This is a genomic window from Exiguobacterium sp. EA-TM-5 (assembly GCF_053878415.1).
Genome location: NZ_CM132670.1, coordinates 790,026 through 905,368 on the forward strand (window position 1 = coordinate 790,026; position 115,343 = coordinate 905,368).

At 46.7% G+C, this 115,343-nt stretch carries 107 protein-coding genes and 3 riboswitches (2 of these 110 cut by a window edge); of the genes, 78 read left to right on the forward strand and 29 right to left on the reverse strand.

The window, feature by feature from the left end:
- Positions 1-208: the end of a CTP synthase gene (locus tag ACV3PA_RS04245; protein WP_023469561.1), read on the forward strand. The gene continues 1,388 nt to the left of window position 1, outside the view; only the last 208 of its 1,596 coding nucleotides appear in the window; the start codon falls outside the window, past its left edge; the stop codon is at positions 206-208.
- A gap of 100 nt (positions 209-308) precedes the next feature.
- Here ACV3PA_RS04245 and ACV3PA_RS04250 read toward each other — a convergent pair whose 3' ends face one another.
- A complete protein-coding gene (locus ACV3PA_RS04250) occupies positions 309-818 on the reverse strand; it encodes a DUF2529 family protein (protein ID WP_053454440.1) in 510 nt (169 codons plus the stop codon).
- 94 nt (positions 819-912) lie between these two features.
- Between ACV3PA_RS04250 and ACV3PA_RS04255 the strand changes: the two genes are divergently transcribed.
- The 5 genes from ACV3PA_RS04255 (at position 913) to glpX (ending at position 5,350) form a co-directional block, all read left to right on the forward strand.
- Positions 913-1,287 carry a response regulator gene (locus tag ACV3PA_RS04255; protein WP_456125689.1) on the forward strand — a complete coding sequence of 125 codons (375 nt, stop codon included), beginning with the start codon at positions 913-915 and terminating at the stop codon, positions 1,285-1,287.
- A 132-nt stretch (positions 1,288-1,419) separates the two neighbouring features.
- A complete protein-coding gene (gene fba / locus ACV3PA_RS04260) occupies positions 1,420-2,274 on the forward strand; it encodes a class II fructose-1,6-bisphosphate aldolase (protein WP_053454438.1) in 855 nt (284 codons plus the stop codon).
- 154 nt (positions 2,275-2,428) lie between these two features.
- Complete coding sequence (gene fsa / locus ACV3PA_RS04265; protein WP_023469552.1) at positions 2,429-3,076, forward strand: fructose-6-phosphate aldolase; 648 nt, start codon at positions 2,429-2,431, stop codon at positions 3,074-3,076.
- A 28-nt stretch (positions 3,077-3,104) separates the two neighbouring features.
- Positions 3,105-4,352 (forward strand): UDP-N-acetylglucosamine 1-carboxyvinyltransferase, encoded by a 1,248-nt coding sequence (murA, locus tag ACV3PA_RS04270; protein ID WP_053454437.1) that lies wholly within the window; start codon positions 3,105-3,107, stop codon positions 4,350-4,352.
- A gap of 32 nt (positions 4,353-4,384) precedes the next feature.
- Positions 4,385-5,350 (forward strand): class II fructose-bisphosphatase, encoded by a 966-nt coding sequence (gene glpX, locus ACV3PA_RS04275; protein ID WP_053454436.1) that lies wholly within the window; start codon positions 4,385-4,387, stop codon positions 5,348-5,350.
- Between the two features lie 55 nt (positions 5,351-5,405).
- Here the strand turns inward: glpX and ACV3PA_RS04280 are convergent, their stop codons facing one another.
- Complete coding sequence (locus ACV3PA_RS04280) at positions 5,406-6,176, reverse strand: SDR family NAD(P)-dependent oxidoreductase (protein ID WP_456125690.1); 771 nt, start codon at positions 6,174-6,176, stop codon at positions 5,406-5,408.
- A 73-nt stretch (positions 6,177-6,249) separates the two neighbouring features.
- Complete coding sequence (locus tag ACV3PA_RS04285) at positions 6,250-6,927, reverse strand: C40 family peptidase (protein WP_053454434.1); 678 nt, start codon at positions 6,925-6,927, stop codon at positions 6,250-6,252.
- A gap of 354 nt (positions 6,928-7,281) precedes the next feature.
- On the opposite strand from ACV3PA_RS04285, the gene rho reads away from it, so the two are divergent.
- On the forward strand, positions 7,282-8,655 hold the full coding sequence (rho, locus tag ACV3PA_RS04290; protein WP_456125691.1) for a transcription termination factor Rho: 1,374 nt from the start codon (positions 7,282-7,284) through the stop codon (positions 8,653-8,655).
- Positions 8,656-8,746: 91 nt separating this feature from the next.
- A complete protein-coding gene (locus ACV3PA_RS04295; RefSeq protein ID WP_023469546.1) occupies positions 8,747-8,992 on the forward strand; it encodes a type B 50S ribosomal protein L31 in 246 nt (81 codons plus the stop codon).
- Positions 8,993-9,028: 36 nt separating this feature from the next.
- Here the strand turns inward: ACV3PA_RS04295 and ACV3PA_RS04300 are convergent, their stop codons facing one another.
- Positions 9,029-9,679 (reverse strand): DedA family protein, encoded by a 651-nt coding sequence (locus ACV3PA_RS04300; protein WP_053454432.1) that lies wholly within the window; start codon positions 9,677-9,679, stop codon positions 9,029-9,031.
- 183 nt (positions 9,680-9,862) lie between these two features.
- On the opposite strand from ACV3PA_RS04300, the gene ACV3PA_RS04305 reads away from it, so the two are divergent.
- Entirely contained in the window at positions 9,863-10,477 is a 615-nt protein-coding gene (locus tag ACV3PA_RS04305; protein WP_041255579.1) for a thymidine kinase, read from the forward strand.
- 80 nt (positions 10,478-10,557) lie between these two features.
- Here the strand turns inward: ACV3PA_RS04305 and ACV3PA_RS04310 are convergent, their stop codons facing one another.
- Entirely contained in the window at positions 10,558-11,316 is a 759-nt protein-coding gene (locus ACV3PA_RS04310; RefSeq protein ID WP_053454431.1) for an alpha/beta hydrolase, read from the reverse strand.
- A gap of 67 nt (positions 11,317-11,383) precedes the next feature.
- Positions 11,384-11,485: riboswitch (SAM riboswitch) on the reverse strand.
- A gap of 249 nt (positions 11,486-11,734) precedes the next feature.
- Positions 11,735-11,838: riboswitch (SAM riboswitch) on the forward strand.
- Positions 11,839-11,925: 87 nt separating this feature from the next.
- Between ACV3PA_RS04310 and ACV3PA_RS04315 the strand changes: the two genes are divergently transcribed.
- The 9 genes from ACV3PA_RS04315 (at position 11,926) to ACV3PA_RS04355 (ending at position 20,479) form a co-directional block, all read left to right on the forward strand.
- Positions 11,926-12,954, forward strand: coding sequence for a methionine ABC transporter ATP-binding protein (locus ACV3PA_RS04315; RefSeq protein WP_456125692.1), 1,029 nt, complete (start codon positions 11,926-11,928; stop codon positions 12,952-12,954).
- Positions 12,944-13,594: a methionine ABC transporter permease gene (locus tag ACV3PA_RS04320; RefSeq protein WP_053454429.1), complete on the forward strand. Its 651-nt coding sequence runs from the start codon at positions 12,944-12,946 to the stop codon at positions 13,592-13,594. Before ACV3PA_RS04315 ends, ACV3PA_RS04320 begins: the two co-directional genes overlap by 11 nt.
- Before the next feature lie 20 nt (positions 13,595-13,614).
- Positions 13,615-14,433, forward strand: coding sequence for a MetQ/NlpA family ABC transporter substrate-binding protein (locus tag ACV3PA_RS04325; protein ID WP_053454428.1), 819 nt, complete (start codon positions 13,615-13,617; stop codon positions 14,431-14,433).
- A gap of 22 nt (positions 14,434-14,455) precedes the next feature.
- Entirely contained in the window at positions 14,456-15,661 is a 1,206-nt protein-coding gene (locus ACV3PA_RS04330) for a M20 family metallopeptidase (protein WP_053454427.1), read from the forward strand.
- 183 nt (positions 15,662-15,844) lie between these two features.
- A riboswitch (FMN riboswitch) is annotated at positions 15,845-15,989 on the forward strand.
- A gap of 158 nt (positions 15,990-16,147) precedes the next feature.
- The gene (gene ribD / locus ACV3PA_RS04335) at positions 16,148-17,188 is read left to right on the forward strand and encodes a bifunctional diaminohydroxyphosphoribosylaminopyrimidine deaminase/5-amino-6-(5-phosphoribosylamino)uracil reductase RibD (protein ID WP_456125693.1); all 1,041 of its coding nucleotides are present in this window, start codon (positions 16,148-16,150) and stop codon (positions 17,186-17,188) included.
- Positions 17,173-17,799, forward strand: coding sequence for a riboflavin synthase (gene ribE / locus ACV3PA_RS04340; protein ID WP_456125694.1), 627 nt, complete (start codon positions 17,173-17,175; stop codon positions 17,797-17,799). The genes ribD and ribE overlap by 16 nt, the downstream gene beginning before the upstream one ends.
- Positions 17,799-18,989: a GTP cyclohydrolase II gene (gene ribA, locus ACV3PA_RS04345; protein WP_456125695.1), complete on the forward strand. Its 1,191-nt coding sequence runs from the start codon at positions 17,799-17,801 to the stop codon at positions 18,987-18,989. Before ribE ends, ribA begins: the two co-directional genes overlap by 1 nt.
- Positions 18,986-19,444 carry a 6,7-dimethyl-8-ribityllumazine synthase gene (gene ribH, locus ACV3PA_RS04350; RefSeq protein WP_035395821.1) on the forward strand — a complete coding sequence of 153 codons (459 nt, stop codon included), beginning with the start codon at positions 18,986-18,988 and terminating at the stop codon, positions 19,442-19,444. The genes ribA and ribH overlap by 4 nt, the downstream gene beginning before the upstream one ends.
- A 213-nt stretch (positions 19,445-19,657) precedes the next feature.
- Positions 19,658-20,479, forward strand: coding sequence for a DUF6612 family protein (locus ACV3PA_RS04355; protein WP_456125696.1), 822 nt, complete (start codon positions 19,658-19,660; stop codon positions 20,477-20,479).
- A 44-nt stretch (positions 20,480-20,523) separates the two neighbouring features.
- On the opposite strand, the gene ACV3PA_RS04360 is transcribed toward ACV3PA_RS04355, so the two are convergent.
- Positions 20,524-22,227, reverse strand: a complete 1,704-nt coding sequence (locus ACV3PA_RS04360; RefSeq protein ID WP_456125697.1) for a methyl-accepting chemotaxis protein — start codon at positions 22,225-22,227, stop codon at positions 20,524-20,526.
- A gap of 189 nt (positions 22,228-22,416) precedes the next feature.
- Here ACV3PA_RS04360 and ACV3PA_RS04365 point away from each other — a divergent pair, with 189 nt between their 5' ends.
- A complete protein-coding gene (locus tag ACV3PA_RS04365) occupies positions 22,417-23,775 on the forward strand; it encodes an alanine/glycine:cation symporter family protein (RefSeq protein WP_053454420.1) in 1,359 nt (452 codons plus the stop codon).
- A 180-nt stretch (positions 23,776-23,955) separates the two neighbouring features.
- Here ACV3PA_RS04365 and treC read toward each other — a convergent pair whose 3' ends face one another.
- The 8 genes from treC to ACV3PA_RS04405 form a co-directional block, all read right to left on the reverse strand.
- Complete coding sequence (gene treC, locus ACV3PA_RS04370) at positions 23,956-25,596, reverse strand: alpha,alpha-phosphotrehalase (protein WP_456125698.1); 1,641 nt, start codon at positions 25,594-25,596, stop codon at positions 23,956-23,958.
- 21 nt (positions 25,597-25,617) lie between these two features.
- On the reverse strand, positions 25,618-27,057 hold the full coding sequence (treP, locus tag ACV3PA_RS04375; RefSeq protein WP_174316669.1) for a PTS system trehalose-specific EIIBC component: 1,440 nt from the start codon (positions 27,055-27,057) through the stop codon (positions 25,618-25,620).
- 183 nt (positions 27,058-27,240) lie between these two features.
- On the reverse strand, positions 27,241-27,948 hold the full coding sequence (gene treR / locus ACV3PA_RS04380) for a trehalose operon repressor (protein ID WP_456125699.1): 708 nt from the start codon (positions 27,946-27,948) through the stop codon (positions 27,241-27,243).
- 129 nt (positions 27,949-28,077) lie between these two features.
- Positions 28,078-28,725 carry a DUF4352 domain-containing protein gene (locus ACV3PA_RS04385; protein ID WP_456125700.1) on the reverse strand — a complete coding sequence of 216 codons (648 nt, stop codon included), beginning with the start codon at positions 28,723-28,725 and terminating at the stop codon, positions 28,078-28,080.
- An 11-nt stretch (positions 28,726-28,736) separates the two neighbouring features.
- A complete protein-coding gene (locus ACV3PA_RS04390) occupies positions 28,737-30,095 on the reverse strand; it encodes an alkaline phosphatase (RefSeq protein ID WP_053454416.1) in 1,359 nt (452 codons plus the stop codon).
- A gap of 169 nt (positions 30,096-30,264) precedes the next feature.
- Positions 30,265-31,233, reverse strand: coding sequence for a hypothetical protein (locus ACV3PA_RS04395; protein WP_053454415.1), 969 nt, complete (start codon positions 31,231-31,233; stop codon positions 30,265-30,267).
- On the reverse strand, positions 31,226-32,092 hold the full coding sequence (locus ACV3PA_RS04400) for an ATP-binding cassette domain-containing protein (RefSeq protein ID WP_053454414.1): 867 nt from the start codon (positions 32,090-32,092) through the stop codon (positions 31,226-31,228). Before ACV3PA_RS04400 ends, ACV3PA_RS04395 begins: the two co-directional genes overlap by 8 nt.
- Entirely contained in the window at positions 32,086-32,454 is a 369-nt protein-coding gene (locus ACV3PA_RS04405) for a GntR family transcriptional regulator (protein ID WP_023469524.1), read from the reverse strand. Before ACV3PA_RS04405 ends, ACV3PA_RS04400 begins: the two co-directional genes overlap by 7 nt.
- Before the next feature lie 156 nt (positions 32,455-32,610).
- On the opposite strand from ACV3PA_RS04405, the gene prfA reads away from it, so the two are divergent.
- The 28 genes from prfA to ACV3PA_RS04545 all read left to right on the forward strand — a co-directional run bounded on the left by prfA (position 32,611) and on the right by ACV3PA_RS04545 (position 57,859).
- A complete protein-coding gene (gene prfA / locus ACV3PA_RS04410; protein ID WP_053454413.1) occupies positions 32,611-33,669 on the forward strand; it encodes a peptide chain release factor 1 in 1,059 nt (352 codons plus the stop codon).
- Entirely contained in the window at positions 33,669-34,517 is an 849-nt protein-coding gene (gene prmC / locus ACV3PA_RS04415; RefSeq protein ID WP_456125701.1) for a peptide chain release factor N(5)-glutamine methyltransferase, read from the forward strand. Before prfA ends, prmC begins: the two co-directional genes overlap by 1 nt.
- On the forward strand, positions 34,514-35,512 hold the full coding sequence (locus ACV3PA_RS04420; protein WP_053454411.1) for an L-threonylcarbamoyladenylate synthase: 999 nt from the start codon (positions 34,514-34,516) through the stop codon (positions 35,510-35,512). Before prmC ends, ACV3PA_RS04420 begins: the two co-directional genes overlap by 4 nt.
- 17 nt (positions 35,513-35,529) lie before the next feature.
- A complete protein-coding gene (locus ACV3PA_RS04425; RefSeq protein WP_023469513.1) occupies positions 35,530-36,045 on the forward strand; it encodes a low molecular weight protein arginine phosphatase in 516 nt (171 codons plus the stop codon).
- Between the two features lie 5 nt (positions 36,046-36,050).
- Complete coding sequence (gene rpiB, locus ACV3PA_RS04430) at positions 36,051-36,491, forward strand: ribose 5-phosphate isomerase B (RefSeq protein WP_050676957.1); 441 nt, start codon at positions 36,051-36,053, stop codon at positions 36,489-36,491.
- Positions 36,491-37,030: a TIGR01440 family protein gene (locus ACV3PA_RS04435; RefSeq protein WP_050676956.1), complete on the forward strand. Its 540-nt coding sequence runs from the start codon at positions 36,491-36,493 to the stop codon at positions 37,028-37,030. Before rpiB ends, ACV3PA_RS04435 begins: the two co-directional genes overlap by 1 nt.
- A 111-nt stretch (positions 37,031-37,141) precedes the next feature.
- The gene (glyA, locus tag ACV3PA_RS04440) at positions 37,142-38,401 is read left to right on the forward strand and encodes a serine hydroxymethyltransferase (protein WP_050676955.1); all 1,260 of its coding nucleotides are present in this window, start codon (positions 37,142-37,144) and stop codon (positions 38,399-38,401) included.
- Between the two features lie 79 nt (positions 38,402-38,480).
- Positions 38,481-39,149: a response regulator transcription factor gene (locus ACV3PA_RS04445; protein WP_053454410.1), complete on the forward strand. Its 669-nt coding sequence runs from the start codon at positions 38,481-38,483 to the stop codon at positions 39,147-39,149.
- The gene (locus ACV3PA_RS04450; RefSeq protein WP_456125702.1) at positions 39,146-40,501 is read left to right on the forward strand and encodes a sensor histidine kinase; all 1,356 of its coding nucleotides are present in this window, start codon (positions 39,146-39,148) and stop codon (positions 40,499-40,501) included. The genes ACV3PA_RS04445 and ACV3PA_RS04450 overlap by 4 nt, the downstream gene beginning before the upstream one ends.
- A gap of 74 nt (positions 40,502-40,575) precedes the next feature.
- Positions 40,576-41,604 carry an ABC transporter permease gene (locus ACV3PA_RS04455; RefSeq protein ID WP_053454408.1) on the forward strand — a complete coding sequence of 343 codons (1,029 nt, stop codon included), beginning with the start codon at positions 40,576-40,578 and terminating at the stop codon, positions 41,602-41,604.
- Positions 41,601-42,242 (forward strand): ABC transporter ATP-binding protein, encoded by a 642-nt coding sequence (locus ACV3PA_RS04460; RefSeq protein ID WP_456125703.1) that lies wholly within the window; start codon positions 41,601-41,603, stop codon positions 42,240-42,242. The genes ACV3PA_RS04455 and ACV3PA_RS04460 overlap by 4 nt, the downstream gene beginning before the upstream one ends.
- 130 nt (positions 42,243-42,372) lie before the next feature.
- On the forward strand, positions 42,373-43,350 hold the full coding sequence (locus tag ACV3PA_RS04465) for a hypothetical protein (protein ID WP_456125704.1): 978 nt from the start codon (positions 42,373-42,375) through the stop codon (positions 43,348-43,350).
- A 72-nt stretch (positions 43,351-43,422) separates the two neighbouring features.
- A complete protein-coding gene (gene upp / locus ACV3PA_RS04470) occupies positions 43,423-44,052 on the forward strand; it encodes a uracil phosphoribosyltransferase (RefSeq protein ID WP_023469504.1) in 630 nt (209 codons plus the stop codon).
- 125 nt (positions 44,053-44,177) lie between these two features.
- Complete coding sequence (gene wecB / locus ACV3PA_RS04475) at positions 44,178-45,311, forward strand: non-hydrolyzing UDP-N-acetylglucosamine 2-epimerase (RefSeq protein ID WP_456125705.1); 1,134 nt, start codon at positions 44,178-44,180, stop codon at positions 45,309-45,311.
- A 726-nt stretch (positions 45,312-46,037) separates the two neighbouring features.
- Positions 46,038-46,256 (forward strand): AtpZ/AtpI family protein, encoded by a 219-nt coding sequence (locus tag ACV3PA_RS04480; RefSeq protein ID WP_023469502.1) that lies wholly within the window; start codon positions 46,038-46,040, stop codon positions 46,254-46,256.
- Positions 46,253-46,639 (forward strand): ATP synthase subunit I, encoded by a 387-nt coding sequence (locus ACV3PA_RS04485; RefSeq protein ID WP_053454404.1) that lies wholly within the window; start codon positions 46,253-46,255, stop codon positions 46,637-46,639. Before ACV3PA_RS04480 ends, ACV3PA_RS04485 begins: the two co-directional genes overlap by 4 nt.
- Positions 46,640-46,647: 8 nt before the next feature.
- Positions 46,648-47,391: a F0F1 ATP synthase subunit A gene (gene atpB / locus ACV3PA_RS04490; RefSeq protein ID WP_456125706.1), complete on the forward strand. Its 744-nt coding sequence runs from the start codon at positions 46,648-46,650 to the stop codon at positions 47,389-47,391.
- 75 nt (positions 47,392-47,466) lie between these two features.
- Positions 47,467-47,679, forward strand: coding sequence for a F0F1 ATP synthase subunit C (gene atpE, locus ACV3PA_RS04495; RefSeq protein WP_023469499.1), 213 nt, complete (start codon positions 47,467-47,469; stop codon positions 47,677-47,679).
- 127 nt (positions 47,680-47,806) lie between these two features.
- Positions 47,807-48,340, forward strand: coding sequence for a F0F1 ATP synthase subunit B (atpF, locus tag ACV3PA_RS04500; protein WP_053454402.1), 534 nt, complete (start codon positions 47,807-47,809; stop codon positions 48,338-48,340).
- Positions 48,340-48,873 (forward strand): F0F1 ATP synthase subunit delta, encoded by a 534-nt coding sequence (locus tag ACV3PA_RS04505; protein ID WP_456125707.1) that lies wholly within the window; start codon positions 48,340-48,342, stop codon positions 48,871-48,873. The genes atpF and ACV3PA_RS04505 overlap by 1 nt, the downstream gene beginning before the upstream one ends.
- Positions 48,874-48,892: 19 nt before the next feature.
- Positions 48,893-50,401 (forward strand): F0F1 ATP synthase subunit alpha, encoded by a 1,509-nt coding sequence (atpA, locus tag ACV3PA_RS04510; RefSeq protein WP_035395863.1) that lies wholly within the window; start codon positions 48,893-48,895, stop codon positions 50,399-50,401.
- A gap of 42 nt (positions 50,402-50,443) precedes the next feature.
- The gene (gene atpG, locus ACV3PA_RS04515; RefSeq protein ID WP_047394533.1) at positions 50,444-51,295 is read left to right on the forward strand and encodes an ATP synthase F1 subunit gamma; all 852 of its coding nucleotides are present in this window, start codon (positions 50,444-50,446) and stop codon (positions 51,293-51,295) included.
- Between the two features lie 36 nt (positions 51,296-51,331).
- On the forward strand, positions 51,332-52,750 hold the full coding sequence (gene atpD, locus ACV3PA_RS04520) for a F0F1 ATP synthase subunit beta (RefSeq protein ID WP_053454401.1): 1,419 nt from the start codon (positions 51,332-51,334) through the stop codon (positions 52,748-52,750).
- Positions 52,751-52,776: 26 nt separating this feature from the next.
- Positions 52,777-53,190 carry a F0F1 ATP synthase subunit epsilon gene (locus tag ACV3PA_RS04525; protein ID WP_053454400.1) on the forward strand — a complete coding sequence of 138 codons (414 nt, stop codon included), beginning with the start codon at positions 52,777-52,779 and terminating at the stop codon, positions 53,188-53,190.
- A 352-nt stretch (positions 53,191-53,542) separates the two neighbouring features.
- A complete protein-coding gene (locus ACV3PA_RS04530) occupies positions 53,543-53,743 on the forward strand; it encodes a DUF1146 family protein (protein ID WP_217448997.1) in 201 nt (66 codons plus the stop codon).
- A 221-nt stretch (positions 53,744-53,964) separates the two neighbouring features.
- Entirely contained in the window at positions 53,965-55,269 is a 1,305-nt protein-coding gene (murA, locus tag ACV3PA_RS04535) for a UDP-N-acetylglucosamine 1-carboxyvinyltransferase (protein ID WP_456125708.1), read from the forward strand.
- Positions 55,270-55,487: 218 nt separating this feature from the next.
- Positions 55,488-56,468 (forward strand): rod shape-determining protein MreB, encoded by a 981-nt coding sequence (gene mreB, locus ACV3PA_RS04540; RefSeq protein ID WP_456125709.1) that lies wholly within the window; start codon positions 55,488-55,490, stop codon positions 56,466-56,468.
- A gap of 194 nt (positions 56,469-56,662) precedes the next feature.
- Positions 56,663-57,859 carry a multidrug efflux MFS transporter gene (locus ACV3PA_RS04545; RefSeq protein WP_053454397.1) on the forward strand — a complete coding sequence of 399 codons (1,197 nt, stop codon included), beginning with the start codon at positions 56,663-56,665 and terminating at the stop codon, positions 57,857-57,859.
- A 46-nt stretch (positions 57,860-57,905) separates the two neighbouring features.
- On the opposite strand, the gene ACV3PA_RS04550 is transcribed toward ACV3PA_RS04545, so the two are convergent.
- The gene (locus ACV3PA_RS04550; protein ID WP_456125710.1) at positions 57,906-60,758 is read right to left on the reverse strand and encodes a sensor domain-containing protein; all 2,853 of its coding nucleotides are present in this window, start codon (positions 60,756-60,758) and stop codon (positions 57,906-57,908) included.
- Between the two features lie 243 nt (positions 60,759-61,001).
- On the opposite strand from ACV3PA_RS04550, the gene ACV3PA_RS04555 reads away from it, so the two are divergent.
- Positions 61,002-61,796, forward strand: a complete 795-nt coding sequence (locus ACV3PA_RS04555) for a flagellar hook-basal body protein (RefSeq protein ID WP_456125711.1) — start codon at positions 61,002-61,004, stop codon at positions 61,794-61,796.
- 15 nt (positions 61,797-61,811) lie between these two features.
- Positions 61,812-62,594 (forward strand): flagellar hook-basal body protein, encoded by a 783-nt coding sequence (locus ACV3PA_RS04560; protein ID WP_053454394.1) that lies wholly within the window; start codon positions 61,812-61,814, stop codon positions 62,592-62,594.
- A 48-nt stretch (positions 62,595-62,642) separates the two neighbouring features.
- On the opposite strand, the gene ACV3PA_RS04565 is transcribed toward ACV3PA_RS04560, so the two are convergent.
- Entirely contained in the window at positions 62,643-63,488 is an 846-nt protein-coding gene (locus ACV3PA_RS04565; protein WP_456125712.1) for an NAD(P)-dependent oxidoreductase, read from the reverse strand.
- 100 nt (positions 63,489-63,588) lie between these two features.
- The gene (locus tag ACV3PA_RS04570; RefSeq protein WP_456125713.1) at positions 63,589-66,129 is read right to left on the reverse strand and encodes a HAMP domain-containing sensor histidine kinase; all 2,541 of its coding nucleotides are present in this window, start codon (positions 66,127-66,129) and stop codon (positions 63,589-63,591) included.
- 249 nt (positions 66,130-66,378) lie between these two features.
- Between ACV3PA_RS04570 and ACV3PA_RS04575 the strand changes: the two genes are divergently transcribed.
- Positions 66,379-67,536, forward strand: coding sequence for an AI-2E family transporter (locus ACV3PA_RS04575; protein WP_053454391.1), 1,158 nt, complete (start codon positions 66,379-66,381; stop codon positions 67,534-67,536).
- 67 nt (positions 67,537-67,603) lie between these two features.
- On the forward strand, positions 67,604-67,927 hold the full coding sequence (locus ACV3PA_RS04580) for a winged helix-turn-helix transcriptional regulator (RefSeq protein ID WP_029342725.1): 324 nt from the start codon (positions 67,604-67,606) through the stop codon (positions 67,925-67,927).
- A 50-nt stretch (positions 67,928-67,977) separates the two neighbouring features.
- Here the strand turns inward: ACV3PA_RS04580 and ACV3PA_RS04585 are convergent, their stop codons facing one another.
- Complete coding sequence (locus ACV3PA_RS04585) at positions 67,978-68,925, reverse strand: class F sortase (RefSeq protein ID WP_053454390.1); 948 nt, start codon at positions 68,923-68,925, stop codon at positions 67,978-67,980.
- 87 nt (positions 68,926-69,012) lie between these two features.
- Entirely contained in the window at positions 69,013-70,380 is a 1,368-nt protein-coding gene (locus ACV3PA_RS04590; RefSeq protein WP_053454389.1) for a hypothetical protein, read from the reverse strand.
- Positions 70,381-70,766: 386 nt separating this feature from the next.
- On the opposite strand from ACV3PA_RS04590, the gene ACV3PA_RS04595 reads away from it, so the two are divergent.
- The 3 genes from ACV3PA_RS04595 to ACV3PA_RS04605 are packed head-to-tail and all read left to right on the forward strand — an operon-like array spanning position 70,767 to position 71,933.
- The gene (locus ACV3PA_RS04595) at positions 70,767-71,054 is read left to right on the forward strand and encodes a DNA-directed RNA polymerase subunit beta (protein ID WP_053454388.1); all 288 of its coding nucleotides are present in this window, start codon (positions 70,767-70,769) and stop codon (positions 71,052-71,054) included.
- Positions 71,055-71,080: 26 nt separating this feature from the next.
- Entirely contained in the window at positions 71,081-71,503 is a 423-nt protein-coding gene (gene fabZ, locus ACV3PA_RS04600; protein ID WP_023469477.1) for a 3-hydroxyacyl-ACP dehydratase FabZ, read from the forward strand.
- Between the two features lie 7 nt (positions 71,504-71,510).
- Positions 71,511-71,933: a hypothetical protein gene (locus ACV3PA_RS04605; protein ID WP_053454386.1), complete on the forward strand. Its 423-nt coding sequence runs from the start codon at positions 71,511-71,513 to the stop codon at positions 71,931-71,933.
- Positions 71,934-71,978: 45 nt separating this feature from the next.
- On the opposite strand, the gene ACV3PA_RS04610 is transcribed toward ACV3PA_RS04605, so the two are convergent.
- A complete protein-coding gene (locus tag ACV3PA_RS04610; protein WP_456125714.1) occupies positions 71,979-73,496 on the reverse strand; it encodes a S8 family peptidase in 1,518 nt (505 codons plus the stop codon).
- A 140-nt stretch (positions 73,497-73,636) separates the two neighbouring features.
- Here ACV3PA_RS04610 and ACV3PA_RS04615 point away from each other — a divergent pair, with 140 nt between their 5' ends.
- Positions 73,637-75,070 carry an SdrD B-like domain-containing protein gene (locus tag ACV3PA_RS04615; RefSeq protein ID WP_456125715.1) on the forward strand — a complete coding sequence of 478 codons (1,434 nt, stop codon included), beginning with the start codon at positions 73,637-73,639 and terminating at the stop codon, positions 75,068-75,070.
- Between the two features lie 110 nt (positions 75,071-75,180).
- The gene (locus tag ACV3PA_RS04620) at positions 75,181-75,630 is read left to right on the forward strand and encodes a helix-turn-helix domain-containing protein (protein ID WP_394679823.1); all 450 of its coding nucleotides are present in this window, start codon (positions 75,181-75,183) and stop codon (positions 75,628-75,630) included.
- Positions 75,631-75,692: 62 nt separating this feature from the next.
- Here ACV3PA_RS04620 and ACV3PA_RS04625 read toward each other — a convergent pair whose 3' ends face one another.
- Entirely contained in the window at positions 75,693-75,941 is a 249-nt protein-coding gene (locus ACV3PA_RS04625; RefSeq protein ID WP_041255214.1) for a hypothetical protein, read from the reverse strand.
- A gap of 110 nt (positions 75,942-76,051) precedes the next feature.
- Here ACV3PA_RS04625 and ACV3PA_RS04630 point away from each other — a divergent pair, with 110 nt between their 5' ends.
- From ACV3PA_RS04630 to ACV3PA_RS04665, 8 genes are all read left to right on the forward strand, one after another.
- Complete coding sequence (locus ACV3PA_RS04630; protein WP_456125716.1) at positions 76,052-77,287, forward strand: UDP-glucose dehydrogenase family protein; 1,236 nt, start codon at positions 76,052-76,054, stop codon at positions 77,285-77,287.
- A gap of 73 nt (positions 77,288-77,360) precedes the next feature.
- Positions 77,361-77,768, forward strand: a complete 408-nt coding sequence (locus tag ACV3PA_RS04635) for a hypothetical protein (RefSeq protein WP_255997326.1) — start codon at positions 77,361-77,363, stop codon at positions 77,766-77,768.
- Between the two features lie 232 nt (positions 77,769-78,000).
- Positions 78,001-79,341 (forward strand): Ig-like domain-containing protein, encoded by a 1,341-nt coding sequence (locus ACV3PA_RS04640; protein WP_456125717.1) that lies wholly within the window; start codon positions 78,001-78,003, stop codon positions 79,339-79,341.
- Between the two features lie 833 nt (positions 79,342-80,174).
- The gene (locus tag ACV3PA_RS04645) at positions 80,175-82,895 is read left to right on the forward strand and encodes an Ig-like domain-containing protein (RefSeq protein WP_456125718.1); all 2,721 of its coding nucleotides are present in this window, start codon (positions 80,175-80,177) and stop codon (positions 82,893-82,895) included.
- Between the two features lie 181 nt (positions 82,896-83,076).
- A complete protein-coding gene (locus ACV3PA_RS04650; protein ID WP_456125719.1) occupies positions 83,077-83,379 on the forward strand; it encodes a hypothetical protein in 303 nt (100 codons plus the stop codon).
- Positions 83,380-83,468: 89 nt separating this feature from the next.
- Entirely contained in the window at positions 83,469-83,729 is a 261-nt protein-coding gene (locus tag ACV3PA_RS04655) for a hypothetical protein (protein WP_214859227.1), read from the forward strand.
- A 347-nt stretch (positions 83,730-84,076) separates the two neighbouring features.
- Entirely contained in the window at positions 84,077-84,952 is an 876-nt protein-coding gene (locus ACV3PA_RS04660) for a tyrosine-type recombinase/integrase (protein ID WP_456125720.1), read from the forward strand.
- A 52-nt stretch (positions 84,953-85,004) separates the two neighbouring features.
- Positions 85,005-85,481 (forward strand): hypothetical protein, encoded by a 477-nt coding sequence (locus ACV3PA_RS04665; protein WP_456125721.1) that lies wholly within the window; start codon positions 85,005-85,007, stop codon positions 85,479-85,481.
- 295 nt (positions 85,482-85,776) lie between these two features.
- On the opposite strand, the gene ACV3PA_RS04670 is transcribed toward ACV3PA_RS04665, so the two are convergent.
- Complete coding sequence (locus ACV3PA_RS04670) at positions 85,777-86,853, reverse strand: YheC/YheD family protein (RefSeq protein ID WP_456125722.1); 1,077 nt, start codon at positions 86,851-86,853, stop codon at positions 85,777-85,779.
- 284 nt (positions 86,854-87,137) lie between these two features.
- Here ACV3PA_RS04670 and ACV3PA_RS04675 point away from each other — a divergent pair, with 284 nt between their 5' ends.
- From ACV3PA_RS04675 to ACV3PA_RS04700, 6 genes are all read left to right on the forward strand, one after another.
- Positions 87,138-88,898 (forward strand): hypothetical protein, encoded by a 1,761-nt coding sequence (locus ACV3PA_RS04675; RefSeq protein WP_456125723.1) that lies wholly within the window; start codon positions 87,138-87,140, stop codon positions 88,896-88,898.
- Positions 88,899-89,365: 467 nt separating this feature from the next.
- Entirely contained in the window at positions 89,366-91,096 is a 1,731-nt protein-coding gene (locus tag ACV3PA_RS04680; protein WP_456125724.1) for a hypothetical protein, read from the forward strand.
- Between the two features lie 174 nt (positions 91,097-91,270).
- Positions 91,271-91,531: a hypothetical protein gene (locus ACV3PA_RS04685; RefSeq protein ID WP_456125725.1), complete on the forward strand. Its 261-nt coding sequence runs from the start codon at positions 91,271-91,273 to the stop codon at positions 91,529-91,531.
- Positions 91,532-92,438: 907 nt separating this feature from the next.
- Positions 92,439-92,969: a PIN domain-containing protein gene (locus ACV3PA_RS04690; RefSeq protein ID WP_456125726.1), complete on the forward strand. Its 531-nt coding sequence runs from the start codon at positions 92,439-92,441 to the stop codon at positions 92,967-92,969.
- 394 nt (positions 92,970-93,363) lie between these two features.
- Positions 93,364-96,465, forward strand: coding sequence for an Ig-like domain-containing protein (locus ACV3PA_RS04695; RefSeq protein ID WP_456125727.1), 3,102 nt, complete (start codon positions 93,364-93,366; stop codon positions 96,463-96,465).
- 35 nt (positions 96,466-96,500) lie between these two features.
- Positions 96,501-97,355 carry a DUF4352 domain-containing protein gene (locus tag ACV3PA_RS04700; protein WP_456125728.1) on the forward strand — a complete coding sequence of 285 codons (855 nt, stop codon included), beginning with the start codon at positions 96,501-96,503 and terminating at the stop codon, positions 97,353-97,355.
- Between the two features lie 154 nt (positions 97,356-97,509).
- Here ACV3PA_RS04700 and ACV3PA_RS04705 read toward each other — a convergent pair whose 3' ends face one another.
- Together ACV3PA_RS04705 and ACV3PA_RS04710 are read right to left on the reverse strand one after the other, a co-directional pair.
- On the reverse strand, positions 97,510-97,695 hold the full coding sequence (locus tag ACV3PA_RS04705; protein ID WP_023469459.1) for a hypothetical protein: 186 nt from the start codon (positions 97,693-97,695) through the stop codon (positions 97,510-97,512).
- A 101-nt stretch (positions 97,696-97,796) separates the two neighbouring features.
- The gene (locus ACV3PA_RS04710; RefSeq protein ID WP_023469458.1) at positions 97,797-98,306 is read right to left on the reverse strand and encodes a hypothetical protein; all 510 of its coding nucleotides are present in this window, start codon (positions 98,304-98,306) and stop codon (positions 97,797-97,799) included.
- A gap of 490 nt (positions 98,307-98,796) precedes the next feature.
- Here ACV3PA_RS04710 and ACV3PA_RS04715 point away from each other — a divergent pair, with 490 nt between their 5' ends.
- The gene (locus ACV3PA_RS04715) at positions 98,797-99,015 is read left to right on the forward strand and encodes a prealbumin-like fold domain-containing protein (protein ID WP_456125950.1); all 219 of its coding nucleotides are present in this window, start codon (positions 98,797-98,799) and stop codon (positions 99,013-99,015) included.
- Positions 99,011-99,214 (forward strand): LPXTG cell wall anchor domain-containing protein, encoded by a 204-nt coding sequence (locus tag ACV3PA_RS04720; protein WP_456125951.1) that lies wholly within the window; start codon positions 99,011-99,013, stop codon positions 99,212-99,214. The genes ACV3PA_RS04715 and ACV3PA_RS04720 overlap by 5 nt, the downstream gene beginning before the upstream one ends.
- 398 nt (positions 99,215-99,612) lie before the next feature.
- On the opposite strand, the gene ACV3PA_RS04725 is transcribed toward ACV3PA_RS04720, so the two are convergent.
- From ACV3PA_RS04725 to ACV3PA_RS04735, 3 genes are all read right to left on the reverse strand, one after another.
- Positions 99,613-100,533, reverse strand: coding sequence for a hypothetical protein (locus ACV3PA_RS04725; protein ID WP_456125729.1), 921 nt, complete (start codon positions 100,531-100,533; stop codon positions 99,613-99,615).
- Between the two features lie 156 nt (positions 100,534-100,689).
- The gene (locus tag ACV3PA_RS04730) at positions 100,690-104,625 is read right to left on the reverse strand and encodes an immunoglobulin-like domain-containing protein (protein ID WP_456125730.1); all 3,936 of its coding nucleotides are present in this window, start codon (positions 104,623-104,625) and stop codon (positions 100,690-100,692) included.
- Between the two features lie 164 nt (positions 104,626-104,789).
- Positions 104,790-107,438, reverse strand: a complete 2,649-nt coding sequence (locus ACV3PA_RS04735) for an immunoglobulin-like domain-containing protein (protein WP_456125731.1) — start codon at positions 107,436-107,438, stop codon at positions 104,790-104,792.
- 505 nt (positions 107,439-107,943) lie between these two features.
- Between ACV3PA_RS04735 and ACV3PA_RS04740 the strand changes: the two genes are divergently transcribed.
- Both ACV3PA_RS04740 and ACV3PA_RS04745 read left to right on the forward strand, forming a co-directional pair.
- Positions 107,944-108,627, forward strand: a complete 684-nt coding sequence (locus ACV3PA_RS04740) for a hypothetical protein (RefSeq protein ID WP_058712974.1) — start codon at positions 107,944-107,946, stop codon at positions 108,625-108,627.
- A 107-nt stretch (positions 108,628-108,734) separates the two neighbouring features.
- Positions 108,735-109,553, forward strand: coding sequence for a tyrosine-type recombinase/integrase (locus ACV3PA_RS04745; protein ID WP_456125732.1), 819 nt, complete (start codon positions 108,735-108,737; stop codon positions 109,551-109,553).
- On the opposite strand, the gene ACV3PA_RS04750 is transcribed toward ACV3PA_RS04745, so the two are convergent.
- Both ACV3PA_RS04750 and ACV3PA_RS04755 read right to left on the reverse strand, forming a co-directional pair.
- Positions 109,534-110,367 (reverse strand): tyrosine-type recombinase/integrase, encoded by an 834-nt coding sequence (locus ACV3PA_RS04750; RefSeq protein WP_456125733.1) that lies wholly within the window; start codon positions 110,365-110,367, stop codon positions 109,534-109,536. The genes ACV3PA_RS04745 and ACV3PA_RS04750 overlap by 20 nt on opposite strands.
- Positions 110,364-110,798: a sigma factor gene (locus ACV3PA_RS04755; RefSeq protein ID WP_023469451.1), complete on the reverse strand. Its 435-nt coding sequence runs from the start codon at positions 110,796-110,798 to the stop codon at positions 110,364-110,366. Before ACV3PA_RS04755 ends, ACV3PA_RS04750 begins: the two co-directional genes overlap by 4 nt.
- A 326-nt stretch (positions 110,799-111,124) precedes the next feature.
- Here ACV3PA_RS04755 and ACV3PA_RS04760 point away from each other — a divergent pair, with 326 nt between their 5' ends.
- From ACV3PA_RS04760 to ACV3PA_RS04775, 4 genes are all read left to right on the forward strand, one after another.
- Positions 111,125-112,840 (forward strand): hypothetical protein, encoded by a 1,716-nt coding sequence (locus ACV3PA_RS04760; protein ID WP_456125734.1) that lies wholly within the window; start codon positions 111,125-111,127, stop codon positions 112,838-112,840.
- Between the two features lie 75 nt (positions 112,841-112,915).
- Positions 112,916-113,476 carry a hypothetical protein gene (locus ACV3PA_RS04765; protein WP_456125735.1) on the forward strand — a complete coding sequence of 187 codons (561 nt, stop codon included), beginning with the start codon at positions 112,916-112,918 and terminating at the stop codon, positions 113,474-113,476.
- Between the two features lie 253 nt (positions 113,477-113,729).
- On the forward strand, positions 113,730-114,242 hold the full coding sequence (locus ACV3PA_RS04770; protein ID WP_456125736.1) for a hypothetical protein: 513 nt from the start codon (positions 113,730-113,732) through the stop codon (positions 114,240-114,242).
- A 235-nt stretch (positions 114,243-114,477) separates the two neighbouring features.
- Positions 114,478-115,343: the 5' portion of a TcaA 3rd/4th domain-containing protein gene (locus ACV3PA_RS04775; RefSeq protein ID WP_456125737.1), read on the forward strand. Its footprint extends 520 nt past the window's final position; the window shows 866 of its 1,386 coding nt (coding positions 1-866); the start codon lies at positions 114,478-114,480; its stop codon lies beyond the right edge, outside the window.

Below are 115,343 nucleotides of genomic sequence, written 5' to 3' on the forward strand. Positions count from 1 at the left end.
TGAGTTCGGTAACGAATTCCGTGAGCAGTTCGAAGCAAACGGTATGGTCTTCTCAGGTACGAGCCCAGACGGTCGTCTCGTTGAAATCATCGAGATTCCAGAACACAAATGGTTCGTCGCATGTCAGTTCCACCCAGAATTGATCTCGCGTCCAGAACGTCCACAAGCACTCTTCCATGACTTCATCCAAGCATCACTTGGTGAATGAAGAGAAAGATAATCAAAAACGCGGTGACCTTCAACATCATGAAGGTCACCGCGTTTTTTTATTCGTTATCTTAGGAACTACATACTATAGAAGAAAAACGTCAATCCCACTCTTCCGTCATCTCTTGTAGTTGCGTCAAGATATGTGTTAACAAGAATGCACATAGCGCAAGACTCGGGAGTCCGTGACGTGAACCATCTTCTGCCGGAAGCAATCCTTTATTGAACTTCAGCGCAAGTGGAGCAATCGAGCGTTCGAGTGTTTCCGTCACGTCACTCAGTGTAATGATGGCGTAAGGCGTATGCCATGCGTCATAACGCGCAAGGGAAGCGAGCAAATCTGAGCGTTCCGTATTTGGTGTGAAGATTAAGACGCGATCGACAGCATGCAGTGTCTTTCGGTCCTTGATCTTCGTGACACGTTTCATCTGGTCTGGACCTTCTGAGAGCATCGGGTAGAGTCCTTCGCACTCACCGTAGGCATCGACGTAGACCGTCCCTTCCCCGACGAGCGCCTGCGCGAGCAGACGGACGACATCGAACAGTTCTTCTTCCTGTTTCGCAAGCGTTTGCAATTTTCCGTTGAATTGTGTAGCTAAGATTTTCATCATTTTTCTTCATCCTTTCTGTGATTCTCTCAAGGACAGTATAAAGCAAGTTTTGCTTTAGTGTAGAATGGAAATAACTAGAGGGGGAGTGGCAGAGATGAAAGGCAAATTGTTGATCGTCGAGGATGAGCCGGGAATCCGGAATTTGCTTGCACAATTATTCCGGGCAGAAGGATACGAAACGGACGTCGCCGTCGATGGAGAAGAAGCGATCGTCTACTTACAAGAAGCGGTATATGATTTACTATTGATGGATGTCAACATGCCGGGGCGAACCGGCATCGAAGTATTGCGTCATCAGGACCGGATCGGACGACGCGTCCGGACGATTTTAATGACGGCACTCGGTGAAAAAGAAGCGATGGAAGAAGCGAAACGATTAGGGGTCGTTGCCTTCTTCGGGAAGCCATTTGACATCTTCGAATTAAAAAAAGAAGTGACTGTGCAAATTTCTCACGATGTAAGCGGTTAATCTTTCACGTCGCCGTCACAAACCAAAAAACCGAGCGAAATGCTGTACGTTCCGATGAATCAGTATGTTATAATCAGTCTGAAATTGCACGAGTTCGTGTAAGCAGCGATCAAAACAGAGGAGGATGTCATTATGCCATTAGTATCTATGACAGACATGTTAAACAAAGCTCTCGAAGGTAAGTATGCAGTAGGTCAATTCAACATCAACAACCTCGAGTGGACACAAGCGATTCTCGGTGCGGCTCAAGAAGAGCAGTCACCAGTTATCCTTGGAGTATCTGAAGGTGCAGCACGCCACATGGGCGGATTCTACACTGTCGTGAAAATGGTTGAAGGTCTCGTACACGACATGAAAGTAACAGTTCCTGTTGCAATCCACCTCGACCACGGTTCGAGCGTTGAAAAATGTAAAGAAGCGATCGACGCTGGATTTACATCTGTCATGATCGATGATTCGCACAGCCCGATCGACACAAACATCGAAACAACTAAAGCAGTCGTTGAATACGCACACTCTAAAGGCGTTTCAGTTGAAGCGGAAGTTGGTACAGTTGGTGGACAAGAAGACGACGTCATCGGTGATGTCATGTACGCGAAACTTGACGAGTGTGTACGCATCGTCAAAGAAACTGGAATCGACACGCTTGCTCCTGCACTCGGTTCTGTTCACGGACCATACAAAGGTGAACCAAACCTCGGATTCAAAGAGATGGAAGAAATCCGTGACGCTACAAACCTCCCACTCGTTCTTCACGGTGGAACTGGAATTCCGACACACGATATCGAAAAAGCGATCTCACTCGGGACTTCAAAAATCAACGTTAACACAGAGAACCAAATCTCATTCGCGAAAGTCGTTCGTGAAGTGTTAGCTGAGAAACCAGAAGCATATGACCCACGCGTATTCATCGCACCAGGTCGTGAAGCAATCAAACAAACTGTCATCGGTAAGATGCGTGAGTTCGGTTCAAGCAACAAAGCTTAATCGACTTCTCTTTAAAGTGCGGTAGACCTCGGTCTACCGTGCTTTTTTCATATCGTATCAGTGTAGCTTCAATGGAAAACAGTAGGACTTCTCGTGAAAAAAACCTATAATAGAGTCGTAAGCGATTTCAAGGGATGAAAGGGGAACGAGAAAGATGAGATTTTTCATTGATACAGCAAACGTAGAGGATATCAAGAAAGCACATAAAATGGGGATTTTAGACGGTGTCACGACGAATCCGTCACTCGTCGCTAAGGAAGGCGTCGATTTCCACACACGACTTCGTGAAATCTGTGAAATCGTTGGGGACGTCTCTGTCAGCGCCGAAGTCATCGCGCTTGATGCAGAAGGAATGATCCGCGAAGGGAAGGAACTTGCTCAGATCGCACCGAACATTACGGTTAAGGTCCCGATGACTCCAGCCGGACTCGAAGCGGTCGCAGCACTTTCGAAAGAAAAGATCACGACGAACGTCACGTTGATCTTCAACCCGAACCAAGCATTACTTGCAGCACGTGCCGGTGCAACATACGTATCACCATTCCTCGGTCGCCTAGACGACATCGGGCAAGATGGAATGGGACTCGTTGAGACGATCGCCCAAATTTTCGTCGTTCATGATATTCCGACACAAATCATCGCCGCATCAGTTCGGAACCCGGTACACGTGACGAACGCTGCTCTTGCAGGCGCGGACATCGCGACGATTCCATTCTCGGTTATCGAATCACTCACACACCACCCACTCACGACGCAAGGCATTGAAAAATTCCTCGCAGACTGGGAAAAAACGCAGCAATAATCGTAGCGAAGAGAAAGGTTGATGGAACGTGGACATTTTGCATATCGTAGGGCAACAACGCCTAGAAGGAACCGTATCAATCAGTGGTTCGAAGCAAAGCGCCATTCCGTGTCTTGCTGCAGCCCTCCTGACGGATCAGACGGTCGTTCTTGAAGGCGTGCCGGAGATTGGCGACGTCGCGACGATGATCGAGATTTTGGAGACGCTCGGCGCTGTCGTGACACGTCAAGGCGATATGGTGACGATTGATCCAAGTCGGGTCGAATCGATGCCGTTGACAGGTGCGGAAACGCGCAAGTTACGCGGATCGATCTACCTCATGAGCGTTCTGGCAGCTAGATTTAAACAAGGAGTCGTCGGTCTGCCTGGAGGTTATGCCATCGGACCACGACCGATCGATTTACACATTAAAGCACTCGAACGTCTCGGTGTTTCCGTACGCAATGAGCAAGGCGTCCATTACATGCGTGTCGAACGTCTCGTTGGAAATCGGATTTATCTTGATCTTCCGTCTTTTGGAGCAACGATTAGTGCCTTACTCGTCGCCGTCTTTGCCGAAGGAACGACAGTCATTGAAAATGCCGCCTATGACCCGGAAGTCATCGACGTCAGTACGATGCTGACGAACATGGGGGCAAACGTCAAAGGAGCAGGGACAGATGAGATTCGCATCAAAGGGGTTGCACAACTAAGTGGTTGCCGGCATACTTTGATTCCCGACCGGATGGAAGCAGGAACGTTCTTGACGATGGGAGCAGCACTTGGACGTGTCACCGTCGATAACGTCATTCCCCTTCATCTCGAGAGTGTCATCCAAAAGCTCGAACGATACGGTGCTGTGATTGAAGCAACAGATGATTCCGTCACGGCGACGTTGCACGAAACGAAGCCTGTCGATATTCGTGTCTTCCACTATGGTGGTTTCCCGAGCGATCTCCAACCTGTCATCTCGGCAGCGTTGTTGCAAGCGAAGGGAGCAAGTATCGTCGTTGACAAGTTATATCCGCAACGTTTCCGGCATGTGCAAGAGTTACGACGCTTGAATGCTCGAATTACGCATGAAGATGCCTCGATTATCATTCGTGGCGGTGAATCCTTACTTGGTACTGAGATTGAGGCGCCAGACCCACGCGGTGGTGCAGCACTTGTCTTGGCGGGACTTCTCGCTTCAGGGGAGACGACGTTGCACCATGCAGAAATGCTTGACCAGAGTTACGAACGATTTGATCAGAAGTTGAAGGAACTTGGCGCCCTCGTATGGCGTGAAACGATTTGACCGATTTGTAACAAGGGAGAGGGGACATACACATGGAGAGAAGTCTATCAATGGAACTGGTACGCGTCACGGAGGCAGCGGCACTTGCCTCTGCACGCTGGATGGGAAAAGGATTGAAGAATGAAGCGGATGATGCGGCAACAAGCGCAATGCGTGACGTCTTCGATACGATTCCGATGAAAGGAACCGTCGTCATCGGGGAAGGCGAGATGGATGAAGCACCGATGCTTTACATTGGAGAAAAGCTAGGAAATGGGTATGGACCACGACTTGATGTCGCTGTTGATCCGCTTGAAGGAACGAACATCGTCGCGAAGGGAACATGGGGCGCTCTTGCTGTCCTCGCTGTCGCGGATGCGGGCGATTTGCTTCACGCACCGGACATGTACATGGATAAGATCGCGGTGGGTCCAGAAGCAGCAGGACACATCAGTTTAGACGCAACAATTGAAGAAAACATCGCAGCAGTCGCGAAGGCGAAGAACAAGGAAATCGAAGACGTCGTCGTCTCGATCCTTGATCGTGAACGTCATGAAGAAATCATTCAACGGATTCGGGCGACAGGGGCGCGGATTCGCTTGATCGGTGACGGTGATGTTGCGGGTGCAATCAACACAGCCTTCCCGCATACGGGGATCGATATCCTCCTCGGTTCGGGTGGCGCACCAGAAGGTGTTCTTGCTGCCGTTGCCTTGAAATGTCTCGGTGGTGAGCTCCAAGGACGCTTGTTACCAGCAGACGAGGCAGAAGTCGAGCGTTGTAAGAAGATGGGCATCGAAGATCCATCGAAGATTCTCATGATGGACGATCTCGTCGCAGGAGACGATTGTATCTTTGCTGCAACAGGCGTTACAGACAGCGAGTTGATGAAAGGTGTCCAGTTCACCGCACAAGGCGGTCAGACACACTCTGTCGTCATGCGTGCGAAGTCCGGAACGGTACGTTTCGTCGAAGGCATTCACTCGTTCAAGAAAAAACCGAAGCTCGTCATTAAGTAAAACGAAAGCGGAGCCGCAGACGTATCGTCTATTGCTCCGCTTTTTTGTATGTTTTTTATCGAGGACGCTGGACTTCTCCTGCTTGTTTCGTGACGTATCGACGGGGAAGAAAACGTGTTGAAAAGATATACCAGGCATTTCCGAAACCAGGAACGATGAACGTTTTTCCCTTCATGTAGCCTTGATAGGCAATCCGCGCGACTGTTGGGGCGTCCATGATGCCTGGTCGCAAGAAAAGACGTGACTGTTCGAGTTTTGCTGCCGATTCGAAACCGGTGTGTGTCGCACCTGGGCAGACGACGCTGACTTGAATGCCGTCTGGCGCGAGCTCTTCCGTTAATCCTTCCGAGAAGTGAAGCACGTAGGCTTTTGTTGCATAGTAGACACTCATCCATGGACCACCTTCAAACGCAGCCGTTGACGCGAGATGGATGATGCGTCCTTGGATGCCATACTCTTTCATGCGAGAGGCATAGACCTTCGTCACGTGTGTCAACGCTTCGATGTTCAAGGTAATCATCCGTGATTCGTCTTCGAACGAAGTTTCAAGGAAGGAGCCGAAGACGCCGATTCCAGCGTTGTTGATGACACAATCAACCGGAATCTGTTCTGTTGCACGAAACAGTGCGAGACGATGTGTTAGCTTCGTTAAGTCGTAAGGGAAGACCGTTGCCGTTCCGCCGAGTCGTTCGACATGGAACTTCGTTTCAAATAGAGACGTCGCATCGCGTCCGACAAGCAGGACGTGATCACCTTGCTGAGCGTGAAGATAAGCGAATTCGCGACCAAGACCTCTTGAAGCACCTGTGATTAAGACATGCATCATGTTTCCTCCTCGTGTAATCGATTAGATGAAAAAAAGCGATCGAGCCAATGCTCAACCGCTTTGAGATGATGAATTAAAGGTAAGATCCTGCGCCGACAAGGCGTGAACCCCAGTACCCTGATTTGAAGCTTGAGTATTTAACGCCACCTGTTTCTGAGTTAACCATGCTTGACTTGTTTGTTGCGATCCCGACGTGTTGAATGCCGCTACCGTGTGAGAAGAAGACAAGATCTCCTGGTTGTACTTTAGAAACACTGACTTTCTTAGAAGAAGAATATTGTGAAGACGACGTACGTGGTAATGTTTTACCTGCTGCTTTTTTGTAAACATAGCTTGTGAAACCAGAGCAGTCGAATCCACGAGTTGTCGTTCCACCCCATACATATGGAGTTCCTTTGTGCTTCGCTGCTTCGCTTAAGATTTTCGTCCGTTTAGAAGATGTGCTTGTTGTTTTTTTAGCGCTTGAAGATGATTTATATGTCTTTGTGTATTGTGAGAAGACATAGCGTGTTTTACCACCGTATGAGATTTTAGTCCAGCTACCTGACTTGCCTTTATATGTAAAGACTTGACCAGCGTTGACTTTTCCAACGATGCTTGCTTTCGTAGAAGGTGCTGTTCGAACACGAAGACCGTTGTCCGTGATCTTGACCTTTGTGACTGTCGCTGCTTCAACTTTACCTGTACCCACTGATGTAAAACCTGAAACCACTAAGGCTGCTGTCGCGATCGATGCTAGAAAACGTTTCATGTTAAGAATTCCTCCGTTTAATGTAGTGTGTTGCGTCCGTAAGTTATATGATGAAATCATTAAGTGTGTGATTAAGCAGTAAACCTTACAACTGTGTAAGAATTTTGTCTGCAGGAATATCTTAGCATGTGCGCACTTGAAAACGTTTTTTCAGTTAGAAGACAAAATAGATGTTTTTGTAACATAACTGAAATAATATCTTCGAATATTACAAAGTAAGAAACGCAGAGGATTGTTGACGACGAATCAAAAAAAATATGATACCTTTAGTTCACGAAAGAAATTAGATACCTCCTAATGTATGTATGGAAGTATACTGAATGCAGTTGAATTTATAAAGAATAGGTGAAGAACATGCCAACAACTGATAAAAAAGATAAACCAGAACGTTCCTATACACTGGCTCAATTAAGCCAACTGACACTAAAAGAACTGTATGAAATCGCAAAGACGAAAAATGTCCCACAATATCGGGAAGCTCGTAAACGTGAGTTGATGTTCAAGATTCTCAAAGCACAGGCTGAATCGACTGGTCTTTATTTCCTCGAAGGGGTACTCGAAGTCATCCCTGGCAATCCACAAATGCAAAACGATGGTGGCTTCGGCTTCCTTCGTCCTATCAATTATTCCCAATCCTCTGAAGATATCTATATCGCAGCTTCTCAAATCCGACGCTTTAATCTACGTAATGGTGATGTCGTTACAGGTAAAGTCCGTCCACCGAAGGAAAACGAACGTTTCCAAGGACTACTTAGCGTGGAAGCCGTTAACGGTGAAGCACCGGATACAGCGCGTAATCGTTTATTCTTCCCGGCACTGACACCAATCTATCCGGATCGTTTGATGCGTCTTGAGACCGAACCGCGTCATCTATCTGTTCGTGTCATGGATATGATCGCACCGGTCGGATTTGGTCAACGTGGTTTAATTGTCGCACCACCAAAAGCAGGGAAAACATCATTACTCAAAGAAATCGCGAACTCGATTCAAGAGAATCATCCTGATGTCGAACTGATCATTCTCTTGATTGATGAGCGACCTGAGGAAGTGACAGATATCGAGCGTTCGGTTCCGGGAGCGGATGTTGTCAGCTCGACGTTTGACGAAACACCAGACAACCACGTTCGGATTTCAGAACTCGTGCTTGAGCGGGCAATGCGACTCGTCGAACATAAGAAAGATGTCGTCATCTTGATGGATTCAATCACGCGTCTGACACGTGCCTATAACTTAACGGTGCCGCAAAGCGGACGAACGCTCTCAGGCGGGATTGACCCAGCTGCATTCCATAAACCAAAACGGTTCTTTGGTGCGGCGCGAAACATCGAGCATGGTGGTAGTTTGACGATTCTTGCAACAGCACTTGTCGAGACAGGATCCCGTATGGATGATGTCATCTATGAGGAATTCAAAGGGACGGGGAACATGGAACTTCATCTCGATCGTAAGTTGTCGGAACGCAGAATCTTCCCAGCGATCGATATCCGGAAATCGGGTACACGTAAGGAAGAACTGTTGCTTCCAAAAGAGCAGCTTGATGCGCTCTGGACGATTCGCCGGACGATGAACGAGTCGAACGAGTTTGTCGATACGTTCCTACGAAAGATTCGTGATACGAAAAATAATGAAGAATTTTTCGTCGAACTTGAGAAAGAACAGAAGAAAGCGGTCCGACGCGCACCAGCAAAACCGCGTACCGTCAAGAAGGAAACACCGACGGAAAAATAACTATTGCGACGCATAAAAAAATCGTTTAGTATAGGAAGGTAACTTACTCTGGCTCAGCAAATGAACCAGGGCGGAAGGAGAGAAATCAACCATGAAACAAGGAATTCACCCTAACTACAACAAAGTAGTATTTATGGATTCAACGACTGAGTACAAATTCTTAAGCGGTTCTACTCGTTCTTCGAACGAAACAATCACTTGGGAAGATGGTAACGAGTACCCACTCATCCGTGTGGATGTGTCTTCAGACTCGCACCCATTCTACACAGGTCGTCAAAAGTTCAACGCGGCAGATGGTCGTGTCGATCGCTTCAACAAAAAATACGGCCGCAAGTAATGACTTGTCGGTTCTTAAAAAAACAGCCTGCCTCCATTACGGAAGCAGGCTGTTTTTGTATAGACTGAATTGTGAACGGTAAGCGAGATACGTCTTCAAGACGAACGAGAAGGCGATTCCACCAGCAATCCCGATTAGATACGGCATGACTTCAGGATGTGCCAAGATATAATCCACGACTTTATGGAACGAGAGATGACGACCGACGAAATAGCCGGCGCCCAAGAACACGCTGATCCAGATTAAAGCACCTGTATACGCGTAACTCGCAAACACGCGAAACGGCATTTTCGAGACACCTGCAAAAAAGGCAGAAAGCTGACGGAGACCAGGTATGTAGTAACCGATGATCAAAACGGATTTTCCGTAACGTCGAAATCCAGCTTCAGCGGAAAGGATATGTTTTTCTGAGATACGCATTTTCGGTCCGACGCGGTGCAGTAGTGGCATACCGAGTTTTAAACCGAGTAAATAACTAATCGTCATACCGATACAACTTCCTGCGTAAGCGGCAAGAATCGTACCGAACAGCGGTAGATTACCTTGATGCATCCAAAATCCGGACAAAACGAGTAGGGTCTCATCGGGAACCGGTAATCCCACGATACCACCTGCGAGAAGAACGGAGAGACCAAGGGCACCATATTGGTGCAGGATGTCATGTAAGAGATGATGAATCGGGGACACCTTCTTTCGTGAGAATCTTCTTCTTCAGTGTACAGGAAATAGGGGACCGTTGGAATGAAAGGACAAAAATTCTAGGGAAAGAAAAAATGAATTTTGATTTCCGGAAGTCAACCCTTTTTCTCAATACCGTTTCGAGCTATACTCGTTAAAGTGACTATTTTTAGAGGACGGTGTCGGACGATGATGCATGTAATAAATCAGTACGGCTGGATCGAAGTAATTTGTGGCAGTATGTTTTCCGGGAAATCGGAAGAGTTGATTCGTCGTGTCAGACGGGCGCAGTACGGCAAACTGCCTGTTCAAGTATTCAAGCCGGCGATCGACGACCGATACCACGAAGAACATGTCGTCTCTCACGTTGGTAATTCCGTCGTAGCGATTCCGATGGCGACGAGTCGTGATCTCTACGCAGCAGTAGCAGAAGAGACACAGATCGTCGGTATCGATGAAGTTCAATTCTTTGATGATGAAATCGTACAAGTCATCGAAGCACTCGCACAAGACGGAAAACGCGTCATTTGTGCAGGGCTTGATCAAGACTTCCGGGCAGAGCCATTCGGCAAGATGCCTGAATTACTGGCACGTGCAGAATTCGTGACGAAGCTACAAGCAATCTGTCTCTCCTGTGGGGATCCGGCTTCTCGGACACAACGTTTGATTGACGGAAAACCAGCGAACTATGATGACCCGATCATCCTAGTCGGTGCTTCAGAGTCGTATGAGCCACGGTGTCGCCATTGCCATGAGGTACCTGGAAAGCCGAAGCCACTTCAATCTGTGCAACACCAAGAAAATTAAAAAAAGACGGACCGTTTGCGGTCGTCCTTTGATTTAGCAGCTGTTCAATTCCATCCGGAAACGAATAGCTGCTTTTTAATTTATCCTGTTTCTTGCGAAAACTGACACGATTGTTCGATAAAGCGAATCGTCTCACGGACGATTACATCTTGGTCATGATCGAGTGTCGCGACGTGGTATGAATTGAGTAGACAGTAGCTTCGTTTATCATTCGTTCCGATATGACGGTGCAAGTAATCTGAACTCGACGGTGGAACGACGTGATCGGTTGCGGAATAAAGAATCAACGTCGGAAGGAGAATCGATCCCAAGCGTCCTTTCGTCTCATCCATCAAGCGGACGAGTTCGAACGCGCAACGACTTGGAACGAGATCGTAGATGATTTCAAAGGCGGACCGCTTGATATCCGGTGCCCCTTCCGGTAAGTACTGAGGACCGTCATCAAACGAGAGTGCTTCATACGACGGAACGGAAAGTGCGGCGTTGATCGTAATGATGCCGGCAAACGGAATCCCGTCAGCAGCGAGCGATAACGCGAGCGTCGCCCCCATCGATTGACCGATGACGAAAACTTGGTCGCATGTTTCTTGTAAACGTGAATAACCGTCTTGCAGGCTTTGTTTCCAACATCGTGCAGTCGATTGTTCGAACTCGCGGACGTTCGTTCCGTGTCCTCGCAAACGTGGCGCATAGACGGTAAAACCTTCAGCAGCAAATGCTTCACCGACGTCGCGGACACTTTGAGGAGTTGCGTTAAAACCATGACAGAGCAGGATTCCGATCGATCCACCTTGAAGATAAAATGCTTCAGCACCAGTCAATACAGGATAGTTCATCATTACTATTTTTCCTCCATTCATGAAAAAAACTCGTCGACGTCACTGCTTGGACGCCCACGAGTTTTTCACCGTATCATCCAAAGCCGCGCTTTGCTGGTCGGAGCACCTTACAGATTGCAGGTTGCCGTGAAGTCATAGAGCCAGGTCTCTCGTTCACTCTTGATAAATATCATATTGGAATTGTCGGATTAATCATTGAAACGATGGTAGCACGTTCGAAAATGACTTGTCAAATCGTTCTTGACGAATCATGATTCGTTCTTTAAGCTAATCCATAACTTGTCAATCAATCGATATGCGCCAAATGGATTATTTTTGAAAAGTTGGTTGACTTTTAAAGGTTCGACCCGTAATGTAAAAATTAGTTTTACGACATAAGCAACAACGCAACAACACACATACGAATTTCATACCGCAATACTTATCCAGAGAGGTGGAGGGACTGGCCCTGCGAAACCTCGGCAACAGACTCATTATGAGCACTGTGCCAATTCCATCAGACAAATGTCTGAGAGATGAGTGGAGTGGATTCTGCCACTGTGCGGATCCAGGTCTCTTCTTGTTTCTCAAGAAGGGACCTTTTTTTGTTGAATGAAGGGGGAAAATGGAATGATTGCATTTCATCAAGTCAAAAAAACGTACGTCACGAAGGATCAGACGATCGCAGCGCTCGACGGTGTCGACCTGACGATCGAGAAAGGCGAAATCTTCGGTGTCATCGGCTTTAGCGGTGCCGGGAAAAGTTCATTGCTCCGCTGCGTCAACCTGTTAGAACGACCGACGTCAGGAACCGTGACGGTCGATGGGGAAGATTTAACACAACTATCACCGAAGAAACTACGCCAAGCAAAACAGCGGATTGGGATGATCTTTCAACACTTCAATCTATTGAATGCGAACACGGTCTTTACGAATGTCGCGAAGCCACTCGTTCTCGCAGGCATCAAAAAAGATGAGATTCGCCGCCGGGTGACGGAGTTACTCGAATTCGTCGATCTGGCGGATAAGGCAGATCATTACCCGGATCAATTATCCGGTGGACAAAAGCAACGTGTCGGTATCGCTCGTGCACTAGCGACGCAACCATCCGTCCTTTTATGTGACGAAGCGACGTCAGCGCTCGATCCTCAGACGACACATCATATTCTGCAATTATTGAAACGAATCAATGCCGAATACGGGATCACGATTCTTTTGATCACCCATGAGATGGGCGTCATTCGGGAGATTTGCGACCGCGTCGCCGTCATCGAAGCCGGGAAGCTGATCGAGTCAGGAACAGTCTTTGATGTCTTTTCAAACCCGCAGACTGAGACAGCGAAAAACTTCGTCCGGTCCGTCATGCATGACGAGATTCCAGCATCGATTCGCCAGTTGATCGAATCACGGAATGCGAATCCAATCTATAAGATTCATTTCCTCGGTCATCACACAGGGCAGCCGCTCTTGTCACAAGTTGCGAAACGTTTTGATGTTGATGTCAACATTTTGCACGGTAGCATCACGGAGTTGCAGGAGACGCCGTTCGGCACTTTGCTCGTTGAATTAATTGGTGAAGCGACTGAAGTGAAACGAGCCTTACAGTACATTGATCAAGCACAAGTGACGGTCGAGGAGGTGCTAGCTGATGCTAGTTAATTACAGTGATATCTGGACAGCATTTTTGCAAACGATGACGATGGTATCCGTCTCACTCTTATTCTCGACCTTAATCGGCTTACCGCTTGGCATCTTGCTCGTCGTCACACGAAAAGGCGCATTACTTGAGAACGTCCCGCTATTCACGTTCTTCAATAGCATCGTCAATATCTTCCGCTCGATTCCGTTCATCATCTTACTCGTCGCGATCATCCCATTGACACGGTTGATCGTTCAGACGTCGATCGGAACCGAAGCCGCCATCGTCCCACTCGTCTTTTACGCCGCACCGTACATGGCACGGCTGATCGAAAGTTCCTTGCTTGAAGTCGATAAAGGTGTCCTTGAGGCAGCAGAAGCAATGGGCGCAACGCCATTCCAAACGATTTTCCGCTTCCTTTTACCGGAAGCACTCGGTTCACTCGTTCTTAACTTAACGATCGCGACGGTTGGGTTGATCGGGGCGTCAGCGATGGCAGGCGCGATCGGTGGCGGTGGACTGGGCGATTTAGCAATCACGTATGGTTATCAACGATTCGACACGAAAGTCATGATCATCACGGTCGGGATTCTCGTCATCTTAGTTCAAGGCTTACAGACGACAGGTAACATCGTCGCACGAAAAATTAGAAGACATTAATCAAAGGGAGCGATTCAGCCATGAAAAAAGCAGTAGCGATTGGAGCAACACTAACGACGATTTTATTTGCCGGGTGCTCAGCATCGGGAGAAGACGAAAAGACGATCAAACTCGGGGTCAGCGGTTCGGATACTCAAGTTTGGGACTACGTCGCGAAAAAAGCAGAGAAGGAGGGCATCAAAATCGAGCTCGTCAAGTTCTCTGATTATGTCCAGCCAAACATGGCACTGGCTGAGGGCGAGATCGACGCCAATGCTTTCCAGACGATTTCTTACTTCAACGCATTCAAGAAGGAACATAAGTTGAAGCTGTCACCGATCGCAACGACTGTCATTGCACCGATGGGCATTTACTCAGATAAATACAAGGACGTCAAAGACATTCCAGTCGGTGGCAAAATCGCTGTTCCGAACGAAGCAACAAACATGGGACGCGCCCTCTTATTACTGCAAGAAGCAGGTCTAATCAAGTTGCCGGACGACTTTGACGGCAATGGTTCAGTCGATAAGATCGTCGAAAATCCGAAGAAACTGAAAATCGTCCCAATCGTTGCGGGGCAAACACCGCGCGTCTTACCGGACGTCGCTGCGTCGATCATTAATAACGGTATTGCTGTTGACGCAGGACTCAATCCGATCAAGGACTCGATTGTCCATGAGAACGAAACAGCCAAACCATACATCAATATCATTGCAACACGGACGGAAGACAAGAACAAAAAAGAACTGAAAAAGATCGCGTCGCTTTACCAACAAAAAGATGTCGCGGCTTTCATTAAAAAAGAGTATAAAGGCAGCTCAATCCCGACGTTCGTTCCACTAAGTGACATCGGCGAATAAATTCAAAAGGAGAGTGGACAGTATGACGACACCAGTACGCACGACATGGGTAGAGACGATTGAACAGGACATCGAACAAAAACGGGAATCCTATCTTGAGACGAGTCACCGGATTCATGCGACACCGGAAATCGGTAACGAAGAATTCTTTGCTTCGCGACTACATGCAGAACGCCTGACGGCTGAAGGCTTTACGGTAGAACTTGGCGTCGCTGGGCACGAGACAGCGTTCTTTGCGAAAAAGTCGAGTGACCGACCAGGTGCGACGATTGCTTTTCTAGCCGAATATGATGCGTTGCCAGGCATCGGTCATGCATGTGGGCACAACATCATCGGAACGACGAGTGTCGCAGCAGCGATTGCGCTCAGTAAAGTACTCGATGAAGTCGGTGGGGGTGTCGTCGTCCTCGGGACTCCGGCTGAAGAAGGGGGACCAAACGGCAGTGCGAAAGGCAGTTTCGTCAAACATCAGTTGCTTGAAGGGATCGATGCAGCCTTGATGGTTCATCCGTCGGGACAAACGCGGATCACCGGTTCTTCCCTTGCGGTCGATCCACTCGATTTTGCTTTTACCGGTCGTCCGGCGCACGCAGCGGCGTCACCGGAAGAAGGGATCAACGCACTCGATGCGGTCATCCAGCTTTTTAATGGGATCAATGCTCTGCGGCAACAATTGCCGGACGATGTCCGGATCCACGGGATCATCACCCATGGCGGCGATGCACCGAATATCATTCCAGAATATGCAAAAGCACGTTTCTTCATCCGGGCGACGACACGGGAACGACTCAATGCCGTCACGGAGAAAGTCAAAGCGGTCGCACAAGGTGCGGCACTTGCGACTGGGGCGACGCTTGACGTCATCGCGTTCCAAAATGAAGTCGACAACCTCGTCTTCAACCGGACGTTTGATCGTCTCTTCCAAGAAGAAGCAGAAGCGCTTGGCCAAGTCGTGCACCTCGACGAACGACCAGGTCTCGGATCGACGGACGCTGGCAACATCAGTCAAGTCATCCCAACGATCCATCCGTACATCAAGATTGGACCAGACGATCTCGTTGCCCATACGGAAGCGTTCAAAGAAGCGGCTCGTTCAGAAGCAGGGGATGAGGCATTGATTGCAGGAGCGAAAATCCTTGCTCGAACAGCACTTCGTGTCCTTGCCGATGAACGGACGCGCGGGGCGATTGCCCAAGAATTCCATGACCGGAAGAACGGCTATTTGTAAGTAAAAAATAACGACTGGACGTACTGATATCAAGTGCTCCAGTCGTTTTTGGGATGTAGTCGATCAGGAATTGGCGATGGGTGACAGAAGTGGAACGAAATCAAAAAAGTGACAAGACAGAAGCATTTCCGCTTTGTTTTCTTGAAAAAGATATGCTAGGCTAAAATTGTATAACTCAATAATCCAGTTCTTCGGGGTAGGGTGAAAATCCCAACCGGCGGTGATGCGATCGATTGATCGATGAGCCCGCGACCTGTGATGTACGCATCATGGCTGACTTGGTGAGATTCCAAGGCCGACGGTAAAGTCCGGATGGGAGAAGAACGAAACGACGCGATTCAAGCTGTTTTCTGAAAAAATGTTTTCAGGAGATGGTCTCTTTCTGCATGCAAAAAAGCAGAAAGCGAACCGTGTATTTCGTGAACCCTTCTATACAGACGCCCCTTTTCAAGGGGCGTCTTTTTTCATTTGAAAGGAGTGAACGCGATGTCACAGATGATGAGTTATGCCATGCAATTAGCACAGATGTTAAACGGACAAACAAGTCCGAATCCAAGTGTCGGCTGTGTCATCGTCAAACAAGGGCGTATTCTCGGTTTTGGTGCACACCGATTTGCCGGTGGTCCGCATGCGGAAGTCGAAGCCCTACGGATGGCGGGAGAAGCTGCTCGTGGCGCTGATCTTTATGTGACGCTCGAGCCATGTAATCACCATGGCAAGACGCCGCCATGTACGGAAGCGATTCTGCAAGCAGGAATCAAACGTGTCTTCGTCGCTACGGAAGACAAACATGCGATCGTCGCTGGTTCAGGAATTAAGCGGCTCCAGGATGCTGGTGTCGAAGTTGAGGTCGGATTATTACGACGCGAAGCGGAAGCACTGTACGACACGTTCTGGAAAACGATCGAACGAAAACGTCCGACCGTGACCGTCAAAATCGCTCAGACGATGAACGGGATCGCTGCGACGGGTGAACAGCGCTGGATCACATCAGAACAGGCGCGGGCACATGGTCGCGCCATGCGTGGTCGCCATGATGCGATTCTCGTTGGAAGTGAGACAGTGCTCGTCGATGATCCGGCACTGACATTACGTACCGAAATGGGAATCGAACCGATTCGAGTGATCGTCGACCGTCGTGGTCGGGTTCCGGAGACGGCACAAGTCTTCCAGGATGGTAAAAATCCAACCTATTGGCTAACGAGTGTACCGCGCATTAGTCACGATCAAGTGACCGTTCTAGTCGGTGAGTATGAGACGCCGGAAGCGATTTTAAAGCGGTTATACGAACAAGATATCCGGAGCATTTTGATTGAAGGTGGACCAACGATCCAAGCAGCGTTCTTTGAAGCAGATCTTGTCGACCGAATCGAAGTTTACCAGGCACCATCGATTTTTGAAGGGGAGGCGTGGACCGGTCAACACGATATCGAAGATCGTTTTCAAATCGATCAGATCGAAACGGTTGGACCGGATCTTCATCTGACGTATATCCGAAAGGAGGAGACGCCATGTTCACCGGATTGATTGAAGAAGTCGGGACGTTAAAACGAAAGATTCCGCGACCGAACGGTTTAGCGCTTGAAATTGAAGCACACCGGGTGCTCGAAGGAACGAAGATTGGTGATAGCATCGCCGTCGACGGCATCTGTTTGACCGTCACGTCCATGAGTCCGACTGGCTTCACGGCAGATGCCGTCCATGACACGATTCGTTCGACGGCACTTGGCACATATCGTGTCGGGAGCCCGATACAACTTGAACGAGCAATGCCAGCAGACGGTCGTTTTGGTGGACATTTCGTCAGTGGACACATCGACGGGACGGCGCGACTGATCAGTCGACGACCGGACGGGGAAGCGATGGTCTATACGTTTGATGTCGGGTCGTGGCAAAAGTATTGTATTCCGAAAGGATCGATTGCGATCAACGGCACGAGCCTGACCTTACAACGTGTCACGCCGGAAACGATCTCGATTTCACTGATTCCGCACTCCCGTCAAGTAACGACGTTCGATCGATTGGCAAGCGGCGCAGTCGTCAATATCGAGTGTGACATGATGGCGAAACATCTTTATCATTTCACGCAACACGAGAAGCAGACGGACTGGGAAGCATTCTTAGGAGGCGACATGTAATGAATGGATTCGACTTGATTGAAGAAGCGATAGAAGATTTAAAAAAAGGACGACCGATCATCGTCTGTGATGACGAGGACCGTGAGAATGAAGGGGATCTCGTCATGCTCGCAGAACATGCGACACCAGAAAACATCAACTTTATGATCACATACGGAAAAGGGCTCGTCTGTGTACCGGTCAGTCCGCGGATTGCCCAGCGACTGGAACTCGCACCGATGACGGCGAACAACACCGATCCGCACGGTACGGCATTCACGCTCAGTATCGATCATGAAGAAGCAAAGACCGGCATCAGTGCCGAGGAACGTTCGCTGACGATTCAACGGATGTTAACGGATGGACCGGAGCGTTTCAAACGACCAGGACACATCTTTCCGTTGATTGCAAAAGAGGGTGGCGTCCGAGAACGTCGCGGACATACAGAAGCAGGCATTGATCTTGCCCGTCTCGCGGGTAGTGACGAAATCGCCGTCATTTGTGAAATCATCAAGGAAGACGGCACGATGGCGCGCGTTGACGATTTACTTCTTTATAAGGAAGAACATGATTTAAAACTAATCACGATCGAGGCACTCGTCGCTTATCTTGAGCGCCCGTTGACACGGGAAGCGGAAGTGTTACTTCCGACGACGTTCGGAGCGTTTCGGATGATCGGCTATACGACACAAGACAAGAAGGAACATGTCGCCGTCTTGTCGGGTGAAGCGCACGACGGAATGCTCGTCCGTCTGCACTCAGAATGCCTGACAGGGGATGTCTTCGGTTCGAAGCGTTGCGATTGTGGTCCACAACTCGATGCGGCACTCGAGCGGATCGAGCGAGAAGGCGGAGCTGTCTTGTATCTACGTCAGGAAGGCCGCGGCATCGGTCTGATGGCGAAGTTAAAAGCCTACGAGTTGCAGGAACAAGGACTCGATACGGTCGAAGCGAACCATGCGCTTGGTTATCCGACGGACATGCGTGACTATACGGTCGCAGCGAACATGTTACGTGATCTTGGCGTGACGAAGATCCGTTTAATGACAAATAATCCGGATAAACAACGGGTGCTCGAACAAGAAGGCATCGAAATCATCGAACGCGTCCCACATCAAGTACCGATCGAGCCGGAAAATCAGCGTTATCTGAAAACAAAACAAACAAAACTCGGGCACTTGCTCGACATCCAAGGAGGACACACATCATGATTTACGAAGGTTTCTTAACAGGAGAAGGACTACGCGTCGCGATCGTCGCTGCACGTTTTAATGAATTGATTACATCAAAACTCGTCGGAGGAGCAAACGACGCGTTCCGTCGTCACGGTGTTGCAGCAGATGCTGTCGATACAGCATGGGTTCCTGGAGCATTCGAAATTCCACTCGTTGCAGAAAAGTTAGCGAAAAGCGGTAAATATGATGCTGTCATCACGCTTGGTGCCGTCATCCGTGGGGCGACGTCGCATTATGACTATGTCTGTAATGAAGTCGCAAAAGGTGTCGCGAGTGCGTCACGCGACACCGGCGTTCCCATCATCTTCGGTGTTCTGACAACGGATTCGATCGAGCAAGCGGTTGAACGTGCCGGTACGAAAGCTGGGAATAAAGGTTACGAAGCAGCAGTTTCAGCAATCGAGATGGCAAATCTTTTACGGACGATCTAATGGAACAGAGACAGGGTGACGGTATATTCCGTCATCCTGTTTTTTTTGCGGAAAACGTGCGGATAATGAATCAAATTTCAAAAAAAGGATAGTAGATTTGAAATTTGAGGATTCGTTTTCAAGGAGAACGGTAATGGTGTAATAAAGAAACTTTGAAACATTTTCCAATGTTTTTCGTAAATCAGGGTAACGCGCATGAAGGAGGAAATGAATATGAAGAAAACAAGGTGGGTAGCAGCCGGGATCGTTGCAGCATCAATTGGACTTGCCGGATGTCAAGATGGACAAACAGATACAAGGAGTGGCAGTGGATCTGGTTCGACGAAGTCGGGGGAACTCTCGAATACGGAATTACTGAATAAAGCGACAGCCGCTCAAAAAGATATTAAATCGTTCCACATGGAAGGGACAGTCAACTCAAAAGCAGGTGAGATGACAATGGATCAAAAGGTATCAGCTGATATCATTCAGAAGCCGCTTACGATGCATCAGACGATGACGATGAAAAATCCACAGGACGGTAAAGACATGTCGATTGAGAGCTATATCGTCGACGATAAGATGTATTTATCGCAAAACGGACAATGGCTCGTTCAAGATGTCTCGGAACTAGGCGATATGGTCGAAGCAATGGAGTCATCGGCATCGACGGATCAAAATCTCAAGCTGTTGAAAAAGTACAAAGACAACTGGACAGCGAAAAAAGAGGGTGACGTCTATCAAATCGACGTCAAACTAAAGGGTGACGACCTCAAAGCCTTTATGAAGGATTCGCTAGAGCAAACAGGACAAATGGCGCAAATGAAAGACGCCATGGACAGCATTGATTATAAGAAAATGAACTATACGATGACGTATGATGCGAAAACATTCTATCCGAAATCACTCGATATGGATATGGTCTTCGCAGTTGAAAAAGATACGGACTTCACGATGAAAAATCAATCAACATTCTCGAAATTCAATGAAATCAACGAAATCAAACTCCCTGCAGAGACAAAAGATGCGCAACCACTCACAGGTGCTGCACAATAAATAATAAGCCCCTCGCTTCCAACCAGAAGCGGGGGGCTTATTATTTAGACTTGGAATTGACGTAATACCTCTTTTAGTGATTCTGCTTGCTGTTGACTGACGGAAGTTTGTTGATGGACATCCCGGAACGCTTGGACGGAATGATTGATCTGTTCCGACATCGATTGTGTCCCTTGTGCCCCATCATTGACGGTGACCGCAACGTCATGAATGACACCGAGCATGTTTGCTGTCAGTTCTTGAAGTTGACCGGCTTGAGCAGCAAAATGTTCTGCTGCATCACCGAATAATTGCGCATCATCACGGTATTGAATCGAGGCATCTTCAAACAAATCATAGTCTTTGACGACCTTCGTATCGATGAAAGAGAGCATCTCACCGGATGCGGCATTCAAGTGTTCGACGGAATCGATGACCGATAACGAGACATCTTGGATTTGTTCAACAGTGTCCCGACTACTCTCGGCGAGTTTCCGGATTTCATCCGCGACGACAGCAAAGCCTCGACCGACTTCGCCGGCTCGTGCTGCTTCAATCGAAGCGTTAAGGGATAATAGATTCGTTTGCGCCGCGATTGAGAGGATCGCGTCAGACAAAACGGAAATTTCCTTGACGGCTTTTGCTCGTGTCATCGCATCCTCAAGTCGCGTTTTCGTTTCAGAGAGAATTTGAGTAGCGGTCTGTTTCGCTTCCGTGGCGACGACTTGAAGCGATTCAGCGCGACCACCAACTTCTTGGGCGCGTTTTCCATTCGCTTCTGCGCCAGAGACGATCTCATGAATCGTTGCTTCCATATCGACAGCGGACGAGTTCATCTCTTCGGCAGAAGCAGCTGTCTCCTGCATACCAGCCGATAAGTTTTCAATCGTATGTGAAGTCGATGCCATATCCTGATCGAGTTCACTGATTCGACCAGAGACATGTCGCGAGGTCGACACGACGTGGGTTGCCGTATCATCGACTTGGACAATGATTGTCCGTAAATGAGCGATGAATTGATTCATCGACTGGGCGATTTGACCAATCTCGTCATTACGCACGACGTCGAGTTGGGCAGTCAAGTCGCCACCCTGCGTTGCGAGTTCATGTGTTTTTGCCTGCAATTGACGAAGGGGACCAAAAATCGAACGTAAAATCAAGACAGTAAAAATGACACCGAGCAATCCAACGATACCAATGATCGTAAATAGCATTAGATGGGCAGTATTAGCAGCTTGCGTAATCGTGTCACCATTTGTGCTAGCCTGTTGATTGTTGAATTTCACGATTTTCGTCAATTGATCGGAAACAGCGAAGTAGGAATCACGACTGGCTCCTTCATAATACGTCACAGCTTCTTTTTGGGTTTCTGGTGTACTGAGGGCAAGAAGACGATCGGTCGTCTCTTTAAATGTTTGCCATTTCTTCGCAAGATCATCAAATAATTGACGATCAGATTTCAAATAGATCGTTTTTTCGTATTTCGCCAGATTCGCGTCAACGGTCGCTAAACCGTCTTTGACACGTTTATCATAGCCTGCTTTGATTTCTGGATCATTTTCTTGAATATGCAACAACTCGACACGCCGTAAATCGGATAACGCTGTATTCGTTTCGTGCGACAAGTTCAGACCAGGAATCCAGGAAGAAGTAATCGTTTGACTCTCTTGATCGACACGACTTAATGAGAATCCACCGTACAATCCGACCCCGATTAAGCTAAGCAAAAGGATGGAGGACAATAAGATAAGCTTCGTTTTAATCTTCATGTGATTCGCTCCTTTGTTTTGCGAGATGAACTATTCATTTTCTTGATTATATCGTCACAAGTAAAAAATTTACTTATTATTGAAAAAAATAAGTATCAAAATAGTTTTATGAAAAAATAGTTTGACAATTATCAGTAAATTCTGAAAAAATGGTAAAGAACTATAGATTACATAGAGGGGGTAACACGAATGGGAAATTCATTTAGTGACTGGATTGGTAAGGTGTCCGATTTTGTTTGGGGACCACCGTTACTCATCCTGTTGGTCGGTACGGGGATTTACTTGACGATTCGCTTAGGATTCATTCAAATTACCAAACTGCCGTATGCGCTGAAGCTTGCGTTTTCGAAACATCAGGATGACAAGTCAGAAGGTGATATCAGTCACTTTCAAGCATTAATGACAGCACTCGCTGCGACCGTCGGTACAGGGAATATCGTCGGTGTCGCAACCGCTGTTGTCCTTGGCGGACCAGGCGCGATCGTCTGGATGTGGTTGTCCGGTTTATTTGGAATGGCGACGAAATATGCGGAAGCGATTCTTGCCGTCAAATATCGCGTCGTTGATGAAAAAGGACAGATGGCAGGGGGACCGATGTATTATCTTGAACGTGGACTGAAGCAAAAATGGCTCGGTGTCTTATTTGCCGCATTCGCTTCGATCGCCGCATTCGGGATCGGGAACGGTGTCCAGACGAATTCGGTCGCACTCGCAATGAAATCGACGTTTGATGTACCACTTTACGTGACGGGGATTGCGTTGATGGTACTGACGGGAGTCGTTATTCTCGGTGGGGTCAAATCGATCGGGAAAGTTGTTAGTTTGTTCGTTCCGTTCATGATTTTCTTCTATGTCGGAAGTGGTCTACTGATTCTCGTCATGAACTATGACTTGATTCCAGGTGCGATCTCAACGATTTTCAGCAGTACGTTCTCAAACGAAGCCATCACAGGTGGGGCAATCGGGGCGGCGATTCGTTATGGTGTCGCGCGTGGTGTCTTCTCGAACGAAGCAGGACTCGGTTCCGCTCCGATTGCGGCAGCAGCCGCAAAAACGGACTTTCCGGGACGTCAAGCACTCGTCTCGATGACGCAAGTGTTCCTTGATACATTGGTTGTCTGTTCAATCACGGGTCTGACACTCGTCATGGGTGGACAGTTGGACACGAAACTAGAAGGCGTTGAGTTGACGACAGCAAGCTTTGAAGTCTTCCTCGGTCCTGCTGGAAAGTACATCGTCACGATCGGGCTCGTTATGTTTGCTTATTCGACTGTCCTCGGGTGGTCATACTATGGTGAAAAGTCGATTTATTATCTATTTGGTCAAAAATCGATCTTACCGTATCGTATCTTATTCGTTTTAGTCGCTGGAGCAGGTGCGATGACGACGAACTTGAACATGGTCTGGGCGATTTCCGATGTCTTTAATGGTTTGATGGCGATTCCGAACTTAATCGGCTTGATTGGATTGTCTGGCGTCGTCATTGCTGAGACACGACTGTTCCGCGAACAGTTGAAACGAGAAGAAGCGAATCGGAAAGTTTCGTAGTATCGTATGGATAGAAGAAGCACAACTATGCAGGAAGTGTTTCAACTAAATTAAAAGAAAGAGGCACGCTTCCGTGGAGATAGACTCGGAAGCGTGCCTCTTTTGTTTAGTGTAAAGCGAGGATGAGACATTCATTGTAAAAACTAGCGGTGAGACCATTGATTCTTCAGCTTTACCGAATCATTTCTTGCGATAGAGCATGAGTGACTCGTATGGACGTAACATGAGTCTTTGTTCGTCCGTCTGCATCTGCTTATAATTATGAAGCAACACCGTATAATCCGATCCATCACGAGGTAACGTGAACGTCGTCTCCGTCCCGTAGAAGTTCGAGACGACGAATAATTCTTCCTCGTCCGTTGCGCGTTCGTACGCCCAGAGTGACGAATCGTCTGGTGTCAACAGCCGGTACGTACCGTCCGTGAGCACGTCATACTGTTTTCGGAGCTGAATCAACCGTTTGTAATGGTGGTAGACCGAGTCCGGATCCGCTACAGCCGTCTCAACGTTGATTTGATCATGCGTCGGCGAGACCGGAATCCACGGTTCACTCGTACTGAAACCACCGTTACGTGTATCCGACCACGGCATTGGCGTCCGCGCATTATCACGCGATTTTTGACGAATCGCGGCAAGAATCTCTTCTTCCGCGACACCCTTGTCCCGAGCTTCTTGATAGGCATTTAACGTCTCGACATCGCGGTAGTCAGACAGATCCGTGAAGTCCGGATTTGGCATCCCGATCTCTTCTCCCTGATAGATATAAGGTGTACCTTGTAAGCCGTGAAGTGTCGTCGCGAGCATCTTCGCACTCTCGACGCGATACGTGACGTCGTCACCGAACCGGCTGACGACGCGTGGTTGGTCATGGTTACACCAAAAGATCGCGTTCCAGGCTTGTCCGTTCATACCCGATTGCCAATCCGAGAAAATCTGTTTCAGTTGCTTGAAATCAAACGGTGCTGCCGCCCATTTTTCGCCGTTCGGATAATCGACCTTCAAATGATGGAAGTTGAACGTCATCTTCAGTTCCTGATTCTCAAGCGATGAATAACGAAGGCAGTGCTCAAGCGACGTCGACGACATCTCACCGACGGTCAGGAGGTCGTGCCCAGCAAAGACTTGTTCGTTCATCTCTTGCAGGTAGTCATGAACGTTCGGTCCGTCCGTATAATACGCACGTCCGTCTCCACTAGGGTCGTTCGGAAGACCTGGTGTCTTTGAAATCAAATTGATGACATCGAGTCGGAAGCCGCTGACGCCTTTATCGCGCCAAAAGCGCATCATGTTATAAATGTCTTCCCGAAGACGTGGATTTTCCCAGTTCAGATCCGCTTGCGTTTTGTCGAACAGGTGCAAGTAATACTTGCCAGCTGTCTCGTCGAATGACCAAGCAGGACCACCGAATTTTGAGACCCAGTCGTTCGGCGTATCGCGCCAAATGAAGTAGTCATGGTAAGGACTATCCGGATGACGTCCTTCTTCGAACCAGACATGCGACGTCGAACAGTGATTGACGACGATGTCCATCATGACGGACAAATGACGTTGCTTTGCTTCAGCGAGTAACATCTCAAAATCATCCATCGTTCCATAAGACGGATCAATCGCGTAGTAGTCACTGACATCATAGCCATTATCGTTTTGCGGTGAGGCATAGACCGGCGTCAACCAGAGGTAATCGACACCAAGATCCGCCAAATAATCGAGTTTAGCAGTGACGCCGCGTAACGTACCGGTCGCTTTGCCTTCCGGACTGTAGAAACTCTTTGGATAGATTTGATAAACGGCGGATTTGCGCCAATCGGTTGTCGTGATCATCAGATACACACCTTTCTAGAATTACGCCGCTTTATTTAGGGCGGCTTTTTTTGCGCGTTTCGTTGAGACATAGTGGAACAAGAACGTACAGGCGACAGGAACGATGATCGCGATCACCATACCGACGATGAACGATAAAATCGAGCCTGGTACGATCGAGATGAAAGCGGGTAGCCCACCGACACCAATCGCAGGAGCGAGAACACCGCTGACAGCGATGAAGGCAGACGCGATGGCTGAGCCGACGAGTGCCGCGTAAAACGGATACTTGAACCGGAGATTGACCCCGAACATGGCGGGTTCCGTGATTCCGAAGTAGGCGGATAGGGCAGATGTCGATGCCATGTTCTTATCATTGACGTTTTTCGCAAGGAAAAGCATCGCGAGTGTTGCTGAACCTTGGGCGATGTTCGAAATCGCGATCATCGGCCAGATGAACGTCGTTCCGCTTTGTCCGATTAATTGTAAGTCGACGGCGATGAACATGTGGTGCATGCCGGTGATAACGAGTGGCGCATAAAGTGCACCAAAGAGCAAGGCACCAAGTAACGGAACGGCTTCGAACGTATTGACGACTCCGATCGTAATCCAGTCACCGACTTGACGCGTGACCGGTCCGATGACGGCAAGAGCGAGGAATCCTGTCAACGTAATCGTCGTAATCGGTACAACGAGTAATTGAATCGCATTCGGTACCCGTTTTTTAAGCCACCGTTCAATCGTACTGAGAACATAAGCAGCTGCGAGAACCGGAAGGATTTGTCCTTGATAGCCGACTTTTTCAATTTCAAAGAGACCGAGGATATTGAACGTCGGGATTTCACCTTTTAGGGCACTTTGTCCGTAGTTCCAAGCGTTTAAGAGGTCTGGGTGTACGAGCATTAAACCCATGACAATCCCGAGAATCTCACTTCCACCGAAGCGTTTCGTTGCTGACCAGCCGACGAGTGCTGGGAGGAAGACGAAAGCAGTATTTGCCATCATATTAATGAGGTCCCATAATCCTTGCAGATTCGGGTACCGATCAATCATCGTCTTACCACCAAATTCGATGCCGAACAGATTATTGATCCCCATCAAGAGACCAGCGACGATGATAGCAGGAATGATTGGCATAAAGACATCAGAAAAGACTTTGATCAATTTTTGGAATGGATTCATTTTTGCGGCACCAGACGATTTGACATCTGCGATCGTCGTCGCCTGTAAGCCGGTCAATTGAATGAATTCGGCATAGACTCGGTCGACATCTCCAGCTCCAATGACGATTTGATAAACACCAGCGTTTAAGAACGCCCCTTTGACGAGTGGGACTTCAAGTAAGGCTTCTTGATCAACGAGCTCTTGGTTCTTAAGCGTTAAACGAAGACGGGTGACACAGTGAGCTGCCTGTTCGACGTTCTCCTTGCCCCCGATGTTCTCAATGATTTGCTCTGCAATCTGACGATAGTTTGGTTTCATCTCGATGCTCCTTTTTGGAAGTGACATACTCGACCACTTTTGAAATGAAAACGTTTTCTTATCTGCGCATGTTTATCTTAACTTATCTATATAAGTTGGTCAAGAACTTATATAGATAAGTTGAATGGAATGAAAAAAGAGAGAACCCGTCATGTACGGATTCCCTCATCTAGCAGCGGATATTCAACGACGAGCAATATCAGTGAATTGAAACTTATCGAGACGATGGCGTGATTCAGTCCGTTCGAAATGCTGTCCTTCATAGAAATACGTATCGTTCGTGACGACGATGACATGTGTCATATCGTGAAGATCGAGTCGTTCTTGGTCTTCAGTTGTAGCCGGGCGAGCCTCGATTTTTCGTTTCGCGTAGCTGATCTGGCGTCCGAGTGTCTCCTCGATGTAGTGATAGATCGAGCCAGCAGCAATAGCTTTCGTTAATCCAGGAACGAGATCAGTCACGAAATGATTGATATCACGAATGACGCGTTCACCGTCAATTTGACGAATCCGCTCGACGCGTGTCACGTCTGTTCCTTGTGCCACATGTAATAACGCAGCGAGCTCAGCAGAGGCGGAGAGGACCTCACACGAGATGACATCCGTCTCGACGGTATGACGCCCCATCCGGCGATGGGCTTCCGAAAAGCTGACGATGCCATTGAACTGGAACTCAATCGCTTCTTGCGACAAAACGAAGACACCTTTCCCTTGGTGTTTGCGGACGAAGCCTTTCTCTTGCAGGGCATCAATCGCTTTTCGGACCGTCCCGCGACTTGCTTCGAACTCCTGCATCAGCTCTGTTTCTGACGGCAACTTTGTCTCAGCAGGAAGTGTCCCTTCCTGAATACGCTGCGCGAGCTCATGGTAGATGGTTAAATACTTCGGCATATCATCCGTCCTTTGCATTCAAATAGTGCTTTTAGTGTAGCATGGAACGATTGCAGGCATCAAAACAGCTCCACCTGTCGTCCGGGCATAATCCGGAAAACAGATGGAGCGTAGAAGTAGGAATGAGTGTCAACGAAGGGATGTCGAAAACGCTGTTCCTTTTTGGATGACATCTTGTTTTTCGTCGAGAACGTCACTTGTCAAAAGCTCAATCGAATCAACCGGTCGTTCCAAAATGAAGCCGAAGTTACCGCTTCGTGATTCGGACGGAGCATACGTCTTTGCGAGCGACTCTAAATAGACGTCGTCTTCAAGTGTCTTTTCGGTCGTAGTATCGAGTTTAAAGTGGGCGACCGGATTGAACGTGACCGGTTTATCACTTGTATTCTTGATTGTGACACGTGTCTTGATCAAATCGAAGGATTCATCGTGCGTGAAACCATGGAAGAAATCAATCATGCCGTAGCTTGGACGAGCATGAAAAACTTTGACTTCTTCGATCGTCATCTCAATCGGACCAATCTTTTGCGTTTTATTCACCCGTTTGAATTGTTTAAGCGTCAAATCGCCCTTATCATCCGTAACGGTCTGGTCGATTTTCGTTAGTTCACGATCGTCCGGGATTTGTGGGTTCGGGACATAGGCGCTTGTTTTTTCAAGCGATACCGGCTGCTCCTGTTTCGCAGACGATGGTTCTTTCGGTGTGTCTTGTGATGCGGAAGTGCCACAACCTGCGAGCACCGTCCCGAGCATTAAAGTAGCAAGTATCTGTTTCATGAACATTCCCCTTATTTTTTCGATTTCAAGAGATCGAAGATGATTTTCGCGTGATCGGTGTTATCGACTTGTCCTGCGAAACGTTCCTTAGCAGGACCGAACGCATAGACGGGTACGTCTTCACCTGTATGTCCACCTGTCGTCCAGCCAGTGTGCGAACGTTCGTTGAAGATTTCTTCGATCGCATTATCGATCTCGAGTAATTTTTTCGATTCAGCAGCGCGAGAGACGCTATCGATTTCTTTATCCGTTAAGGCGAGTTTGTCTTGATCGATATACGTCGTCAACGTCTTACGGACATCCGCACCATCGACGATTTTTTGCGCCATGAAGTCTGGTGTTTTCTTTGCCGCTTTGATTGGTTCGGCGAACCAGTTATAGATGCCGTCCGCGCCGATCGAGTATCCACCAGTTGAGTGGTCAGCCGTTGCGACGACGAGCGTATGCTTATCCTTCTTCGCAAAGGCGATTGCGGCTTTGAATGCGCGCTCGAAGTCTTCCATTTCACTCATGGCACCGACGATATCGTTGTCATGACCAGCCCAGTCGACTTGACTTCCTTCAACCATTAGGAAGAATCCTTTTTTATTCGTGTCGAGTCGCTTGATCGCAGAGTTCGTCATTTGAGCCAGCGATGGAACCGAGTTTTCGCGGTCGATCCGTTTTGGTAACCCGCCATCTGCGAACAGACCAAGGACTTGTTTATTTTTATCGGCTTTCAATTGATCAAGATCCGTGACGTAACTGTACCCGTCTTTCTTGAATGCTTTCGTCAAGTCGACATCCGGACGGACGAAGTTCGACTTTCCGCCGCCAAGCATGACATCGATTTTATGTTTCCCGTTGACGCGTTCCTTGAAGTAATCGTCTGCGATGGCGTTCATGTTTTTCCGGTTTTCATCATGGGCACCAAACGAAGCAGGTGTCGCATGTGTGATTTCAGACGTTGCGACGAGTCCTGTTGATTTACCACGTTCTTTTGCTGCTTCGAGGACGGTCTTAACTTCCGATTTATCATTATCAACCGCAATCGCTGCATTGTACGTCTTTACACCAGAAGACATCGCCGTCGCTGCAGAAGCGGAATCGGTGACGTTTTCCTTTGAATCTTCCGGATAAGTCATCTGTTGACCGACCAGATATTGATCAAACGCTGTTTTTTCAGCAACTGGTGTCGATGGATCGTTCTTTAAGTAACGATGAGCGGATGTATATGAGACACCCATTCCGTCGCCGATCAAGAAGATGACGTTACGGATTTCCGGTGATTTCACAGGTTTTGTCTTTGCTTCTGCTTCTGGCATCGAGAACATCGTGCTGAGGGAAAGAGTCGATAAGGCAAAAATCGGAATGATACGTTTTAATTTCATACAGGTTCCTCCTCGAAAGGTGATGGGGTTTGATAATCGATACGACCTACAAACTCCACATTACGGGTGAAATATGAAAACCATGTTTATCGTGTGTAAAGCTTTGTGAAGAAACGATGACAAAAAATGCCTCTTCTGAAAAGTCGTTTCAGAAGAGGCATATGTCTTATTAGCGATTCCACCCGATCATTCGACGGTAGGAACTGAATGTTGGCCAGGCAAGAATCACGATGGCGAGCCAGTAAAGCAATTGATTCTCGGATGCGATCAGACCAATGATACCTGCGAGCAAGATCGTCGTGTAAATGGAGAACGTGATGATGAGTGCCGGATGAAGCTTTGGGAAAATCGTGAAACGACCGAGCCGTTCGTTTGCTCCGCGAACATACAACCGGCTTCCGAAAAAGAGTAAAACGATCGTTAAAGCAAAATTGAATAAGACAGGATAAAGGGTATTCTCATACTGGAATAGTAAGGCGAACGGTGCTGTAATCGTCATCAGAAAATCGAGCGGTTTCGATAAATCGGTCTCTTTGGTTCCGAAACCGAGCAAGGCAACGGCATAGACGCTGAAATACGTAAAATAGTTCAAGAATAAGAAAAACGTTCCGAGTAATAGTTGTCCGATGATATCACCTGCGATTGTTCCTGCGAATAAGAAAATCGTTAGAATCGTCACATCAAATAGAAGGAACAGACCAAAATCTTGGAAGAGTGACGACCATGTGACGTAATCAAACGGATTGATATCGCCGAATGCTTGTAGCAATAACCAACTGATGAAGAAGCCGATGAGTGGGAAAACAATCAATGTCACGACACCAATCGCCCATTTGATCCAAAAGAGCCAGACCTTTGGGAATGGCAACGCATGTAAGATCACACTCCGACCACTTCCGCGCTCCGACCCGAGCATCAGGATGGCGAAGACGGCAATCAGAATTGCTGCGAATCCAGCAAAAAATGGACTGACGAGTACAGTGTTGAGTAAATCAGGTTGCTGAGACGGGTCGTATTTCTCGAACTCATTAATGACGGTATAACTACCAAATCCATAACTGAAGATCGCGAGCAAAATGAAACAAGCGAGTGGCCAAATGCCTTGCTTGATATGATAGCGGATCAATTGCTTAACCATGTCGTTTTCCTCCAAATGTCCCTAAGAAGTAATCTTCCATCTGTACCGGTAGTGCATCTTTTAATAAAGGATCCGTCGTTTCAAGATAACGTGCGCCTTCATCCGATAAGACGAGTAATGTCACGACGCGACCCGTTTGGGATAAGACATGGAGATCGGCGTGCGTAAGTTCTGGAACATCTTCATAGACGACTTGCCATTTTTGCATACTGGCTTTAGCATCGTCGAGTGCCTTTGGTTCGCGGACGATATGTTTTTCGATCGTCATGACGCGATCAGCGAGTGAATCGAGCTCTTCGAGTTGATGTGAGGCGATCAAGACGGCAGTTTGGCGCTCCGCAAGTAACGAGACAAGCTGCTTTAAGTAATCCCGTTTGTTGATCCGGTCAAGTCCGTCCGTCGGTTCATCGAGCAATAAGACGGGTGCATTCGTCGCGAACGCCAGTTGGAGAAGGAACAATTGTGCTTGTCCCTTCGATAAAGATGTGACGCGACGTCCACGATCAAGGTTTGAGGAACGACAGTAGTTTTCAATATACGTCTTTTCGAAGTTCGGATAGAACGCATTGTAGAAGTTGATTAATTCGCCGAGCGTCATCTGACGATAGACGGAGACCGAGTCCGGAACGAGAAAGAGATGCTCTCGCGTCTTTGGGACATGGTGGATTGACTCGCCACTCCATTCGACCTTTCCACGTGTCGGCTCAAGAGCACCGACGAGTGTTTTGAGTAATGTCGTTTTTCCAGCACCGTTACGACCAATCAAAGCAGTAATTGTTCCTGCTGGAAGGGTGAAGGATGCATTTTCATAAATCATGGTACGGTCAATTTGTTTCGTTAAATGAGAAACGGTCAACATGAGGAATCCTCCCTTATGTGTAAGATGAGTTGGTATAGTTCTTCGTTTGAAATAGAGAGTTCGTCGGCGACGGAACAAAGACGGATGAGTGGATCTTGAATAGCGGCTTGTTTGACTTCACTGAGGGGGATGTCTGAGATGAACGAGCCTTTGCCGCGCATCGTGACGATGAAGTTGCGGCTCTCGAGTTCCTGATAGGCACGGGAGACGGTGTTTGGATTGACAAGGAGTGTACCGGCAAGTTCACGGACGGATGGCATCTGTTCGCCAGAGCGGAGTAGACCACGGGCAATCGAGCGGATGATTTGCGTGACCAACTGTTCATAGATCGGTAACGGACTTTTCGGATCGACGGTGAACATTTCTTCACCTCCTTAAGTGTACTAATTCAATTAATACACCAATTATAGGAAGTGGATACCAATCTGTCAATGCTTCTTTTCGAGAAGACGATGACACCCTCTATCATAATATTTGCTATACTGACGACAGAAGAATCGCCAGGAAGGATGACCGAGATGTTGGATCGATTGAGTGCCTTAGAGGACCGTTATGAAAAACTGAATGATATGTTGGCTGATCCAGCCATCATTAATGATACGAATCAATTGCGTGAGGTTTCAAAAGAGCAGTCGCAACTTGCTCCGACAGTCGAAACGTACCGCATCTATCGCGAGAAGATGGAAGCTTATCAAGAAGCACGTCAAATGTTGACGGATCCGGAGATGCGCGACCTTGCAAAGGAAGAAGTCGCGATGCTTGAGCCGGAGATTAAAGAACTCGAAGCCAAGCTGAAAGCGTTACTTTTACCGAAGGATCCGAATGATGATAAGAACGTCATCGTTGAGATTCGTGGTGCAGCAGGTGGAGACGAAGCAGCCTTGTTTGCCGGGGATCTTTTCAAGATGTATTCGAAGTTCGCGGAAAAACAGAGCTGGAAGATCGAAATCATCGACGCGAGCTATACGGAGCTCGGTGGCTATAAAGAAATTATCTTCATCGTTAAAGGAACCGGTGCTTACTCGAAGCTGAAGTACGAGAACGGCGCACATCGCGTGCAACGTGTCCCGTCGACCGAATCCGGTGGACGGATCCATACGTCAACGGCGACCGTCGCCGTCTTACCGGAAGCAGAAGACGTTGAAGTCGAAATCCACGATAAGGATGTCCGCGTCGACACGTTCACATCGAGTGGACCGGGGGGACAGTCTGTCAATACGACGCAATCCGCTGTCCGTGTCACGCACGTGCCGACCGGAATCGTCGCGAGTTGTCAGGATGAGAAGTCGCAGATCAAGAACAAGGAAAAAGCGATGAAGGTCTTACGGGCGCGTGTCTACGATAAAATTCAACGTGAACAACAAGCCGAATACGATGAAAAACGGAAATCGGCTGTTGGAACAGGTGACCGCTCGGAGCGGATTCGGACGTACAATTTCGCCCAAAACCGGGTGACCGATCACCGGATCGGTTTGACGATCCAAAAGCTCGACCGGATCCTGCAAGGAGAGATGGATGAAGTCATCGATACGCTCGTCATGGAGTATCAGGCGCGGGCATCGGAGGCGGCAAACTGATGCGGATTGCAAAACGTTTAAATGATGCAAAAACGATGATGGAACAAGCAGGACGCGAGGGTTCGAGTGCCGAATGGTTACTCATGCACGTCTTAGAAGTCGACCGGACGGGACTCCTTGTCCGTCTATCGGATGAATTGACGCCGAAACAGGATTTACGATTCAGTGAATACTTGCTCGCTCATGTCCACGGGGTTCCCGTCCAACACCTCATCGGGTATCAACCCTTTTATGGACGAGACTTCAGTGTCACACCGGATGTCTTGATTCCACGACCGGAAACGGAAGAATTGATCGTCTTCGTCACGGAGCGTCTGAAAGATGAGACGTTCACGACAGGACAGATCGTCGATATCGGAACGGGCAGTGGCGCGATCGGAATCACGCTTGCGCTTGAACTCGAACAACCGGTCACGACCGTCGATATCTCACCAGCTGCAATCGCGGTCGCAAAGCGAAATCAAGCAACGCTTGGTGGAGACTTGACATTCCTTGAAGGAGACTTGCTAGCACCACTTGCGGACGATTCCGTGCGGGTACTCGTCTCGAATCCTCCTTATATCGAGGAAGAAGAATTACTCAGTGAGGTCGTATTCGACCATGAACCACATCTCGCCCTGTTCGGCGGAAAAGACGGTCTTGTCTTTTACCGACGTCTCGTCGAAGAGAGTGGACGGGTCCTACGCCATGATTTTCGACTGATTGCGTTTGAAATTGGACACAATCAAGGACCAGAAGTGCAAATGATGTTAAAAGAACGTTATCCAAATGCGGAAACGGGTATTTTAAAAGATATAAACGGTAAAGACCGTATCGTGTATGCGGAACGAAAGGATTGTACAGCGTGAAGACGGAAATGATTGACTTACAGACAATGGATGAAGCAGTGAGGTTATTGCAGGAAGGAGAGGTCGTAGCGATGCCGACCGAGACCGTCTATGGTCTCGCAGGGGACGCCACGAACGAAGCGGCTGTTCGGCGAATCTTCGCCGCGAAGGGTCGACCTTCTGACAATCCGTTGATTGTCCATGTCGCATCCGTAGAACAGGCACATCAGTTCGTCACGCACATTCCAGATGTCGCGGCACGTTTGATGGAGGCGTTTTGGCCAGGAGCCTTGACGATCATCCTTGAATCGAACGGCACCGCATCCACACTCGTCACAGCAGGACTAGATACGATCGGATTACGGATGCCAGACCATCCGCTCGCGCTTCAGTTAATTGAAGCGACAGGGTTGGGTCTCGCAGCACCGAGTGCCAACCGTTCCGGAAAACCTTCACCGACGTCATCTGCGCATGTCGCACATGACCTCTCGGGACGCATCGCTGCGATCGTCGATGGAGGGGAAACGGGCATCGGGGTCGAATCGACTGTCATCGATTGTACGATGATGCCGCCGGCGATTTTACGACCGGGTGGCGTGACACGCGAACAAATCGAGACAATCATCGGTCCTGTCACACTCGATCCTGCCTTATCGATGAAAGATGTTACACCGAAGGCACCCGGGATGAAATATACCCACTATGCGCCGGAAGCCACACTGTCCGTCGTTGAAGGGGATCTCTCATTCTTACAGCAACTCATCGATGATGCACGACAAACCGGACACAAGACGGGCGTTCTTTTGTTTGATGGGGAGGACGTCGACGCAGATGTTCGCTGCTCCCTTGGTAATTCGATGGAGACGGCGGCACAACGTCTTTACGATTGTTTACGGCGATTTGATCAGACGACGGTGGATCAGATTTTTGTACGAGACCTATCAGAAGAAGGGGTGGGGCTTGCGGTCCGCAACCGCCTCCATAAAGCAGCAGGTGGTCGGGTCATTCGCCCTTGAAGAAGGAGGATACGGAGATGAGCACACGTCGCGTTTTATTCATCTGTACAGGAAATACATGCCGTAGCCCGATGGCGATGGCGTTACTACGCTCGAAAGTCGCTGATCAGGAATTTGACGTCCGTTCAGCAGGACTACGTTCGATGCAAGGGTTCGATGCGTCCGAAAACGCATTACAAGTGTTACGCGAACGCGGAATCGAACTCGAGCACTATACGCAAGTCTTTGATGATGTACTCGGACGCTGGTCCGACATCATCTTGACGATGACGCGTCAGCACAAGCAAGAAGTCGGTGAACGGTATCCGGAACTGAAAGAACGGACGTTTACCTTATACGAATACGTGACAGGGCTTGAACGAGATATCAACGACCCGTACGGCGGATCGATGAACGTCTATCGTCAAGTACGCAATGAACTCGAACCCCTCGTCAACCGTCTTGTGTTAAAATTGACGCAGAACGGAAACGGAAGAAAAGCTCCGGATACACGGAAACTTCCGAAAAAACAACCTAAACAAACGGGGGAATAGTAAAGATGAAAGTAGCAATCGGCGCGGATCATGGCGGTTTTAAGTTAAAGGCAGAAATCAACGATCTCTTACAAGAGCTCGGCATCGAATATACGGACTTCGGTACGTATTCGTCCGACTCAATTGATTATCCGGATGTAGCGATTCCCGTCGCTGAGGCAGTCGCGAACGGAGAGTTTGATCGCGGCATCTTGATTTGTGGCACAGGTATCGGGATCGGTATCGCAGCGAACAAGGTCAAGGGTATTCGAGCAGCACTCGTCCATGATACGTTCAGTGCGAAAGCGACGCGTCAACACAACAACTCGAACATCTTAACGATGGGCGAACGCGTCATCGGTCCAGGACTGGCACGCGAGATCGCACAGCTTTGGCTTGAGACAGAATTCGAAGGCGGTCGCCATGAGAACCGCGTTTGCAAAATCTCAGATTATGAGGTGAAGTAATGGACGTAACACGCATCCAGCACGATTTAGAAGAAGCACTGAACGCTCTGGATGAACGATTTTCCTTAAAAGGAAAATTGCTCGTGATTGGCTGTTCGACGAGTGAGGTCATCGGTAAACAGATCGGCAAAGCCGGTTCACCAGAAGTCGCAGACGCGTTATTTGACGTCTTCGATGCCTTCCGTCGGTCGCATCAAGTCGATCTCGCTTTCCAAGGTTGTGAGCACATCAACCGGGCGTTGACATTAGAACGGCAAACGGCAGAGCGACTCGGACTCGATCCAGTAACCGTCGTTCCCGTACCAGAAGCCGGTGGATCGATGGCGAGTGCTGCCTATCAGCGGTTCTCGGCACCGGTCGTCGTCGAAACGATTCAGGCAGATGCCGGGATTGATATTGGTGACACGTTCATCGGGATGCACTTGAAGGCTGTTGCGATTCCGGTGCGTTTGCCGCACAAGGAAATTGGTGAGGCACACGTGACGGCAGCCGTGACACGACCGAAATTAATCGGTGGCGCACGTGCTAAATACGAATGATTGATGCAAGGGGTTGCGCACCCCTTGCTTTTTTGATGTTGTTTTAGGGGATGCCGGGAACGAAACATTCGTGTTAAGATAGGTCTATCGAAATGAAATGGGGGAATTCAGATGGAACAAACACCGCTTACGTATCTGAAACAACAAGATGAGGCACTCTTTTCGGCAATGCGCCAGGAACTAGGTCGTCAACGCGATAACATCGAATTGATCGCATCCGAGAACTTCGTCTCGCAAGCTGTCATGGAAGCACAAGGCAGCGTCTTGACGAACAAGTACGCAGAAGGTTATCCAGGTCGCCGTTATTATGGTGGCTGTGAGTACGTCGATCTCGCTGAGAATCTCGCACGTGACCGCGCGAAGGAAATCTTCGGTGCAGAACACGCAAACGTGCAACCACACTCTGGTGCACAAGCGAACATGGCGGTTTACTTCACGATTCTTGAACAAGGCGATACGGTCCTCGGGATGAATCTGTCACACGGTGGCCATCTGACACACGGTAGTCCCGTCAATTTCTCCGGTGTCCAGTATAACTTCGTGGAATACGGTGTCGATCAAGAGACAGAGATGATTGATTACGATGTCGTCGCGAAATTAGCAGAAGAGCATAAACCAAAATTAATCGTCGCGGGCGCATCGGCGTATCCGCGCGTCATCGACTTCAAACGTTTCCGTGAAATCGCGGACAGTGTCGGTGCTTACTTGATGGTCGACATGGCGCATATCGCGGGACTCGTCGCAGCTGGTCTGCATCCGAACCCAGTCGAGCATGCACACTTCGTCACGACGACGACGCATAAGACGTTGCGTGGTCCACGTGGTGGAATGATCCTCTGTAAAGAAGAGCATGCGAAAGCGATCGATAAAGCCATCTTCCCAGGGATCCAAGGTGGTCCACTCATGCACGTCATCGCTGCAAAAGCTGTTGCATTCGGTGAAGCACTTGCACCAGAGTTCAAGGACTACATCGGTCAAGTCGTCACGAACGCAAAAGTTCTCGGTGAAGAATTGACGAAGCGTGGTCTCCGAATCGTCTCAGGCGGAACGGACAATCACTTGCTCCTCGTCGACTTGCAACCACTCGGTATCACAGGAAAACTTGCAGAGCACGCGCTTGATGAAGCAGGTATCACAGTCAACAAGAACACGATTCCGTTCGACCCAGCGAGCCCGTTCGTTACGAGCGGTATCCGGATCGGAACGGCAGCGATGACATCACGCGGCTTTAAAGAAGCAGAGATGAAAGAAATCGCAGAGTTGATTGAACTCGTCTTGAATCACCCAGAAGAAGCAGACGTTCTCGCACAAGCACGTGAGCGTGTCGTTGCCTTGACAGGTCGTTTCCCACTCTACCCAGAGCGCGGATGATTGTCATCCCCTTCGTCCTTTTCGTTATGAGAAGGGGGAAGGGGATTTTTTATTTGTCTTAAAAGAAAGGAGGAGCACGATGCATATTCTAGTCGTAGAAGATGACCCGCATATTCAAGCACTCGTCGTATCGACGTTACAAGCTGACGGTCATTCCGTGCAAGCGACAGCAGACGGAAACGAGGCGCTCACTTGGATTGATACGATGACGTTTGAAGCAGCAGTGCTCGACGTCTTGATTCCGGGTCAGACCGGTCTTGTTCTATGTAAGCAGTTGCGGCAAAACGGGGATATCCCGATCCTGATGCTGACGGCACTCGGTGAACTGACAGATAAGCGGGACGGTTTTGCAGCAGGTGCCGATGATTACATCACGAAACCGTTTGATCCGGAAGAACTGCTGTTTCGGCTCCACGCTGTTGCTAGGCGCTATCAAAAAGCGGCACAACCCGTCTTACATCTCGGGGACGTCACGATCGATAAACGTAGCCAACTCGTCACGATCCAGTCAACCGAGTGGACGTTACCACGGCGTGAGTTCGAATTATTACATCAGTTGGCCAGTTTTCCAGGACGTGTCTTCAGCCGAGAGGAATTGATCGAACACGTTTGGGGTCTTGATTTCATGGGGGACGACCGAACGATTGATGTCCATATCAAACGACTCCGTGGACGTTTGAAAGAAACGAAGCAAGTGAAGATCGAAACGGTCCGCGGACTCGGGTACCGGTTGGAGGTCGACGCATGAGATCCCTCTATACGAAGATTGTTGGACTCGTCTGCGTCGTCTTACTCGTGTCGGCACTACTCGCACTTTTAATCAGTAACATTGCCTACTATTCATTCTGGCAGGACAGCTATAGCCAAAAAGTCGAGGAAGCGGTCGAGACAGCAATCGATTATTACGAGACGCACGGGGATGGAAAAACGGAATCGTTTTATCAGATGTTGCAAGCGACCGGCTTTCAACTGTATGTGCGAACCGACGACGGAATCGAGCGGTATGGAAATACGTTTCGTGATGAAGCTCTTTCGAATCAAGTCGTCAAGCAAGTGAAGGAGGGACAACCGTACTACGGCATGCGTGAGTACCCGTTTCATCTTTTCTTACTCGGTTTGTTTGATAACGAAGTCATCAATACGTACGGGACGTCAGTCAAGACGGCGCAAGGAACGGATGCGATTTTCGTTCGCCCGGACTTGAGTCGACAAATCCGCGAACTGCATCTGTTCGTCGGTCTGTTTCTCGCACTGCTTGTCGTCATTAGCTTCCTCTTGCTCGTCTTCTCCATTCGTTATCTCGTTCGTCCAATCCGTCGACTGACAAAAGCGACGGAACAGATGGCGGACGGGGACTACGGAATTCGCGTCGGAACGAAAGCGAGCGATGAGATCGGTGAACTGTCTCGCCGGTTTGATGAGATGGCAACAGCAGTCGATGCGTCCGATACAGAACGACGCCGGTTCGTTGCGAACGTCTCACATGAATTTCAGTCACCACTGACGACAATCTCAGGGTACGCAGGGCAACTCCATGTGACCGGAGAAGACGTCACGAAACGGACGATCATTCAACAAGAAGCGGAGCGGATGTCAGAGTTGACGCGTCAATTGTTGATCTTAGCGAAGCTCGATGAAGGACGACGCTTCAAACGACAAGCCCTTCATCTACGAACGAGTCTTGAAACGACACTAACAACACTTGCTTTTCAACTTGATGAGCAAGGGATTGCGGTCGCGCTTGATGTACCAGCAACATTACAGATTCAAGCAGACGCTGGTGCGCTTGAACATATCTTCCAGAACGTCATTCGAAATGCCATCTCGGTTTCAGTCGAAGGAGCGACGATTCACATTCAAGCGCGAGAACAAGCAAATCAGGTCATTGTCCGAATCCAGGACGAAGGACCGGGCATGACCGAACAACAGATCGCACACGCCTTCGAACGTTTTTATCAAGGGGATGCTGCCCGGTCGTCACGCGGTACGGGACTTGGTCTCGCCATCGTCAAAGAGACGATGTGTCAACTCGGTGGGGATGCAAGCTTGTCGACTGACACATCCGGTCTGACCGTAACGTTAACTTTTTTACGCGCGTGACATCTGCGTTCATGTTCCGTTCATATTGCGGTTGTATCATCTATCCTGTAGCGAACATACAGGAGGGATACGCAATGAAATTAGGATGGAAAGAACTCGTCCGGATGAAAGGACGATTCAGTTGGATGACAATCGTGACGATGTTGATCGTCTTATTGATTTTAATGATTACCGGTCTTGCGGACGGACTTGCCTATGATAATGGTGCTGCTGTCCGTAATCTGCCGGTCGAACAGTTTGCGCTGAGCAAAGACGCAGAAGGACAATTGACACGCTCCTTTTTAAAAGCTGACGAGACACCAAAGGGAGCGGAAGCACTCGGTGTCCAGAACATGGTGCTTGAGAAGAAGAACGGAACGAAGGACGATGTCACGGTCTTTGCGTTACCGCAAGCGACACGATATGGTCCGAAACAACTTCAAGCGCTGCAAAAAGGTGAGGTGCTCGTCGATGCCGCATACGCGGAACAACGGGGAACACGTGTCGGCGATACGATCACAGATTTTCGGACGAAAGAGACGTTTCGGATTGCTGGAACGGTAACAGACGGTCGTTATAGTCATGCCCCTGTTCTTTGGATGACGGATGAATCCTGGCAAGCATGGCAGTCAAAGATGGGCGCGTCGTATGTCTCGGCGTACATCGGACAATCACTGCAGACCGATCAAGCCGTCTTTTCAAAACAAGAGATTGTTCAGAACGTACCCGGCTATGCAGCAGAGCAAAATTCTTTTCAGATGATGCGCATCGCACTCGTTGTCATCGGGGCATTGATTCTGACAGCATTCTTTTATATCTTGACGATGCAGAAGATGAAACAGCTCGGTGTCCTAAAAGCAATCGGTATCCGGACCCGGACGATGGGAGCGAGTCTGCTCGTTCAAGTCATCATCCTGACGAGCCTTGCCTTTGGAGTCAGTGTCGCCATCACCTATGTGACGAGTCGTTTCCTACCGACGGATCTTCCCTTCCGTTTTGAATGGTCAACGAGTCTGATGTACGGCGGCATTCTACTCGTCACGGCGATCCTCGGTGCACTCGTTCCGTTACGGATGGTCAAGAAACTCGAGGCGGCAGATGCGATGGGAGGAATGAACGGATGATTCAGTTAGAACAGATCAAACAGAGTTATGGCGAGATGACCGTTTTGCATGATATCAACTTACAGGCAGAAGCAGGGGAACTGATTGCCCTCGTCGGACCAAGTGGGAGCGGGAAAAGTACGTTGCTGCAATTACTTGGCTTATTGCAAACGCCGACGCACGGTGCTGTCTATTTTGATGGCACTTGCGTCAGTGAAGCGTCGGACGCAGAACGTCGGCGTTTACGACTCGAGGAAGTCGGATTCATCTTTCAAGAATCCCACCTCGTTCCATTTTTGACAGCTCGTGAGCAACTTGAACTGGTCGCGAAAGAAGCAGGACGAACAGTCGATGCGGTCGCAGCGCTCGCCATGTTCGGACTTGAACATCGAAAAGATCATTTACCGCATGCCTTATCGGGTGGTGAACGCCAGCGAATCGCGATTGCCCGAGCCTTCGTCAACGATCCGCAACTCATCCTAGCGGACGAACCGACCGCAAGTCTCGATTATACGAATGGGCGCCGGGTGATGGAGTTATTGCAGCAACAAGCACACAATGGGAACAAAACGATCATCGTCATCACCCATGATGAACGGATGCTTGATGTTTGTGATCGCATCTGGCGCATCGAGGATGGAAAAATCTTTTCAAAATAAAAAATTAGAGGAATCGCTTTCGGGTAAAGGGAAAGCGATTTTTTTCTTTTTGATCTTAATAAGAGAGGGCGATGTCATTCCAAAAATTTGCTATACTTTTTAAAAAAGGAAATGAAGGAGTTTACGCGTTATGAATATTACGAAGTTGACCCAAGCCGAGCTCGCGTCGACGACAGGAAGCCAAATGGTGAAATGGTTGGAGAAGAAGAGTACAACGAAATCAGAATACAAACGACTATATGAAGATTTCAAAACCATCATCATCATGCAACAAGCGGGTTTTTACGAACAAGCAGATGCACGGCTTCTACAATGGAAACATCTACCGATGCCGGTTGAATATTATACATATCGTCTTGCGATTGCTTCTAAGGCAGGGGGACGCCGTCTTGCAAAGAAACGGTTCAAAGCGTTGCCAGAAGCGATTCAAAAACATGCCAAATTAAAACCGTGGCGGCAAGCGGTGAATCAAAATCAATGGTGGATGGCGGCAACAGGAGTGGCGGCAGCCGGTCTCTTATTCGTAGGGATTCAAGCATGGTCTACCGCTTCAGAGAATGCTGCACCAAAAGAAGACACTGACCAAAAAGTTGCGCAACAGTTAGCAGCTTTACAAACAGAAGTCGAGCAGTTGAAAAAAGAAAATGAAAAATTGAATACGGATCAGAAGCAAAAGACAGAAGTGAAGCAAAAAGAAGCGACACCAGTTAAAGAGAAGAAAACAACGAAAACGAGTAATCTGAAGCCAGAAGTCGCATTGAAGGAAGCAGTTGCGGCCGTACAAGCAAAGGATTATAAAGAAGCCGATGACCTGTTGAGTGAAGATGTCTTAAAAAATAAAGAGACGGCAGGTATGGCAAGATTCTATAAATTGATCGCAGCTGGAAAATTGAAAAAGACGACACAAGCAGACTATATCGCTTACCGGGAAGACTTCCCGAAATCGGGTTATATGAGTGACGTGTTATGGATGCAAGCAGTCTATGAACAAAAATATAAAAAAGGCGACTACCGAGCAACCCTTCAAGAACTCGCAGAACAACCCGAGAATGAATGGTCTTATGCAGCGAAGGCAATTCTTTCTGGCAAGAGCACGCTTGGGGACTGACGAAAAAACAGTTCCCAAGCAGTACGCTTTTAGAGTACAATGCGAAAAGAGAATGGAGAGGAGATGCAAACAATGAGTAAAGTACATGTATTTGATCACCCATTGATTCAGCACAAGATGACGATCATGCGTAAGGTCGAAACAGGAACGAAACAATTCCGGGAACTTGTCGACGAGGTGGCTTCATTGATGGCATATGAAATCACACGTGACCTTCCACTCACAGATGTCGCGATCGAGACACCGGTCACGAAGACGACGCAAAAGATGATCGAAGGCAAGAAACTCGGGATCGTCCCGATTCTCCGCGCTGGTCTCGGTATGGTTGATGGTATGCTTCGCATGATGCCAAACGTCAAAGTCGGTCACATCGGTTTGTACCGTGATCCGGAGACACTCGAGCCAACGGAATACTACCTCAAGCTTCCAACAGACGTCGCAGAACGTGATTTCGTCGTCGTTGACCCAATGCTTGCGACAGGTGGTTCGGCGGCAGACGCCATCTCCTCGTTAAAAAAACAAGGGGCAAAGAGCATCAAGCTCGCATGTCTCTGTGCAGCACCTGAAGGCGTTAAACGCGTTCAAGAAGAACACCCGGACGTCGACATCTATCTCGCGGCACTTGACGAGAAGTTGAACGACCACGGATACATCGTCCCAGGACTCGGTGATGCAGGAGACCGTCTCTTCGGAACGAAGTAAAAACAGTAAGATATATAAAAAAGACCGCAGACGATGATCTGCGGTCTTTTCGTTGCTATTTCGTAAACTGCGCAAGACTGCTGAAATATGCTTTAATGAAAAAAGGAAAAAAGGAGGAAGTCACCATGCCGATTACAGTCATGCCGATTTTCGGGACACGACCGGAAGCCATCAAGATGGCACCGCTCGTCAACGCCCTGAAGCAACACCCTGCATTCGATGTTCATGTTACGATTACTGCCCAGCACCGCGAGATGCTTGATCAAGTGCTTGAACTGTTTGAGATCGAACCAGACCACGACTTGAATATCATGAAACAACGTCAGACACTCGTCGATATCACGACGCGTGGTCTCGAAGGACTCGATGCCATCATGAAAGCGGTCAAGCCGGATCTTGTCCTCGTCCATGGCGACACGACGACGACGTTCGTCGGAAGCCTTGCTGCCTATTACAACCAAATCGCGGTCGGTCACGTCGAGGCGGGGCTACGCACCTATAATAAATACTCTCCGTTCCCGGAAGAGGTCAATCGTCAGTTAACGTCGACGCTTGCCGACTTGCACTTTGCTCCAACCGCACAAGCGGCAGCGAACCTTGCGTCTGAGAATCGACATGCTGGCGTCTACATCACAGGAAACACGGCAATCGATGCGTTGCAGACGACTGTTCAAACCGATTACGTGCATCCGATGCTTGAGACGGTCGGGAACCGAAAATTAATCTTGATGACGGCACATCGTCGTGAGAACCAAGGCGAGAAGATGCATCAGATGTTCCGCGCGATTCGTCGCCTCGTCGACGCGTTCCCGGATACCCATGTCGTCTATCCGGTCCACCTTAATCCAGTCGTTCAGGAAGCAGCGAAGACCGTCTTTGAAGGGCATGACCGGATTTCGTTGATTGCTCCACTCGATGTGTTTGATTTCCATAATTTCGCGAGCCGTGCTCACTTAATCTTGACGGATTCCGGTGGGGTACAAGAAGAAGCACCGTCACTCGGTGTTCCGGTTCTTGTCTTGCGAGATACGACGGAGCGTCCAGAAGGAATTACTGCTGGCACGTTGAAACTTGCCGGAACGGAAGAAGAGACGATCTATCAAATGGCAACAGAACTCTTGACGAATGAGACACTCTATAAAGAGATGTCACATGCTTCAAATCCATATGGTGATGGTCATGCATCAGAACGAATCGTTCAAGCAATCTTGCATCATTTCGGTCAAGGGGAAGCTCCTGCGCCGTTACTCACGCAATAAGCTACTATTATCATTCGAATCGCTGATATTCATATGCTCGCCTCAGGATCACTTGTCTCTGACAGCACGAAGACTCGTGTTTTTCCTGAGGTGTCGCGTGAAGAAAGCGATTCTTTTTCATGTCGTGGAATCCATCGTATCGGAACGATTGATTTAGAGGGATAATATCTTTAAACCTTACCAATTCCACTAAAATCAACCCATTTGTTTAGAAAATGTAAAACCAGATGACCTTGAAACTGGAAGATAAACAATGACGAATTAAGCTGTGACGCACCTCACGATTGAAAAACTGGAAATCGTTGAAATCTATTGTTACAAAAAGATGTCAGAGCTGTTTTTGCGTCCCGATTCGGAAGCGTTTACAATTGTGAACGAAAAATGTTTTTTCACAAAATCGACACAAATCAATTTTAGAGGTCTTGTTTCGGTTGAGGTAGCACGATATAACGTTACTATTCAACGGTTTTGTTCACCATATGAACAATCTCTATAACCGTTGATAGTACTACATATTTTCTTCACATCTTCGTGAAATGACTTGCACGGATGACATCTGTGAAAACCTTATCATTCGTTGATATGTATAGGTTTTTCGGCTCTGTTTTTATTGTGAATTCATTTGACTATGAAAGCTGCTTCATTGTATTCTTGACTAGTATGAAAATCCGCAAATTGTGGGAAAGAAAAAGAACTCGCAATTGGGAAAAAAGGGGGTCGTCTCTAGTGCGCCAAAGTGGGCTCGCGAAGAGTATGGTCATGGCCTCGCAAATTTCGACGGCACTGGCTGCACCGATCGTCATTGGCTTTTTGGTTGGGAACTATGGGGAACAACAACAATGGTGGGAAAAAATGGGTGCGACATTCGCCGTGTTCATCGGGATTTTCATCGGCATTCTTTGCATGATCGCCATGATCAGGCACTTGTTAGGGGAGAAGACATGAACATCATCCTTCAAGATGCGTTGTATCGTGCGTACTTACGATGGTTTGGACTCTTTTACGGAATCCTGGCTGTCCTGCTGCTCATCGGACGCCCGAGTGATCCAGTCATCTATGGACTAGCACTTGGTGGAACTGGCAGCTTTCTGATTTTGACGCTTCAACGATTAAGCGTCGATCGTATGTATCGTGTAATTGAGACGGGGCGTAAGCCAATGTCTCGAGGGACCGTTTCACGCATGGCGGTCGCGGTACTCTGTGTGATGATCGGTTTGAAATATCAAACTGAATTGTCATTAACTGCGGTGGTAATAGGCCTTCTCGCCGGCCACGTCATACAATTTTGTGAGTTCTTGACTCACGAACTCAAGCGGGAAAAGAGGTGAATAGTCAAATGAACCACGAAATGCCACTTTACGAAATCCCACTCTGGGGTGACTTCGTTCTGTACGGTAGCTGGACGAACTTGATCACAGTATTGATTGCTGCTGCTCTCGTCTTCTTGATTGCCGTGGCCGGTACGCGACGTCTTGTGATGAAGCCAACCGGTGCTCAAAACGTGATGGAGATGTTCCTCGAATTCGTTCGCGGTATCATCAGCAGCACGATGGACTGGAAAACAGGGGGTCGCTTCCTTACGTTCGGAATGACATTATTCCTGTTCATCCTTGTGTCCAACATCATGGGTCTCCCATTCAACGTCGTGACGGGACACTACATTTGGTTCAACTCACCAACTGCAGATCCTTACGTGACACTAGCACTTTCATCTCTCGTAGTGGTCATGAGCCATTACTACGGTGTGAAGATGCGCGGCTTCGGCGCTTATGCGAAAACATTCATGACGCCGATGTTTATCATTACCATCATCGAGGAGTTCGCAAACACGTTGACGCTCGGTCTTCGTCTTTACGGAAACATCTTCGCTGGTGAAATCATGATCGGAATCATTCTTTCGATCGGTATCGTCTCTGGTACGAACGATTTCCAATTCCTCGGACCAATCGGCGCGATCATCTCGGGTATCCCGATGTTGATCTGGCAAGGATTCTCACTCTTCATCGGTGGTATCCAAGCGTACATCTTCCTTATCCTGACGATGGTTTACATCGGACATAAGGCAGCGCACGACCATTAATTCGAAGGTAAAGCATCCGCTTTTCCGATAACAGCACGACAAATCAATAAACATACTCTAGGGAGGCAATTTATCATGAATCTTATTGCAACAGCGATCATCATCGGACTCGGCGCACTCGGCGCAGGTATCGGTAACGGTCTTATCGTAAACGGTACAGTATTAGGTCAAGCACGTCAGCCAGAACTCAAAAACGAACTTCGTCAAACAATGTTCATCGGTATCGGTCTTGTTGAGGCACTTCCAATCATCGGTGTAGCGGTCGGTTTCCTTCTTCTCAACTCTTAATCCACGATTAACGAGAACGGACTACATAGGGCGCTATTCGTTCAACGTTTGAGTGAACCGTCACGGGAGCTTAGGCTCCCTTATGTAGATATTGAAGTTGAACCAACCACGAGGGGAGTGTAATCGAATGAATCTAACGTATCTTGCGGCAGAGGCTGGTGGCGAAAGCAACCATCTCTTATTAGCCAACATGATCGTCACGATCGTCGTTTTCCTCTTGCTCCTCATCCTCTTGAAGAAATTCGCATGGGGCCCGCTCGTCAACATGATGAAAGCGCGGGAAGAGCATGTGGCTAGCGAGATCAACTCGGCTGAAAAGAGCCGTAAAGACGCTGAAGTCTACGTAGAACAACAACGCGAAGAATTAAACAAGGCGCGTACGGAAGCACGCGACCTTTTAGAAGCATCACGCCGTCAGGCAGAAGCAGAGCAAGCACGTGCGATGGAGCAGGCACGTCTTGAATCCGAAATGAGTAAGGAAGAAGCTCGCCGTGCAATCGAACGTGAACGCGCTGAAGCACAAGCTGCTTTGAAGAACGATGTCGCTCTTCAAGCAATCGCTGCAGCACGCCACGTCATGAAAACACAGCTTGCGACGGACGAAGTTGCTCAAAAAGCACTCGTCGATCAATTCCTTGCTGATACTAAGGGCACGAACTAATGCGTGATCACGTAGCGGGACGCTACGCAAAAGCGCTCTTCGATCTTGTGCTTGAGCACCATGTGCTCGAGCAAGCAGAAGCTGATGTGCGGACGCTCGGCGAAGTGCTCCACGCAACACTAGAGCTCGCTTCGGTTTTAGATAACCCATCGATTTCTGCTGAAGAGCTCAAGCAAGTTCTTCAAACAAGCTTCACTGGTTTCAACTCGATCGTCTTAAACACACTGCTCGTCATGGTCGAAAATGACCGGGCAGCAGAAATCGTTACATTACCGGAACACTTCATTGCATTGTTGAATGAACACCGCAATGTCGCGACGGCAATCGTCACGAGTGCATACAAATTGTCGGACGAGGAACTCACGAAAGTGAAAGAGACGTTTGGCCAAAAATCAGGTAAAACGCTTGAAGTCGAGAACGTCGTCGACACGCGTGTCATCGGAGGACTTCGCGTCCAAATCGGTTACACGACATATGACGGTACGATCGAAACTAAACTAACGCGCCTTGAGCGTGAGCTGTTAAAAGCGTAAGAAAATAGGGGTGAAACGCATGAGCATTAGAGCTGAAGAAATCAGCGCCCTGCTTAAAGCGCGTATCGCGCAGTACGGTTCTACGATGGAAGTGAACGAGACAGGTACGGTCATCCAAATCGGTGATGGTATCGCTCGTGCACACGGACTCGACAACGTCATGTCGGGAGAGCTCGTAGAATTCGCTAACGGCACAATGGGCTTGGCGCAAAACTTAGAAGAAGGCAACGTCGGTATCATCATCCTCGGTGACTACCTTGAAATCAAAGAAGGCGACTCTGTTCGCCGTACGGGCCGCATCATGGAAGTACCAACGGGAGACGCACTCCTCGGACGTGTCGTTAACCCACTCGGTATGCCAATCGATGGTCTTGGTCCAATCGAAACAGAACACTACAACCCGATCGAGCGTAAGGCGTCTGGCGTCATGGCGCGTAAATCGGTACACGAACCACTTCAGACAGGAATCAAGGCAATCGATGCCCTCGTTCCAATCGGTCGTGGACAGCGTGAGTTGATCATCGGTGACCGTCAGACGGGTAAAACGTCGATCGCAATCGATACGATCATCAACCAAAAAGAAGAAAACATGATCTGTATCTACGTCGCAATCGGACAAAAAGAATCAACAGTCCGTGGCGTCGTCGAGACGCTCCGTAAAAACGGTGCACTCGATTACACGATCGTCGTTTCGGCAGCGGCTTCACAGCCAGCGCCACTTCTTTACCTCGCACCATTCGCAGGTGTCGCGATGGGTGAACACTTCATGGATCAAGGCAAACACGTTCTTGTCATCTATGATGATCTTTCAAAACAAGCAGCTGCTTATCGTGAGCTTTCACTTCTCTTGAAACGCCCACCAGGCCGCGAAGCTTACCCAGGGGATGTCTTCTACCTCCACTCACGCCTTCTTGAGCGTGCAGCGAAGTTGAATGACGAGCTTGGCGCAGGTAGTTTGACTGCCCTTCCGTTCATCGAAACACAAGCGTCGGATATCTCAGCTTATATCCCGACAAACGTTATCTCGATCACGGATGGTCAAATCTTCCTTCAATCGGATCTCTTCTTCTCAGGTGTCCGTCCCGCGATCAACCCGGGTCTCTCGGTATCGCGTGTAGGTGGTTCGGCTCAAGTAAAAGCGATGAAGAAGGTAGCGGGTACGCTCCGTCTTGACCTCGCATCTTACCGTGAGCTTGAAGCATTCGCACAGTTCGGATCTGACCTTGATAAAGCGACTCAGTCGAAGCTTAACCGTGGTGAGCGGACAGTTGAAGTCTTAAAACAAGACTTGAACCAACCACTTACTGTTGATAAGCAAGTCATCATCATCTATGCCTTGACTCGTGGTCACCTTGATGATGTTGCTGTAACGGATATTCGTCGTTTTGAAAAGGAACTCAACCTCTGGCTCGATCAAAACCGCAAACAACTTTGCGATGAGATCCGTAAGACAGGTAACCTTCCAGCAGACGAAGAGCTCGTAGCAGCAATCTCAGAATTTAAGAAAACGTTCCAAGCGACGGTTTAATCCGGCGGAACGCTCTTGAAACTAACAAGGTGGTGAATCGAAATGGCATCGTTGCGCGAGATACAAACGCGGATCAACTCGACGAAAAGTACGAAACAGATCACGAAAGCGATGAACATGGTTTCGGCGTCGAAACTGAACCGCGCTCAAGCACATAGCGCGAAGTTCCAACCTTATATGCTGAAAATGCAAGAGGTACTTGGAACCATTGCGAATGGCACGACAGGTGCGAGCCATCCGATGCTCGAGAAACGTCCCGTCAAAAAGACAGGATATATCGTCATCACATCGGATCGCGGCTTAGCTGGTGCATATAACGCCAACGTGCTGCGTGAAGTCTACCGGGAAATCAAAGAAAAGCATACTGCGGACAGTTACGTTCTCTTCGTGGTCGGTAAAGTCGGTGTCCAGTTCTTCCGTTCACGCGGAATTACGGTCACGGATGCGATCACAGGCTTGAACGATTCTCCTTCGTATGTCGACGTCGCTGAAATCGTGAAGCGCACAGTGAGTGCGTTCACGCTCGGCGAAATCGACGAGCTCAAGCTGTGCTACAACCACTTCTTATCTGTCATCAGCCAAGAAGTGAAAGTCGAAACCCTTCTCCCACTCGGAGAAATCGAAGCTTCGTCTTCGACGACTTATGAGTACGAGCCAAGTGAGGAACAAATCCTTGCTGAACTCCTCCCGCGTTATGCGGAGAGCTTGATCTTCGGTGCGCTTCTTGACGCGAAAGTAGCAGAACATGCGTCACGTATGACAGCAATGCAAAGTGCGACAGATAACGCAGATGATTTGATCGGTCGATTGACTCTCGTCTACAACCGAGCTCGACAAGCTGCAATCACGCAAGAAATCACAGAGATCGTCAGTGGGGCTGCTGCGCAGCAGTAATCCCGACTGACGTAACGATAGGTAGGAGGAAACACGATGAACGAACTCGGTTTAAAAGGCCGCGTCGTCGCGGTCATGGGACCTGTCATCGACGTTAAGTTCGAAGGACACTTACCGAACATCTACAACGCGCTTCGTATTCAATATACGCCGCAAACTGTAGAAGAAGTGGCTATCGACTTGACGCTTGAGGTCGCCCTGCACCTTGGTGACGACGTCGTCCGTACCATTGCGATGGACTCAACGGATGGAGTACGCCGTGGAATTGAAGTAATCGATACGAATGCTCCAATCTCGGTACCCGTCGGAGAAGCGACACTTGGTCGCGTCTTCAACGTACTCGGTAACCCAATTGATGAAAAAGAAATCGCTGCTGACGTGGAACGTCTTCCGATCCACAAAAAAGCACCGACTTTCGATAACCTTTCAACGAAAGTTGAAATTCTTGAGACTGGAATTAAAGTCGTCGACTTGCTCGCTCCTTACATCAAGGGTGGTAAGATCGGTCTCTTCGGTGGTGCCGGTGTAGGTAAGACCGTCCTCATTCAGGAATTGATCAACAACATCGCTCAAGAGCACAGCGGTATCTCGGTATTCGCAGGTGTTGGTGAGCGTACGCGTGAAGGAAATGACTTGTTCCACGAGATGACGGATTCAGGCGTTATCAAACAAACAGCGATGGTCTTCGGTCAGATGAACGAACCACCAGGTGCACGTCTTCGTGTTGCCTTGACTGGTTTGACAATGGCAGAATACTTCCGTGATGAGCAAGGACAAGACGTTCTTCTCTTCGTTGATAACATCTTCCGTTATACACAAGCAGGTTCTGAAGTATCAGCCCTTCTTGGTCGTATGCCATCTGCTGTTGGTTACCAGCCAACACTCGCAACAGAGATGGGTATGCTTCAAGAGCGGATCACATCAACAAACAAAGGTTCGGTTACATCGATCCAAGCGGTTTATGTACCAGCCGATGACTATACTGACCCGGCTCCTGCGACGACGTTTGCTCACTTAGATGCAACGACGAACCTTGAGCGCCGTCTCTCTGAGATGGGGATCTATCCTGCCGTGGATCCACTTGCTTCGACATCACGTGCCCTTTCACCGGAAATCGTCGGCGAAGAGCATTACGGTATCGCTCGTCAAGTTCAGGAAACACTTCAGCGTTATAAAGAACTTCAAGATATCATCGCGATCCTCGGTATGGACGAGTTGTCAGAAGACGACAAATTGACTGTACACCGTGCGCGTCGTATCCAGTTCTTCTTGTCGCAGAACTTCCACGTAGCTGAGCAGTTCACAGGACAAAAAGGATCGTACGTCCCAGTTAAGGACACGATCCGCGGCTTCAAAGAAATCCTCGAAGGTAAACACGATGATTTAACGGAAGAAGCATTCCGTCTCGTCGGTCCGATCGAAGATGCGATTGAAAAAGCGAAGGCGCTTGTCTAAGTGACAAAGCATAAGGGGGACTTGAGATGAACACACTTCATGTCAATATCGTCACCCCGGATGGCGAAGTGTATGATGGCGATATCCGTATGGTCGTTGCGAAGACGATTTCTGGTGAGATCGGGGTTCTCCCGCACCACGTCCCACTCGTAACACCACTCGATATCAGCATCTTGAAGTTGCGCCACGAAGATGGCGGACGCACGTTGATCGCTATCAGCGGTGGCTTTATGGAAGTGCGCCAGGATACTGTAACGGTTCTTGCGGAAACTGCGGAGCAAGCAGACAAGGTCGACTACGACCGTGCTGCAGCTGCGAAAGTTCGTGCAGAACGTCGTCTCCAGGACACGAAATTATCAGAACTCGAATTCAAGCGTGCTGAACTTTCACTGAAACGAGCAATTAACCGTCTCAGCTTGAAAGACTACGGTCGCGACTGATTTCGATAAAAGACTCGATTCCTTTATGGAATCGGGTCTTTTTTTTGTACGACGCATCAATGAATGAGTGCGAAGAAGCGTTTTTAGAGCGAGGCGCCTGGAATCAGGTTTAGGAAGCGAAAAATATGTAAAAGAACAATATATGCCTTGTTTTCACGATTTCTTCAACAGAAAGCTCATGATTTTCCTCATTTGCTCTTCAATAAATATATTTTATGCGATAAAATAAATGCAGCTTGTGTCATTTTGTTTGCGCAATCATTCATTTTATGAAATCATGGTAAAGTTGAAGAAATTATGAAGAAGAGGTGCAAGGGTAGTGACGTCAATTGGTATAAGTGCTTTAATCAGCATGCTGATGTATGTGATCGCCATCTTATTTGCTTGGTGGGTAATGTTACCAATCAAATGGGATAAATTCCTGCAACATCCTAGAGGTCCACAGGCGGTTTTACTACGTGTCCTGCTTGCTGTTGCTCTTGGTTCCAGTCTGGCGCGCTTTTTACTTGAATATGCTGGTTTTGCGCAACGTTTGAAATTCTTATTCAGCTGAACTTGTAACTTCATTGTAAACCTTGTATCGTGAAACTGGATTACCATGGAAAAGGACACTGTTCTTTAATGAAAGAACACAGTCAATTGATCAATCATCGAAACAGTCGCGTAGTAGTTTAACTATTGGGAGTTTCTCTTCTATCGGTTCGTATATGAACCGCATACGCACTTATCACGCCATTATAAATAGAACAGAAACGAAGCAGAGGAGTATGGGGAATGGAAAAAATCGTTGTCCGGGGCGGACGTAAATTAGCTGGCACAGTCAAAGTAGAAGGTGCAAAAAATGCCGTATTAAAAACACTCGTTGCAACATTGCTTGCATCAGAAGGACAATCAGTCCTTCAAAACGTACCACGTTTAGCGGACGTTTACACGATCAATAACGTGTTACGCAACTTAAATGCAGAAGTTGATTTCGATGCAGAAGCAAATACAGTGACGGTCAATGCAGAACCGAACCTTAAAGACGAAGCACCATTAGAGTATGTTCGTAAAATGCGAGCATCAATCCTTGTCATGGGACCATTACTCGCACGTCTCGGTCGCGCACGCGTTGCGATGCCAGGTGGTTGTGCAATTGGATCACGTCCAATCGATCTCCACTTGAAAGGCTTCGAAGCGATGGGAGCGAAAACAATCATCGGAAACGGATTCGTTGAAGCCCACGTAGATGGTCGTTTAAAAGGCGCTAAAATCTATCTTGATTTCCCATCTGTCGGTGCGACGGAAAACATCATGATGGCTGCAACACTCGCTGAAGGAACAACAGTCATCGAGAATGTTGCGAAAGAGCCTGAAATCGTTGACCTTGCAAACTTCTTGAACGCGATGGGCGCGAAAGTCCGTGGGGCAGGTACGGAAACAATCCGCATTGAAGGCGTCGAAAAACTTCACGGTGCAACACACTACGTTATTCCTGACCGAATCGAAGCAGGTACGTTCATGATCGCAGCAGCGATCACAGAAGGTGACGTTGAAGTCATCGGCGCAGAACGTGAACACCTTCGTCCACTCATCTCGAAGATGGAAGAGATGGGCGTTAAGATTACGGATACAGAAGAAGGTCTCCGTGTCGTTGGTCCAGCGAAACTCGAAGCAGTTGACGTGAAGACAATGCCACACCCAGGTTTCCCAACAGACGTTCAAGCACAAATGATGGCACTCGTCCTCAAAGCAGGCGGAACATCCGTCATCACGGAAACAGTCTTCGAAAACCGCTTCATGCACGTTGAAGAATTCCGTCGCATGAATGCTGACATCAAGATTGAAGGTCGTTCATCGATCATCAACGGTGGCGTACAGTTGCAAGGGGCAGAAGTTCTTTCGACAGACCTTCGTTCAGGTGCAGCACTCGTCACAGCAGGATTGATTGCTGAAGGTGAAACACGCGTTGGCGCACTTCACCATATCGATCGTGGATACGTTGACTTCCACCTCAAGCTTCAAGCGCTTGGTGCAGATGTTGAACGTGTGACAGAAGAATCAGTAGTCGTCGAAGAAACGGCAGCAACAAAGCTTTAATTCTTATCATTCCAAGCATCATCTCAGGTTTCTGAGATGATGCTTTTTTGCTGTATTTTCAAAAAGATGACAATGAAATGAGAAAAGCGTAAAAGAAAGTCGTTTCGTTATGAGGCGTATGCTAGAATTGAAAAGTATGTATACATAAATGGGTTAGACGTCCAAACGACGTTCTATATTTTGGAAGAATAGCCATCGGGTAAAGGAGAGCACACGAGATGTTTTCAAAAGATATCGGAATCGACTTAGGGACGGCGAATGTCGTCATTCATGTCAAAGGGAGAGGCATCGTCCTCGATGAGCCGTCGGTCGTCGCGATCGATAAGGCAACAGGTAAGATTCATGCAGTAGGAACAGAAGCACACTTGATGGTAGGTCGGACACCAGGCAATATCGTCGCGATTCGTCCCTTACAAGATGGAGTCATCGCGGACTTCGAGATGACGGAAGCGATGTTACGTCACTTCATCGATAAGATTGAAGTCCGGAAGATGTTCGGTGGAGTACGCATGTTGATTTGCACGCCAGCAAGCATCACGACGGTTGAAGCAAAGGCGATTCGCCAAGCCGGTGAGAAGTCAGGCGCGAAGACGGTCTTCCTCGAAGTTGAGCCGAAGGTCGCAGCAGTCGGTGCCGGTATGGACATCTGGATGCCAGCCGGACACATGGTAATTGATATCGGTGGTGGAACGACGGATGTTGCTGTTCTCTCAATGGGTGATATTGTTTGCGGTGAGACGATTAAGGTCGCGGGTGACCGCTTTGATCATGACATCATTCGTTCAATCAAGGAAACGCATAAGTTGATCATCGGGGAACGGACAGCACAAGCCGTTAAGACGACAGTTGCAACAGTTTCAGAAGACGGACGTCGTGAACAGATGGACATCCGCGGACGCAATCTTGTGACGGGTTTACCGCATAACATCACGGTGACATCCGAAGAGATGCATGAGGCACTGGCGGAAGCAGCGATGGAAATCGTCGAAGCAACGAAGCGTGTGCTTGAGAAAACACCACCAGAACTTGCAGCGGATATCATTGACCGCGGTATTATTTTGACAGGTGGGGGCGCACTCCTAGATGGAATCGATCAATTACTTGCAAAAGAACTCGGATTACCGGTTCTGATTGCAGAGGATCCAATGCTATGTGTCGCACGCGGTACAGGCATCATGCTCGATAATCTAGGCAAGTGATAATAGGAAGGAAGTATTCTCATGGGAGAATGCTTCCCTTTTTTGTAGCATTCATTTTTCTCATTAATGAAGAGTAGAGGACAAATGGAAGAAACACTTAAACGATTCAAACGCTAGACATTTCACATTGTGAAGTGTATATTAGAAGTTGTTGTATTGAAACGAATTGTCAAATAAAAGGAAGTGATGCCACAATGCCATTGTGGAAAAGAAATTTAGTTGTCGTTTGGTTCGGTAGTTTTTTGACCGCTGCAGCCCTCAGTCTCGTTTTACCGTTTTTGCCCTTATTCATTGAAGAACTCGGTGTCGACAGCCGACAAGATATTACGACTTGGTCCGGTATCGCCTTTGGTGCAACGTTCCTCGTCGCTGCGATCGTCTCACCGATCTGGGGACGTCTCGCCGATCGAAAAGGTCGTAAGCTCATGTTACTTCGAGCAAGCCTTGGTATGTCGATCGTCATGTTTTTAATCAGTTTCGTCCAAGACGTTTATCAACTCGTATTCTTACGTCTTGTCATGGGAGCCGTATCCGGATTCATTTCAGCCGGTATTACACTCGTTGCTTCTCAAACCCCAAAAGAGAAAAGTGGCTGGGCGCTCGGCACCCTGTCGACCGGTGGGATTGCCGGTGGATTGCTAGGACCTCTCATTGGAGGATTCCTCGCCGACGTTGTTGGGCTTCGACCCGTTTTTCTCTTTACGAGCGTTCCGCTCTTCATTACCTTCCTCGTGACTTACTTCTTAGTCAAAGAAGAATTCGTCCCAATGGAAGTTAAAAAAATGGCGTCCGCGAAAGAAATCATCCAGTCGCTTCGTCATCCGGAGCTCATTTTAAGTCTGTTCTTGACGACGTTCTTGATTCAGTTCGCGGCACAATCGATTAGTCCGATTCTATCGTTGTACGTCCGGGAACTTAGTCCAGGAACAGAACGTCTTGCTTTACTATCCGGGATCGTTGCTTCGGCACCTGGGATTGCAGCGTTGATTGCGGCGCAACGACTCGGTCGTCTCTCAGATAAAATTGGAGCAGAGCGTGTCTTGTTCTTTGCCTTGCTCGTCTTTGCTGCCTTCTTGATTCCGCAAGCATTCGTTACGGATACGAGTCAATTGATCGTCTTACGGATGGGAATCGGTTTTGCGACAGCTGCCTTGATGCCGTCTGTTCAAACGTTGCTCCGGAAGAATACACCGGCCAATGCGTCGGGACGGATCTTCGGATACAATCAATCCGCGCAGTTCATGGGGAACTTCCTCGGACCACTTGCAGGTGGTCAAATTGCCGGGCACTTCGGCTTTGAAGCCTTATTCCTGTTCACGGGATTGATCGTCATCACGAATGCCGTACTCGAACGGACACAAACAGCCGTATTAAGTAAAAATAATGGGTAAGTCAAAACACGCCGACTCGAGCGAAAGAGTCGGCGTGTTTTTTGTATCAAGAGGGTGGATCAAGGACTTCTTCTAAGAAAGAGGGTTGTGAATGTTTCAACTGTTCTTGCACAAGAGTGGAGAGCGCACGGATGTTGAAGTCCGCAGCGTAATGGAAAAGACCGTTATCGAGCTCGGTAATGGATACAGGAACGAGAAGAATTTCCGGGTGTATCAAGGACGAGAGCGTAATGCTTAATTCGATTTTTTGATGAATCGGGAGACGAATCGAGGAGTAGAAGAACAACGTCTTATTCGTACACCGATTGATTAGGATATCAGAGGACCCGACTTGGATTGCCCGACCGTTCAATTTTGTGATCGTGACTTGGGCAAACAGCGATACGATCGCTTCAACAGGAGCAGCTGTACCGGTGTGTTGTGGATATAACATCCCTTTTGTCAGTAGTTTTTCAAAAGTACTCTCTGACACGGGCTTGCTAAACAAATAGCCTTGAATCAAGTCACACTGTAATTCGCGATAAAAATCGAGCTGCGGAATCGTTTCAATGCCTTCTGCAACGACAGTCAATTGAAATTCCTTTGCCATGAAGAGAATACTTTTGACGATGGAACGACTTTTTGAATCATGCTCGATCAGCTGTGCAAGAGAACGATCGATCTTCAGACAATTGATCGGATAGCGTTGGACGTGAGAAATCGAAGAGTAGGCGGTACCGAAGTCGTCTAACGAAATATGGACCCCTAGTGCAGAAATGCGCGCTAGAATCTCATGAATTTTATCGCTTTCGAGAAGAATGTCGGACTCAAGTAATTCAATCTCGAGGAGGTGTCCCGGTATTCGGTACTGCTGCAGGTACTCTTCAATGACTTGTGCGAAATCGCCATAAAAGAGGCGCTTTGGAGAGACATTGATGGAAATCGGAACGATGTTCGGATGGTGCCGCTCACGAAGCGCCTGGAGAAAGCGACATGTTTGATCGAGCACCCAGTCGCCAATATGAAGATACATCTCACTTTCTTCCGACAAGGACAGGAAGTCCTTTGGTGTCAAGCGTCCCCATTCAGGGTGATTCCAGCGGATCAAGGCTTCGGCTCCTTGAATATTCCCGTTCCAACCGTCAACTTTCGGCTGATATTCGAGGACGAGTTGCTCGTTTTGAATGGCGTACCGTAAATCACGTTCGAGTTCATAACGGCGATACATATCGATGTCGAGCGTCGACGAGTAAAACTGATAATTGCTCTTCGTTCGTGATTTCGCACGCCGAAGTGCTGTATACGTTTGTTTCAATAATTCATCAGCTGATTGTTTATCGTTGACGACGTACGTGATACCGATGTAGACGTTCGTGAACAACTCATAGGATAAGACATCAAAACGTTTTTCAGACAGCTTTAGTAGCTGATGGCTCAATTTCACGATGGCGGTCTCATCGATCGGTTTTTTGATGATGAATAGATACTTGTCACCAAACAGATGACCGACGAAATGATCTTGATCTGCAAAACGACGAACTGCAGCACTTGTCTGGCGAATCCATTCATCTCCGACATCGTGTCCGAAACGTTCATGAATGACATTGTATTGCTTAAACGTGACGGCAAGCAATGTAAACGATGTTCGTGTTTTCAATAAATTCGTGATTTCCTCGAGTAAAAAGGCGCGATTCGGTAACTGTGTTAAGGAATCATGCATGGAGAGATGCCAAATCGTATGTTGTTGCTCTTTTAAGATCGTAATATCAGACGAGACCCCGTAATGACCCGTGACCTCTCCATTGCGATCACGAATCGGAATACAGATTTCCTCGATCCAAAAGACATTGTCGAGGAGTTGGAGACGATAGACGTGACGGACGACCTTACCGTTACGAATTTCAGGATAGGAGAGTTCTAAATGGGGTAGGTCTTCTGGGTGAATCAGTGTTCGCCATAACTGAGGTTCCTTTTCGATGCGATTCAGGATGTGCTGATAAGGAGCTAAAAAACCGGCTGATTGAAACGTGACGGTTTGTGGATGATAGATATGTTCGTAAATAGACGTATCGAGTGAGCCGAAGACATCCTTTAAGGACTGAATGGCATGGTCCCGTTCGCGTTCAAGACTCGTCAGCTCCGTTGCATCGTGCAGGATGAAGTTAACACAACGAGGCGAAGAATCTTGTTGAAGCAAAGCATCACAACGAACGACTTTCGTATAGTGACGTCGTTTGCTCATCCGAAGTGACATCGAGAATTCGGTGATGTGCTCGTCACACAAGGCAGTACTCTGTTGTAAAAATTGATCACGATCTTCCGGATGAATTTCATCGAGCAATTCATATGCATCCATTTGTGCGACATGGCGCTGTGACCATTCGAGCAACTGGCTGAGTGCGGCATCTGCGGTCAATTGTTTCGTCGAAGGAATGTATTCAAGGAATGTGACACCTTCAAGCGTCGTCGTCAACTGTTCCTTTGCAAGTAGACGGTTATAAGCAGTACGTAATTCTTTTTGTTGGGAGACATCACGCGCAATTCCATACAGTCCGATGATGACGTGTTGATTATAGAGGGGGATGTTCGTGACATTGACGGTCAGAATTTGACCGTCTTTTCGTTGAAGATCCGTCGTGAAATGAATCGTTTCGCCTTCGTGAACACGATGCTTCAATGGGGCGATGCGTTCAGCTTCTGATCCTATAAGCAACTCGCTGAAATGCATACCACGGATCGCGTCGGTATGATAACCAAGCAAAAGAGGTAGCTTATTATTAAATGCGATGAAATTTCCTTTCAAATCCATCGTATAGACGGCATCTGGATGATTTTCAAGGAAGTGGGTCATGTCTGTCAACAGTGTGAAATCCAAAGAAGGAGTGGTCGATGGGTTCGTACGTCTTTTAAAGAAAGACATCGTTATCACCTCGTTTCAACTGGTCGATATGAACTACTTCTAATTATACCGAATTGGAATAATTATGAATATGAATTGAATTCAAAAGAAGGAGAATGATTTTTTGACAGTAATTGTAGTACTTTAGATGCAACTCAGAATTTTATTCCCTTTTTTTGAAAAAAACTCATAATCTGAAGCAAACGGACCGATATACTAAAAGATAGAATTGAACATGAAGTCAATGAGGAGATGAAACCATAGATGTTACGCGGAATGTATACGGCATCCGGTGCGATGCAGGCATTGCAACGCCAACAAGAGATGCTGAGTAATAACTTAGCGAATGCACGGACGCCCGGCTTCCGTGCCGATCAAGCATCCCTGCGTACGTTTCCGGAGATGATGATCCATCAAGCGGCGACGAATGAACGGACGGGAATTCGACCTGCTGGAAACGTCGGTACGCTCGCAACAGGTGTGTTCATGCAGGCAGCAACACCGAACTTCGCGCCCGGATCGATTACGGAGACGGGGAATGCGACGGATTTACAGATCAGTTCGGCGGAAGGTGTGCCAATGTTTACGATTTTCCATAATACGGGAGAAGGAACAGGAATCGAAGGAGAAACATTGTATACGACGAACGGACAGTTCGCAGTCGATCGGGATGGAATCTTACGGACGACCGACGGTGATCAAGTGCTCGATACAGAAGGTAACTTCATGAACGTCGGCAATGATGATTTCAAAGTCTCAGCAGACGGTGTCGTAACACGTGGGAACGGAGAGCAAGTCGGACGACTTGGACTTGTGACGACGAATAATACGGAACAGCTTGAACGGGTCGAGAACGGACTCTACCGGGCACCTGAAGCACTGGCACAAGGAAACGTCAAGGTCGATCAAGGAGTGCTTGAACTCGGGAACGTCGCAATCGAACAGACGATGGCAGAGATGAATGCAGGTCTTCGCCAATTCGAAGCGAATCAAAAAGTCATTCAAGCCTATGACCGTACTGCCGAAAAGGCAGTTTCTGAAATCGGTCGCGTCCGATAATGAAAGGGGAGCACCATGCAATCACTCTATACGTCAGCTAGTACGATGGCACAATTACAAAAGCAACTCGATACGACCGGGCATAACTTAGCGAACGTCGATACGAATGGATATAAACGTCGCGACGCCCAGTTCAAAGAGCTGTTGACACGTAACATCCAGAACCAACCGGCCTCTTTACAGACGGGTCCCTTATCGACACCAGCTGGCTTACGCATCGGTGTTGGTGGATATGTCGCCAATGAAGCGACGCGTTTTTCGATGGGAACGTTCAAACGGACGGACCGGGCACTTGATGCCGCTTTATCAGATCCGCATCATTTCTTTGGTATCATCGACCAGGATGGCGTGACGAAATTCACGCGGGATGGAAACTTTCAGCTATCTCCGCAAGCGGACGGTCGTATTCGATTGACGGATGATACAGGACGATCTGTCATCAACGGTCAAAACGAACCGATTCTTTTACCTGCGGATGCAACAGGTGTCGAGTTGAACAAGGACGGAAACGTCACGGGAATCGTGAATGGAGAGCGCCGTGTCCTCGCACGGATCGGTGTCGGGTATATCGACAATCCGAATCAGTTGACGGAAGATGGATCCGGCTTGTTTACGACGCCGGAACAATACCAAGCAGTCGGTGGGAATCCATTGACGGTCGGTACACTTGAGTCGTCGAACGTCGATATGGCGACGGAGATGACGAATCTGACGCAGATTCAACGGGCGTATCAATTCAACTCAAAAGCGCTAATGACGACCGATCAGATGATGGGAATCGTCACATCACTGAAATAACATGAAAAAGCAGATCGCCTCATCAGAGTGCAGATCTGCTTTTTACGTTTAGTCTTGTAGCGCTTGATAAATAGCAGCCATATCCGCGTCACCATGATCCGGCTTCGCTTTTGCATAACTAGCGTTTGCTGCTTGAGCGAGCGGCAAATCGAGCTGCTGACGTCGGGCTTCTGCCGTGATGAGACCGAGATCCTTCGCCATCAGACGGAGCGGAAAGGTAGACGGGAAATCGTTCTTCCGGTACATGTCCCGTTTCCCGGTGAAGAGTGGCGTATTCATACCGGAAGCACTGATCATCTGAATCAGCTTCTCTTTCTCAAGACCCGCACCTTCACCAAGAAGTAACGTCTCCGCGACTCCTTGACCGACGACAGCAAGCAATAGATTAATCGCAAGTTTCGCGACACTTCCTGTACCGTGTGCACCGAAGTGGATTGTTTCCTTGCCGAGTAAGTCGAGATATGGATGACAAGTTGCAAGGACTTCTGCGTCACCACCAGCAAGCAAGACGAGCTGTCCGTTTTCAGCGACCGGGACGGATCCCGAAACAGGAGACTCGAGATACGTACCGCCACTGTCTTCAACGAGACGAGCCATCTCCTTCGTTTCGTCTGGTGAGATTGTGCTCAAATTGACAATCGTCTTACCACTGAGGTCCTCTTTCACATTTTCGAGAACGGACGCAACAGCCGGTCCATCGGCTAACATGACGAATAGAATATCGCTCTGACGGACCGCATCTCGTGCCTCTTCAACCGCTGTTGCTCCTTTCTCTACTAAAGGAGCTGTTTTTTCATACGTCCGGTTGTAGACGATCAAATCATGACCGCCATCAAGTAGACGTTTTGCCATCGGTACACCCATATGTCCTAAACCAATCCATCCAAGTTGCATGTCGATTCCTCCTTAAAATAATGCGCTTTTGACTATACCCCACGCGATCCCGAATCTAACGACAAAAAAGACCGTCCACGTGATGTGAACGGTCGAATGATTAATCTTCATACATGAGAATCGTCGAAATGACAGCAATCGGGAAACGAATCGTAAAGGTCGATCCTACACCAACGACGGATTCAACATCAATCGTTCCATTGTGGTGCTTGACGATTTCCTTACAAATCGACAGACCCAGACCGGTACCGCCGATTTTTCGTGTCTCGGAGTTATCGACACGATAGAATTTATCGAACAATTTCGGAAGAGCCTCTTGCGGAATCCCGATACCTTCATCCTGAATTCGGATTTGAGCGAAACCGAGTTCGTTTGAAATTCGTATCAAGACCGTACCGCCACTCGGCGAATACTTGACGGCATTACTGAGCAGATTGTTCAGCAATTGCTTCATCTTTTCTGCATCCCCATCGATCATGATCGGACCTCGTGCATCAAAATCAATTTTGTGCGTTTCATGCGAGACATCATAGAACTCAATCAAGTCTTGTGCGAGCTCGACGACATCAAACGTCGACATCTCATAGCGATGCTCACTCGACTCCATCCGCTGAACGTCGAGGAAGTCATTGACGAGTGTCGTCAGGCGACCGGTCTCCGAGTGAATCGTCTGGAGATACTTCCGTTGCCGTTCTTCTTCAAACCGTTTATTGAGCATCAATTCCGTGAAACCATAAATGGAAGAGAGTGGTGTTCGTAACTCATGCGAGACGGTTGAGACGAACTCTTCCTTCATCCGCTCAGCTTCCGTTTCTTTCGTGACGTCACGCAGAACGAGCATTGTACCGACCCACATACCGTCGACTTCGATCTTCTCAGCATAAATCTGAATATAGGTACTATGTTTCCGAATCGAGACGATCAAACTATCCTTCGGCAAATTCAGTTCGACGATTTGTTCGATATAGCGTTCAAACGGTGCTGGTTCATCGATGATGTCAGCTAATGCCTGCATTGCTTGCTCAAAAGCGGAGCGCTCTTCGTCTTCGAACTGAGTCGGAACTTCCGGGAACAACGTCATTAACGGTTCGTTGACGAGCAATTCATCTGTCTCATGTTCGATATAGACGACAGCTTCGCGAATCGAGTTCAGCAGTTGCGTCGTTTTGTTCTTCTCGCGAATCATTTCCTCATAAATCCCCATCCGTAAGAGTGAGAGAGACAATTGATGCGAGAACGATAGGATGTCGTTCATCTGCTCCGTCGTGAAGGCATCGCGATAACGAACGAGATAGATACAGGCAATCATATGCTCTTTCGTCGGATCAAGAACAGGTACTGCGACCTCATACATATAGTACGGGTACGGGAGCGGACTCTCGTGTGCGACTTGTTTCGATGAATGGACGGGACGCTTTAAGAGGCGCGCCCGGTGCAAGAGCGATTGATCGTCAGAGACGAGACGGCTGACCATCTCTTCCGTCATCCCGTAATCGATCGTCGAGCGGACTTCTTGTTGATCAAGGAACAACAGGGCACCGATCTCAGAATGCGTAATCGAAACGAGTTTTTCGATGATTTCCGGATACGCCGTCAGCGTTTCGCGGGAAGCAAGCGTCTCTGTTAATTCATTCCGGTACTTCAAGTGTTGTTCACTCCGAAGCGTGATTTCGAGTGCTTCTTCAAGTTCTTCCTGCTGTGCTTGTAGTTCTTCTTGCTGAGCAACGAGTTCTTCCTGTTGCGCCTGAAGCTCTTCATTTTTCGCGAGCATATGGACCTTATTATCGGCAATCGAAGCAGCCATCTGATTGAATGATGTCGTCAACGTATGCAGTTCGTCCTTACGTTTTGGCAATGGAATCGCTTGGATATCTTCACCTGTTGCGAGCATCGCGCTGTCACGAGATAAGGCATTGACTTGTTTTGTAATGCGGCTGATGAATGGGCGTACAAGTGAGAAAAGGACGAGAATTAAAACAACGAGATTTGAGAGCCAAATGAACTGCGCAACGCGCATTTCGCCTAATAATTCGTTCTTTGCATCGACTTCTTTCCCTTGGATCAAGGTCAGATAATCACCAAGCAATGTATCGATTCGTGTCATATCGACATCTGCGTCTGACAGGCTGACTGATCCGCGTAACGTTCCGTTCGTCGTGAACAGATCTTTTCCGTTCGACAGAGCAGCAAGTGTGTTTGGATCAACGAAGTCTTCATTGATTTTTCCGTCTTTCTTTCCTTCAACGTATTCGTTGAGGAGGGGAAGTGACGTTCCGAAATAATCGTCATAGATTTGACGTGTCGCTGTTGCGTATTCTTTTCCTTGCTCATAGATGGCGTATTTCTCGAACCATGACGTGAGACGATTGATTTCCTGTTGATTCGTCTTGACGGCATCAAGAGTTTCTTGTGAGCCCGTCAATAAGTAAGATTTGACGTTACTTTGCGCGACGGTCCACTCATTAGCAAGGGCATTCGCATTCGTACGGCGTTCGCGCAAATCATCGAAAGTGGCATTCGCCTGATCGATCTTCTGTTCCGTATAGAAGTAAACGATCCCAGACGTGATGCTGAGAGCGACAAACACCATATAGAAGGCGAACATCAATTGGCGACCGATCGTATGGTTGATCCATTTCACTGGGATATCCTCCGTATTCTATTTTTACATGTATCAAAAAGATTGCTTAAGTCCGAGTATATTCATCTTACGCAGAAACAGACACATCATCAAATTTGAATCTGCAAAAATCACTAAAACAAATATATCATATATTTCTTAGTTGCATAACGAACTATATATTTTCTGAGAATAAGGATTAAGAAGCTTTATTTTAAGGAAAACAATAGGGGATATGGAACTTTATACTTTAAATAGGGAAGTGGTTAGATGCAAAAAATGTTCGAAAACAAATGGTACCGATTCGCGTGGTGGATCATGACGTTACTCATCATCGTCTGGATTGGCGATCATGTCACGTTCTTGTTCCGACCGGTCGCGATTTTGCTTCAGATGGTCGTCCCACCGCTTGCGATTGCGGGGATTCTTTATTATGTCCTGCTACCAATCGTTGAGTTGCTCGAGAAGAAGATGAAGCGACGACCTGCCGTCTTGATCGTCCTCGTCGGTCTAATCGGGATCTTGACGACGCTCGGCTTCATCTTTGGTCCGATGCTGTCGGAGCAAATCACACAGTTCGTCAACTCGATTCCGACGCTTGCGACACAGTTCCAGCGTCAATTGATCGATGTCCGGGAGCAACTCGAAAACAGTTCGGTTTTCTCACGCTTCTTGTCAGGACCGGATAACCTGTTCAATAAGTTTTCCGGTAACATTTCGGAATACGCTTCGACATTTTTAAAGAACATCGGTACGGGTGTCGGTGGCTTCGTCAGTGTCGTGACGACGACGGTCGTGACGATCGTCATCATCCCGATCATGTTGATCTATATGTTGCTTGACGGGGATAAGCTCAAAGGCAATCTCGTCAAGCTGATGCCGTACGAGTATCATAAGGAAACGAAAAAAATCCTTGGCGACGTCCACTTGACAATCATGAGCTACATCCGGGGGCAGGTCATCGTCAGTATCGGGGTCGGGATCATCGCTTATATCGGATATCTGATCATCGGGATTGATTATGCGTTGCTACTCGCCTTGTTTGCGACGTTGACGAACATCATTCCGTTCCTCGGCCCGGTGCTCGGTGTCATTCCAGCGTTGATCGTCGGCTTCATTCAAGATCCGATTCTTGCGATTTATGCGATCATCGTCATGACGGTCGCGCAACAAATTGACTCACACATCATGTCACCCCTCGTTCAAGGGAAAACGCTCGATGTCCACCCGTTGACGATCATCATTGTTTTACTCGTCGCAGGGAACATCGCTGGTTTCTTTGGTGTCTTGCTAGGGGTTCCATTCTACGCCGTCATGAAAGTCGTCATCTTGAATATCCGTCGTCTGTATCATCTCCGGTCACAGAAGAAGATGGTCATCACGGAAGAAGAGAAGACATTCGATACGATCATCACCGAGCGCGATTGAGTTTTGAAATTCACGTAAAAGTGCGTCATACTGAAGAAGTAGTTAAGAAAAAGGGGGCAGGAATCAGATGGATTCACGTCATACCGAAGAACAAGCCGACTTACTCGCATTGCAGAAATTTCAGCACAACTTCGAGAATAGCCTCAAGTCGAGCATCATTTATCTCTTGCGTGATGGTGCGTTGACGATCGGGGAACTCGAACAACGGATCGATCAGTCACACGGTCAAATCCTCGAACAGTTACAGGAGCTGATCGAAGATGGACTCGTCATCCAGCAGATGTCAGAAAAAGTGCACGGACTAGCCTATTATTTAACGGCACCAGCAGAAGACCTCGTCCGTCAGTTCAAGGAATCGATTCGCTGGAGCAAACAGCATATTCGTTATTGAGGAACGTCAAAAGCCAGAGTCGCAATTGGACTCTGGCTTTTGTGTGGACATTAGCGACGTACGGCACTGAAAGCTTCTTCTGATTCGATACCTGCTTTATTGACAGCTGTAATGATGAAGCGACCCGTCGCATCTTCCGGAAGCGGGAAAGCTTTCCGTTCGATGACGTCTGTTGAACCGAGTTTTTTCCGTTTCCCGTCTTTTTCTTGATAGACGTTATACGATGTCACGTCTTTATCCGTAGAAGCATACCAGTTAACGAATCCGCCACTGACACGGACGTTCGTGGCTGGTTTCGGTGGTGTCTTGACGGGATCAGAGGCTTTCTCATCGAGTTCTGTAAAGACGACGAGTCGGTTGTCGTACGTGCCGGCACTTTGATCAAACGTTCCGATACACGTGATCAAGTTGAGGTTGCGTTTTTCAGAAGCACCAAAGATTTTTTGGAGTGGTGCATCCAAGTGGTCGTATTGAACGAGCTTCTTAACGCGGAAGACGAGTGTCCGTCCGGAAGCGTCCTTGATCTTAATTTGATCGTTCTTCTTCAAGTTTCGGAGTTCATAGAAGACGGCAGGACCTGTTTTCGTATCGGTATGACCATCGATGACAGCATTGCCGACATCCCCTGGACGTGGACCGAACTTATACCAGCCGACTTGTTGTTCATTTTTAGGTGTCGCCATGGCACCATTTTTATCGAGACCGACTTGCTCGACCTTTGTCTTGACGTCAAGTGTCGGAATCGAGAGGGTCTTTGGTAATTCGACTTCATTCGTCGAAAGATCCTTGAACTCTTTTTTGAAGATATCAGATGGTTTTAACGGATCCTCTGCTGGAGCCTCCTTCTTGTTCTCGGAAGAAGTCACCGTCTTGGGTGACGCCGTTCCTTGGGTGATGTTAGATGCTGCTTGTTCGGGTGTGCTAAAGAGTAAGAACAAGAGCGTTCCGACGGAAGCAACCATCAAAACGATGCTTGTCGGCAATAACCATTTTCGCATGACGTGTAACTCCTTTCCGAGAGAAGGATCTCTCTATGTAAAAACAGGATAGCATGGCGCTATCCTGTTATGAGTATACCCAATTTCTTAGGCGTTTTGACGTTTGCGTGCGAGGACAAGACCAACTGCTCCGAGTGCGAGACCGAATACTGCGATTGCACCTGTTGTTGCAGCTGTGTTGTTGTCGCTCATACCACCGTTACCAGTGTTCGGCATTGAGCCTGGTGTACCATCCATGAATTTCTCAGGTGATTGTTTAACGATTGCTTCACCGAGGTTTTCACCTACGCCGTACATGTAAGCGTAAGACTCACGGAATGTGTCGGTAGAACCTTTGTAGTCGCCTTCAACATACTGCATGAACGTATCTTGGACGTAAGTCTCGTGACCTGATACGGCTTCTTGTGCTGCTTTTGTTGGAAGGTTTTCTTCTGTTGCTGCACCAAGGAATGCACCGAAATCGTTCGAGAACATTTTGAGCATGTCTTGTGCGTCACCCATCAATTTCTTGTCGTCATTGATTGCTGCTGTGACGAGGTTTGCTTGTGCTTCGATGTGGTTTTTCGTCCAAACTTGTTCGAACTGATCTGCACCAGCTTGACCGTAGATTGATTTGATCGCTGCTTTGAAGTCAGCAGTGTGCATATCTTCAGCCCAGTTTGCTGCATCGTAATCTTTCGCTTTATCGACACCAGCTGTCATGCTGAGGTTCGCAAGTGCAACGTGTTCAGCTGCAAGGCTGTTGAGTGTTGAACGAAGATCTGCTGCTTTAGAATCAGCTTTCGTGTTGTCGAATTTCTCAGGCATCTGTGTTGTGATGGCAACAGAGAGTGCTTTAGAGATATCGTACATGCGGCTGTAACCTTCACGGAACGTGTTGTATGATCCTTCATAGTCACCAGCTGCATATTGCTGGAATGTTTTGTAGACGTCTGCTTCGTGAGCACGGAGGACTTCTTCAGCTGCTGCTTTCGGGAGTTTACCTTCCGTTGCTGTATCGAGGAAGCTTGAGAGATCTTGTACGAACTCTTCTGTTTCTTTCTTCGAAGCGTTGATGCCGTCTTGGTCGTCCGCTTTAACTGCTTTGACGAGGTCTGTTGTGTATTTATTGTGATCAACGAAGATTTTCTCGAATTGTTTTGCGCCTTCGTCGCCGTAGACTGAAGCGATGGCTGGTGTCATATCGAGTGCATTTTGTTTAAGTGCTGCTTCGTAATATTCTGCGTCTTTTGAACCGTCATATTGTTTTTTCATGTCCATGACAGCGAGGACGAAGTGCTCTGAAAGTAACTGATCGAGTGTTGCACGAAGGTCAGCGGCTTTTGTTTTGACCGTGACGTTCTTCGGTGCTTCTTGTTTCATGTCATCTGCGCCACCAGAAGCGAATGCTGCTGTTCCTGGAAGTACGAGTGCTGCTGCCATTGCTGATGCTGCGAATTTTTTAGTGTGTTTCATGTTGAATCCATCCTCTCGATTTTAAGGTAGTGGAGCGCTTGCTTTGGTTTTTAATATGAAAAACGTTTGGAAGCGTTGATCTAAACTTGAATAGAGGGATGAAACCGGGCCCGTGTCATCCTGTGCTTGTAAGTGTTGCTTGTGAATCTGTAAGGCTTACGCGGGCGGTTGGCATTTGGATTTAAAAAAATGTGAGATTTACGGAAATAATGTGTTGCGAATTTTTTACTTCCTTATATAACAAAAGAAAACTTTTTTTAAATGTTTGACGATTGCTCGTGTTACACTAGCTAGGAGCCGGGAGAAAACAAAGTCATTCCTGATATTGTTACCTGGTACTAATGTGCTATACTACGCTTAGACTGAATCAATGAAAGGTGATCAAAATGGTACAAGACCAAGCAGGTACGGAACAGCCAACGCGTGAACGTTCAAAGCGACATCAACAAGGCAAGGACGCTGGAGCATCTGAAAAGAAAACACCACGTCTTCGTCAGTACACGACGCGACGTGTCCCGATTCTCGTCCGGTTGTTGATCGTTCTCGTTCTCGTCATCGTCGCACTGGTCGTCGGTGCAATGGTAGGGTATGCAACGTTTGGTGGTGGCGAGGCATTGGATGTGTTAAAGCTCGACACATGGACCCGCATCACCGATTTTTGGATGAAATCTTAATTTGTCAGTGATGGGAGCTGTTTAATATGTATACAATCGAACAAATCAAGGAAGTCATTCCGCATCGTTATCCCTTTTTGCTCGTCGATCGGATTTTAGAGGTCGAAGAAGGCAAACGTGCGGTCGGAGTGAAAAACGTGTCTGCGAACGAAGAATTCTTCAATGGACACTTTCCTGACTATAACGTCATGCCCGGCGTTCTCATCGTCGAGGCGCTCGCGCAAGTCGGTGCCTTCGCTGTCCTCAAGATGGAAGCGAACCAAGGAAAGCTTGCTTTCTTTGCTGGCATCGAGAACTGCCGCTTTAAACGTCAAGTCGTGCCGGGCGATCAATTGCGCCTTGAAGTCGAATTGACGAAGTTACGTGGACCTATTGGAAAAGGTCGTGCCACAGCGACGGTAGACGGGGAAGTCGCCTGCACTGCCGAATTGACATTCGCAATTAAGTGACGACCAGATGAAACGCTGGTTGCTCCCTCTCGCGATTTCCTTATTGATCATCCCTGGCTGCCAGCGTGCTGAAAAGGTCGAGACCGCTTCCCCATCGGTCATCGTCGATCCGATCAAACGGGCTGGTCAGACAGAGAACATCTCCGCCCAGATTTCCTTGACGAGTAAGGATCGGATGCGTTTAACGATCAAGACGACGAACGACATTCGTCTTGACGATCAACAAGTCGACATTCGTCTTGAAGTCTCGAATCAATCGATTCCGTTCCCATTCGTGTCGTTTTCCGCTAAAAAAATGGGTGAGATTCGCACGTACACCTCAGATACGACCGTTGAAGATGAAGTCTTCAACGAAAATCGCCTGCCTGTCCTCGTCATTGATGCCGGAGCAGGACGCGGGATTGAGATTCCGCTCGAAATTATCCGATGAACGACAAAGCGCCGACTCCTGTCACAGGAATCGGCGCTTTGTCGTTTATTTGACGAGCGAGACGGCGCGGTTCGCGTCGAGGCGACCATATCCGTATGAGGTGTCGTAGCCTTTTGTTCCGAGATCTCGGGAAGACGATTTTAAAAGCTTCTCCGTCGCGCTCGGTGACAAGCTCGGCTTCAAGCTCATCAAGAGACTTGCGACAGCAGCGACGTGAGGAGCCGCCATCGAGGTACCACTCGAATAAGCGAGTTCACCATCACCGATATAACTTGGGATCTCAACCCCCGGTGCGACGAGATCAAGTCCTTTTCCACGGTTCGAGAACGGGGCGCGAACATCTTTTCGGTCCGTTGCGCCAACAGAGAGAACGTGGGCGTAGCGCGCAGGATAGCTGATCGTCTTCGCACCGTCATTACCAGAAGCAGCGACGACGAGCACCTTTTTCTGATAGGCATATGCAATTGCATCCTCGATGGCGCGCGATTTTTCGTCCATTTCCAGACTGAGGTTGATGACGCGGGCGCCTTTTTTGACAGCATGGAGAATTCCGCGTGCGACGTCCGATGTAGAGCCTTGCCCATGTGCATCGAGCACACGAATCGGAATCAAGGAAGCGGATGGATTGATGCCTTGGATGCCGTACAGATTATCGGCATTCGCAGCGATGATGCCGGCGACGTGAGAACCATGACCATCCGGATCCGTGACCGATGTCTTTCCGCGAACGAAGTCGTATCCAAGATCGGTTCGGACGCGTCCTGCGAAATCGGCATAGGTCGAGTTGATGCCGGTATCGACGACGGCGACGAGTGTCGGATGTAACGTCTTTCCGGAGAGGCGTTTCATTGCACCCGCATACTGGATGTCAGCCCCGACTTTTCCTTTTCGTTGTCCTGTGTTTTGGAGCGACCATTGGTACGGACGATACATATCCTTTGCTGTCTGGACGGTCTGTGTATATTCGACGTAGTCAACGGCAGCGGATTGTTCCAAGTAACGTTTTGCCTGCTGCGCGGCTGCTTTCGTCTTGAACGTCCATTCTTCAAGCGACAGTGCCGAAAGTGAAGATCGTGATGCATTTAGGGACGTCGAGACTGATTGTTTCAGACTACCGTGTTTCATCTTGACGAGGAGACTCGCTTTCTTCGATGTCTTCGCACTTGGCTTCATCGGTAAGAGCGGTTGGAGTTTACGAAGATTGAAAGGAATCTGGTAGCGGGTACCGGGTTTTCCTTCAAAAACGACATACTGTGTACCGGACCAGCTGAGCGGGAAGATTAGCGCTTCGTCTTGCAATTGGCGATATCGGCTGTAAGTGGTCCCTTTACTGAAATTCGTCTTTGAGGTATAGACGGAACCTTTTGAGCGATCTAAATCGAATTCAAGATGCGTCGCTCGTTCGATATAAAGGGCGGACGGCAAGGTGAAGACAGCGCGTCCGGAAGCATCGTATGTACCGCGTAACGTCTGACTCGTCACCGGAAGTGGTGTCGTCGCAGCGGAAACGGCGGATGGGGTCAGGAGACTGACACCGAGGAGCAGTGGAAGGATACGTTTCATCAAAAATCACGACCTTTACGGAAAATGGTGGAAAGTTGAAAAAAAGAACAGTTCAAACAAAATTATCTGGTTTAATTTTACGCGGTTGTATAAAATTTAGATATGTTTTTCTTACTAGAAACGGAGCTGAATGAGACATCATGAAAAAAATCATCATCTTTTTGTTACTCCTGATGTGGAGTGGGACGGGCATTGCTCCGGTCCAAGCCGAATCGAAATGGGACGTAACAGCAAGCGGGACAGGACCGTATACGTTGACCTTCACGGGAGAAGGAGTCGTTGATGTGACGAGTGAGACACCACTGACGTTTTCAGACGGTTTGACGGGAAGTGGCATCGACATCACTGCACATCCGACCGTGACATTCACGGCAGAGACAGCACCACGGATCGTCGTCACGGAATCGACGACAGAACAATCGATTATCCTTGAGTTTCCGAAAGTTGACGCAGAGGAACCAGCAACGGACGATCCCGTGACACCGGAAGTGCCGGTCACGGAACCAGAAGTCAAACCAGACGTAAAGCCCGACACAAAACCGGTCACACCAAATCAATCAAAACCGACGACGCCAACGAAGGAGAAACCGGTCACGGAAGCAAAACCGGCTCCGGCGACGAACGCTAAAGCGACGAAGGGACAAATCTCGGGAACGGTTTGGTATGACGCGAACAATGACGGGATTCGCCAAGAGACGGAAGCACTTCTTGATGACGTCAGTGTCTTCTTGATCACGCCGCGCGGCGACGTCACGGATATGGCAATCACGGAGCAAGGGAACTACATATTCGAACAGGTGACACCGGGCACGTATCAAGTCAAGGTCGATGGCTATGACATCGGTTTGTATACATTCACGAAGCCGCATCAGGATTCTGACGTCAACACGTTCGGGACGACGAACGTAACGATTCAAGCTGGAGATGTTCGCGTCATCGATGCTGGTATGACGGAAGGTGACGAGATGATGGAACCGTCGCACTTCTTGACGCTGACGAACTTCGTTGATGCGAACGGTGATCAACAGCCACAGGAAAAAGAAGAGACCGTCCCGATGACGTACACGTTACTCGATACAGTCACGGGTGAAACAGCATGGACGTTTGAAGACGAAGGTGATGATCAGGTTCTATCGGGAGACAGCCTCCCGGTCGGCACATACATCTTAAAAGTCAAAGCGCCTGCTGGTTATACGGTCAAAGCGATGCATCACCTTGATTACATCGCCTTTGAAGAGGACATGAGTGAGGCAAAGGATGCTCAGGCGCATCTCTTGAAGCATTTAAAACGTCAATCGGTTGACGCCGTCCTTGATCTAACACGCGATGGTGGCGGAACAATGGTTGCCGTCGAACTCGCTCCACCTGTGAAACCGGTAGAAACACCGACAAAAGTCGTCAGTCCAGTAAAATCGACAGCACCGGTCGCAGCAAAAGCGGACACTGCTACATCGACTCCAACCGTTATAGCAGAACGTCTACCGCAAGCGGGGGAAGACAAGCCGTTTCCGTTCGCGATCGTCGGTAGTATGAGTGCCGTCGCCGGATTATGGTTGCTCGTTCGAAAACGATAAGGATTAGAATACAACAGAATGTCTCCCGAGCGGAGGCGTTCTTTTTTATAGAATGATGTGTGTTAATTGACACACACGCACACATATGCGCATAATAGTAGTATCAAATTATAGGAAAGAGGGATTCGATGTTGACGACGAAACAAATCAGTGAATTGTTACGGGTATCAGAAGAGACGGTTCGGCGCTGGATTCGGACAGGGGAATTGCACGCGGAGCAGGACGGCAAAGGCTACCGTGTCGATGAATTGGCGTTGAAACGGTTAGTCGATGAGAAATCACAGATTCCAGGAACCGCATTGAACAAGATCCTCCCGATCATCCAAGACATGTTCGGACCGGAAGCAGCCCAGTTTGCGAAGTCGAACGTCTTTGATCCGCTTCAAGCGACGATGCAATCGAGTGAGACGACGGCGACACCGGAAGCCTCGAAAGCTTCGATGGAAGCAGAACTCGCTCGCCTAAAACGGAAGAAACGTCGCCTTGAGCTTGAACACGAATTGAAGTTGCTCGATATCGAGGAACAAATCGCTTCGATGGAACGCAAACAACAATCCTAAAACAAAGCGCACGTAGGGACATTTCCCTCGTGCGCTTTCGTATGTCACAGGAAAAGACGCCTTCACTGATCCGAAGGCGTCTTTTTGACTGAACGTTGCTTACGTTTCCAGTACCAATAGCCGAGCCCGAGTGCGATCGGGATCGCCGCCAAGTACGGATTGGCTTCGATATATCCAATGATCTCAAATAACGCGAACCATCCACTGATTAAACCGAGGACGAGTAAAATCGACCGCAGGACTTCTGGAAGCTTACGGATCCGATACGCGAAGAGACAAATGAGGCTAAAAATGATGATCGCCACATGCATTCCTCCATTCCGTACTCAGTATAGCGTATTCGGAAAGCTTTTTCGATGCACAAATCGGCTGGACTCCCGTATAGTGAAGACAGAGAAAAATGGACAAGGACGTGATGGAGATGCAAGCAACAGTGATTGGGACAGGATATGTCGGACTCGTCACCGCGATCGGACTCGCAGAAAACGGACATGAGGTGACGTGTGTCGACTTGAATGCAGAACGGATGGAACGGTTAGCGCAAGGAATCGCACCAATCACCGAAGAAGGGATTGAAGACGCACTTCGTCTCAATCAAGAACGGTTGACGTTTACGACGGACTATCCGGCGTCCGATTTATATTTGATCGCCGTTGGGACACCGGAACGGGCAGACGGTAGCTGTGATCTATCGGCTGTCGAAGCAGTCGCCCGTTTGATCGAAGAAACACGTCCCGGAGCCAGCGTCATCGTCAAGTCGACGGTGCCGCCGGGAACGACGGCACGTCTGCAGGCGGAGCACCCGACGTTACGCTTCGCGATGGTGCCGGAGTTTCTGCGTGAAGGAACGGCACTGGCGGATAATCGTCAACCGAGCCGTCTGATCATTGGGACGACGGATGCTGCTTTCGCAGCAACGATCGAACAGCTGTTTCAGACGACAGCCCCGGTCGTCGTCGTCGATCCGACGACTGCCGAATTAACGAAGTATGCGGCGAACAGTTTCCTCGCTGTCAAAATTAGTTTCATTAATGAGATCGCTCGACTCGCAGACGCAGTCGGAGCTGACGTGACGGAAGTCGCCCACGGGATCGGACTTGATCCCCGGATTGGTTCTGCGTTCTTGCGAGCCGGTGCCGGCTACGGCGGATCTTGCTTCCCGAAAGACATCGCCGCATTGACGACGCTTGCGCGGACACACGATACGACGCTGCATGTCATCGAAGCAGCCGACCGGACGAACGAAGCCCAGCTCGATTACGTCCTCGCGAAGGTTCGTCCGGAGCGGGGAATGCGTGTCGCTCTGCTTGGTCTTGCCTTTAAGCCGGGCACGGACGACTTACGGGATGCGCCAGCCTTACGCCTTGCGGAACGTCTCGAGCAACTCGGTGTCGTCGTCGTCGGCTATGACCCAGCAGCGCGGACGCTACTCGATCAGAAGCCGACGCTTGAAGACGCATTACGCGGAGCAGACGTCGCCGTCATCATGACGGAGTGGCCGGAGATGAAGACGATGGCGCCGGAACTATTGACGCGTGTCATGCAGACGCCGCGTTTGATTGACGGACGGAACTGTTGGCAGTATGTCGATGCCCCAGCAGGCGTCGCGTATGAAGCAATCGGACGTCCGGGAAAAGAATTTTCGAACAAACGTTAAGGACGACCTGTCATTAGGGATGAGACCAGTCATGGTGTCATCCCTATTTTGGTAGACGAAAGGACGAGGCGACATGCAGATCGATTACTTCGCGGTTCAACCGAGCGGTCCGAAGGGAGCGCTCGAGGCACACGTGTTATATCCCGGATGGAATCAACGACAGAACGAAGAGTGGGAACGCGCCGTCCATTACGGGGCAGGACTAATCCGGATTCGTCAGCGGGGGACGGAACTCCGAATTCCGATCGAGTTCGGATTCGGCTATGTTCTGCAGTACATACGTCAGTTCATGGAAGCAGAACGCAAAGGCGGCAGCATCCGCCAAAAGATGCAAGCACAACTCGACTGGATCGCGGAAGGACTGCCGGTTCGTTTTAAGCGCGAGAAGGAGACAATCGTCGTTACAGCAGAACGGAGCCATGCCTTTGCGGAGCGTCCGTTTCTCGAAGCGCTGGAAAAGTCGATGTATGTTTTGCCGTGAGTACTATATGAAAGGATCTACAAGAGGGTAGCCAACTCGTCGGAGAAGAACGCTGTGCTCGGGCAATCAATAATAGGTCGACTTTAAAAAGAAAGCCCGCGCGGCTTTCTTTTTTTGTCATATCGCTGATTTTCAAGAATCGATTTCCGTTCTCCCGAAAAGCACAGAACTACTCCAGCAGGTGGTTTCGTATACTGATGAAGGCATGACCTAAAAACGAGGAGTGAAAGCGATGAACGGAATACGTATGATCGGACGAGCTAGTGTGTTGAGTCTACTATTGATCATCTGGTCAGGTGGTGCGGTCGAAGCCGATGGACCACTCGTATGGGATCAACCGGTATCCGGTGTACTAAAACCTAATGAGGTGGAGAAGTATGAACTCACCGTGACGCGCCCGAGTAAGTTGACCTTCGACGTCAGTGGATTCGGTGAAAATACACGCGTGACCTTACAGGATGAACGTGGCAAACAAGTTCTCTATCAGAGTTTAAATAGTGATGGCGTCAGACAAGCACAAGCTGTCCTGTCTGAATACGTTGAACCGGGCAACTACCGTCTCATCGTATCGGAATACATCTTGAGTAAACGACCGGCAGCCTATACGCTTCGTGCGACAGCAGAGAGCATCACGACGGATGACCAGGAACCGAATAACGGTACGCTAGAAGCGCAAGTCCTACCGTTTCAAAAAGCGGTCCGTGGAATGCTGTCTGCGCAAGATGAAAAAGACATCTATCAACTGAATGTCCCGAAAAGCGGCAAGCTGTCACTAGCGATCGATACATACCTGCGTGGCAACGCAACAATCAGTCTGACGGACAGTTTAAATGAGAACGTCTTCTCGAGCTATCTCGTCAGTGAAGAGAAGTCACCTGGAAAATTCCGTCGAGCGGTTTATGTAGAAGCGGGAACCTACTTCCTAACCTTGTTACGGACGAGCACACAAACCGGTCGTTATCAGGTCCAGGCAGCGATGCAACCGGTAACGACGAATGAACAGGAACCGAATGACGGAGTGCTTGAGGCAACACGTCTATCGTTTGCACAAGACTACAGTGGTCTGCTGACTTGGCAGGATCATCACGATTATTATCGCGTGACGTTGCCGAAAAAGAGTCGGGTGACGTTCGACGTCACAACGATGATTGATCCGTCCATGACGATTGAATGGACGGACCCGATGAACAAGTCACTCTATTATCGGAGTCTGAGCGGAAATGAGAAAACGCCAGGTAGATGGAAAGACAGTCTTGAGCTTCCGAAAGGCACTTACTACTTCCGGATTGGGAGTACGTACTACAGTGGATACTATCACTTCCGGTTGACAGCGAGTCACCTCTTTCCAGTCTTACAGATCAACTCGGTGAAAGTCGGAGCGCGACAGGTTAGCGGAACGACGGAGAGAAACGCAACCGTACGATTAACGATCGACAAGCGTACGTATACTCAAAAAGCGAATCAAACGGGTCGCTATACATTTTCAATCCCTAAAGCAAAGCGTGGTACAACGATCACCGTCTCTTCTGAGAACCGATACGGGAAAACAACGAAGCAGGTATACGTGAAGTAATAAACTATGCTTGTCATCTATAGAAGAAACGCATTCCTTATTGTTTGAGGAATGCGTTTTCATGATTTCGACACAATTTGTGGGTAGGGGCAATCAGGGGAAAAGCGATGAAAGGATCAAAAAACATCTAAAAAAAATTTTTTTGATCTCTTTTGGATCGAAAATCGGAGCGTGACTTTCGAATCATTTCCTCGTTTTTTAAAATCGGACTAAAAGCAGAGAAGTTAGTCTAGCTTTTTTGATAAAAAAATCATTCGACACCCAGTCGTTAAACCGTGTCACTTTTTGTCGAAAAAAAGGTGTTTTTTAACAGTAGGGTAACCGGAAAATCATTTTCCATAAGACACCATGTAAAAAATTTTTAATAAGACCATTAGATTGCATTTTAGTTACAAATTTAGGGTTGTTGAAATGAAACACTTTCGGTATATTTATTCTTGTAGGTCGAGACAACTGGTAAACAGTGGGATTAACCTGCAAATTCATGAAAAACGATTTTTCTTCGAGAAATCGTTAAACATTGGAGTATCAGGTGTCGATAAGGAATATGGAATGACGATTACATACTGATTCGATAGAAAAGGAAAAATTAGGTTACTAATATTACCTGTTTTATCTAATTATCAATTTTCGTCAGGACGTAAGACTTCTTCCTTTATCTGACTTGGATTTGAAATACAATTGAAATTTTGTTGGTAGAAATAGCAACTCGATTACCATTGTATGGACGAGAAAAGGCTGGGTGAAGGAGATCCTGAAGTTTGTCTTTTGTCTTTTATTGGAGGCAAGTCGTCAAGTCAACTAGTAGTTTAATTAAGGGAGGATTTTTACACATGGGCACGAAGAAATCGAACAAATTATACGCTGCAGCAGCTGCTCTTGCAGTGACAGCTTCAGCAGTAGCACCAGGCCTTACGGCGGATGCTGCTACGAAAGTCACAGTTAAATCTGTTACAAACCCAGCTTCAATCTCACACTACGGTGGTTACACATTCGCAGTGAAAAAATTGTCACTTCCAAAAACGGTTAAAGTATTGCTTTCAAACAAGAAATACGAAAACCGTTCAGTCAAATGGGGCAAAGTCTCTTACGACAAAAAATACATCGGTAAATACCAAACAATCTCTGGTACTGTTTCAGGTACTACGAAAAAAGCTTCGATCAAAGTGAAGTTGAACAACTACCCAGTTGACGTTGTTGAGCCAAAGCTCGCTCCTGTCGCAGTTGGTGAGAAACTCAACCTTCCTTCAACAATCGACGTGAAATACAAAGACGGTAAAGTCATCGCTCGTTCTGCTAAATCGTTCAACCTCACGGCTGAAAAAACAGACAAAGCTGGCATGATGAAATTGTCTTACAACTACATGGGCAAAAACTCTTCAATCAAGGGTTCAATCGCTTATGAAGTCAAAGCTGCTGAAATCACAAACGTCATGAACGAAATCAAAGACGATATGCTTTCAGTTTCTGCTGACGTTAAATACCCAGCAAAAGATGCGAAAGCAGAAGTTCTTGTCTATGCATTCAAAGACATGACTAAAGAGCCAATCAAAGTTGCTGCTGAACTCAAAGACGGCAAATTGACTGCTAAATCAGGCGTACTTCCAGCTGGAACTCACGCATTCGCAGTTAAAGTCGGTGAAGTTGTTTCACCTGCTAAAGACTTCGTAATCGAAGCTCCAATGGTTAAAGAAGTTAAGGCGATTAACGCTAAAGAAGTTACTGTGACTTTCAACAAAGCTGTTGATGCTACTACAGTACTTAATGGTTCTAACGAAGTACAGCACATTTCATTCACTGGTGTAGGAACGGCACAAAATACTGGAACATTGACTGGTAAATTGTCTGCTGATGGAAAAACTTTAACAATTTCTGCTCTGAACACATTCAACGGTAGCTATGCAGTAGCAACTACTGAAGATATCAAAACTGTCTCAGGTGCAAAAGTTGATAAGTTTGAGAAAGTAGTTTCTCTTGTTGACGAAGTACGCCCAACAGTTTCTTCGCCAGAATACCTTGCGAATGGTAAAGCAACATTCACGTTCTCTGAGCCAATCAACGTAACTCAAGGTGACCTTGCGAATGCAATTAAACTTACTGATGCTTCTGGTGCATCATTCACGCCAGTTGTTACTTTAGCAGCTGATAAAAAATCATTCGTCTTAGATCTTACTGGCGGATCATTCACACTTGGAAAATCTTATTCAGTTGCAATCAGTAGCCTTGTTGACTACGCTGGCAACTTGATGAACCCTAACCCAGCAATGTTCACTGTTGTTAAAAAATCAGTAGACGAAGTAGCTCCAACTGTTGAGTCGATTTCTTCTAAACAAGCTGGATATGTAGTTGTCAACTTCTCTGAAAAAGTAGCTGTTGGCGCTGGAAACGTAGTAGCAACAGTTGGTGGAGTAACTGCTGATCTTGACACTAATGCTAGCCTTGATGAGTCTGGTCGCGTCCTTACAGTTCGTGATTCTTCGTTCAACGGAATCAAAGATATCGCTGTTTCAGCATTCTATGATGTTGCTGGTAATCTAGGTACTGCTAAGACTTCACTTGTTAACTTCCCTGTAGATACTGTAAAACCAACAGTAGCGTCTAAAGAAGTTAAAATCATTGATAACCAGCTTTACCTTGTAGTTACGTTCTCTGAAGATGTAACTGTTCAAAACGCTGCTCCAACAATCACTGGTTCATACATCACTGATTCTGGTGTAGAAAAGCCAGTTAACTTAGCTACAACAGCATCTGCTGTAACTGGATCTAAAAACCAAGTTAAGATTCTTATTAATACACAAGAAAAAGGGAAGTACAATGTTAGTCTTCCAGCTGACTTAGTCCGTGACGTTGTAGCTAATCCGAATGAAGTGGCTACTGTTAACTACACAGTTGGTACTTCGGCAAGTGAAACTGTAAAACCTACAGTAGTCTCTGGTACACAGTCTTCTGATAACAACGAAATTACAGTTGTATTCAGTGAAGAAGTAGGAGCTTCAGCGTTAGACGTTAACAACTACTTGATCGAAGGATCAGTTGTAGCTGAAAAAGCTGTCTTCACAACTGATGCTAAAACGACTGTTAAGTTGACTCTTAAAGAGGGTGCAATCAAGAAGTCTGGAACATACAACTTCACAGTCAAAAACGTTGCTGATGTAGCTGGAAACGTTATGGAATCAGTTACTTCACAAAAAGCTTTCGAAGAAAATGATAAACCAGCATTGACTTCTGCTGTATTAACATCTAATAACGTAGGTACACCAGGTTCTGCAACTATCACGTTAACATTTGATGAAGCTATTCTTCCAGCATCTATCGTTGAAGGTACTCCAGTAGCAGATTTCGGAATCTACTTGGATGATGCTGCACTTACAGGTGCGGTAGTTACAGAAGCAATGGGAACTGCAACAAACCAAGTTACATTAACACTTAACCGTTCATTGACTGCTGTCGAAGCAGCTAAAACGATTACATTGAAACCAACTGCTGATTTCAGTGTTTCTGATCTAGAAGGTAACTTACACCCAACATTTACTTCTGTCACTGTGTCTAAATAATTTAAACGATCTATGTAATGAAAAGAAACTTCTAGATTATTCTTCTGGAAGTTTCTTTTCTATGAAGATGCTTTAAAAATGCAGTCAAATATATATTATTATTTTGTATGAATTTATTGAGAGTATTCATTCCAATCCGGGAATGAATGCTCTTTTTTATTTGTAGAAAGGAGAAAATAACTTGGATAAAAGAATCGGGTTTATCGTTCGAATCAAGCAACTGTTTGGTAAAGTGACAGTCGTCGATGAGGTCGGGATGGAGTCTTATCTATTCGAGCATTCAGAGATCGATCCGTCTATCGTTCCTTTGGAACATCTTTCTTTGCTTCCTGATCCTTTACAGTTCGATACGTTCGTCTATATCGAGGAAGACGGAAAGGAATGGATAGCTGGAATGGGCTATGATCCTATCACATATCGATTGGTCTATGAGGTATGGATATGTGATGGAAGTGCGATTGCATACGAACTATACGACAAATAGAAGTCATGATGAGGATGGATTAGGAAGAACTACACTAAGTGTGTGTAAAAGATATGACGTCGTAAAGAATACCAAAGGAGGAGATCAGAATGCGAAAATATCATCGAGTAGTGCTTGGAGGAAAGGATTACTATCGGCAATATGATGAGACGCTAGATTGTTACGAAGGGGAGTTACTGACCGAAGAGGATGTCATCGAGCAAGTATTAGAGGATGTCGTACAAGATGTCATTCACGTCGATCGATCACGTGTCCAACGAAGTATCAAAAATATCATGGATGAAGATGACCGGCTGATCATCCAGTCTTACGTCGAATATCTAGAACGAGTCGTAGAGCTTTTCGAGTGAGAAGGTCTTTTTTATTTGTCCTATTTTGGGACTAGACGTAGCAGATTGTAGAAGTATTCTTGTCTGTGACTCCTGACTGTTCATTAAGACTGCTGGGAGTACGGAAAAGAAGGAAAGTGTTGTATACCAACGGTTTCGGTAGCTATTCATTCAAGAAACAGAAGGCAAAAGTAGAACTGCCGGGAGTTTTGAGCGGATATCTAGTAGAACGGTGGGGAGATTTCCCGTTCCCCGATTCTGTTTTCACCAGATATAGAGATGTATCTCCGCGTAAAAAAACGGGGTTTCGGGGATTTTTGTATTCTCATCCCCCGAAACCCCGAAAATAATCGAGAGGGGATGGACCCATGACATCGGGAATGGCAAACGGGGAACGCGAATCCTTCCGACGATTCCTCTATGAACAAGGACGACAACCGAGTACGATTGCTAGCTATGTCGCAGAAGTCGAGAAGTTCAGTAAGAGTGGGACGTTTTCTTCACGTGAGGACATCCTGTCGTATAAACAACATCTACTCGATCAAGGTAGGAAAGCAGCGACGATCAATAAGTTCCTCAATGCGATGACTGCCTATAATGATTTTCTGATGGCACAAGGGGAACTGGATCGTCGGTGGATCTACTGGAGTGACCGGATCAAGGTAGCGCAAGGTAGTCATCAGGTCGATGTGTTAACGGAAAAAGAAGTCCTCCGTTTGCACCAAGCGATTCCACGTCTATCATATCGGAATCAAGCACTAATTCATCTCTTGTTGTATGCAGGGCTTCGAGCAAGTGAGGTGGTCGAGCTACGCTTATGGCAGATTGACTGGATAGGAAGAAGTATGGAAGTGCATGGGAAGGGAGATAAGGTCCGTGAGGTCCCATTACGCGAAGATACGCTATGTCGTATACGTCAGTATGTGGAAGAGGACAGAAAGAAGCATCGTCAGGCGTTAGAGAGTCCGTATGTCTTCTTGAATCAAAGAGGGGAGCGATTGACACAGAAGCACGTCGATATTACCTTCATTTATTCAGGAAAAAAAGATAAGATGACTCATCGCAGATTAGAGCGCGAGTTGGAAAAATTGTTTCTGTTTAGTTGGTTTAAGAGTTATCAGTGTGCTGTTCACGAGTCTATCGTTTCTAAACGAAAGGGGAATTGGATTGTGATAAAACAGTTTGCTATATTAATAAAATTATTAGAGAAAGAAAAAAATGGAAATGGTATTCTGATTATATGAAATCATTGTTTTTTCAAATAAAAGTTTAATAAAGAAATGGAGTAAGAAAATTATGAACAAAGTTGTATTTTCCATCAGTCTCATCTTCTTTTGGTTGAAAGGTGAGGTTGAAGTCGATTCTCGTTTCGTCAAAACTAACTTGACGAATACAATCCTCGGAATTATTCCCGCTGGTCGCGATCAGCAAAGCATTCCATTAAAAAACATTTCGGGTTCGATGTTATCGACTAAGTATCGCTTTAAGCCTATGATTGTGGGATTGTTTGTGGCGCTTTTTGGATTTTCAACGATTGCTAGTTCGTTTTTGACTGGTCTAGTTATGTTTGCGTTTGGTGTGTGTATCGTGTTGAGTAGCGTTCAGACGACATTACGAATTGAGAAATCAGGTACGCCGTATGAAATCCAGGTGCCGTTCTTCGAAAAATCAAAAATGCAAGTCTTAAACGGACTTATTCAGAATGCCTTGGCTGCTGATACAGACAAGACAGATTTGAACTTGTTCTTCGATCAGAAAAAACGTCCGGTATAAAAGACTGTGTAATGAAGCGGAAACGAAGTATTTGCTTTGAACTTGATTTAAAAACTGCCCTATAAAAATTGGATTTTCATATCCAACTTTTATAGGGCAGTTCAAATTGATGCTTTTTATAGATATTTTATAAAGCCTTTCGACATCTACTATAAATTGTAGTTAGCTGTTGTATGTAAAAGGTAGATGGAATACCTATATCTTTTTACAATGATGATTTATGTAAAAAAACAGAACTGGCTTAAGACCTGAATCTGATTTAGAGGATTCAGGTCTTTTAATTTTAAATGAAAGTTCATTGTCCCACTTTAAAATATCGTCCAAATCGTTGTTCGATAGGAACTCCTTCGATCGCCTTCGATACAGCGTCAGCAAAAGGAATCAAGGCTTCTGCTCGACGTTGTTCCCGTTCTTCCTTATAAGCTATGATCTCTGGTCCTGTGTTGGCTTCAAAAAATCGAAGGGCATATGTTTCGTCTAATGCAAAATCAAGAGCCAGTTCCGGCAAGGTGAAAGGATATAAGGCATCGATGGCCTTCGCAAGTAAAAGACTTTGCTCAACGAGTGCACGATGTATGAAGTCTCCGTCTAGATGTAAAGTTTGAAGAAACGCGTCAGCTCGTTCTGTCTTATAGCCACTTAAGTTCGTGATGAACCGTCCTTTTTTTGCAACGTCCGCAATGGAAGCGAGCACCGTCCATTGACCAGAGGCGTCTCGAACTAAGTGTGTGCGCAGATGAAAAGTTTCGCCGCTTGCCGTGCGTGATGTTACGAAGGGCTGGATGATGTAGTTGCTTTGTTCGATTAACGAGAGGATCAACGTTCGTAGTTGTTGATAGGTATACACATGACGCTGATCTTGGATGGTTACAGAATATCCTACCCCTGCCGCTTTGGTGATTTTGTATATCCCTTTTCCTTTAGAGGCGTTCGTTGGTTTTAAGATGGTGACATTATGTTTTTTCAACTGTGTTAGAAATGGATCGAATCCTGTTAATCGTTCGGTTGGAATGAATAAGGTTCCCCATGATCCGGTGTCTTCTAGTTTTTGTTGAAGTACGTACTTATCGTCAATTAAATGAAAGAAATGAGGAATGACTTGCTGAAGGCGTAGATCCTCTTCGGGATGCGCTGACTGTGAAGGAACAACACAATTTTCATTTAAGAGTAAAGACGGAAACGGAATCGATTGTCGATGCCACTCCCCATCATATACTTCTGCTTGAATGACTTGAGCATCAAAATCAACATCTTCGATCGTGCAACTGGCTACCAGTTGTCCGAAGTGCTGAGCATATTCGATGTAATAATGTAATCGTTCTTTTGGTAGAATCATGCGAGGTGATTTTACATTGTTGAATAAAACAATCATGCGATTCAACTCCCTTGAAACATTTCATGTTATTACCATTATTGTATGTCATGTCAAAGTAGAATGGTTAGAAAAATTGAGTCGAAAATGATTACGTACTTGTCTCCACTCGCTTAGTACGTACGTTTTTAATGCATTCTAATTAACAAATAAAAGGAAAGAACTTTATCGACAAATCATTTAAATTGATTGTAAATATTTTCTTTTGTTTTAAAAAATGGAATTTTATTATCCTTGAATACGTTAAACTATGAATGAAAGTTAGACGGAAAAGGATGATAGGCATGAGAAAAATAATTATGGCTTTACTTGGAGGAATCATATTTTTTGGAGGGGCATTACCTGTCGCAGCAGAAGTCACCCTACCATTGACAGGATCATTCGGATTATCAGGACAGTTTCAAATCGTCAAAGGACAAGAACGTGTTTGGGAGTGGTCTTCCTATCAACAACTCAGTCTGATTGATCTTCAAAATGGAGAACGCATTCAGTCGCTTTCTGGTAGGGAATCATCGATTGAGGGATTCGATGTCTCGGACGATCAAACACGACGTGTCGTGGTAAAGCAGGGAGTGCTTCATGTCTACAATGCTTTCGGAACAAAGGTTCAAGAAATATCGATGATTATCGACAACGAAAACAAGTTTTCCGAGTTTGTTGATGTCCAGTTCATTCCGAATACGCACACGGTCGTGTTGCTGGCGAAGAATGGGGGGAACGCTAAACTTCTCTCATATGATTTGGATGCGGAGCAACTCATTAGTAGCCGTGGAACCAGTCCATACGGTCAATTATTAACCGCACGCGATCATGTTGCTGTCGTCTATTCGTCTACTGTATATCTCTACACCTCTGACTTGACGTATACAGGCGTCATCCATGCGAGAGAAGAAGATGGCATCGAGGCATTTGACATGAATGACGAGGGACTTCTCATCATCGGAGAACAGGGGGTACCACAGCTCGACGTCTACGATTTGAATCATGGTCTTGAAAAGACACAGACGAGTGAGCAGTTTGTAATGGGAAGTGACGTGTTTTATAGTGACATCGCGATTGACGAATCAGGGGCATTCATCGCGGTCACCTCGTCCGGAAGTGATCGGCCCTTCTCGTTATTTGAACGGAAGACCGGACAGCGTATTTATACCTCTCTAGATCAAAATCAGGATTTTTCTTATCAATCAGGTGTTGAACTTAGCAACGAAGCGCATTCTATCATTGTTGAAGGCGCGAACCAGACGAACATTTACAGTGGAAAGGAACTATCGAAACGACCGATTGCGATTCAGATACCAAAAGCTCGTCAACGCATAAATCGAGGGGCTTCAGAAACATTAGCACTTGAAGTTACGCGAGCTGACGGAAAGACGGTCCTCGTCAAAAGTGGCGTCACCTGGGAGACGGATCATCCAGAAACAGCCTTCATTCAATCGGGGAAACTGTACGGTGAAGCAGAAGGAGACTATACCTTAACCGCGACCTATGAGGGGTTCACGGCGACTGTCACGAGTAAGGTCGTACCGCCGAAGTTATCGTCCCTAAAAGATATACCGTGGTTAGAGCGTCATCGACAATCACTGCTCGATCACCAATCGTTTGAAGGGTTACCGGTCCTGTCCTCATCGTATTCAAAGCTCAAAGGAACGAAGGGGAAGATGCTCATTCCGAAAGAGAAAATGAACATGAACGGGAAATGGAAAGGAAGTGTCCTTGCTTTACGGTATCCGCGTCCCTTAGAACGTCAGCCGAATCAGATTGAATTGCTGACGATGCTTCCGGCACTCGAACAGCGCTCAATTTCAAAAAAGGAGATTCAGGCTGTCTTTGGTAAACCAGTGACCTCAACAACGTACGCTCCTTCTATTTCGTATCAGTTTTCAAAATCTAATAAGGCATTCGCGAAATACACCATCAAACGTGCCGATCGCTATCGCTTAAACGATCTTTCCGTAGACGTCTATTTTGATAAAAAAGATATTGCACGGTTCATCACAGTGAGTAAGCAACCCTCTGAAAAAGGGAAACGAACGACTTTACCATGAGATTTTCGGATTCTCGAATTCAATACATGAAGCAGGTGGCGTAGACATACGTCACCTGCTATTTTATTTCCAAAATGAAGTATTCATTTTTTTGAATTGAAGGGCGAGGATTTTGAAGAAGAATATGCGATCGTCACAAGTCCTTCTGACACACGAAATGTATCAGAGCCGGTGGATCATACAGATATTCATATCACAAAGTTGAGGCAGCATCATTCTATTGGACGAAGAGTGACGCAAAGCAATTTCCAGAATTCTATCTTGAAAAAGCAATATGTAAAAATTACGATGCCGGGGTTTTTACTTTTTTCTATGTCCGATTCAAAATCATATGGATTTCATGTGTCCACCACACCTTATGATGATGAACCAAATATTATCTTTTATTTTAAAAAATGGAATTTTATCATTCTCTGGTTACGGTAAACTATGAATGGAACGTTAAACAGGAAGAGGATGATGAAATTATGAAGAAAACGATGATGGCTTTACTTGGTGGTATTGCGATTTTGGGTGGGACATCTCCTGTCTCAGCAGAAGTCGATACACCCATGACGACTTCGTTTGAGCTATACGGACAGTTTAACATCATCAAAGGACAAGAACTCGTATGGGGATGGTCTTCTTATCAAAAACCGGAGCTAATTGATCTTCAGAATGGCGAACGTATTCAGTCGCTCCCGAATGGTGACTCGTCGATTGATGGGTTTGATGCATCCGATGATCAGAGTCTACGTGTTGCAGTATCAGATGGAATCATTCATGTCTATGACGCCTTTGGATCGAAAATTAAAGAAATATCGACGATTCTCAATAAGGAGGAAGAAATTTCTGACTTCGTTGAGGTTCAGTTCATTCCGGGTACGCATACGGTTATTTTACTAGCCGAAAATAGCGGAGATGGTAAGATGCTATCGTTTGACCTAGATTCGGAGCAACTCTCAAACATCCGTGGAACAAGTCAATTCGGTCAGATTTTAACGGCACGCGATTATGTAGCCATCATTTCTTCCTCAGATGCTAATGTCTATACATCCGATCTCTCCTATAAAGGCGTCATTCATGGAAAAGAAGAGGAAAGTATCGAAGCGTTTGATATGAATGATGATGGATTACTTATCATAGGAGAAAATAATACATCACAGCTTGATGTCTATGATTTGAATCGGGGGTTCAGAAAGATTCAAACGAGTGGACAGTTCGTGACGGGAAAAGATATGTCGTATAACGATATCTCAATCGATGAGTCGGGCAAATTCATTGCCGTTACTTCTTATGGAAGCGGCCGATCGTTCTCGTTATTTGAACGGGAGACGGGACGTCGTATTCATACGTCCCTCGACTATGATCGAGATCTAGCATACGAATCAAAAGTTGAACTTAGTAATGAAGCGCGCTCAATCGTCGTCGAAGGGTACAGTAGCACGAATGTCTATAGTGGGAAAGAGCTATACAAACGACCAGTCGCTGTCCAAATACCAGCAGCTCATCAAAGTGTGGACAGTGGTTCTTCTGAAACGTTAGCCCTTGAAGTCACACGAGCTGATGGAAAAACGGTTCTCGTCAAATCTGGTGTCAGCTGGGCGACGGACAATCCAACGAAAGCTTACATTAAGTCTGGAAAGCTGTACGGCAAAACACAAGGAACATACACCTTAAAAGCGACGTATGAAGGCTTTACGACGACAGTAACCGGTAAAGTCATGCCGCCGCCGAAGTTATCGTCGCTAAAAGATGTTCCGTGGTTGGAACGTCACCGACAGTCGCTCCTCGAAAAACAGTCGTTCGAAGGACTACCGATTCTCGCATCATCGTACTCGAAGCTAAAAGGAACAAAAGGAAGCATGTTCATTCCGGAAACGGATGCGAACACGAACGGAAAATGGAAAGGGAACGTTCTCGCTTCACGATATGTGCGCTACGGAGAGAGCCAGCCAAACCGAATTGAGTTGCTGACGATGCTTCCGGCACTTGAAAAACGCTCGATTTCAAAAGCGGAGATTAAATCTGCCTTTGGCAAACCTGAGACATCCGAGACGTATTCGTCTTCCGTACCACGTCATTTTTCAAAGTCCAATAGAACGTTCGCAAAGTATTCAGTCAAAAGTTACTATGAGTATCAATTAAAAAATCTATCCGTGGAAGTGTGCTTTGATAAACAAGATAACGTGAAGTTCATCACTGTGAGTAAGCGATAATATAAAGCGGTTCGTCGGAAGATCTCATCATGGGTGGGATCTTCCGTTTGTATGAAGAGCTACATACAGAACACAGAACGTGTCAAGTTTGTACGTGTGTGCTCTGCGTGAATAGCTAAGTAAAGAAAACAAGACTAAAGAAATTATATTTATATGATGAAGGAGAACAATCATATGCTTTACGTTGTCATCGGGATTATCATTCTTGCAATCATTTTAAGACTAACGGGACCAGTAGGATGCGGGTGCTTCGTATTTTTTGTAGTCGGTGGCTTCATCCTCTGGCGAATCGGCTTGTTGGGATTCGTCATCCGCATGATCAGTGGATTCTTACGTTGGTTAATCAGAAAAATTGTATATTACTATTATAAGTTTTTTGGAGAAGAGAGTAGTGCGATTGATTGGACACGTGAATTGATTTTAGCGAGTTTTTAAATGATTTAACTACTTTCATCTATGTGTTGCTAAAAGGGGAATAATTCCTATGGTTTTGATGAAAAAAGGAAATACATAACGTAATAATTTGGTCAACCACCTTGAATACAGGGTGGCTTTTCCTAATTATGTGATGCGTGGAAATTATTTTAGTGGGATGCAATCAAAAAACTAAAAATATATTTCCATCATGAAAAGAGTACTCCGAAAATTGTACTTCAAGAGTTGATATCATGAAGTAAAGAATGAATTAAGGAAGGGAAGTATGGAGGATGAAGGATGAAGAAATGGACAGGAGTAAGTAGTCTGTTGATCTTGTTGTTGTTCTTTTATAAACCAGACTCGGTATCAGCTGCGAGCTTTGTTGTTTCTCCTGAAAAAGACGCTCATTCAAAATGAAGGAAGAATATATGAATAGGAATTGAACGATATGTTTTAAAAATTAGATGTAGACATATTTCGCTTTTATACGAATTGAAAAATGAAACTATTGTTGTTAGGACGGTGTGTAGGGCAGCTAGATTTATGTTTCAAGATGAGTCTTTATGGTATTTAAGAAGATGTGATTTATTACTATGATCTTGAATGGACTATGATACAAGGACTAATGATTTATTTACTCTAAGTTGATTAATTCATGACTTATCATGTAGACGTTCTTTCTGCAACATACTATCAAGCAGTGTTTTTATGATTTACTGAATGAGTTTACGACGAGTAAGTCTTTAACTTTAAGCAATTATTTAGATAATAGTCAGTAACTCGATTGAATTTTAAATAATATTTGCAACAAAGATATCATGAGATAAATTGATTGATGGACCAATACTAATTAAATTATTTCACAAAAAATAACTTGGTATCAGACATTGAATTTATTTACAAATAAATGGGGGGTAAAAAGGGTATGGGAAAGAAAATTATGGAGTTTGTATTAGGAATTATCACGATTTACGGTATGTTTTTCACTAAATTTTACATCACAAAAGAAACAGACGACAGTTATAATTTATTTGGTGAAACATACAATATCAAAGGCGGGGCAAATGTTGAATTGAAAGATCAGCTCAGCTTTTGGGACGGTTTAAATAATGGAATCGCTTTACTTGGACAACTAGTAAAATCGGTTTTTATTGGATCATGGGAGATCTTTATGTCGTTAAATGATTTGATTACTATGCTCTCAATTGATTTTTTGTGGAAAGTGATTTTATATATTCTATTAATAATCTTAAGTATAGCTCTTGCAATGTTCCTCATGATAATTCTTTTTTCAGTGGTTGCATTCAAATTAGTATTCTTTAAAGCTACAGTAAGCTATTATTTAGGTTTTTTCTTGATGCTTATCATCGTATGGGTAATCTCGACTATGATAGATCGAATTGAAGTAAAAGAGAAAAGTTCGAATCGAGTCGTCGACGACAATTTGTCAGAATAATTTTTGCAACATTCTTTATCGCGAAGAATAAATTGACATATGAGAACATATAAATAATATACGTATGAATCGAAAGATTTATAAATTATTTTTTTGATTATTTAATTAATTATCTGAGAGTATTAATATTTTGAGTGAAAATATTAGGAATCCGATTTCGAAAACTATTTATTCAGTATCTGATAATTACCAGATCTGAGTAAATAGTTTTTTATTTATTAAATGAGTCAGTCATACGCTATTGTTTAGGTAAAAAAATCAATAGTAAATTTCAGAAAATAATTAAAATTTAAGTTAATTTATATATATTAAATAAAATATTGAAATAAACGCGATATGGTAATAAAATCAATTAGAGTTATTAATTTCAATGGAATCAAAAGGAGAGAAAGAATTGAAGCAAACGATCGTAGGCTATGTTTTGGGAATGCTCTTGTGTTTTTTAGTTCCGAGCATGGTCCTTGCAACCGAACACCCGACGCTTCTTCCGTATAAGGTAGAAGATCAAATACTGAAAGGAAAGGCAGAAGCGAAGACGACCATTTATGTTCATGTAGACGACGTCTTATACACGAGTCAAGCAGATGCGTCTGGTAGCTTCTCGATTAAGCTTCCGCAGCCGGTCGGAATGAAGTCCGTTCACCTATACATATTGGATCCAGATGGATATAAAGAGAACCAGATTTCCTATGAACCGACAAATCCGACGCCGACCGTAGAACCGTTACCGTCCGTTACCTACGTCGGACAGACGGAGAATAGTTTCTATTTAACGACGTCACCCGACGCGACAATCTATGCGTCTTACGAGGGGGACATCTATACGGGAAAACATCAGCTTCTCGTCCCGAAAGGCATTATGTCAGAGATGCGGGTCTATGCGAAGACGGATCAAGGGGCGAAAGGTGAGACGACACTGCTCTCGACAAAAGTGCCAGCTACAATCGCCATCGAACCCTATGCGTTCGAAACAAAACGATTCGTCGGGAAAGCGTGGCCGCACGCTGTTCTGACTTTCAAGGAGGAAGAGACGGGAGCCGAATGGACGGTCGTCGCCGATCCCAAGGGACGAATCACATTCCCGTATACACCAACACTTGAGACGGTAAAGGCAGGACGTACGCTTCAAGTAGTGAGTGCAGGATCTATCTCTACTAAAACGACAGCAATCCTCCCGACGTATCAGCCAAGTCCGACCGCAACGTATTATCTACTCGTCGAAGCGCCACAAAACCAGATCGAAGGACTGACCTATCCAAACAGTCAAGTGTTGCTCGATGATACGATTTGCGCAACGAGTGACGCGACAGGTTATTTTCAGTGTGACGTCACGGAGATGCAGGAACCAGTTCATGAAGTGACGTTCAAACATGATGAACAGTCCAGATCGACATTCGTCGAGTTACCGGCACGATCGGAATCGTTCCCGTTGACGCTCGATCAGCCGATTTCGTCCGAACATCCTATCTTGTCGGGGAAAACCATACCGAAGCGAGACTTTCAGGTCGAGTATGACGGGTTAAGATTTCCGCTAACTTCAGACGAGAACGGACAGTTTCACATGGAGTTCCCAAAACAATATAAGGGTGAAATCCGCTTGTCCGTCCGCTCGTTAGATGGCACTTTCTACGAAGTACGGTCTTGGATGGTTCAAGACAGACGACCGCTCGCCAAACCAGCGATGTCGTTCAACGGGAACACACTGGAGCTGACGAATCCACTGAAAGGATTACCTGATGTCACAGGTAAGATCGTCATCGAACGTGCGGACGGCAGTTTTGATGCTCAAACGTTTCTCTTCCCGAAACGAGACACTGAGGGGCAGCCTATACAAATCACAGGAATTCAGGAGGGCGATCGTTATACGCTGACGCTCGTGACGGACGAGCAGGATGTCCGAAAAGCGACGTTCGAGGGTGTCCTTCATCCGTTGACTGAGATGAATCTCGACTCCTTCGGTCCGTATGACCAGACGTTGACAGGGAAAGGCGAACCTGGCACGCGGATCCGTCTAGAGATGCCGACTGCGTATGATGCGTATAACTCGGGCGGATACACTATATTTGAAGGGACAGTTTCAAAAGACGGGAAATTCCTTTTGAAAACCGCCTCTATCGATACGTCCAAGACACGATCCATTGATTACTCAGGATGGATGCGGATCTCCATCACGCGTCCAGGGACAAAGGATGTCTTGAAGTATAACCGCCAATTGACAGATGAAACCGTACCAGCGATTCGGATTCCGAAAATCAGTGACTCGAAGCGCGAAGTTTTGTTTAAATCCGACGACCTCCTGAAATCGGCGGACGTGCGTTATTACAAAGGAGAAACACTCGTTAAGACGGTGAAACTGGACCTCTCACGATTCGGATTCTATCGCCACACGTGGGACAGCCAAACGAACAGGACGTTCAAACAAGACGGCATTACCCGAATCGAAGTTCGGGGAACGAACCGTTCGGATCTGACGTCTGATTGGGTGAGTACATCCGTTTTAAGTACAACTTATCCACCACTGACTGTCTACGAGATGCGTTTTGGTGAGACGGTGTTGCAAGCAAAAACAGCTCCGCGTACGAAGGTCCAAGCTGTCATCGGTGAGCAACAGTATGAAGCGACAGCCGATACAAAAGGTCTTGTGACGATGCGCTTAAAACGAGCGCTCACGCAGCAGGATATCGTTCGTGTCACGATCCGAAACGAGGCAGGCACAGCGAAAACGACGGAAAAACGACCAGTCGATTACCCGGTCCAAGATATCCATTGGAGTGAGAAGAAGAACAAGATCTGGTTCGTCACGCAGGATACGCATCTTCGTCCGAGCCGTTATACGTTCAAAATCAACGGAAAAGAAGTCAAGCTAGCCGGTACGCGTCCGCGCTCCGTCTTCACCTTACCGAAGAAGATGAAAGCACCATTCCAAGTCGAATTGACGTTACGTAATTCGGACGGGACCGCGCGAGCGACATTGAAAAAGACGATTCGTTCGACGTATCAGAATCAAAAGGTAACGAAGCTGACCGCGTCCGCGAAGACACGCCTGATCAAAGGAATCGCACAGCCGTATCATGCCGTCGAAGCTTACGACGATAATGATATGAACTTAGCTGGTGTCGACTTGTATCAAGATCAGCAGTTTTCGATGAAAGCGTATCGTGCACTACGAATTGGAAAGACGATCACGATCCATTCGCGTGATCCTTTCGGACAACGCTCGATTGTTTCGCTGAAAATCAAAGACGATATCGGACCAAAAACGCCGACGGTTTCGCGTGTCACTTCAAAATCGACCCGCATCATCGGGAAGACGGAAGCGAAAGCGAACGTCGTCGTCACGTATAAGAAGAAAGCCTACCGGACACAGGCAGATGCAAAAGGAAATTACACGTTACGCATCAACGCCTGGAAAGCCGGAGAAACAGTCAGCATCTACGCAGAAGATGCTGCGAAGAATCGTTCCGCGACAGTCATCACGAAAATCGTCAAATCCTAATCGGAATGATGTTTTAAGAAAGAGGGAGAAGAACCATGAAAAAATTCTTTAAGATCGTCTTGATCGTACTAGCCGTCTTAATCGGGCTGTTAGTATTGCTTGTCGCATGTAGCGACTCGGATACAGAATCAGGTAAAGGAAAGAGCAGTACGAAGTCGGAAATCAAATCAAAAGGACCGTTGGCGGAGAAAGACTACGAGAAGATGTATACGGATCCGAAGAAATACAAAGGATATGAAGTAACGGTCCGTGGGAAAGTGTTCTCAGAACCAGAAAAGGATGAAGACGGTGTCTACTTCCAGATGTACGGCGATCCGGAGAATGCTGAAAAGAACACGATGGTCGCAGCAGATACGTCTTTGAAAATCAAAAGTGAACAGTATGTAGAAGTCAAAGGCATCGTAGTGGACGAGTTCTCAGGGGAGAATGCATTCGGTGGAGAAATCTCTGCTGCCGGCATTCGGGCAAAGAGCGTCAAGGAAATCAGCTACATCGATGCGATGGCACCGACGAAAAAGACGATTGAGCTGAATAAAGTCGTCGATCAACATGGTTTGAAGGTTGAACTGCAAAAGGTTGAGTTGGCAGACAATCAGACACGTGTTTTCGTAAAAATCACGAACAAGACGAACGTCAATGCGACGTTCTTCGATTCAGGCTCCAAACTAGTCGTAGGGAATAAACAACTCGAGACAGAATACCTCGATAGTGAAGAATCCGGTCTCGCAGAAGTCCAGTCGGATATTCTACCGGGGATCGAAACGGAAGGGGTCATGATCTATCCAGCGGTCGAAGAAGGGACGACAAGCATGAAACTACTGATTGATGCTTCGAACGATAACTACGATATTGATTTCGCGCCGTATACGTTCGAGATTCTAGTTAAATAAGCGTGTTTATAGTAATACTCAAAGCGACAGTACTCGGTTGATGACCGAATACTGTCGCTTTTTTCTAGTACAGTATTCGTTAGGATCATACAGAGATAAAAAAGACCTGAACCCCATCTTGTGAGGAGTTCAGGTCGTCTATTATATAAAAACGTTATCTTTTTTGTTTCGCTTTATCTTGAGTGAGTAATCGAAACTCATACAAGAAAACGGATAGAATCACGACGATCAGAATCGCAGCAAAGCTAGTCCCTTTTGGTAAATCGAGTGTAAAGATGACGATGGATGCGAAGATGACGATCAATAAAGAAATCAGATAGTCTTTTTTTCGATTCGACATACGTTCACTCCTTAAAGATTTGGCATAATCATTTAGTTTACATTATTTAGTATAACATATTTAAACGGTTTTATTGAGAATCAAATAATCATCACTATAGCTTATTTTACAGGAACCACGGTAGAGCTGTATGCTTCATACCATTTATCCCAAGCACCACGTGTGTGTTTTTCATATCTGATCTTGACTTTGAATTTCTTTGCTGTTGAAGCATTTAATACCTGTTGAATTTTTTTGGAGCCTAAATCTTTATCGATGACCAGTGAAGAGATGACATAAGAGGCAAGACCAGAAGATAGGCTTGCTTTTAATGTTTTCGCAATGGGATGAGTGACGAGCGTACCTGCGATCGTAAATCGGATATTATTTAAATCGTTATCGCTTTTTTCGGCTTTTTTGATTTGTTCCAAGAAACTGACGAGTTCTTTTCTTGAAACAGTCTCGGTCGTACTAAATTTTTCTCCGACATCTTTTGCACCCCCGTAACCAATCGTAATGACGGGACTAGCAGCAGATGATTTTTTCGGAAGCGTCGTAACCAACGAGAGAAGGAGGATTGACGCAATCATAATCATAGAGAACTTATAAATGGTTTTTCTTTTGATCAACATATTGCCACGTCCTTTCAAGAATTGGAGTACATGAACAACATACCGAATTTGAAGCAGGTGGTGATGTTTTGGATTACAGGCGTAATCACATTGTTTCCCATAATGTATAACGATAAAAGAATAAGAACTAATGAATCCACCAAAAATGTATTATTGGTCAATTCAAAATAAAAAAATGGTATAAAAAGACAAATGTGTAAATTCAAAAATGAAACCCCGTCATTTTATTTCACAATATGTAATATATATCATTCGATTATAGGTTCATTGTACCTTTATTTATCATCTCAGTTGATATAGAACATTTTTAAGAATAAAGAATTCAACCTGGACCTTTGAACTGTTCCCCGTCAAGTAGACAGGACAAATAATAAAAATTCTTTAAACAGTTTTCGCTCTGTATTCTGTTGGCGCCAAGCCGTTTAAGCTTTATTTCAACTATCTACTTCTTGAGGAGCATATCAAAGACGGATACGATGAAGGGGGAGTAATTGGGTGGAAAAAAGTTACACTTCAACTATCTACTTGTGAGAATACCCAAGGTAAACTCTTGAAGGAGACGAACGGTGAAATCCTCATAACAGGACTGACGCGATCAACATATAGCTTAATCGAGATGCAAGCGCCTATTGGTTATCTGTTAGACTCTGAACAATGTATCATTCGTCTGAAAAGCGGTTGTCCGTGTCACGATAACGAACACGATTGATCCGAAAACGCCTCACAAACCAAATGGGAGAACAGACACACCGAATGAAGATGGGACAAGACCATCTAATTCAGGCGGTCTTCCTCAAACAGGTGAGTCCGAGCCATTCAGTACTCAGCCTATTGGGTTCTTGCTTGCGGCGTTTGGAATTCTTCTACTGTCTCTAAATAGAAGAAAAAAGAGTCAACGCGAAGGTTAAAGAGAGAAAGATAAGAATAGGATTACAAAAAGCTGTCCCGACGCATGTCGAGACAGCTTTTCATTGTATCTGACATAGGGAAAGATTAATCAACGGAAGGGTAATAAGAAGACAAGAATACTAAAAATAATCACAGCTAAAGAAGGTAGGTAACGCGTGAGACGATTCATGAATAGTAGCTCCTTTTAATTAGAAAATTGAGGAATTAAATTTGGTTTAAAACCAAATAATGTAACCTTCTTTAGTTTAAAGGAAAAAATCTTTGATTATAGGCTCTGATTAACTTTTTATGGAAATGTGTTTTTGGATTAACTCCTTTTCAAGATAATTCCTTAGAAATAGTCACTAAAAAGGAAGTGCGACGTAACGATGTCGCGCTTCCTTTTGACTAGTCCGATTTACTTGTATTTTTTACGAAGCGCTTTACTGAAACCATCCGCATCACGATTCCCTACGACGTAGAAGTCGACGCTCGCATCTTTCTTGTATAATTTCTTGTTGATCGACATTTTATACGAACCGTTGCTGCGTGGCTTCGCCTTACCGAGCAATTTCCATGATTTGCTCGACTTATGATAGACATACGCTTCGACGCGAACATCTTTATTAGATACAGATCCCGTTACGGTCCGAGTCATACGTGTCAGTGTTTTCGTATCAACCGTTGCTGCTTTTGGAATGAACGTACGCACTGTGAGGTCAATTGGAGCGAAGTCGTACGAAATCGGATCTTGTGGCTCTTCCGTTGTATCGCCATCATCCTCTCCCGGCTCGTCCCCTTCTTCTCCATCATCATACCCGTCATCATCACCATCACCGGGTTCGTCGCCGTCGTCGCCCCCATCGTCATCTCCGTAAGAATCAGCACGTGTTACGTAATACTCGTCCCACCCATCGTCCATTCCATCATCATCACCCGTATAATCATCGACACTTACGACTTCAAGGAAATAGTTTGGTGTGACGTCTGAAGAGCTGTCTTCATCCTCATCGTCATAGTCGTCTTCATCCGAGTCGGATTGATGATAGTCATAGAAATCCTCGCCGATCAATCCTTCTTCAGGCAATTCGATTGAATAGTTCCCATTCTTATCGGCTTTTGTATGGGCGACTTCTTGTAGGTCTTCTTCCTCTGTGTCATCTGATTGTAAGACAACGATTGATCCAGCAGGTGCCTTCCCCTTTAAAACTTCCGTCCGTGTGTTAATGTTTTTCGTTTCTACCGTGAATTCGTCCGTCGCCGCTCCAACAGGCGAGAGATAGACCGCGCTACTGAGACCAAGCGTCACGAGTGCCGTCCATGTCATACTTTTTTTCATCGCAGAACGCCTCCTTTTTCTGTAGTATAGCAAGGAAATTAATGGATATATTTTCAGTTTTAAATGATAAAGAAATGAGATTTTAAAAAACGTCAACATACAGAGAGTTCAAAAAAATCCCCTCTGTACTGAAAATGTACAGAGGGAGAGGAAGCATTATTTTTTAGCCGGGACCTTAATAATGAATGGTACCGGTTTAGGAACGTCTCCAAACTTTGCAAACAAGACGACGAGGTGTTCGTACTTATCTGGTGTCACGACGGCTTGGTTTCCTTGAACCGTCACGATGTCAGGATGCGAAGATGTCCAATTGGTGATTGGTTTTGCACCAATACCAAGGAGGCCACCATAGCTTTGAGGAAGTGACGCTGACTTGCCTATCGAGAGTGAATCGACGATCGGATTGACGATGCCTCCGAGGACATTCAGTAAGCTTGAAAGTAAGGATATCTGAGTATCTTGCGTAGCGAGCGATAGGATACTTGAAGTATTGCCAGTCGTCGCAGAAAGCGTGAAAGGTGTAATTTGTGATCGATTCTTAACGATCCCGAGACTCGTTAAAAGGCTTTCATTGTTTGATTTCCACGTAAGTGGTATCCCGTTCAATGTCGTCGGTAACTTTAAGTCAAGGTAGACATTCAATGTCGGACTAACAGCTGCGATACGAGCGAGATCTTCTTTAAGGATGAGGCTGAGATTCCCGGCAAGCGTTCCATCGAATGTCTTGCTCTTTAGGATGCCGTCTTTCGTGATCCATGCCGTCAAAGAGAACGCTTGCGAAGAAACGGCTGGAATGATAGTACCAGTATTACTGATGATGTTCGTATTACTCGATTTCCACGTGATTGGTAATCCATTGATTTGAGTCGGCAAACTGAGGGAAGACGTCAAATCTGTTAGTGAACTGAGGGAGAGATCTTGTAACGCCTTATCTACTAATTTTGTTGGACTCAAGGGAACTTTGATACCTGTAATCGTTCGATTTTTAGTAATGCCGTCTTTCGTCGCAGTTATTGTGATATCGACGACTTCGTCAACGATACCTTGAGTGACGACTCCGCCACTTGCTACAACGGAAGGCTTGTCGGATTTAATCGAAACAGTGATTCCAGTTGGTGCTTGAAGAACCAGATTATTCGTTAAAATGTTTGGGATGCTCAGGCTATCAAGATAAGACTGGACAATGTCAGCAGGAGATGGATTTTTCATCGGAACCGTTAGCTGATTAAAGGTTTTGGTCTCCGTAGCAGTTCCTTTCTCAGCAGTCACTATTAACGATAAAGTAGTGTTGGTTGCAGCTGGAGCAATGGATCCGTCATTTAAAAGTACAGTCGGATCACTGGATGATAAAGTGACTTTTATTCCTTCTGCATTCGCTTCGTCGATTAATTTAAGATTTTCGGTTATTAAAGAAGGAATTGACAGTTGGTTGAGATACTTTTGTAATTCTTCGGTATCCGTCAATGCACGTTTCGGTACTGAAATATTTTCAAATTGTTTAGAGAGCGATAAACCATTTTTTGAAGCAAGGACCGTAATATCAGTCGTTCGATCTACGATATCGCGTGTGAGAACACCGGTACTCGATAACAACGAAGTAGCGGAGGACTCGACACTAACGGTGATACCTGAAGGTGGGTTCAATGAAAGGTTATTTACGAGTGATGTCGGTAGGGAAAGGCTATTTATATAAGTCGTCAGTTCTTCTAAGACTGTCAGAGGACGTGCGGGTACTGAAAGATTTGAAAACATCCTCGTCTTTGAAACACCGTTCAGCACAGCAGTCACACTGACTGTGACAGATCGAGCAGTGTCTGCAGGTTTAATCACGCCTGACGTTGCCACGACATCAGGTTGAGAAGAGGTCAGGTATACGGTCATTCCTTCCGGTGCGAGAGGCAGCTGAATGTTTTGATTCAGCGGACTAGAAATCTCGACTTGATTTAAATAAGTGTCAATAAAAGCATCCGGTAATACATCTTGTTTCGGGATTGTGATCAGCGGAAACTCTTTCTTACGAATGACCCCGTCTTTTGAGGCTGTCACTGTCACGGAGACAATCTGATCCGTCAGACCACGTGTCACGCTTCCTGTATTCGAAAGGACAGCTGTGTTCGTTGAAAAGAGAGATGTTTCGATTCCCGGTGTCATCGGGGTCGGCAAGTAATAATCAGCCGTCAAGGGTGACGGGATTTCGACCGTTTTCAAGTAATCATCAAGCAGGTCAGCTGTCGCATTCTCTTTCTTTGGAATCGTCAAGTTCGAAAAAGTACGCAATTTAGTGACACCGTCTTTCGTAGCGATGACTGTAAACGAAACGACTTTATCCGTCAAACCACGAGTGATTTGACCTGTATTTGACAAAATAGAGGTATTGGTTGAAGAAAGAGTCGTTTGAATTCCCTCTACTGTTGGAAGACTTACATCACGCGTCAATATACTTGGAATGTCGAGCTTATTCAAGTAGTCTGTCAATAATTCATCGATTGCTGTATCTCGTTTTGGGACTTGGTAGTTCCAAAAACTGCGTGTGCGTGTCACACCGTTCTTTGTTGCAGAGACGAGGAATGAAAGGGATTGGTCGGTCAGACCGCGTGTCACTTTCCCGGTCGATGAGAGGACATCCGGAAGTGAAGACGTCAGAGAAAGTGTCGTTCCCGTAGCGGCAGGTAAGACTAAATCTCTTGTTAAAGGATTCGGGAATGTCAGACGACTCAAGTAGTCGTCTAAGAACAATTCCGTCGCATTGTCGACTTTCGGAACGGTGATATTCGAGTAGAGACGTGTTTTTTCGAGACTGCCTTTTGAAGCCTTCAATGTCAGCGTGACGAGTTGGTCCGCCAGGTCACGACGTACTTTACCATCGGACGTGACGACTTTTTCGTTTGAAGACAACAATTGAAACGAGATGCCCTCTGTTTGTGGTAACTGAATATCCTTCGTCAACGGACTTGCCAGTTTGAATTTGTCGAGTGTGAAATCGATCAGTTCCTCGTCCGTCAGATCACGTTTTGGAACCGTGATACCTGAAAAGGAACGTGTTTCTTCAAGACCATTTAATTTCCCTACGATTGTGAATGCGACATCACGTTCTTGATCCGTGCGAGTGACTTGTCCGGTAGGCGACAAATTACTATCGGTGGAACGAATACTAAATGTAGCACCTTCTACTTGTGGCAGATGGATATCTTGAAGGAGTGGACTTGGGATCGTGAGGCCGGCAAGTAATACCTTTAAGAGTTTTCTTGAATCGTCCGGTGATGGAGGTGTGACGACGTTTCGAATCGTTACGGTCGAAGACGCTGCATTTTGCGACCCACTTAAAATCGAGACATCATAGCGACCGACTGGTAATACGCTCGTTTCAATCCGGAAGTACCCTTGTCGATCACGCTTTAACGGATACATGGATACACGGTCTTTATCGTCAATCAGATACAGATGATGTGTCATACCTTTTGCCGGATAAAGGATACGACCGGTGACGAGCATTCGGCGACCACTTTCAAACGTCGTATACTTCACGTTTTCATGCTTGACGTCTGAGACGCGTAATGTATTTTTTCCAGTAATCAAGACGTTTCGTCCAACCGCTGTGTACTTGACACTTTTCTTGCCGAAGGACGCCGTCGTCGTACGTGTCCATTTGAGTGGATACGAATAGCGCTGTCCACCAGCGAAAATTGTTGATAGCCGTTCTGGAAGTTTGGTCGATTGATTTTTCCCGACCGTCTTGACGACAGGAGGGAGAATCGATTTCGGATAATTTTTAATCGTGACGTACCAATAGGCACTCTTAGAGGTTCCCGAAACATTCCCTTTAATTTTTTGTTTTCGATCAATCATTTTTTTATCGAAGCGAACACTATTCCACTTTACGGATCGTTTTACTTTTTTACCGTTCGCAAGTTTGACACGGACGGTCTTGGGTGGAGAAAGGGGGTTGACCGCAAACACGTCACCGCCATAATGTACGGTCGAGGTAGGGCGGTATACTTTTTTAACGCTATTTGATTTAGCGGCAGTAACGGATTGGAACGAGGCGGGGAAGGAAAGTAACAGACAGAGAAGAACGATAAGACTCTTTCGCATGACCAAACCTCCCTAGAAAGTATAGTGTCCAGGCAAATGAATGGCTCTCAGGTGTTGAAATTCCCATGTTGTATGTAGATAAAAGAAAGTAGAAAAATATGCGATGAACCTGATAGGAAATCTAGGTTCATCGCATATGAAATTCAGAAAAACAGATTTGAAAATTAACGTTTAGGAATTTTGACAAGAACCGGAACGGGTTTGTCGAGACCCTCATAGTCTGCGTAGAGCACGACGAGATGGTCAAAATCGTCACGTTTTACAGTTAAGTTATAACCTTGAATCGTCACGAGATCTGGGTGTGAACTACTCCAATTTGTAATATCACGTGCTCCAATACCAAGAAGACCACCGTAACTTTTCGGAAGTGTTGCTGTTCCTTGACCGCTAGCTAAAGTGTTGACGACAGGGTTTAATACATTCCCAAGTAAATCAACGACGCCACTTAACAAACCACCAGAAGGACGTTGGATAGCGAGATTCAACGTTTCTGACGTTCCTCCAGATGTCGCTGTCAGTGTAAATGGCGTTGAACTAGAGTCGTTCAAGATGACGCCTGTACTACTTAATAGCGATGGTGCACTTGAAGTCCAAGTGATCGCTGAGCCATTCAGTGAAGTCGGAAGGTTGAGGTTGTAGCCAACGTTCAGCGTACCGACGCTCGACTTGATTTTTGCGATATCGTTTTTAAACGATAGTCCAAGATTAGCTGCGACTGTTCCTGAGAACGTTCTCGATTTTGTAATGCCACCTTTTGTGACACTTGCTTTGAGTGTGAAGTTTTGTAGGTTCAATGCCCCTTTTACGACTCCATCGTTCGAGATGACATCTGGATTGTTTGATGTCCATTGAACGGCAATACCTTTTGAACTACTTGGCAGATTGACGTTACCTGTTAAGTTCAACAGATTCAGATTGATTGCATTTAGTGCAGCATCTAACTCTGCTGAGAGACTGATCGGTACAAGGATATTCGTGAACGTACGTGATTTCGTGATGCCGTCTTTAGAGACATTAACTGTCACAGAAATCGTCTTATCGACATCTGGTGGCGTCAAAATACCTGTGTTTGATAAAATATTTGGATCTGATGCACTGATTGATAAGTTTACACCAGCTGGTGGAGTGAGCGACAAGTTCGTAGTCAATGGACTGCTAATTGTCAAACCAGACAAGTAAAGATCAAGTAATTCATCTGTCGTTGCATCTTGTTTTGGAACCGTCAAGTTCCAGAAGTCACGTGATTTCGTGATACCGTCTTTTGTAACCGAGACGACGATCGAGACCGTTTGATCCGTCATGCCGCGTGTGACGACACCTGTGTTTGAGATGACGTTAGGTTTAGTCGATGTGATGGATACTGTAGCGCCTGGAAGTGCTGGAAGGACGATATTTTTCGTCACCGGACTCTTGATATCGAGTTTATCAAGGTAGTCTTGCAACAGGCTATCTGTCGCATTGTCGACTTTCGGGACGAGGATGTTCGGGAAGCTCTTCGTTTTTGTTAGGCTGCCTTTCGTCGCACGTAGCGTCAAATCGACTTGTTTATCTTCTAGTCCACGTTTGACGATTCCGTTGCTTGAGACGACGGCTTCATTTGAAGAAATCAGCGAGAACGAGATTCCTTCAGTCGTTGGCAATATGATATTCGTTTTTAACGGATTGGCGATTGTGAAGTTCTCAAGCGTGAAGTCGATCAACTCTTCATCCGACAAGTCTTTTCGTGGAACGAGGATGTTCGAGAACGATTTGCTTTCTGTCACGCCACCGAACGTCGCTTTGATGTTCAGATTGACCGTTTGATCCGTCGCACCGCGCATGACTTTTCCGCTACTTGAGACGACTGGATTGTCTGAATCGACCGTAAACGAGACGCCATCGACTTCTGGGAATTCGATGTCACTCAAGAGGGGATTCGAGACGTTGATGACGAGAAGTAACTTTTGGAGGAGTTCCCGTTTTTGTTCATCTGTTGGTTCTGTGATCGGTTTTTTGATCGTAATCGTGACGGATTTCGTCTTTTTTGAACCCGACAGGATATAGACCGTGTAGTCTCCTGGAGTGAGTTCTTGACTTGTCACGTAGTAGTGTCCTTTTTTGTCGAGCTTGAGATACATTTTCGTGCTCTCACCTGTCTTTTTATCCGTAATGACGAGATAGCTCTTCATGCCTTTTGCTTCATAAAGGATTTTACCGGTTGCTCGGATTTTTTTCCCGTATGAGACGAGGTAGTATTTCTGCATCGACTGGACGACATCTGATACTTTCAGCTTGGCAGCCCCGTAGATTTCGAGGTTGCGTCCGACAGTCGAGTACGTTAGATTTTTCGTACCGAATGAAGCTGTTGAGACCTTACTCCATTTGAGCGGATACGAGTAGCGTTGTCCACCCTCGAAAATCGTCGAAAGACGTGTCGGCAAGTTCGCTGGTTGATTCTTTCCGACTGTCATGACATTCGGAGCAAGTACCTTCGCTGGATAGTTTTTGACTTTAACATACCAGTACGCATTTTTTGATGTACCGTAAACATCCCCTTTGATCTTTTGTTTCTTTCCGATGTACTTCTTATCAAAGCTGACCTTACTCCATTTGACAGAACGATACGAGTACTTCCCATTCGAAAGCTTGACCTTGACGGATTTTGGATACGTCAATTTCTTCTTAGCATACTTCACGCCACCGTAATGGACGAGATACTTCGGTGAGTAGACGGTTTTGACGCTACTCGAAGAAGCGGCAGAAGCAGCTAATGGAGTCAACCCATAAGACAAGATGAGAAGAAGACTCAGAACAATTGCCAACCCTTTTTTCATCAATACAACCTCCTCTAAATCAATAGACTAAAGTGTGCATGGATGAACGTGCATCTCAGGTGTATAAAATAAAATTACCCTTTTATTATGGAAAATATGTAATATTTTTAACATAATTATATTAAATGGTATTTATTAGGCATCTAATATAGGTCAATTGACCTGAATCATTGGTATAGGTTGGTTTTATACATGTAATTAATATTCAACAATTTAAGGTATATATACTCATAAAGTTTCAGGGAATAGTGATTTTGGTCTAAATTTCAAATATATAACATACTTGTTTCTTTTATTTTCAAAAAATCCTAAATTCGGTCATCCAGCGTGTGAATTGAGTATTATTTAGAAATAATGGTCATGAAAAAACGATAAAAATTGAATAAAAATGTAAAAATAAAAACTAAAAAGGAAAAATAGATATAAAAAACCATTAAATCCATTATAATGAGATGAGGTATGAATGATACATTCATGAAATGAACAGAAGAAAGAGGATGATCGAATGAAACGCATGACAACAACGGTACTTGCAGCAATGATCGCAGGCGCGACAGTATGTGCTGGAAGTGCATCGGCTGCTACGAAAGAGGAAACGAAGTATACGACGCAGTACACAAACTTAAAGACTGGTATGACGATGACGGAAGCAGCAAAAGTCTTATACGGTAAAGATTATAAAAAACAACTGGTGAAAAAGAGTGGCAGTACGGTCTTGAAGAAACAAGCCGAGTCGACGGAAATCTCGTACGGTCAAAAAACGAAGTTCTACTACTTCACGAATGGCAAGAACGGAGATAGCGATACGTCACTCATCTTTATGACGAAAAAGAATAGTTCTGTCTATCGATTGATCGGAAAATCGTTTGATATTTATCGTGAAAATACGAAGTCTGCCGCACGTGAAAGCACACGTAAGCTCGCAAAGGGCGCAAAGGTTAAAAAAGGAATGACAGCGAAGCAACTCGATGCGATTCTTTCTGGAACAGGACTTGGGGAGTGGACAGGAATCGAGGCGACGGATTGGTCGTCGATTCAATCGAAAGCGGATCTCGCTGCAATCGGTGCAGAGAAGTCATCTTATAAGACGTATGTTTTCCCGACTTCGACGGGTGGACGAAAGATGGTCCTCATGAGTTACGACTATAAGAAAAAAACCTTCAAAGTCGCAGATCATATGTCACTATGAATACATACAGGAGTCCATCTAGCAAAAGATGGACTCCTGTTGTCTAAGCAGGTCAGAAACTGATGCAATTGAGCAGATGAAACTACTTGGCTGAAGGAGGAATTCCCATGCAACACGACGAGTACTTGCACGAATATCTCATCTCACATCCGACGTTCGCAAAACCGACGATCAAAGCCTACCGTAGTGACGTCCGGCATATGGAACGTGCCGGTGTCTCGTGGTCGATCGCGTCGCTGCAGCATTACTTCGATCAGATGCGTCTGAATTATCAGCCGTCGACGATTCTGCGGCGATTCCATGCCTTGCGTTCACTCGGGAATGTACTCGTCCGAGCCGGAAGGTTGCAAAAGAATCCACTGCATGACGTGTCACCGATCACGCATCAACGTTTTCCGGATGAGACCTATCATGACTTACAGGAGGGGCTGTCAATCGTCCGCAGCATCGAAGACCCGATGTACCGTTTGTTTTTCGAAGTGATTTGCCAGACCGGTCTCCGCTTCACCGAAGCACGCCTGTTATCCGTTACAGATATCGATTTCGAGACGCATACACTGTTCGTCCGCTACGGTAAGGGACGTCGCCTGCGTACGATTCCGATCGGGATGATGCTGTCGCACCGTCTCCTGCATTTCCTCGGTGAACGTAAAGAGGGCATCTTGTTTCAGTCTGTGACCGGACGCCATCTGCATGAACAGACGGCGCGTCTCGTTCTCCGTGACGCAGGCTTGCGCTTGAGCGGTGCACCGCTCCGCCCGCATGCGCTCCGGATCGCATATGCAACCTATCTGCATCATGAAGGAGGCTGTACGATCGTTGAGATCCAGCGCTTACTCGGTCATGCGCATCCGACGACGACCGTCGGCTATATCCGGAGTCGTACGAACCGAATCCGGGAGATCCTCAATACGTTGTCGGCTTGAGCCGGTTGACCGAGGCGCGATCGATATCGCTGGAAGGCAGGATATAGTGTTGGGTCGTCCGGACGTCCCGATGACCGAGTAGACGCATGATTGTCAATACGTCCGTCTCATGTTCGTGGTAGAGCGTGGTCGCAAAGGTCACCCGAAGATCGTGCGGACGAAGAATCCGACCGAGCTGGGTTAGACTCGCTTCGCGTAACGTCGACCGAATCCGTTCCGCCGGGAAGCGACGACCCGTCTCCGTTGAAAACAATTCCTGCGAAGGGACGGATGTCGTCTCAAGATAACGCAATAAGACGCGATGCAATTCGTCATGTAACGGAAGGTGACGCATGCGTCCTCCTTTCCCGTGACGAACGAATAGTTGCTTGGTGTCCCAATCGATATCCGTCAAACGTAAAGCATGTGCCTCGGCGAAACGAAGTCCCGTATGGAGCAGTAAAAAGCAAAACGCGTAGACGGTCTCGTCCGTAATCCGTTCGAGGACGGACCGGACCTCATCATACGAAAAGCGGGGGCGTCGACGGGCAATCGGGGGATGACGTTTCGTTTGTGCGAGGGGATTGTGTGCTAAGGCGCGTTCAGTAACGAGTTGGTCGAACAGTGTCGACAGGGCGTGGAGACGACGGGAGACAGTCGTCGAAGCATACGACGTTCGCAGTAAGGTACCGTACCGTTGCAACGAAGGAACATCGATTCGGGTCACGTTGCGACACAGATGACGGACGTCGCTGCGGTAAGCTTTTTTCGTCAATGGACTGTAGGGTCCTTGTTCGATCAACGTTAATAATCGTTCTTCATAGAACGCCATCATCCGAGCAAATACTCGACTTTCTTGCGGAGTTCGGATTTCAAGGATCGGAGCCGGGCGTGCGAGTATCCGAGCGTCTCTTCCGTCCCGTTCATCAACGACTCGAGAAACGTGAACTCCGTCGCCGATAAGTCTCGCTTGAGTTCATTCATCAGGTAGGTGAATGACAGATGCGGAGTACGCGGGCGTTCCGGTAACGCGTCGGAGACGACTTCGGTTGCGAGCGTCCGATTACGAGTCGCCAGGTAATCGAGCATCGCGCCTTTCGCGCGAATCCGAACGAAGGTGACGGTCAATGTCTTGCCATCCTCGATCGATTTCCATAGACGCAGCAAGGCGGCTTGCCGGCATTCATCCTGTTCATTCGGGTGGATCGACAGGCGAGAGAGAAGGGAGTTGATGAGGGGGAGCCAGTTGCGAAGAAGTTCATTCATCGGATGGAGTCCTTTTACGAGATATGCATATCTGCTATGTATTCCGCGGTAGTTTCAGTATAAGTAGAGTTATCCAATACAGACGTCTGGTTTCAAGCGGTTTTTCTGGATTATTACTAGTGATTTTTTGTCGAATCAGGAGCAAACGTATCGTAAAAGATGAGAAAACCGTTGGCACGATTCAAAAAAGTGACGTTGAAAGCCGAGGATAACTCTACTTATCCTCGACAGTGTTCGAAAAAAGATTTATTTTGGGAAAAGAAGGTAAAATTTGAGAATTTAATTATACTTATAAGTAAGACTTTATATAAAAGGAGAAACCACATATGAAAAAAATCATCGTCGGTCTTGCAGCGACCGTTCTGTATTCTGCAACGTCCATCCATTCATCTGCAGAAGTCAAAATTCCGTTCGTTACCTCACTCACTCCATCATCTGCTTTTCAAGTCGTACCGGACGAGTCACGCGTCTGGAGATGGGGAACTTATGAAGCACCACGACTCTTTGATTTCGAGAAAACGCGCGACGTGCAGATGCTGTCGACTGAAGAAGGAGAACCGGTACAAGACTTTACGGTATCGGACGATCAACGACGATTCGTCTTTGTAAAGGATCAAGTGCTTGAAGTACGCGATGCGACGGGGAACGTGCTGCACGTCATCGATCAGATCGCGACACCTGCAGGCACGCTTCAGTCGTTCACCCGTGCCCGTTTCTTCCCGGATTCACATTTACTTGCAGTGAGTGGGAAACAAGAGGGCGTCGAGCAGACAGCCGTCTATGACTTAGATACAGCAACCGTCCGTTATGTACAGGAGACGACGGGCGCAAAAGCGATCCGGACGTCGACCGCTTATTTAGCGATCATCCGTGAGACGAGCGTCGACGTTTACGAAAAAGACGGGACGCTTGCGAAACGTCTAACGCATCCATCTGGCTACGTAGCTTATGAGATGGGACGCGACGGTACACTCGTGCTCGCGAAGGCGAACGATCGACGTCTGTATGTCTATGATGTGGCGCACCAGTTCAAGGAAAGTACTTCCTCGCAGTTCATCACGGGAATGACCGGAACATATAAAGATATTGCGGTCGATGAGAGTGGAAAGTTCATCGGTGCCTTGTATACGGGACGAGACGGTTCCTTTGCCTTGTTTGAGAAAAACGGGCACCGGATCGAAACATCACTGGATCGTGATGATTCCGTCAGTTACTCGTCTGTGCTCGGTATGACGAAGGGAGCCCGCTACCTCATCGCGAATGCCGACGGTGGCGAACGGACAAACATGTATGATGGTCGTTTGTTAGTCGAACGACCGGTCGCGCTTTCGATCCCGTCTTCCTTCAAGGAAGTGAAGGTTGGATCTCCTGAGCCGCTCCTTCTCAACGTCACCCAAGCGGACGGCAAGAAAAAACAAGTCACGGCAAAAGTGAAATGGGTCTCGGATCAACCGACGATTGCGAGCGTCTCGTCGGGAAAACTGTACGGGAAAAAAGCGGGGACGTATACGTTACGGGCATCCTACGGAGGTTACACGGCGACACTCAAAGGAAAAGTCATTCCGTTACCGAAGCTCTCGACCGTTTCCGACAGCAGTTGGTTGAAACGTCAAAAGCAGGCGATGCAAGAGCGGAAAGGATTTGAAGGGTCGCCGCGCGTCGGAGCCAGTTATGTCTCGTGGACAGGTACGTCCGGTAGCCTCGTTCAAAAAGGAGAAAAGGTCCTTAACGGGAAGTGGAAAGGTCGCCATTTTGCAGCCCGTTATCCGCGTTTTGGGAGTCAAATCGACCGGATCGATCTCGTCACGCTCGCACCAGCGCTTGAGAAACGCACGCTGACGAAAGCGGAAATCAGTGCCGTGTTCGGTAAACCGACGTTCAAGGAGACATATGCGACGTCCTACTCGCAACGCATCGTCGAAGGTAAAACGACACGCGCGACGTACGCCATTCGTAGCGTCTACGAATATCGGATCGGACAAGTGACGTGCCAATTCGCCTTTGACGCGAAAGGAGTAGTACGCTTAATTCATGTGAATTAAACATATGGATGGATTTGGAAAGAAAAGAAAGGTGTGTTAGGGTAACGGTAATCCACGACAAAGGAGGAACATCGAATGAAATGGATGAAAGGATGTATGGCGCTACTACTAGTGCTTGTATTACTTGTTCCAATGACGGTTGATGCGAAAACGATGTCGAATGCCGCGTACTTGAAAAAACAATTCGCAGCAGCAGAAAAAGGAACGCTGCTTGATGCAAAGGCGAAGCTGTATGATCGTTTCACGATCAAAGGGAAAGACGCCAGCTATGGGGTCAATCAGACTGATTGTTGCGTCTTCGGGAAGTTGAAAGGCACGTATCTGTATTCCGATTTTCGGTTTAGCGCGAAGTACCCGGAACATGTTGGAGTCTTGATGACGTTACCGCAGCTCAACGACCGTAAAATCAAGCTGAGTGAAGTCAAACAGACGCTCGGGAAACCGAGTCAACACGAAACGCTACAAAAGGATGAAGTTCCAGCAAAGATGCGCTTCCAAATTAAAAAAGAAGAATACCTCCGATTCGAACAAAAGGGTACGTACTATTACAACGTAAGTAAAAAAGCCTTGTTGTGGCTTGATTACGATACTAAAGGTTATGTCCGCGCATTTGGTGTTTCAGCGACGGATCGATGAAGGGGAATAAGCGAAATACTGCAATATAGCTTAATCAGACTACCGGATACCATCTATCAATGGTGTTTGGTAGTTTTTTTATTGAAATACACGAGGTGGAAAATAGATTCATTTCTTGAAGGAATGGTTCGCGAAAAAAATTAACTTTATTAGCTTTCTAAAGGGATGAAATAATGGTATATTTTTGAATAATCTATCAGTTATATCAACAAGGATGGTGCAAATTTTGAAAAAGAATACAATGAGGTATACGGTGATCGCAATCATCGTACTATTTGTCGCTGCCATAGCCATTCGTTACGTGTATCCGTATAGCGCTCTCAGCATCAACAAAAAAGTTGAAGTAGATCAAGATCAAGCAACGAGTCGTTATCACAGTAATCTTAAAAAATTGTCTCCACACGTTCCGACTCTGTCGAAAGATGAAGAATACAATGAAAAAATAAGGGCTCAGGTGGAGAACGTCCTCGCCTCTTCCACACTACAAGAGAAAGATATGCGTAAAGCGGACTTATTACAATTATTAAATGACATGAATGGTTTAGTGAAAAATATAGGACATCACGTCAGATATCAACCGGAGTATTTTAATGAAAATCAGCGATCTTATCTGATTGAATTAAAAAATCATCTTCAAGCGAATGCCTATAATACAAATCAAGTAATCGAAGATTCTTATTCAAGCAAAAAAGACATCCAAAAAGCGATCGCTAATTTATATGTAGGGATGAATCAAGATATCAAATCCTTATTACGTCTTGGTTAAATATTTTCTACTTACTTATAAGCAAAGCATCTGCCTCCATGTTTGTTACGGACGCAGGTGCTTTTCTTTTTGTCCATGTCACTGCATTTGGTAAACAGTTTTTACATTTTTTATTTGATATTAAAATTAGATTCTAAAATATTCTGATGAATGATAGTAAAAAAGTTGAATGCGTGTTAATATTTTCTATGGTTATTTTTTACTATAAATAGATGGTGAGTGAGGAGGACATCGAATGGCATGTGTGAACTGTTCGGATGCCGCAAGACGTGGATTAAAATTTTGTCCAAGTTGCGGTGATGCCCTAGAGAAACATGTAGAACAACTAGAACCTGTAGAAAAAGAACGAGATGCGAGACCTGTGCGTTCTAAAAAGATGGGTAAGTCCGCGAAAGCAATTCTTCTGTCGGTCGTGTTAGTTGTCGTAGCAAGCGGCGCTTACTATGGACTTGCTACACAATGGTTTACAGTTGAAGCAACGACAAATGAGGTACGTGATGCGATTCGCTCGGGTGACGCTGCGTTACTCGCTGAGCATACAGAATTTAATGGGAAGCCGATTGACCAAAAAATGGCACAACGCTTTTTAGACGCCTTGAAAGAGACACCGGAACAAAAGAAATCATTCATGGATTATTTATTGATGGCTGGTACGTCGATTCAAGCAGAAAACGAAAGTGACGTTCCTGGTCAAATCGTAGCAAACGGTCGTCAGCTTGGTATTTTTAAGGATTACCGACTCCGTCTTGATACGGTCAAAACGGAAGTCGTCAGCAACTTTAAAGGAACAAAGGTCACACTCGTGAATCCGGTCGGAACGGAAAGCAGTAAAGCGTCTGCGGAAGGCATCATGATGGACGGTGTTTATCCGGGATTGACCGATGCGAAGATCGCGTATGACGGTGAATATGGAAAAGAATCGAGTGATGTCACGATCAATCCGTTGACACTGGATGCGTCGGATCGCAAATTCGAAATCACGTTAAAAGGGGATGCAATCGAACTGGATCAGACTTATCCGGATGCCTATTTGATCGTTGACGGGAAGTCTACATCCAAACAAGTATCGGATTTGAAGAACTATGGACCGATCCCGAAAAA

Excerpts from the sequence above, each read along its gene's own strand:
- ACV3PA_RS04630 (WP_456125716.1), top strand. The coding sequence starts at position 76,052 with ATGCAAGCAACAGTGATTGGGACAGGATATGTCGGACTCGTCACCGCG.
- glyA (WP_050676955.1), top strand. The coding sequence starts at position 37,142 with ATGGAACAAACACCGCTTACGTATCTGAAACAACAAGATGAGGCACTC.
- ACV3PA_RS04610 (WP_456125714.1), bottom strand. The coding sequence starts at position 73,496 with ATGAAACGTATCCTTCCACTGCTCCTCGGTGTCAGTCTCCTGACCCCA.
- atpA (WP_035395863.1), top strand. The coding sequence starts at position 48,893 with ATGAGCATTAGAGCTGAAGAAATCAGCGCCCTGCTTAAAGCGCGTATC.
- ACV3PA_RS04400 (WP_053454414.1), bottom strand. The coding sequence starts at position 32,092 with ATGTTGACCGTTTCTCATTTAACGAAACAAATTGACCGTACCATGATT.
- ACV3PA_RS04310 (WP_053454431.1), bottom strand. The coding sequence starts at position 11,316 with ATGATGAACTATCCTGTATTGACTGGTGCTGAAGCATTTTATCTTCAA.
- ACV3PA_RS04740 (WP_058712974.1), top strand. The coding sequence starts at position 107,944 with ATGAAACGCATGACAACAACGGTACTTGCAGCAATGATCGCAGGCGCG.
- ACV3PA_RS04745 (WP_456125732.1), top strand. The coding sequence starts at position 108,735 with ATGCAACACGACGAGTACTTGCACGAATATCTCATCTCACATCCGACG.
- wecB (WP_456125705.1), top strand. The coding sequence starts at position 44,178 with ATGCCGATTACAGTCATGCCGATTTTCGGGACACGACCGGAAGCCATC.
- ACV3PA_RS04365 (WP_053454420.1), top strand. The coding sequence starts at position 22,417 with ATGGGAAATTCATTTAGTGACTGGATTGGTAAGGTGTCCGATTTTGTT.
- ACV3PA_RS04580 (WP_029342725.1), top strand. The coding sequence starts at position 67,604 with ATGGATTCACGTCATACCGAAGAACAAGCCGACTTACTCGCATTGCAG.
- ACV3PA_RS04485 (WP_053454404.1), top strand. The coding sequence starts at position 46,253 with ATGAACATCATCCTTCAAGATGCGTTGTATCGTGCGTACTTACGATGG.
- ACV3PA_RS04355 (WP_456125696.1), top strand. The coding sequence starts at position 19,658 with ATGAAGAAAACAAGGTGGGTAGCAGCCGGGATCGTTGCAGCATCAATT.
- ACV3PA_RS04505 (WP_456125707.1), top strand. The coding sequence starts at position 48,340 with ATGCGTGATCACGTAGCGGGACGCTACGCAAAAGCGCTCTTCGATCTT.
- ACV3PA_RS04555 (WP_456125711.1), top strand. The coding sequence starts at position 61,002 with ATGTTACGCGGAATGTATACGGCATCCGGTGCGATGCAGGCATTGCAA.
- ACV3PA_RS04315 (WP_456125692.1), top strand. The coding sequence starts at position 11,926 with ATGATTGCATTTCATCAAGTCAAAAAAACGTACGTCACGAAGGATCAG.
- treR (WP_456125699.1), bottom strand. The coding sequence starts at position 27,948 with ATGCCGAAGTATTTAACCATCTACCATGAGCTCGCGCAGCGTATTCAG.
- ACV3PA_RS04730 (WP_456125730.1), bottom strand. The coding sequence starts at position 104,625 with ATGCGAAAGAGTCTTATCGTTCTTCTCTGTCTGTTACTTTCCTTCCCC.
- ACV3PA_RS04395 (WP_053454415.1), bottom strand. The coding sequence starts at position 31,233 with ATGGTTAAGCAATTGATCCGCTATCATATCAAGCAAGGCATTTGGCCA.
- upp (WP_023469504.1), top strand. The coding sequence starts at position 43,423 with ATGAGTAAAGTACATGTATTTGATCACCCATTGATTCAGCACAAGATG.
- ACV3PA_RS04405 (WP_023469524.1), bottom strand. The coding sequence starts at position 32,454 with ATGTTCACCGTCGATCCGAAAAGTCCGTTACCGATCTATGAACAGTTG.
- glpX (WP_053454436.1), top strand. The coding sequence starts at position 4,385 with ATGGAGAGAAGTCTATCAATGGAACTGGTACGCGTCACGGAGGCAGCG.
- fba (WP_053454438.1), top strand. The coding sequence starts at position 1,420 with ATGCCATTAGTATCTATGACAGACATGTTAAACAAAGCTCTCGAAGGT.
- ACV3PA_RS04330 (WP_053454427.1), top strand. The coding sequence starts at position 14,456 with ATGACGACACCAGTACGCACGACATGGGTAGAGACGATTGAACAGGAC.
- fabZ (WP_023469477.1), top strand. The coding sequence starts at position 71,081 with ATGTATACAATCGAACAAATCAAGGAAGTCATTCCGCATCGTTATCCC.
- prfA (WP_053454413.1), top strand. The coding sequence starts at position 32,611 with ATGTTGGATCGATTGAGTGCCTTAGAGGACCGTTATGAAAAACTGAAT.
- ACV3PA_RS04585 (WP_053454390.1), bottom strand. The coding sequence starts at position 68,925 with ATGCGAAAATGGTTATTGCCGACAAGCATCGTTTTGATGGTTGCTTCC.
- murA (WP_456125708.1), top strand. The coding sequence starts at position 53,965 with ATGGAAAAAATCGTTGTCCGGGGCGGACGTAAATTAGCTGGCACAGTC.
- ACV3PA_RS04705 (WP_023469459.1), bottom strand. The coding sequence starts at position 97,695 with ATGTCGAATCGAAAAAAAGACTATCTGATTTCTTTATTGATCGTCATC.
- ACV3PA_RS04435 (WP_050676956.1), top strand. The coding sequence starts at position 36,491 with ATGGACGTAACACGCATCCAGCACGATTTAGAAGAAGCACTGAACGCT.
- ACV3PA_RS04385 (WP_456125700.1), bottom strand. The coding sequence starts at position 28,725 with ATGAAACAGATACTTGCTACTTTAATGCTCGGGACGGTGCTCGCAGGT.
- ACV3PA_RS04675 (WP_456125723.1), top strand. The coding sequence starts at position 87,138 with ATGAGAAAAATAATTATGGCTTTACTTGGAGGAATCATATTTTTTGGA.
- ACV3PA_RS04320 (WP_053454429.1), top strand. The coding sequence starts at position 12,944 with ATGCTAGTTAATTACAGTGATATCTGGACAGCATTTTTGCAAACGATG.
- ACV3PA_RS04670 (WP_456125722.1), bottom strand. The coding sequence starts at position 86,853 with ATGATTGTTTTATTCAACAATGTAAAATCACCTCGCATGATTCTACCA.
- fsa (WP_023469552.1), top strand. The coding sequence starts at position 2,429 with ATGAGATTTTTCATTGATACAGCAAACGTAGAGGATATCAAGAAAGCA.
- treP (WP_174316669.1), bottom strand. The coding sequence starts at position 27,057 with ATGAAACCAAACTATCGTCAGATTGCAGAGCAAATCATTGAGAACATC.
- ACV3PA_RS04645 (WP_456125718.1), top strand. The coding sequence starts at position 80,175 with ATGGGCACGAAGAAATCGAACAAATTATACGCTGCAGCAGCTGCTCTT.
- ribA (WP_456125695.1), top strand. The coding sequence starts at position 17,799 with ATGAATGGATTCGACTTGATTGAAGAAGCGATAGAAGATTTAAAAAAA.
- ACV3PA_RS04660 (WP_456125720.1), top strand. The coding sequence starts at position 84,077 with ATGACATCGGGAATGGCAAACGGGGAACGCGAATCCTTCCGACGATTC.
- ACV3PA_RS04305 (WP_041255579.1), top strand. The coding sequence starts at position 9,863 with ATGCATGTAATAAATCAGTACGGCTGGATCGAAGTAATTTGTGGCAGT.
- ACV3PA_RS04625 (WP_041255214.1), bottom strand. The coding sequence starts at position 75,941 with ATGCATGTGGCGATCATCATTTTTAGCCTCATTTGTCTCTTCGCGTAT.
- ACV3PA_RS04725 (WP_456125729.1), bottom strand. The coding sequence starts at position 100,533 with ATGAAAAAAAGTATGACATGGACGGCACTCGTGACGCTTGGTCTCAGT.
- ACV3PA_RS04735 (WP_456125731.1), bottom strand. The coding sequence starts at position 107,438 with ATGAAAAAAGGGTTGGCAATTGTTCTGAGTCTTCTTCTCATCTTGTCT.
- ACV3PA_RS04710 (WP_023469458.1), bottom strand. The coding sequence starts at position 98,306 with ATGTTGATCAAAAGAAAAACCATTTATAAGTTCTCTATGATTATGATT.
- atpF (WP_053454402.1), top strand. The coding sequence starts at position 47,807 with ATGAATCTAACGTATCTTGCGGCAGAGGCTGGTGGCGAAAGCAACCAT.
- ACV3PA_RS04455 (WP_053454408.1), top strand. The coding sequence starts at position 40,576 with ATGAAATTAGGATGGAAAGAACTCGTCCGGATGAAAGGACGATTCAGT.
- ACV3PA_RS04760 (WP_456125734.1), top strand. The coding sequence starts at position 111,125 with ATGAAAAAAATCATCGTCGGTCTTGCAGCGACCGTTCTGTATTCTGCA.
- ACV3PA_RS04635 (WP_255997326.1), top strand. The coding sequence starts at position 77,361 with ATGCAGATCGATTACTTCGCGGTTCAACCGAGCGGTCCGAAGGGAGCG.
- ACV3PA_RS04525 (WP_053454400.1), top strand. The coding sequence starts at position 52,777 with ATGAACACACTTCATGTCAATATCGTCACCCCGGATGGCGAAGTGTAT.
- ACV3PA_RS04680 (WP_456125724.1), top strand. The coding sequence starts at position 89,366 with ATGAAGAAAACGATGATGGCTTTACTTGGTGGTATTGCGATTTTGGGT.
- ACV3PA_RS04560 (WP_053454394.1), top strand. The coding sequence starts at position 61,812 with ATGCAATCACTCTATACGTCAGCTAGTACGATGGCACAATTACAAAAG.
- ACV3PA_RS04360 (WP_456125697.1), bottom strand. The coding sequence starts at position 22,227 with ATGAAGATTAAAACGAAGCTTATCTTATTGTCCTCCATCCTTTTGCTT.
- ACV3PA_RS04285 (WP_053454434.1), bottom strand. The coding sequence starts at position 6,927 with ATGAAACGTTTTCTAGCATCGATCGCGACAGCAGCCTTAGTGGTTTCA.
- ACV3PA_RS04450 (WP_456125702.1), top strand. The coding sequence starts at position 39,146 with ATGAGATCCCTCTATACGAAGATTGTTGGACTCGTCTGCGTCGTCTTA.
- rho (WP_456125691.1), top strand. The coding sequence starts at position 7,282 with ATGCCAACAACTGATAAAAAAGATAAACCAGAACGTTCCTATACACTG.
- ACV3PA_RS04765 (WP_456125735.1), top strand. The coding sequence starts at position 112,916 with ATGAAATGGATGAAAGGATGTATGGCGCTACTACTAGTGCTTGTATTA.
- ACV3PA_RS04255 (WP_456125689.1), top strand. The coding sequence starts at position 913 with ATGAAAGGCAAATTGTTGATCGTCGAGGATGAGCCGGGAATCCGGAAT.
- ACV3PA_RS04280 (WP_456125690.1), bottom strand. The coding sequence starts at position 6,176 with ATGATGCATGTCTTAATCACAGGTGCTTCAAGAGGTCTTGGTCGCGAA.
- ACV3PA_RS04665 (WP_456125721.1), top strand. The coding sequence starts at position 85,005 with ATGAACAAAGTTGTATTTTCCATCAGTCTCATCTTCTTTTGGTTGAAA.
- atpB (WP_456125706.1), top strand. The coding sequence starts at position 46,648 with ATGAACCACGAAATGCCACTTTACGAAATCCCACTCTGGGGTGACTTC.
- ACV3PA_RS04750 (WP_456125733.1), bottom strand. The coding sequence starts at position 110,367 with ATGATGGCGTTCTATGAAGAACGATTATTAACGTTGATCGAACAAGGA.
- ACV3PA_RS04250 (WP_053454440.1), bottom strand. The coding sequence starts at position 818 with ATGATGAAAATCTTAGCTACACAATTCAACGGAAAATTGCAAACGCTT.
- ACV3PA_RS04425 (WP_023469513.1), top strand. The coding sequence starts at position 35,530 with ATGAGCACACGTCGCGTTTTATTCATCTGTACAGGAAATACATGCCGT.
- ACV3PA_RS04640 (WP_456125717.1), top strand. The coding sequence starts at position 78,001 with ATGAACGGAATACGTATGATCGGACGAGCTAGTGTGTTGAGTCTACTA.
- ACV3PA_RS04755 (WP_023469451.1), bottom strand. The coding sequence starts at position 110,798 with ATGAATGAACTTCTTCGCAACTGGCTCCCCCTCATCAACTCCCTTCTC.
- ribH (WP_035395821.1), top strand. The coding sequence starts at position 18,986 with ATGATTTACGAAGGTTTCTTAACAGGAGAAGGACTACGCGTCGCGATC.
- mreB (WP_456125709.1), top strand. The coding sequence starts at position 55,488 with ATGTTTTCAAAAGATATCGGAATCGACTTAGGGACGGCGAATGTCGTC.
- ACV3PA_RS04575 (WP_053454391.1), top strand. The coding sequence starts at position 66,379 with ATGCAAAAAATGTTCGAAAACAAATGGTACCGATTCGCGTGGTGGATC.
- ACV3PA_RS04390 (WP_053454416.1), bottom strand. The coding sequence starts at position 30,095 with ATGAAATTAAAACGTATCATTCCGATTTTTGCCTTATCGACTCTTTCC.
- ACV3PA_RS04590 (WP_053454389.1), bottom strand. The coding sequence starts at position 70,380 with ATGAAACACACTAAAAAATTCGCAGCATCAGCAATGGCAGCAGCACTC.
- ACV3PA_RS04325 (WP_053454428.1), top strand. The coding sequence starts at position 13,615 with ATGAAAAAAGCAGTAGCGATTGGAGCAACACTAACGACGATTTTATTT.
- ACV3PA_RS04685 (WP_456125725.1), top strand. The coding sequence starts at position 91,271 with ATGCTTTACGTTGTCATCGGGATTATCATTCTTGCAATCATTTTAAGA.
- ACV3PA_RS04595 (WP_053454388.1), top strand. The coding sequence starts at position 70,767 with ATGGTACAAGACCAAGCAGGTACGGAACAGCCAACGCGTGAACGTTCA.
- ACV3PA_RS04605 (WP_053454386.1), top strand. The coding sequence starts at position 71,511 with ATGAAACGCTGGTTGCTCCCTCTCGCGATTTCCTTATTGATCATCCCT.
- prmC (WP_456125701.1), top strand. The coding sequence starts at position 33,669 with ATGCGGATTGCAAAACGTTTAAATGATGCAAAAACGATGATGGAACAA.
- atpD (WP_053454401.1), top strand. The coding sequence starts at position 51,332 with ATGAACGAACTCGGTTTAAAAGGCCGCGTCGTCGCGGTCATGGGACCT.
- ACV3PA_RS04465 (WP_456125704.1), top strand. The coding sequence starts at position 42,373 with ATGAATATTACGAAGTTGACCCAAGCCGAGCTCGCGTCGACGACAGGA.
- atpG (WP_047394533.1), top strand. The coding sequence starts at position 50,444 with ATGGCATCGTTGCGCGAGATACAAACGCGGATCAACTCGACGAAAAGT.
- ACV3PA_RS04615 (WP_456125715.1), top strand. The coding sequence starts at position 73,637 with ATGAAAAAAATCATCATCTTTTTGTTACTCCTGATGTGGAGTGGGACG.
- treC (WP_456125698.1), bottom strand. The coding sequence starts at position 25,596 with ATGATCACGACAACCGATTGGCGCAAATCCGCCGTTTATCAAATCTAT.
- ACV3PA_RS04445 (WP_053454410.1), top strand. The coding sequence starts at position 38,481 with ATGCATATTCTAGTCGTAGAAGATGACCCGCATATTCAAGCACTCGTC.
- ACV3PA_RS04530 (WP_217448997.1), top strand. The coding sequence starts at position 53,543 with ATGCTGATGTATGTGATCGCCATCTTATTTGCTTGGTGGGTAATGTTA.
- atpE (WP_023469499.1), top strand. The coding sequence starts at position 47,467 with ATGAATCTTATTGCAACAGCGATCATCATCGGACTCGGCGCACTCGGC.
- ACV3PA_RS04550 (WP_456125710.1), bottom strand. The coding sequence starts at position 60,758 with ATGTCTTTCTTTAAAAGACGTACGAACCCATCGACCACTCCTTCTTTG.
- ACV3PA_RS04655 (WP_214859227.1), top strand. The coding sequence starts at position 83,469 with ATGCGAAAATATCATCGAGTAGTGCTTGGAGGAAAGGATTACTATCGG.
- ACV3PA_RS04690 (WP_456125726.1), top strand. The coding sequence starts at position 92,439 with ATGGGAAAGAAAATTATGGAGTTTGTATTAGGAATTATCACGATTTAC.
- ACV3PA_RS04700 (WP_456125728.1), top strand. The coding sequence starts at position 96,501 with ATGAAAAAATTCTTTAAGATCGTCTTGATCGTACTAGCCGTCTTAATC.
- ACV3PA_RS04460 (WP_456125703.1), top strand. The coding sequence starts at position 41,601 with ATGATTCAGTTAGAACAGATCAAACAGAGTTATGGCGAGATGACCGTT.
- rpiB (WP_050676957.1), top strand. The coding sequence starts at position 36,051 with ATGAAAGTAGCAATCGGCGCGGATCATGGCGGTTTTAAGTTAAAGGCA.
- ribD (WP_456125693.1), top strand. The coding sequence starts at position 16,148 with ATGTCACAGATGATGAGTTATGCCATGCAATTAGCACAGATGTTAAAC.
- ACV3PA_RS04545 (WP_053454397.1), top strand. The coding sequence starts at position 56,663 with ATGCCATTGTGGAAAAGAAATTTAGTTGTCGTTTGGTTCGGTAGTTTT.
- ribE (WP_456125694.1), top strand. The coding sequence starts at position 17,173 with ATGTTCACCGGATTGATTGAAGAAGTCGGGACGTTAAAACGAAAGATT.
- ACV3PA_RS04565 (WP_456125712.1), bottom strand. The coding sequence starts at position 63,488 with ATGCAACTTGGATGGATTGGTTTAGGACATATGGGTGTACCGATGGCA.
- ACV3PA_RS04295 (WP_023469546.1), top strand. The coding sequence starts at position 8,747 with ATGAAACAAGGAATTCACCCTAACTACAACAAAGTAGTATTTATGGAT.